Origin of the sequence: Pseudomonas fluorescens (assembly GCF_902497875.1) — a bacterium.
Lineage (GTDB): Bacteria > Pseudomonadota > Gammaproteobacteria > Pseudomonadales > Pseudomonadaceae > Aquipseudomonas > Aquipseudomonas fluorescens_BR.
Genome location: NZ_CABVHY010000001.1, coordinates 171788 through 287130, shown reverse-complemented (window position 1 = coordinate 287130; position 115343 = coordinate 171788). Strand labels below are relative to the sequence as shown.

101 protein-coding genes and 6 pseudogenes (2 of these 107 running past the window's edge) are annotated in these 115343 nt (G+C 58.9%); 44 read left to right on the top strand and 63 right to left on the bottom strand.

All coding sequences use genetic code 11. The features are described 5' to 3' along the window. The 3 genes in view from F8N85_RS01315 to F8N85_RS01305 are tightly spaced (each overlapping or abutting the next) and all read right to left on the bottom strand, a layout consistent with a single transcriptional unit that may run on beyond the window. Positions 1–502, bottom strand: partial view of a xanthine dehydrogenase family Fe-S subunit gene (locus F8N85_RS01315; RefSeq protein WP_150801885.1) — the 5' end (the start) only. The gene continues 695 nt to the left of window position 1, outside the view; the window shows 502 of its 1197 coding nt (coding positions 1–502); the start codon lies at positions 500–502; the stop codon falls past the left edge of the window. Continuing rightward, on the bottom strand, positions 499–1341 hold the full coding sequence (locus tag F8N85_RS01310) for an FAD binding domain-containing protein (RefSeq protein WP_150801884.1): 843 nt from the start codon (positions 1339–1341) through the stop codon (positions 499–501). Before F8N85_RS01310 ends, F8N85_RS01315 begins: the two co-directional genes overlap by 4 nt. Further along, positions 1338–3722: a xanthine dehydrogenase family protein molybdopterin-binding subunit gene (locus F8N85_RS01305; protein ID WP_150801883.1), complete on the bottom strand. Its 2385-nt coding sequence runs from the start codon at positions 3720–3722 to the stop codon at positions 1338–1340. The genes F8N85_RS01310 and F8N85_RS01305 overlap by 4 nt, the downstream gene beginning before the upstream one ends. A 357-nt stretch (positions 3723–4079) precedes the next feature. Here F8N85_RS01305 and F8N85_RS01300 point away from each other — a divergent pair, with 357 nt between their 5' ends. Genes F8N85_RS01300 through F8N85_RS01285 form a run of 4 tightly spaced genes read left to right on the top strand, consistent with a single transcriptional unit; the run spans position 4080 to position 7509 of the window. Then, on the top strand, positions 4080–4388 hold the full coding sequence (locus F8N85_RS01300; protein ID WP_150801882.1) for a non-heme iron oxygenase ferredoxin subunit: 309 nt from the start codon (positions 4080–4082) through the stop codon (positions 4386–4388). Between the two features lie 4 nt (positions 4389–4392). Continuing rightward, entirely contained in the window at positions 4393–5685 is a 1293-nt protein-coding gene (locus F8N85_RS01295; RefSeq protein WP_150801881.1) for an NAD(P)/FAD-dependent oxidoreductase, read from the top strand. Further along, positions 5678–6967 (top strand): aromatic ring-hydroxylating dioxygenase subunit alpha, encoded by a 1290-nt coding sequence (locus tag F8N85_RS01290; protein ID WP_150801880.1) that lies wholly within the window; start codon positions 5678–5680, stop codon positions 6965–6967. Before F8N85_RS01295 ends, F8N85_RS01290 begins: the two co-directional genes overlap by 8 nt. Then, entirely contained in the window at positions 6967–7509 is a 543-nt protein-coding gene (locus F8N85_RS01285; protein WP_150801879.1) for an aromatic-ring-hydroxylating dioxygenase subunit beta, read from the top strand. The genes F8N85_RS01290 and F8N85_RS01285 overlap by 1 nt, the downstream gene beginning before the upstream one ends. A 242-nt stretch (positions 7510–7751) precedes the next feature. Here the strand turns inward: F8N85_RS01285 and F8N85_RS01280 are convergent, their stop codons facing one another. From F8N85_RS01280 to F8N85_RS01225, 12 genes are all read right to left on the bottom strand, one after another. Next, positions 7752–8255 carry a MarR family winged helix-turn-helix transcriptional regulator gene (locus tag F8N85_RS01280; protein WP_150801878.1) on the bottom strand — a complete coding sequence of 168 codons (504 nt, stop codon included), beginning with the start codon at positions 8253–8255 and terminating at the stop codon, positions 7752–7754. 131 nt (positions 8256–8386) lie between these two features. Further along, the gene (locus F8N85_RS01275) at positions 8387–9004 is read right to left on the bottom strand and encodes an N-carbamoylsarcosine amidohydrolase (RefSeq protein ID WP_150801877.1); all 618 of its coding nucleotides are present in this window, start codon (positions 9002–9004) and stop codon (positions 8387–8389) included. Continuing rightward, positions 9001–10047, bottom strand: coding sequence for a 2,5-dihydroxypyridine 5,6-dioxygenase (locus F8N85_RS01270; protein ID WP_150801876.1), 1047 nt, complete (start codon positions 10045–10047; stop codon positions 9001–9003). The genes F8N85_RS01275 and F8N85_RS01270 overlap by 4 nt, the downstream gene beginning before the upstream one ends. Positions 10048–10049: 2 nt before the next feature. Next, positions 10050–10889 (bottom strand): alpha/beta fold hydrolase, encoded by an 840-nt coding sequence (locus F8N85_RS01265; RefSeq protein WP_150801875.1) that lies wholly within the window; start codon positions 10887–10889, stop codon positions 10050–10052. A gap of 9 nt (positions 10890–10898) precedes the next feature. After that, on the bottom strand, positions 10899–11651 hold the full coding sequence (locus F8N85_RS01260; RefSeq protein WP_150801874.1) for an Asp/Glu racemase: 753 nt from the start codon (positions 11649–11651) through the stop codon (positions 10899–10901). A gap of 53 nt (positions 11652–11704) precedes the next feature. Further along, the gene (locus F8N85_RS01255; RefSeq protein ID WP_150801873.1) at positions 11705–12673 is read right to left on the bottom strand and encodes an amidohydrolase family protein; all 969 of its coding nucleotides are present in this window, start codon (positions 12671–12673) and stop codon (positions 11705–11707) included. Between the two features lie 617 nt (positions 12674–13290). Then, positions 13291–14094, bottom strand: coding sequence for an N-formylglutamate deformylase (hutG, locus tag F8N85_RS01250; RefSeq protein ID WP_150801872.1), 804 nt, complete (start codon positions 14092–14094; stop codon positions 13291–13293). After that, positions 14091–15521: a formimidoylglutamate deiminase gene (locus tag F8N85_RS01245; protein WP_150801871.1), complete on the bottom strand. Its 1431-nt coding sequence runs from the start codon at positions 15519–15521 to the stop codon at positions 14091–14093. Before F8N85_RS01245 ends, hutG begins: the two co-directional genes overlap by 4 nt. Before the next feature lie 53 nt (positions 15522–15574). Continuing rightward, complete coding sequence (locus tag F8N85_RS01240) at positions 15575–16336, bottom strand: amino acid ABC transporter ATP-binding protein (RefSeq protein WP_191636086.1); 762 nt, start codon at positions 16334–16336, stop codon at positions 15575–15577. 11 nt (positions 16337–16347) lie between these two features. After that, positions 16348–17013 (bottom strand): amino acid ABC transporter permease, encoded by a 666-nt coding sequence (locus F8N85_RS01235; protein WP_150801869.1) that lies wholly within the window; start codon positions 17011–17013, stop codon positions 16348–16350. Between the two features lie 68 nt (positions 17014–17081). Beyond that, a complete protein-coding gene (locus tag F8N85_RS01230) occupies positions 17082–17837 on the bottom strand; it encodes a transporter substrate-binding domain-containing protein (RefSeq protein WP_150801868.1) in 756 nt (251 codons plus the stop codon). 63 nt (positions 17838–17900) lie between these two features. Next, positions 17901–18830: an IclR family transcriptional regulator gene (locus F8N85_RS01225; RefSeq protein ID WP_224795608.1), complete on the bottom strand. Its 930-nt coding sequence runs from the start codon at positions 18828–18830 to the stop codon at positions 17901–17903. Positions 18831–18969: 139 nt separating this feature from the next. On the opposite strand from F8N85_RS01225, the gene F8N85_RS01220 reads away from it, so the two are divergent. From F8N85_RS01220 to F8N85_RS35655, 4 genes are all read left to right on the top strand, one after another. Then, positions 18970–20310, top strand: coding sequence for a gluconate:H+ symporter (locus F8N85_RS01220; protein ID WP_150801867.1), 1341 nt, complete (start codon positions 18970–18972; stop codon positions 20308–20310). A gap of 43 nt (positions 20311–20353) precedes the next feature. After that, positions 20354–21706 (top strand): D-serine ammonia-lyase, encoded by a 1353-nt coding sequence (gene dsdA / locus F8N85_RS01215; protein ID WP_150801866.1) that lies wholly within the window; start codon positions 20354–20356, stop codon positions 21704–21706. Between the two features lie 162 nt (positions 21707–21868). Further along, positions 21869–22840, top strand: a complete 972-nt coding sequence (gene dsdC, locus F8N85_RS01210) for a DNA-binding transcriptional regulator DsdC (protein WP_150801865.1) — start codon at positions 21869–21871, stop codon at positions 22838–22840. A gap of 3 nt (positions 22841–22843) precedes the next feature. Beyond that, positions 22844–23020 (top strand): SDR family oxidoreductase, encoded by a 177-nt coding sequence (locus tag F8N85_RS35655; protein WP_150801864.1) that lies wholly within the window; start codon positions 22844–22846, stop codon positions 23018–23020. Here the strand turns inward: F8N85_RS35655 and F8N85_RS01200 are convergent. Next, complete coding sequence (locus F8N85_RS01200) at positions 22953–23804, bottom strand: amidohydrolase family protein (RefSeq protein ID WP_150801863.1); 852 nt, start codon at positions 23802–23804, stop codon at positions 22953–22955. The genes F8N85_RS35655 and F8N85_RS01200 overlap by 68 nt on opposite strands. Continuing rightward, positions 23801–24940, bottom strand: coding sequence for an FMNH2-dependent alkanesulfonate monooxygenase (gene ssuD / locus F8N85_RS01195; protein WP_150801862.1), 1140 nt, complete (start codon positions 24938–24940; stop codon positions 23801–23803). The genes F8N85_RS01200 and ssuD overlap by 4 nt, the downstream gene beginning before the upstream one ends. Positions 24941–25578: 638 nt before the next feature. Here ssuD and msuE (F8N85_RS01190) point away from each other — a divergent pair. From msuE (F8N85_RS01190) to F8N85_RS01180, 3 genes are read left to right on the top strand one after another with little or no spacing between them, the layout of a single operon-like run. After that, on the top strand, positions 25579–26142 hold the full coding sequence (gene msuE / locus F8N85_RS01190; RefSeq protein ID WP_150801861.1) for an FMN reductase: 564 nt from the start codon (positions 25579–25581) through the stop codon (positions 26140–26142). A gap of 10 nt (positions 26143–26152) precedes the next feature. Then, entirely contained in the window at positions 26153–27340 is a 1188-nt protein-coding gene (locus tag F8N85_RS01185) for an acyl-CoA dehydrogenase family protein (RefSeq protein ID WP_150801860.1), read from the top strand. A gap of 8 nt (positions 27341–27348) precedes the next feature. Then, complete coding sequence (locus tag F8N85_RS01180; protein WP_150801859.1) at positions 27349–28452, top strand: sigma-54 interaction domain-containing protein; 1104 nt, start codon at positions 27349–27351, stop codon at positions 28450–28452. A 69-nt stretch (positions 28453–28521) separates the two neighbouring features. On the opposite strand, the gene F8N85_RS01175 is transcribed toward F8N85_RS01180, so the two are convergent. From F8N85_RS01175 to msuE (F8N85_RS01140), 8 genes are all read right to left on the bottom strand, one after another. Then, the gene (locus F8N85_RS01175; protein WP_150801858.1) at positions 28522–29292 is read right to left on the bottom strand and encodes an ABC transporter ATP-binding protein; all 771 of its coding nucleotides are present in this window, start codon (positions 29290–29292) and stop codon (positions 28522–28524) included. A 105-nt stretch (positions 29293–29397) separates the two neighbouring features. Next, positions 29398–30720: an ABC transporter substrate-binding protein gene (locus tag F8N85_RS01170; RefSeq protein WP_150801857.1), complete on the bottom strand. Its 1323-nt coding sequence runs from the start codon at positions 30718–30720 to the stop codon at positions 29398–29400. A gap of 80 nt (positions 30721–30800) precedes the next feature. Continuing rightward, a complete protein-coding gene (locus F8N85_RS01165; protein WP_150801856.1) occupies positions 30801–31868 on the bottom strand; it encodes a branched-chain amino acid ABC transporter permease in 1068 nt (355 codons plus the stop codon). 11 nt (positions 31869–31879) lie between these two features. Next, complete coding sequence (locus F8N85_RS01160; RefSeq protein ID WP_150801855.1) at positions 31880–32761, bottom strand: branched-chain amino acid ABC transporter permease; 882 nt, start codon at positions 32759–32761, stop codon at positions 31880–31882. Positions 32762–32829: 68 nt separating this feature from the next. Further along, positions 32830–33621 (bottom strand): ABC transporter ATP-binding protein, encoded by a 792-nt coding sequence (locus tag F8N85_RS01155; protein ID WP_150801854.1) that lies wholly within the window; start codon positions 33619–33621, stop codon positions 32830–32832. Between the two features lie 14 nt (positions 33622–33635). After that, entirely contained in the window at positions 33636–34793 is a 1158-nt protein-coding gene (locus F8N85_RS01150; protein ID WP_150801853.1) for an AMP-binding protein, read from the bottom strand. A gap of 15 nt (positions 34794–34808) precedes the next feature. Then, the gene (gene sfnG, locus F8N85_RS01145; RefSeq protein WP_150801852.1) at positions 34809–35909 is read right to left on the bottom strand and encodes a dimethylsulfone monooxygenase SfnG; all 1101 of its coding nucleotides are present in this window, start codon (positions 35907–35909) and stop codon (positions 34809–34811) included. A gap of 47 nt (positions 35910–35956) precedes the next feature. Continuing rightward, entirely contained in the window at positions 35957–36520 is a 564-nt protein-coding gene (gene msuE, locus F8N85_RS01140; RefSeq protein WP_150801851.1) for an FMN reductase, read from the bottom strand. A 391-nt stretch (positions 36521–36911) separates the two neighbouring features. Here msuE (F8N85_RS01140) and F8N85_RS01135 point away from each other — a divergent pair, with 391 nt between their 5' ends. Beyond that, positions 36912–38171: an acyl-CoA dehydrogenase family protein gene (locus F8N85_RS01135; protein WP_150801850.1), complete on the top strand. Its 1260-nt coding sequence runs from the start codon at positions 36912–36914 to the stop codon at positions 38169–38171. Positions 38172–38263: 92 nt separating this feature from the next. On the opposite strand, the gene F8N85_RS01130 is transcribed toward F8N85_RS01135, so the two are convergent. The 3 genes from F8N85_RS01130 to F8N85_RS01120 all read right to left on the bottom strand — a co-directional run bounded on the left by F8N85_RS01130 (position 38264) and on the right by F8N85_RS01120 (position 40538). Further along, positions 38264–38590, bottom strand: coding sequence for a 4-methylmuconolactone methylisomerase (locus F8N85_RS01130; RefSeq protein ID WP_150801849.1), 327 nt, complete (start codon positions 38588–38590; stop codon positions 38264–38266). 11 nt (positions 38591–38601) lie between these two features. Further along, positions 38602–39885, bottom strand: coding sequence for an MFS transporter (locus F8N85_RS01125; RefSeq protein ID WP_150801848.1), 1284 nt, complete (start codon positions 39883–39885; stop codon positions 38602–38604). Positions 39886–39989: 104 nt separating this feature from the next. After that, entirely contained in the window at positions 39990–40538 is a 549-nt protein-coding gene (locus F8N85_RS01120; RefSeq protein WP_224795613.1) for a TetR/AcrR family transcriptional regulator, read from the bottom strand. 239 nt (positions 40539–40777) lie between these two features. Between F8N85_RS01120 and F8N85_RS01115 the strand changes: the two genes are divergently transcribed. From F8N85_RS01115 to F8N85_RS01105, 3 genes are read left to right on the top strand one after another with little or no spacing between them, the layout of a single operon-like run. Beyond that, positions 40778–41605, top strand: a complete 828-nt coding sequence (locus tag F8N85_RS01115) for a transposase (protein WP_150801846.1) — start codon at positions 40778–40780, stop codon at positions 41603–41605. Between the two features lie 27 nt (positions 41606–41632). Beyond that, a complete protein-coding gene (locus tag F8N85_RS01110; protein ID WP_150801845.1) occupies positions 41633–42796 on the top strand; it encodes an acyl-CoA dehydrogenase family protein in 1164 nt (387 codons plus the stop codon). A gap of 9 nt (positions 42797–42805) precedes the next feature. After that, positions 42806–43624, top strand: coding sequence for an HpcH/HpaI aldolase/citrate lyase family protein (locus tag F8N85_RS01105; RefSeq protein WP_150801844.1), 819 nt, complete (start codon positions 42806–42808; stop codon positions 43622–43624). A gap of 164 nt (positions 43625–43788) precedes the next feature. On the opposite strand, the gene F8N85_RS01100 is transcribed toward F8N85_RS01105, so the two are convergent. The 10 genes from F8N85_RS01100 to F8N85_RS01055 are packed head-to-tail and all read right to left on the bottom strand — an operon-like array spanning position 43789 to position 54631. Then, positions 43789–45060: an MFS transporter gene (locus tag F8N85_RS01100; protein ID WP_224795612.1), complete on the bottom strand. Its 1272-nt coding sequence runs from the start codon at positions 45058–45060 to the stop codon at positions 43789–43791. A 57-nt stretch (positions 45061–45117) separates the two neighbouring features. Then, positions 45118–46098, bottom strand: a complete 981-nt coding sequence (locus tag F8N85_RS01095; RefSeq protein WP_150801842.1) for an NAD(P)H-dependent flavin oxidoreductase — start codon at positions 46096–46098, stop codon at positions 45118–45120. Between the two features lie 28 nt (positions 46099–46126). After that, a complete protein-coding gene (locus F8N85_RS01090) occupies positions 46127–47047 on the bottom strand; it encodes an SDR family NAD(P)-dependent oxidoreductase (RefSeq protein WP_150801841.1) in 921 nt (306 codons plus the stop codon). Positions 47048–47076: 29 nt separating this feature from the next. Further along, positions 47077–48231 (bottom strand): acyl-CoA dehydrogenase family protein, encoded by a 1155-nt coding sequence (locus F8N85_RS01085; protein WP_150801840.1) that lies wholly within the window; start codon positions 48229–48231, stop codon positions 47077–47079. Between the two features lie 3 nt (positions 48232–48234). Next, entirely contained in the window at positions 48235–48999 is a 765-nt protein-coding gene (locus tag F8N85_RS01080) for an enoyl-CoA hydratase/isomerase family protein (RefSeq protein ID WP_150801839.1), read from the bottom strand. Then, the gene (locus F8N85_RS01075; RefSeq protein ID WP_224795607.1) at positions 48999–50066 is read right to left on the bottom strand and encodes an acyl-CoA dehydrogenase family protein; all 1068 of its coding nucleotides are present in this window, start codon (positions 50064–50066) and stop codon (positions 48999–49001) included. Before F8N85_RS01075 ends, F8N85_RS01080 begins: the two co-directional genes overlap by 1 nt. After that, a complete protein-coding gene (locus F8N85_RS01070) occupies positions 50063–50926 on the bottom strand; it encodes a MaoC/PaaZ C-terminal domain-containing protein (RefSeq protein ID WP_150801838.1) in 864 nt (287 codons plus the stop codon). Before F8N85_RS01070 ends, F8N85_RS01075 begins: the two co-directional genes overlap by 4 nt. Next, complete coding sequence (locus F8N85_RS01065; protein WP_150801837.1) at positions 50916–53066, bottom strand: acetate--CoA ligase family protein; 2151 nt, start codon at positions 53064–53066, stop codon at positions 50916–50918. The genes F8N85_RS01070 and F8N85_RS01065 overlap by 11 nt, the downstream gene beginning before the upstream one ends. A 30-nt stretch (positions 53067–53096) precedes the next feature. After that, positions 53097–54248 carry a thiolase gene (locus F8N85_RS01060; RefSeq protein WP_150801836.1) on the bottom strand — a complete coding sequence of 384 codons (1152 nt, stop codon included), beginning with the start codon at positions 54246–54248 and terminating at the stop codon, positions 53097–53099. Then, positions 54245–54631: a Zn-ribbon domain-containing OB-fold protein gene (locus F8N85_RS01055; RefSeq protein WP_150801835.1), complete on the bottom strand. Its 387-nt coding sequence runs from the start codon at positions 54629–54631 to the stop codon at positions 54245–54247. The genes F8N85_RS01060 and F8N85_RS01055 overlap by 4 nt, the downstream gene beginning before the upstream one ends. Positions 54632–54781: 150 nt before the next feature. Between F8N85_RS01055 and F8N85_RS01050 the strand changes: the two genes are divergently transcribed. Further along, positions 54782–55597: an IclR family transcriptional regulator gene (locus tag F8N85_RS01050; RefSeq protein WP_150801834.1), complete on the top strand. Its 816-nt coding sequence runs from the start codon at positions 54782–54784 to the stop codon at positions 55595–55597. Between the two features lie 190 nt (positions 55598–55787). Here F8N85_RS01050 and F8N85_RS01045 read toward each other — a convergent pair whose 3' ends face one another. After that, positions 55788–57026: an OprD family porin gene (locus F8N85_RS01045; protein ID WP_150801833.1), complete on the bottom strand. Its 1239-nt coding sequence runs from the start codon at positions 57024–57026 to the stop codon at positions 55788–55790. A gap of 1138 nt (positions 57027–58164) precedes the next feature. On the opposite strand from F8N85_RS01045, the gene F8N85_RS01035 reads away from it, so the two are divergent. The 12 genes from F8N85_RS01035 (at position 58165) to F8N85_RS00980 (ending at position 69841) form a co-directional block, all read left to right on the top strand. Beyond that, a complete protein-coding gene (locus F8N85_RS01035) occupies positions 58165–59361 on the top strand; it encodes an acetyl-CoA C-acetyltransferase (RefSeq protein ID WP_150801831.1) in 1197 nt (398 codons plus the stop codon). After that, positions 59270–60235 carry an alpha/beta fold hydrolase gene (locus F8N85_RS01030; protein ID WP_224795606.1) on the top strand — a complete coding sequence of 322 codons (966 nt, stop codon included), beginning with the start codon at positions 59270–59272 and terminating at the stop codon, positions 60233–60235. The genes F8N85_RS01035 and F8N85_RS01030 overlap by 92 nt, the downstream gene beginning before the upstream one ends. Before the next feature lie 34 nt (positions 60236–60269). Beyond that, positions 60270–61160 carry an MBL fold metallo-hydrolase gene (locus F8N85_RS01025; RefSeq protein WP_150801830.1) on the top strand — a complete coding sequence of 297 codons (891 nt, stop codon included), beginning with the start codon at positions 60270–60272 and terminating at the stop codon, positions 61158–61160. Between the two features lie 91 nt (positions 61161–61251). Then, a complete protein-coding gene (locus F8N85_RS01020; protein WP_128874260.1) occupies positions 61252–62175 on the top strand; it encodes a LysR substrate-binding domain-containing protein in 924 nt (307 codons plus the stop codon). A gap of 123 nt (positions 62176–62298) precedes the next feature. After that, positions 62299–63351 (top strand): cyclase family protein, encoded by a 1053-nt coding sequence (locus F8N85_RS01015; protein WP_150801829.1) that lies wholly within the window; start codon positions 62299–62301, stop codon positions 63349–63351. A gap of 172 nt (positions 63352–63523) precedes the next feature. Beyond that, a complete protein-coding gene (locus F8N85_RS01010) occupies positions 63524–64225 on the top strand; it encodes an SDR family oxidoreductase (protein WP_150801828.1) in 702 nt (233 codons plus the stop codon). A gap of 205 nt (positions 64226–64430) precedes the next feature. Next, positions 64431–65135, top strand: coding sequence for a 3-oxoacid CoA-transferase subunit A (locus F8N85_RS01005; protein WP_150801827.1), 705 nt, complete (start codon positions 64431–64433; stop codon positions 65133–65135). Continuing rightward, positions 65132–65854, top strand: a complete 723-nt coding sequence (locus F8N85_RS01000) for a 3-oxoacid CoA-transferase subunit B (RefSeq protein WP_412072469.1) — start codon at positions 65132–65134, stop codon at positions 65852–65854. Before F8N85_RS01005 ends, F8N85_RS01000 begins: the two co-directional genes overlap by 4 nt. After that, the gene (locus F8N85_RS00995) at positions 65851–66726 is read left to right on the top strand and encodes an acyl-CoA thioesterase (protein WP_150801825.1); all 876 of its coding nucleotides are present in this window, start codon (positions 65851–65853) and stop codon (positions 66724–66726) included. The genes F8N85_RS01000 and F8N85_RS00995 overlap by 4 nt, the downstream gene beginning before the upstream one ends. Positions 66727–66861: 135 nt before the next feature. Beyond that, positions 66862–68175, top strand: coding sequence for an MFS transporter (locus F8N85_RS00990; RefSeq protein WP_150801824.1), 1314 nt, complete (start codon positions 66862–66864; stop codon positions 68173–68175). Positions 68176–68180: 5 nt separating this feature from the next. Next, entirely contained in the window at positions 68181–68459 is a 279-nt protein-coding gene (catC, locus tag F8N85_RS00985; protein ID WP_150801823.1) for a muconolactone Delta-isomerase, read from the top strand. Between the two features lie 98 nt (positions 68460–68557). After that, positions 68558–69841 carry an acetyl-CoA hydrolase/transferase family protein gene (locus F8N85_RS00980; RefSeq protein WP_150801822.1) on the top strand — a complete coding sequence of 428 codons (1284 nt, stop codon included), beginning with the start codon at positions 68558–68560 and terminating at the stop codon, positions 69839–69841. A 59-nt stretch (positions 69842–69900) separates the two neighbouring features. On the opposite strand, the gene F8N85_RS00975 is transcribed toward F8N85_RS00980, so the two are convergent. The 5 genes from F8N85_RS00975 to F8N85_RS00955 all read right to left on the bottom strand — a co-directional run bounded on the left by F8N85_RS00975 (position 69901) and on the right by F8N85_RS00955 (position 77547). Then, positions 69901–71325, bottom strand: a complete 1425-nt coding sequence (locus F8N85_RS00975) for an efflux transporter outer membrane subunit (protein WP_150801821.1) — start codon at positions 71323–71325, stop codon at positions 69901–69903. Beyond that, positions 71322–74474 carry an efflux RND transporter permease subunit gene (locus F8N85_RS00970; RefSeq protein ID WP_150801820.1) on the bottom strand — a complete coding sequence of 1051 codons (3153 nt, stop codon included), beginning with the start codon at positions 74472–74474 and terminating at the stop codon, positions 71322–71324. The genes F8N85_RS00975 and F8N85_RS00970 overlap by 4 nt, the downstream gene beginning before the upstream one ends. A 14-nt stretch (positions 74475–74488) precedes the next feature. Beyond that, on the bottom strand, positions 74489–75568 hold the full coding sequence (locus F8N85_RS00965; RefSeq protein ID WP_150801819.1) for an efflux RND transporter periplasmic adaptor subunit: 1080 nt from the start codon (positions 75566–75568) through the stop codon (positions 74489–74491). Between the two features lie 566 nt (positions 75569–76134). Next, positions 76135–76755, bottom strand: a complete 621-nt coding sequence (locus F8N85_RS35540) for a TetR family transcriptional regulator (protein ID WP_150801818.1) — start codon at positions 76753–76755, stop codon at positions 76135–76137. Between the two features lie 12 nt (positions 76756–76767). Further along, positions 76768–77547, bottom strand: a complete 780-nt coding sequence (locus F8N85_RS00955; RefSeq protein WP_150801921.1) for an IclR family transcriptional regulator — start codon at positions 77545–77547, stop codon at positions 76768–76770. A gap of 387 nt (positions 77548–77934) precedes the next feature. On the opposite strand from F8N85_RS00955, the gene F8N85_RS00950 reads away from it, so the two are divergent. Both F8N85_RS00950 and F8N85_RS00945 read left to right on the top strand, forming a co-directional pair. After that, positions 77935–79626 (top strand): NAD-dependent malic enzyme, encoded by a 1692-nt coding sequence (locus tag F8N85_RS00950; protein WP_150801817.1) that lies wholly within the window; start codon positions 77935–77937, stop codon positions 79624–79626. Beyond that, a pseudogene (locus F8N85_RS00945) lies at positions 79598–79942 on the top strand (FMN-binding glutamate synthase family protein); the annotation flags it as partial. The gene F8N85_RS00950 and the pseudogene F8N85_RS00945, both read left to right, overlap by 29 nt. A gap of 351 nt (positions 79943–80293) precedes the next feature. On the opposite strand, the gene F8N85_RS00940 reads toward F8N85_RS00945, so the two are convergent. After that, a complete protein-coding gene (locus F8N85_RS00940) occupies positions 80294–80875 on the bottom strand; it encodes a hypothetical protein (protein WP_150801816.1) in 582 nt (193 codons plus the stop codon). Positions 80876–81593: 718 nt separating this feature from the next. After that, entirely contained in the window at positions 81594–82148 is a 555-nt protein-coding gene (locus F8N85_RS00935; protein ID WP_150801815.1) for a TetR/AcrR family transcriptional regulator, read from the bottom strand. A 126-nt stretch (positions 82149–82274) separates the two neighbouring features. On the opposite strand from F8N85_RS00935, the gene F8N85_RS00930 reads away from it, so the two are divergent. Together F8N85_RS00930 and F8N85_RS00920 are read left to right on the top strand one after the other, a co-directional pair. Continuing rightward, positions 82275–82895 carry a DJ-1/PfpI family protein gene (locus F8N85_RS00930; protein ID WP_150801814.1) on the top strand — a complete coding sequence of 207 codons (621 nt, stop codon included), beginning with the start codon at positions 82275–82277 and terminating at the stop codon, positions 82893–82895. 415 nt (positions 82896–83310) lie between these two features. Beyond that, positions 83311–83841: a DUF2867 domain-containing protein gene (locus F8N85_RS00920; RefSeq protein ID WP_150801813.1), complete on the top strand. Its 531-nt coding sequence runs from the start codon at positions 83311–83313 to the stop codon at positions 83839–83841. 139 nt (positions 83842–83980) lie between these two features. Here F8N85_RS00920 and F8N85_RS00915 read toward each other — a convergent pair. Beyond that, a pseudogene (locus tag F8N85_RS00915) lies at positions 83981–84199 on the bottom strand (transposase domain-containing protein); the annotation flags it as partial. 130 nt (positions 84200–84329) lie between these two features. Then, entirely contained in the window at positions 84330–84830 is a 501-nt protein-coding gene (locus tag F8N85_RS00910; RefSeq protein ID WP_150801812.1) for an Lrp/AsnC family transcriptional regulator, read from the bottom strand. A 119-nt stretch (positions 84831–84949) separates the two neighbouring features. On the opposite strand from F8N85_RS00910, the gene F8N85_RS00905 reads away from it, so the two are divergent. From F8N85_RS00905 to F8N85_RS00895, 3 genes are all read left to right on the top strand, one after another. Further along, a complete protein-coding gene (locus F8N85_RS00905; protein WP_150801811.1) occupies positions 84950–85984 on the top strand; it encodes a histone deacetylase family protein in 1035 nt (344 codons plus the stop codon). A 51-nt stretch (positions 85985–86035) separates the two neighbouring features. After that, on the top strand, positions 86036–87091 hold the full coding sequence (locus F8N85_RS00900; RefSeq protein WP_150801810.1) for an ornithine cyclodeaminase: 1056 nt from the start codon (positions 86036–86038) through the stop codon (positions 87089–87091). A gap of 173 nt (positions 87092–87264) precedes the next feature. Continuing rightward, a complete protein-coding gene (locus tag F8N85_RS00895) occupies positions 87265–88680 on the top strand; it encodes an amino acid permease (RefSeq protein WP_150801809.1) in 1416 nt (471 codons plus the stop codon). A 203-nt stretch (positions 88681–88883) separates the two neighbouring features. Here the strand turns inward: F8N85_RS00895 and F8N85_RS00890 are convergent, their stop codons facing one another. Then, positions 88884–89249 (bottom strand): histone-like nucleoid-structuring protein, MvaT/MvaU family, encoded by a 366-nt coding sequence (locus F8N85_RS00890; protein WP_150801808.1) that lies wholly within the window; start codon positions 89247–89249, stop codon positions 88884–88886. A 451-nt stretch (positions 89250–89700) separates the two neighbouring features. Here F8N85_RS00890 and F8N85_RS00885 point away from each other — a divergent pair. After that, a pseudogene (locus tag F8N85_RS00885) lies at positions 89701–89913 on the top strand (hypothetical protein); the annotation flags it as partial. A gap of 149 nt (positions 89914–90062) precedes the next feature. Beyond that, a complete protein-coding gene (locus tag F8N85_RS00880; protein WP_150801806.1) occupies positions 90063–90836 on the top strand; it encodes a ParA family protein in 774 nt (257 codons plus the stop codon). A gap of 88 nt (positions 90837–90924) precedes the next feature. Here the strand turns inward: F8N85_RS00880 and F8N85_RS00875 are convergent, their stop codons facing one another. Continuing rightward, a complete protein-coding gene (locus F8N85_RS00875; RefSeq protein WP_150801805.1) occupies positions 90925–91824 on the bottom strand; it encodes a LysR family transcriptional regulator in 900 nt (299 codons plus the stop codon). A 191-nt stretch (positions 91825–92015) separates the two neighbouring features. Between F8N85_RS00875 and F8N85_RS00870 the strand changes: the two genes are divergently transcribed. Both F8N85_RS00870 and F8N85_RS00865 read left to right on the top strand, forming a co-directional pair. Further along, positions 92016–93044 carry an alpha/beta hydrolase gene (locus tag F8N85_RS00870; RefSeq protein ID WP_150801804.1) on the top strand — a complete coding sequence of 343 codons (1029 nt, stop codon included), beginning with the start codon at positions 92016–92018 and terminating at the stop codon, positions 93042–93044. Positions 93045–93220: 176 nt separating this feature from the next. Continuing rightward, complete coding sequence (locus tag F8N85_RS00865) at positions 93221–94411, top strand: MFS transporter (RefSeq protein WP_150801803.1); 1191 nt, start codon at positions 93221–93223, stop codon at positions 94409–94411. Positions 94412–94576: 165 nt separating this feature from the next. Here the strand turns inward: F8N85_RS00865 and F8N85_RS00860 are convergent, their stop codons facing one another. The 5 genes from F8N85_RS00860 to F8N85_RS00840 form a co-directional block, all read right to left on the bottom strand. Continuing rightward, a complete protein-coding gene (locus tag F8N85_RS00860; RefSeq protein ID WP_150801802.1) occupies positions 94577–95575 on the bottom strand; it encodes a bile acid:sodium symporter family protein in 999 nt (332 codons plus the stop codon). A 155-nt stretch (positions 95576–95730) separates the two neighbouring features. Continuing rightward, positions 95731–95883, bottom strand: a complete 153-nt coding sequence (locus F8N85_RS00855) for a hypothetical protein (RefSeq protein WP_224795604.1) — start codon at positions 95881–95883, stop codon at positions 95731–95733. Between the two features lie 10 nt (positions 95884–95893). Continuing rightward, complete coding sequence (locus F8N85_RS00850; protein ID WP_150801801.1) at positions 95894–97126, bottom strand: nucleoside permease; 1233 nt, start codon at positions 97124–97126, stop codon at positions 95894–95896. Positions 97127–97182: 56 nt separating this feature from the next. After that, positions 97183–98286, bottom strand: a complete 1104-nt coding sequence (locus tag F8N85_RS00845; protein ID WP_150801800.1) for a sugar phosphate isomerase/epimerase family protein — start codon at positions 98284–98286, stop codon at positions 97183–97185. Beyond that, positions 98283–99449 (bottom strand): Gfo/Idh/MocA family protein, encoded by a 1167-nt coding sequence (locus F8N85_RS00840; protein WP_150801799.1) that lies wholly within the window; start codon positions 99447–99449, stop codon positions 98283–98285. The genes F8N85_RS00845 and F8N85_RS00840 overlap by 4 nt, the downstream gene beginning before the upstream one ends. A gap of 201 nt (positions 99450–99650) precedes the next feature. On the opposite strand from F8N85_RS00840, the gene F8N85_RS00835 reads away from it, so the two are divergent. Further along, positions 99651–100655: a LacI family DNA-binding transcriptional regulator gene (locus F8N85_RS00835; RefSeq protein ID WP_150801798.1), complete on the top strand. Its 1005-nt coding sequence runs from the start codon at positions 99651–99653 to the stop codon at positions 100653–100655. A gap of 772 nt (positions 100656–101427) precedes the next feature. Here the strand turns inward: F8N85_RS00835 and F8N85_RS00825 are convergent. From F8N85_RS00825 to F8N85_RS00800, 6 genes and pseudogenes are all read right to left on the bottom strand, one after another. Next, positions 101428–101685: a hypothetical protein gene (locus F8N85_RS00825; RefSeq protein ID WP_150801797.1), complete on the bottom strand. Its 258-nt coding sequence runs from the start codon at positions 101683–101685 to the stop codon at positions 101428–101430. Beyond that, entirely contained in the window at positions 101682–103304 is a 1623-nt protein-coding gene (locus tag F8N85_RS00820; protein WP_150801796.1) for a S8 family serine peptidase, read from the bottom strand. The genes F8N85_RS00825 and F8N85_RS00820 overlap by 4 nt, the downstream gene beginning before the upstream one ends. A 252-nt stretch (positions 103305–103556) precedes the next feature. Continuing rightward, on the bottom strand, positions 103557–106016 hold the full coding sequence (locus F8N85_RS00815; RefSeq protein WP_150801795.1) for a TonB-dependent siderophore receptor: 2460 nt from the start codon (positions 106014–106016) through the stop codon (positions 103557–103559). Positions 106017–106112: 96 nt separating this feature from the next. Next, a complete protein-coding gene (locus tag F8N85_RS00810) occupies positions 106113–107069 on the bottom strand; it encodes a FecR domain-containing protein (RefSeq protein WP_150801794.1) in 957 nt (318 codons plus the stop codon). After that, a complete protein-coding gene (locus F8N85_RS00805) occupies positions 107056–107571 on the bottom strand; it encodes a sigma-70 family RNA polymerase sigma factor (RefSeq protein ID WP_150801793.1) in 516 nt (171 codons plus the stop codon). The genes F8N85_RS00810 and F8N85_RS00805 overlap by 14 nt, the downstream gene beginning before the upstream one ends. A 281-nt stretch (positions 107572–107852) precedes the next feature. Further along, positions 107853–108686, bottom strand: a pseudogene (locus tag F8N85_RS00800) (CaiB/BaiF CoA transferase family protein); the annotation flags it as partial. Here F8N85_RS00800 and F8N85_RS00795 point away from each other — a divergent pair. The 4 genes and pseudogenes from F8N85_RS00795 to F8N85_RS00780 all read left to right on the top strand — a co-directional run. After that, positions 108679–108849: pseudogene (locus F8N85_RS00795) on the top strand (acyl-CoA dehydrogenase family protein); the annotation flags it as partial. The pseudogenes F8N85_RS00800 and F8N85_RS00795 sit on opposite strands and share 8 nt — an antisense overlap. A 62-nt stretch (positions 108850–108911) precedes the next feature. Then, a pseudogene (locus F8N85_RS00790) lies at positions 108912–109767 on the top strand (MFS transporter). A 285-nt stretch (positions 109768–110052) separates the two neighbouring features. Further along, the gene (locus tag F8N85_RS00785; protein ID WP_150801792.1) at positions 110053–111303 is read left to right on the top strand and encodes an aspartate aminotransferase family protein; all 1251 of its coding nucleotides are present in this window, start codon (positions 110053–110055) and stop codon (positions 111301–111303) included. A 91-nt stretch (positions 111304–111394) separates the two neighbouring features. Further along, complete coding sequence (locus F8N85_RS00780) at positions 111395–113074, top strand: thiamine pyrophosphate-binding protein (RefSeq protein WP_150801791.1); 1680 nt, start codon at positions 111395–111397, stop codon at positions 113072–113074. A 108-nt stretch (positions 113075–113182) separates the two neighbouring features. Here the strand turns inward: F8N85_RS00780 and F8N85_RS00775 are convergent, their stop codons facing one another. Beyond that, entirely contained in the window at positions 113183–114535 is a 1353-nt protein-coding gene (locus F8N85_RS00775) for an SLC13 family permease (protein ID WP_150801790.1), read from the bottom strand. Between the two features lie 101 nt (positions 114536–114636). Continuing rightward, positions 114637–115343, bottom strand: the 3' portion of a protein-coding gene (gene scpB, locus F8N85_RS00770; protein WP_150801789.1) for a methylmalonyl-CoA decarboxylase. It continues 88 nt past the right edge of the window; 707 of the gene's 795 nt are visible here — the last part of the coding sequence; the start codon falls outside the window, past its right edge — the gene reads right to left on this strand; it ends in the stop codon at positions 114637–114639.

Below are 115343 nucleotides of genomic sequence, written 5' to 3'. Positions count from 1 at the left end.
CCTGTGCACGTGCGGATTCAATCACTGGATCCGGCTGTTCACGTAGCTGCACAAGGACACTGCGAATAGCCGCGACGATGCCCATGTAGCCCGTACAACGACAGATGTTGCCTGACAGCTCGACACGAATTTGATGCTCATCGGCCTCAGGCAAGCGCAGCACGATGTCTCGCGCAGTGGTCAACATACCCGGTGTGCAATAACCACATTGCAAGGCATGGTGCTCAGAGAAAGCCTCACGCAGGAGCGCCATCACCGGGTCTTGCTCAAAGCCCTCGACAGTCGTCACCTGCCGGCCTTCACAGGCCACCGCGAACGTCGTGCACGAACGTACCGGCTGGCCGTCAAGCAACACGGTGCAGGCACCACACACGCCATGCTCGCAGCCCAGGTGAGTGCCGGTAAATCGACCTTCCTCGCGAACGAAGTCGCCCAAGTGCATTCTCGGCGCAACCTCACGCTCGAGCAGATTACCGTTGACGTTGATACGTACAGAAGTCATACCCGAGGTTCCTTGAATATCGAATCGAGACACCGGCGCAGGGCGGTGAGGCTTTGTTGTCGGTCTACTGCGTCCTTACCGGGTGTCACGCTTGCCACCGCTTTTACCAGCGCGGCAGGTTCAAGTGCTGCCGCCCCCAGACGGGCGACCGCTACCGATAACTCCCCAAGCAATAAAGGTGGGCCATCAAGCGCGCCGAGAACGATCCTGGCCAGGCCACGATCCGGGTCGAACACCGCCGAGCAACTGGCTTCGGCGAACTCACCGGTTTTTCGGCAAAGCTTGTGATAGCCCCAGGCTGCACGTGGCCCCAGACGTGGAATGCGCAGCCCGGTAATCAGCTCATCTTCTGCCAGCACAGTGGTATAAGCACCGAGCATGAACTCGGCCATGCTCAATCGACGTTTTCCTCGAACACTGCGCAATTCCACTTCGGCGCCCAGGGTGAAAGCCACCAACACCCAGTCAGCCGCCGGGTCCGCATGGGCCAGGCTGCCACCGATCGTTCCGCGGTTGCGAATAGCCCTGTAGGCGATTTGTGGAGCGACTTCGGCGAGCAAGGTTCCACGCAGTGCGGCGAACACGCCATCTTCAATCTGCGAGTGGGTAATTGCGCCGCCGACCAGCAGCCACTCTCCGTCCTCGTTCACCTGTTGCATCTCGGTGAACCCGCTGACATCCACCACCTTGTTCGGACGCGCCAGCCGCAGGTTGAGCATGGGGCCCAGCGACTGACTGCCGCCCATGACCTTGACGATACCGGCGGACTGATCGGCCAGTGCTTCCAGCCCGGCCGACAGGGTCGCGGGGCGTAGATAGTCGAACGCAACTGCTTTCATGCGGCCACCTCCTGCTTGTTGTTTTCTGCCCGGGCGTTGGCCAGCGCCTGTAGCAGCCGACGCGGAGTCAATGGGGTTTCGGCGACCTCAACGCCAAGATCCGCAAGGGCATCATTGACCGCATTGAAGATGGCTGCGGGCGGGGCGATGGCACCGCCCTCCCCCATGCCTTTGGCACCAAATTCGGTATGGGGCGATGGCGTCTCCATGTGGTGAATCCGCAAGTTCGGCACTTCGGTCGGGCCGGGCAAAATGTAATCCGCCAGGGTCGAAGCCAATGGCTGACCGTTGACGTCATAGGGCGTTTCTTCGTACATGGCAGTGCCGATACCCTGGGCGATCCCGCCATAGGTCTGCCCCTCGACCAACATCGGGTTGATCATCGTGCCGCAATCCTCGACCACCACGTAGTCAAGGATCTCGATCTCACCACTCTCGGTGTCGACCGCAACCAGTACCGCATGGGTAGCGTAGGAAAAGGCTCCGGTATCAACGGCTGGCTTGAATCCCGTGGTGACTTCCAGCCCGGCTGGGTTGACGTCAGCCGGTAGCGTATGAGGCCTGATGTACCAGGCCGCACCCACGTCATCCAGCGACACCGAGGCTTGATCACACACCACCCTGCCGCCTTGCAACTTGACCTCTGAATCGGGAACACCCAGCAAAAAGGCGCCGATATGGGTCAAGCGCGGCAACAACTCGCGGCAGGCGCGGGCGATTGCTCCGCCCGCCATGACCATCGACCGCGACGCATAGGTACCGGTAGAGAATGGTGTCTGACCCGTATCGCCATGCAGCACCTTGATCCTGGCAATATCGATCCCCAGCACCTCGTGGGCCACCTGGGCGAAGCTCGTTTCCATGCCCTGACCGTGGGAATGCACGCCAACCCGCACTTCAAGACCGCCGTCCGGCGTCATACGCACAGTCGCCTGCTCGTGACCGGGTATGACCGGAGTACCCCAGGTCGCGAACACCGAAGTACCGTGGGCTGACTGCTCGGTATAGGTCGCGTAGCCAAGACCGATGCGGCGACCGTCCGCTTCACCCAGACGCTGGCGCTCACGAATCGCCGACGCACCGATCAGCTCGGCAGCCTTGCGCAGGCTGGCCGGATAGTCACCGCTATCGAGATGCTTGTTGGCGACGTTAATGAAGGGCATTTGCTCAGGACGAACCAGGTTGTCCAGGCGTACATCCAGAGGATCGCGCCCGACGGCTCGAGCCAGCGCATCCATGGTCAGCTCCATGGCGAAGCAGACACCGGTGCGAGCCACCCCGCGGTAAGGGACAAAGCCTGGTTTGTTGGTTGCCACGCATTCGGTGACACAGCGGTAACCCTGAAAAGCATAGGGCCCTGGCAAATTGCCAACCGCCTGGCCCGGCTCCAGACCGATGGTGAACGGCCAGACCGAATAGGCACCGCCATCGATGACGATTTTGGCATCGAGCGCCAACACCCGCCCCTGAGCATCCGCATGAGCGGTCATGACATATTCATGCTCGCGACTATTGGCCCCCGCCGTGAGGTGCTCCCGGCGATCTTCGATAAAACGGAACGGCTGCTTGTAAGTCATGGCCAGCCAGGCGATGCAGAGCTCTTCCTGCTGCAGCACGCATTTGTAGCCAAAGGCACCGCCGACATCCGGCGAGATGACCCGCACCTGCCCCTGATCCAGCTTCAGACACTGGGCCAGGATGGTGCGAATCATGTGCGGCACCTGGGTGGCGGTGACGACCACCAGTTGGTCCAGGCTGTGATCCCAGTAAGCCAGAACTGCTTTGCCTTCCATCGGCACCATGCATTGACGTGCCAGCTTCATTCGACGCGTGACCGTCACGCTGGCCGCCGCCGCACGCTCAGTGAATTCCTTGTCGGCATTCAAGGTGACGAAACGGTTGTCGCGCCAGTTGTCATGGATGAAGTCACCTGTAGCGGCGACGCTGCTGGCAGCGTCGGCATACACCGGCAGGTCTTCGTAATCGACCATCACCTGCTCGACCAGATCTTCGGCCTCGGCACGGGTCGCCGCGCAGGTCATCACCACCGGCTCACCGACGAAACGCACCTTGCCACTGGCCAGGGGCGGCTGGACAGAGGGTTGATACGTGGGGAGCGTCGAGTCGGCCACGATGTCGCTGGCACTGTTCATGTCAGCGCGCACGAATGCCCGACCCTTCAAGGCTGGCGGCACGTCTATCGAGGTGATCAGGGCATGGGCCAGAGGGCTGCGTAGAAAGGCAACTTCTTGAAGCCCTGGCATGTGGTAGTCGGCAACAAACTTGCCCCGACCGTGCAGGTGCCGTTCATCTTCCTTGCGCCGGACTCGGGCGCCAACACCCTGACCCGATTTTCCAGGGTACTCATTAGCTTCGCTCATACCTTACGGACTCCTGAGTTACCGATTTGCAACCGGTCGGCATGCGCCATTTGATGACAGGGGCACTGACACTCGGCACCCAGATTTTTCAGGAAACGGCGAAGCTGCATGATCAGTGTCCTTTAAGGCTTAAGGCTGTTTTTATAATTTCGTCAGCTAACGTATGAATTTAATCAGTACACTTACATAATAATCATCCCTTCAGCCACGTCAACGACTAGCCGCTAAAAATTCACAGCCGCACGCTTTCTTCCTTTCATGGGCTCAATGCGAATGCCGATCCTGCGCTCAAATCATTTGACATATTCGTCAGTACACTGAATATTATTTGTGGGCATACTGACAAAGGGCAACCTAATGAACTGGATAAAAATAACAACGGTGGACGTCCTTCAGGACGACCAGGTAATGGCCTTCAAACTACCCGAAGCGCATCTGGCGCTGTATCGCTGCGATGGGGAGTTTTTTGCAACAGACAACATCTGTACCCACCAGCATGCCTTGCTCTCGGAGGGCTATCTGGAGGACGGCTGCATCGAATGCCCGCTGCATCAGGCGACATTCGATGTGCGTACCGGCGCGGCCCAATGCGCGCCCGCCACCGAGCCCCTGAAGACCTACGCCGTAAAGGTCGAAGGTGACGCCGTACTCGTGAACCTGGGTTAACGCCATGACCATTGAACGCATTCTTATCGTCGGTGCCGGCCAATGCGGCGCCATGGCCGCCGCCTCATTGCGTCAGCGTGGTTTCAGCGGACGGATTGTGCTGGTTGGCCGAGAGCCTCATCCGCCCTACGAGCGCCCGCCTTTGTCCAAATCGGTGCTGACAGAGTCCACGCAAACGGTCAGCGGCTTGCACAAAACCGACTTTTATCGCGAGCATGAAATCGAACTGCACTTGGGGACCGCCGTCCAGTCATTGGACCCACTCAAGCGTACGGCTTTGTTGGACGATGGTACCGTGATCGAGTGGGATCGCTGCCTGTTGGCGACCGGTGGACAGGCACGCATCCTGGAAAAATTCCCGCGGACAATGGCCAATGTTCATTATCTGAGAACGGCCGACGACGCCTTCAAACTGCGCCAAACCCTCCAGGAGTCTCAAGGTCGCCTGTTAATCGTTGGCGCCGGCTTCCTTGGCCTGGAGGTCGCCTCTACAGCACGTTCTCTGGGCGTCGAAGTGACTCAGCTGGAAGCCGGAGAGCATCTGCTCAAACGGGCACTGCCCAGCGATATCTCGATCTGGTTGGCGGCACGTGCGCGTCACTACGGCGTGGACTTGCGCCTGGCCACCAGCATCGACCAGCAGCACCCCGGCGAGCCAGGCGTCTACCGCTTGAGCGACGGTACAGATGTCACGGCAAGCACTATTCTGGTCGCCGCCGGCATGCAACCCGAGACCACGCTGGCCAAAGCTATTGGCCTGGCATTGGCCGACGACGGCGGCATCATCGTCGACCCTCAATGCGCCACCAGCATCGCCGGCATTTATGCCGCGGGTGACTGTGCCACCCAGAGGGTCAATCACTGCGGTCAACCCATGCGCCTTGAGTCCTGGCAGTACGCCAACGAGCAGGCACGCATCGCTGCAGCCGCCATGCTCGGTGAGGACGACAGCCCCACCCCGCTGCCCTGGTTCTGGAGCGATCAATTCGATTGCAACCTGCAGATGCTCGGGCTTCCCGAACCCGGCCTGACCTATGTCCAACGCACCCTGAGCACGACTCCCGAGACCCCGAAATGGGTGAGCTTCGGTCTGCGCAACGGTCAACTCAGGCATGTGGTGTGCGCCAACGCCGGCGGCGAATTGCGCCCGCTCAGGAGCCTCATGGAGGCTGGCGTCGCGTGCTCGGCACACGCACTGGCAGACATCAACCAGCCGCTACGCCAGCTGGAAAAACAATTCAGGGCCTCGATACAGCCCACCTCTTCAGCCCCCTCTCAGGAGCCGCTCCATGTATAACTCGCAAGATGTCATTGCCCGCACCGGGGGCAACAAGGACTTGGCCCTGGCCGATTGCAAGTGGCCCAACGATGACCTTCACTACATCCCCGACTGGGTCTACACCAGCCATGCCGTCTATGATCGTGAAGTCGAACGAATCTTCCACGGCCGCACCTGGAACTTTGTCGCACTGGAAGCCGAGCTCCCCAACACCGGGGACTACAAACGCTCCTTTGTTGGCCCTACCCCAGTGGTGGTTTCCCGTGCAGAGGACGGCTCGGTCAATGTCTTCGAAAACCGTTGCGCGCATCGCGGTGCGGAGTTCTGCCGACACAGTCAAGGCAACGTCAAAGAGTTTGTCTGCCCATACCACCAGTGGTCCTACGACCTCAAGGGCAACCTGCAGGGCGTGCCCTTCAAGCGTGGCGTGAATCGCCTGGGCGGCATGCCCAAGGACTTTCGCAACGAAGACCACGGCCTGAAAAAGCTCCACGTCACCACCTGGAACGGTGTCGTCTTCGCGTCCTACCACGCCGATGTCGAACCCATCGAAGAATACCTGACCCCGGAAATCATCGAAGATATGGGCAAGGTCTTCGATGGCCGCAAACTCAAAGTGCTCGGTTACTACCGCAATGAGTTGCCGTGCAACTGGAAGATGTACCACGAAAACCTCAAGGACCCTTACCACGCCACCTTGCTGCATTCCTTTCTGGTGGTCTTCGGTCTGTTGGTGGCAGGCAACAAGTCCGCGATGATTGCCGACCCGGTTCACGGTCGTCACGGCACTATGGCCTCGGCCAAGAGTGAAGATAAGTACGCGGAAGTCAGCGATGCCAACAAGGCAGAAATGCGCTCCTACCATGAAGGCATGCGCCTGCTCGACGAGCGCTTCCTCGACTACATCAAGGAAACCGACTCGCCATGGTCGGTGACCATGCAGACCATCTGGCCGAACCTGATCGTACAGCGTGAAATGAACACCCTGGGCGTACGGCAGATCGTCCCCAACGGCCCGAACAGCATGATCATGCAATGGACCATGTTCGGTTATGAAGGCGACACCGAGGAAATGACCCAACATCGATTGCGCCAAGGCAACCTGATGGGCCCTGCCGGATTCCTTGGGCTGGAAGACAATGAAGCGATGAAATACGTCCAGGAAGGCCTACGCCGCTCCAGCAGTGACTTCAACATCCTCAAACTTGACCACGGCCAGGTGGGTACCACCAACTCCCTTATTTCAGAAGCCGCGATCCGCGCCCTTTACCGCCACTACCGCGAAATCATGGAGCTGTAATGAACGCCTTTGCCAACGAACTGAACCGCCCCTATCCGCTTTACCGCCCCTGCCGGCTCGACCGGGCAACGGCCCTGCGTCTGCGACTGGAGATCGAGACTTTCAATGCCGACTACTGCGCCGTGCTGGACGACGGCCTGATCGAGCAGTGGCCGGATTTCTTCACCCGTGATGCCCTGTACCGGGTGACCTCAAGGGAAAACGCCGACCTGAACATGCCCGTCGGCCTGATCTACGCCCAGGGCCGCAACATGATGCATGACCGCGCGGTGGCCATCTCTCGCACGCAAATGTTCGCCCCACGCTACAACCTGCACCTGATCAGCAATACCCGCGTGATCGATGAGTCGAGCGACGGCATTATCACAGCCCAGGCCAACTTCATGCTGCTGCAGACACTGGTGGAAGGCCCGACAACGACTCATATGGCCGGCACCTATCACGACCGCTTCCAGCGAGTCGACGGCGTGCTGCTACTGCTGGAGCGCCAGGTTATCTATGACAGCACGCTGATCGCCAACGATCTGGTGTTTCCACTGTAGGGAAAACGTGTGTAGGAGCAGCCGGGCGGCGTTCCGTTTGCTCGCGAAAAACTCGAGGGCCCCGCGTTCATCCCGGCAGCCCTCGTCATCGTTAACGTCCATCGCTGTGAAGGAGCGAGCTTGCTCGCGAAAAACTCAAGGGCGCCGCGTTTACCCAGGCAGCCCTCGTCATCGTTAACGTCCTTCGTCGGAACGCCGCCCGGAGCAAGCTCGCTCCTACATGTTCCCGAGTCAGCCTCTGATCAAAGCCCGCGCAATACCGTTCGACTGTACTGGTTGTTGGATTCCACCAGTGTGGCCAACAAGCCCATGAACTGTTTCTTCTGGGCCGGGCGCAAGGGCTGGAGCATCCGCTCCTGGGCCCTGGCCATGCTTTCATGCATGAGTACCACAGCGTCTTTACCCTGTTGGGTAAGAAAGACGTTGCGCGTGCGCCGGTCATGGGGATCCGGCTGACGATAAAGCAGCTCGTGGGTTTCAAGACGCTTGACCACATCAGCGGTATTGGTCCGATCAAGTCCGACCTCCTGGGCCAGCGCTGTCTGGTCCAGCCCGGGCATGACCGAAAGGGTCGTGAGAATGGCATATTGAACGGGGGTGATATTCATCCCTTTGCATTCTTCGAAGAACAATGCGACATGAATCTGATGCAGGCGGCGTACGAGAAACCCCGGGCGCCCCCAAAGAAGCTCTTTGGCCGGATCGTCCAGTTCAGAGTCGGGTGTCGCGCTACCAAGGGCTGTCATGTATTTTCCTAGTGATAAATGGCGCTAAGCATAACCGTACCATGGGTTCCCTGGCACGGTCACGTTGCTAGCAGGGTCTGTCATCGAGCCATGTGCACACGGCAATGATGGATGACAGACCCTCTGTTCGATCAGCCAACTGTCGCGAGCGCTTCCTCCAACGTCATCACTGCCGCGTACTTTTGCGCCATGTCGAAGAGGTTCGCTTCATGGGGCTCCAGCGCCCGATCACCGACGCAATCAGACACCACGAGCGGGCGAAAGCCATGGCTCATGGCGTCGACCACACTGGCGCGTACACAACCGCTGGTGACGGCCCCGGCAACCAGCAACGTACGCACGCCATTGAAGTTGAGCCAGGCAGCCAGGTCCGTGCCGAAGAAGGCTGAAGGCAGGGTCTTGCGCACCACCAGCTCGCCCTCGATCGGCGTCAACGACGGCACGATGGCACTTCGATGCTCGTGTTCGAGCAAGGTCAGCATTGAAGGCACTTTCAGGGTAAATACATTGCGGTCGGCCCCATCATCGGCGAAGACAATGCGGCTGTGAGCCACCGGCCAGCCTTTATCACGCGCGTAAGCCAATAGCGGCCGGGTACGTTCGATCGCCTCGGGAATATTGCCACCGCCAAAGATCTCCGGGTCGGCAAAGCCTTCAACCAGGTCGATGATCAACAGCCCGTAGGGCCCCGGCAGCTCCATCTGCGTGCCAAAACCCTGGCGCTCGTAAGTGTTCAGTTTTTCACTCATTGCATGTCCCCTCGGTCCATTACCCGGCCTTTATCGACGACCACAAGGTCATCCAGGCGCACCGTGCAATCACGCAGCGGTATATCGATGTGACACGCCGTGGTGCGATTGCCGCCGGCTTCGTTATTCGGCCCCATGGAGAACAGGAAGTTGCCTTCGTAGGCACGGGCATCCATCCCGATATGGGCTTCTCGATCGAGCAAACCCAGGGTCGACCAGCGTGCACGTGGCTGCAGGCCCCAGCCGATATGAGACAGCGCATAAGCCTCAGGATCGTTGAACACCTCCATGTAGTCGCGCAACAACGCAGCCTCCACGCCGCCCTCAATGCTGGTCACGTAACCACTTTTAACCTGCAGCTCAATCGGATCTTGCACATAGGACTTATGGGGCAGCAGGATATCGCCGCGGTCGATCACAATCCGCCCATTGGCGCCCAGCTCATTGGGCCAGGTCAGCACGAAACCGCTGGGCCAGTGATCCCAGCGACCGGGGGCATCGACAAAGCCATATTCACTGATCGCCGGAAACTCGCCCAATGGACAGGTCAGCGATGTACCGGCCGCCGAGGTCACGTGCATCTGACTGGCGCGTTCAATCAATGCCGCCGCCTTCAGTACACGTTCTCGATCAGCGACGGTGGGCAGCAGACGCACCAGGATTTCCGGTGGTTCCACCGCCAACAGTATCCGGGTACCGCTGGCAAGAATTTCGTGTTGCTCAGGTGAGAACAGTAACGTCATCAGGTCCAGCACCAGATCGCTGGCTTTCAATGCCGCCAGCGCCGGCGCATTACCGGTCAATGGAGTGACCCCCAGGTACGCCAGGGAGTCCCGGCTGAGTGCCTTCTCACCGTTGACCGGTGGCAGATCCAGGCGATTGACGATCGCCCCCAGGGCCTGACAGGCCACTTGAGCGGTGCGCAATGTTTGCGGATGAGTATCGGCCCCCGTCAGGATGGTCACGCTCTGACCACGCTGTAGATCGCTGAGGGTGAGAACGTGTTTCCAGGCTTCGATCAAATCATAATCGCTGACAGCCATGCTTATTCTCCACTGACCGAGGGCAGCGAAGCCCCCAGGAAACTGTCGAACGCCCGATAGAACCCCTCTTCGTTATCCCAAGGGATCATATGCCCGGCACCGGCCACCCGGACGACTGCCAGGTCGCTCACCAACCCCTGGATTTCCTCGATATCCTCATCCAGTATCACCCCGCCTCTCTCGGCAACCATCAACAGTGCCGGGCAAGTGACGTGGCGTAAATCGGCATGAAAATCTTCGGTATGAAAAGCCTCGAAGCTGGCTCTGATCGCGCGCTCGTCACAGGTGTGCAGCCACTCGGCGCGCAGTGACAATTGCTCATCGGTCCAGGTCGGGCAGAAGCTGCGCATGTCATCAGCGCTCATCCCGGCTTGAGACAAGCGAATCGAGTCGACATACCACGGCAATTGCGACGGGTAGGCGCGGCGCCCAGGGCCCGAGACAGGTGGGTCGACCAGCACCATGCGCGCCAGGCCGGCGCCACTGTTGCGTGCCATCCGCGCGGCAATGCGCGCGCCCATGGAGTGCCCGAGCAGACTGAAGCGGGAAAAACCCATGGCTTCGGCGAACGCACTGACATCGGCCGCCTGCGCCTCCACGCTATAGTCCAGATCCGCACCGGACTCGGAAAGCCCCCGGCCCCGTACATCCAGCACATAGGTATCGAATGCCTGACCGAAGCGCTCGGCGACAAAAGCCCAGGTCACTGCCGGGCTGGTGATGCCGGGAATGATGATGACCGGGTCTCGCGTGGCCCGCTCACCGCTGACTCCGCCAAAGCGCAAGTAATGTTGACGGATATCGTTGGCGCGGATGTTAGCGCCATATAGAAATTGACTCATGACACTTCCTCAGTAGGCACCGGACAGCAGAGCACCGGCACCAGGAACGATCGGCTCGAGGTTCAGCGCCTTGAGCATGGCGTAGGTCGTGGCGATGGCGGCGGTCAGCACCGGCTTTCCGGTTTGTGCCTCGACCATAGCCACCGCGCTCAATGAAGGCATTTGCACGCAGGCCGACAGAACGATGGCATCGACACCCTCAAGGTCCAGACCGGCAACGATGCCCGGCAGGTTGGCCGGATCATGCCGAGCGACCGCCAGATTGTCCTGGATTTCCAGCGCGTGCCAGACTTTGACTTCGATGCCTTCGTGCTCGATATAGTCGACCACCAGCTCCGTGAGCGGCCGCATATAGGGCGCCACCAAAGCAATGCGTTTGGCGCCGAGCACTTTGATGCCGTCCACCAGGGCACCCGCACTGGTAATCACCGGTGCCGGAGCATCGTTATCCTGGGTAACCTTGCTCAAGCGTTGTTGAGACTCGCGATGGTACCCCCTGCCCATGGACATGATTGCCACCAGGCAGGCGTAGCCGAGGACATCGACACGCGCGTCCGACAACTCAAGGGCGCAGCGGTCGGATTGAGCATCCATCGCCGCCAGCTCTTCCTTGCACACATGCTTCATGCGCATACGGCTGGAGTGAAAAGTGAAGCGCTCAGGCCGGATCAACTGGCGGGCGGCCAGCATCGCAGGGATTTCGGTTTCCATGGTGGTATTGGAGCTGGGCACGATTTGCCCGATGCGCAGGAGCTTGGTCATGATAAAAGTCTCGGTATTAGCGGATTGACGTGGTCGGTGTGGCGTGGGCGGATTCAGAGCTTGAATAAGTGTTCAGCGTTGCCATGGCAGATCTGGGCGCGCACCTCTTCATCAATATCAACCGAATCGATGAACTCGACGGCAACGGCCGTAGACTCGTAGGGGTAGTCGACGGAGAACATCACAGCTTCCGTTCCCAACTCCGCCAGTGCACATTTCAAAGCGGACGGGGAGCAAACCCCTGATGTCGTCACCAGGATATTGCTGCCGATGTATTCAGAGGGCGCTCGCTCCAGATGTACGCCATGGGGGTAAACCGCGAAGCGGTTGTCGAGGCGCCACGGGATAAACGGCAGGCCTTCGCCCATGTGACCCAGAATGACCTTGAGGTCAGGAAAACGATCGAACACCCCACCGAACAGCAGGCGCAAGGCATGACTGGCTGTTTCAACACCCCAGCCCCACGCCGCGCCACGCATTTCTGGATGGCCGTCGAACACCTGAGGAAAAACATAGGCATCTGACGGATGCAGATAAAAAGGGGCGTCAAGTTCCTGCATACACGCCCAGAACTCATCATAGGCAGGGTCGTCGTAATACCTGCCTTGGGTATGACCATTCACCAATGCGCCCTTGAATCCCAGGTCCTTGACCGCACGGGTGAGCTCGGCGGCCGCCAGTTTTGGGTCGTGCATGGGTAGACTGGCGAAACCGCCGAAGCGTGTCGGATGACGTTGTACCTGTTGCGCCAGGTAATCATTGCTGCGCTGGGCTTGTGCCAACGCCTGCTTGAGATCCTGCTCGCCTTGAACCCCGGGACCGGTCTGCGACAAGATGCTGAAATCGATGCCGTAGCGATCCATTTCACTCAGACGAAGCTCATCGAAATCGCTCAACTGCGCGCTCAGCCTGGCGAGCATTTCAGGTTTCATATGTTGAATGAAGCTTTTGGAGTACCCCTCGAAACCCGGGGTCATGAAATGCTCTTCGAAAGTTATCTTTCGGGGTTTAGTGGTTTTCATTGTAAGGCCCTGTCAGAAGGTTCAGAACTCACTGCTGCTCGCTTCGCCTCTCGCAACCAGAAGATCAGTATACTGATCATTCAAGCCGGCCGGACTGCTGCATCAATCGACTCTGGAGGCGGAGCGTGCCCAGCTACATCACATGCTTTTCACGAAATGCCAATGTGCCAAATTCAATCAGTACACTGACAAAATTATCGTTGCAGATGACAGGTTGATTGTCAAAGCATTTGGGAGTGAAGGCGCTGAAAGACCAGGCTCTGGAGGTCGAATCCTGCCCTGAACCAGGTGGACAGGTCGTGGGAGGAATATGGGGTGGTCTGAATCGCCCCGGGTTTCGTATGTGCGTGGATAAAGCGCTACAGCAAACCTCAAGAAGAACGACAGCAAGACGACGATCAGCTTGGCGGACAATCGTCTGCGCCATCTTTATACGACAAAGCCCCGATTATTCAGGGCTTTGTCGTTACTGCGTTGTTATGAATGCCTGGAGCAGCCTGCTGGCCGGCATGGCGCTGAACCCTGCAGTCGAGGGCGATTGGCTGGCGAAGAGTCTCGCAACACTCAGCGACTCACTACCTGATATCACCACCCACCTGTCATTTACCAGGTGAGACTCAGCCGGGCTTGTACGCCATGAACTGCTCCACCAGCGCCGCCAGCACCGGCTTCAGCCGAGCCACCAACTTCTCGTCCAGCGCATAGGGTGCGACCTCCTGCATGTAGCTGCGCTGCGCCAACTCGAGCTGAATCGCATGCACCTGTTGTGCAGGGTTACCGTAGGTGCGGGTGATATGGCCGCCCTTGAAGCGACCGTTCAACACCGCAGGCAAGTCCGGCGCGGCGTCCTTGGCCGAGGCCAGCAGGGCTTCGGCGATGCCAGCCGCGCATGAGGTCGCGTTTGCCGTTCCGAAGTTGAACACCGGCAGTTCTCCATCGAACAGATGGGGGATAACCGATCGAATCGAATGGGCATCCCATAGCAAGGCATAGCCGTGGGCGGCTTTGATTCGCTCGAGCTCCGACTGCAGAGCGCGGTGGTACGGCTGCCAATAACGCTCAAGGCGACGCGCCGTTTCCGCCTCGTCTGGCGCCTGCCCATCAAGGTACAGGGGCACGCCGTCGAAGGTGGTGAGCGGACACAGGCCGGTAGTGTTCTGGCCGGGGTACAGGTTTTCACCGTCGGCCGGGCGATTCAGGTCGATCACATACCGTGAGCACAGCGGCCGCAACACGGATGCGCCCTGAGCGATGGCAAAGTCGTATAGCGACTCTATATGCCAGTCAGTGTCGTCCACGGCAAGTCCGGTAGGACTGAATCGGGCTCGAAGGTCGTCGGGCAGATGGGTCCCCACATGAGGCATGGAGATCAGCAGCGGACCACAGCCCTGCTGCAGGCTGAATACGGCGTCGTGACTCATACGGCTTCCTTCAACAACTCGGCAAGGGCGGCGCGGTAGTCGTGCAGAGCGCTGACCTGCAGAGCATGCTGGCCGTTATCGATGACTTTTTTTCCGCCGACGAAAACGTCGCGCACCGGATGACCGCCATGTTCGCAGAACACCAGTGCAGAGAGCAGTTGTCGCGGATTGTTCTGGTCGACATTGGGCGCATCGCGGTCGATCACGACAAAGTCGGCGCGCTGCCCCACAGACAACCCCGCTACCCGCCGGCCGGTTGCCGCGGCGCCGCCGATCACGGCCTGACTGAACAACCGGTCGGCAATCACTGGGGCGTTTACCTCGGCCAGTACGTTGCGGCGTCGGTGCAGCAGGCGCTGGCCGTACTCAAGCAAGCGCAGTTCGGACCAAGGGTTGACGGTGATATTGCTGTCAGAGCCAATCCCCCAGCGGCCGTTGGCCGCCAGGTACCGTGGGGCATCGAACAGACCGTCGCCCAGGTTGGCCTCGGTCGTCGGGCACAGGCCCGCCGTGGCACCACTGCGAGCGAGGTCGGCGTATTCGCTGTCGGTCATGTGCGTGGCATGCACCAGGCACCAGCGGCTGTCCACGGGTTGGCGCGCCAGCAGCCATTCAACCGGACGCTGGCCGAGGGTCGCGATGCAGTCGTCGACTGCCTTGGTCTGCTCGGCGATATGAACGTGGATCGGCGCCTGGGGGTCATCGGCGTTCAGACCGTCGAGCAGCGCCGACAGCGACGCCTCAGACACGGCGCGCAAGGAATGCGGTGCCACGCCATAGCGCAGATTGGCGTGTTCGGGCATGGATGTCTTCAGCCGCTGGCGCAGGTCCAGAATCCACTCTGGCGAAGAGATGAAACGTCGTTGGTGGGCCAGGGGCTCGGCCTGCCCGAAGCCGCTGTACTGATAGAGAACCGGCAACAACGTCATGCCAATACCGACCTCTTGCGCCGCGCTGACGATGCGCTGCGCAAGCTCTGCCGGATTGTCATAAGGCTGCCCGTCGGCACCGTGGTGCACATAGTGAAATTCGCACACCGACGTATAACCAGCCTTGAGCATCTCGATGTAGAGATGGCGGCCGATGGCGTGCAAATGCTGCGGCTGCAAACGTTGGGCGAACCGGTACATCAACGTGCGCCAGCTCCAGAACGAATCAGCCGGGTCGCCCATGGTTTCGGTCAGGCCGGCCATGGCGCGCTGAAACGTATGAGAATGCAGATTCGGCATGCCGCTGACCACTGGGCCGCGCGCCAGCGGCATGTCCGGGCTGCGGGCAGCATCGACACGGATCTCGGTCAGATCGCCGGTCTCATCCCAGCGCAACAGCACATTGTTGTGCCAACCGTCAGGCAGCAGTGCACTTTCGGCAAACAGGCTGCGATGGGCCAGCACAGGGCTTGAATCGCGATCAACGGGAGCATTCATATCAACATCGGGCTTCACGGTAACCTCGCAAAAGACAGACAAGAAAGGGCCGATCAGCCAGCGTGCGAAGCGTCGCGGGCCAAGACATTTTGCAGAAAGCTGCGTGTTCGCGCTTCCTTGGGTGCGGTGAACAACTGAGCCGGTGGGCCTGCCTCGACGATCGCGCCCTGGTCCATCACCACCACCACATCGGCCACTTCACGGGCAAAACCCATTTCGTGGGTGACGATGATCATGGTCATGCCCTCTGCGGCCAGGGTCTGCATCACCTGCAACACTTCGCCCACCAGTTCCGGGTCGAGCGCCGAGGTTGGCTCATCGAACAACATCACTTTGGGGTCCATGGCCAAGGCGCGGGCAATTGCCACTCGCTGCTTCTGGCCTCCGGACAGGGTGCCGGGATACACATCGGCCTTGTGTTTCAGGCCAACCTTATCGAGCAGCTGCAAGCCCTGCTCATGGGCTTCCTTGCGCGACTTCCTGCCCAGGGACAGGGGCGCCAGCGTGACGTTTTCCAGCACAGTCAGATGCGGGAACAGATTGAAGGACTGAAAGACCATGCCCACTTCGCTGCGCATTTCATCCAGTTTCGCCTCGGACATCATTTTGCCCTGCTCGACCACGGTGTGACCGCAAACGTGAAGCGTGCCGCCTTCCGCGGTTTCCAGGCCGTTCATGCACCGCAGGAAGGTGCTCTTGCCGGAGCCGCTGGGCCCGATCACCACCACCACCTGGCTGGTCTGCACGGAGAAATCGATGTTATGCAGCACCTGATGAGTACCGAACGATTTGCTCAGGTTCTTGATGTCGATAATGGTTGCAGTCATCACGCTCTCCCGTCCGCACGCAGCACTTTTTCGGTTCTGCGCAGAATCAATGTTGTGGTACCGGTGAGCATCAGATAAATGAACGCGATAGCCAGGTACACTTCAAGCGAGCGGTAGGACACGCTGATGATTTTCTCGCCCTCGTGCATGACGTCGGCAATGGTCAACAACGAGACCAGCGCAGAGTTCTTGATCAATGCGATGAACTCGTTACCCAGTGCCGGGATCATCCGGACAAACGCCTGGGGCAGGATGACCTTGCGCATCGCCATCTTGTACGGCAAGCCCAGCGAGCGCGCGGCTTCCATCTGGCCTTTTTCGACTGACTGAATGGAGCCACGGACAACTTCCGACACATAGGCCGCGCTGTAGATGCCCAGGCCGAAGATGCCGCACACATACGCGGGCAACTGAATGCCGAAATGCGGCAAGCCGAAAAACAGGATGAACAGTTGCACCAGCAACGGCGTGCCGCGCACCAGTGTCAGGTAGGTGGTGCAGAAACCGTAGATAATGGCGCGGTCTTTGTTCAGCCGACCAAGCCCGATCAACAGACCCAGAATACAACTCAGCACCAGCGCTGCAGCCGTGATTTCGAGGGTGACACCGGTACCCGCTAAAAGCGCGCGCCAGCCGGCCCAGACCGGGGAAAAATCGAGGTCCATATATGTACTCCGCAAGTTAAGCCACTGGAAGACATCCGGCGCGGATACGCAGGACGGCGATCAGGTCATTATTCTTTTGTTGTGCCAAACCACTTCAGTGTCAGTGCTGCGTATTCACCGTTGTCGCGCAGTGTTTGCAACGCCTGGTTCATTTGCTGAGCCAGTTCCTTGTCATTCTTGCGGATGGCAAAACCATACAACTCCGTGGTCAGGCCTTCATCAAGCACTCGAACCCTCGGCTCGGACTTGGCATATTCCACCGCGGCTGGCCGACCGGTGACGGCGGCGTTGACCCGGCCAATGGTCAGCAGGTCGAACATGGCCTGGTTCTTCTCGACTTCGACAACCTGGACCGCCGGGTAATGGTTTTTCAGAAACTCAATGGATTTGGTGCCCACCTGCGCGGTGACTTTCTTGCCTGCCACCAGGTCGGCGGGTTTATTGATCGTGGTGTCGTCCTTGAGGACCAGCACAGCCAGACCGCCGCGGTAGTAGGAGTCGGTGAAGTTGACGACCTGGCGGCGCTCGTCGGTCATATAGATGGCCGAGGCCGCCACGTCGAATCGGTTGGAAATCAGGCCGGGAATCAGCCCTTTGAAGCCGATGTCGACCCATTCAACCTTCTTGCCCATGTGTTTGCCCATGGCTTCGATCAATTCGACATCGAAGCCCGTTCGCTGACCGTCCTTGATAAATTCCATCGGTGGGAACGTGGCGTCGGTGCCTACTCGCATCACCTCATCCGCCGCCTGGGCAGGCATGCAAAACATAGTCAACAGGGCAAATACCGCAGCGATCGGGCTAAGCAACTTGGAAGCATTCATCAAGGGGTCCTCGGCGAGGGTGAGTTCTGAAAGGCTCAGAACATTTAGCAAGTGACAGGCTAGCTAGAAGCGATTGCTGATACGGCTGCCTGCTTTTTTTGTAAGGTGGATCAGTTCAGCTTCGCGTGGTCCAACTCGTAGTGAAGGTGCCATCAACGTGATGGTGCCCTGGAGAGTTTCATCATGTGAAATCAGTGGCACACTGACCCCCCATACGCCCAAGTCGACCTCACTGTCGCTGGTTGCGAAACGATTCTTGCGAATTTCAATGATTTCCTTCTCCAATGCCTGCAGGCATTGCGGCGTATCGCCCAACTGCTCCTGCATAAGGCGCTGGCGAAGCTCTGCGGGCAGAAAAGCCAGCAGGCTTTTTGCGGACGCGCCATGCATCAACGAATGTGCGCGGCCCTTGGTAAAAGAGCAGCGCAGCGAGCGGCTGCACTCCTCCATCGCAATACAGACCATCTGCTCGTTGCTGTACACCAGCAGGCCGACACTCTCGCCGGTCCGTTCCACCAGTGCGCTGATTTCGTCACGGCTCTGGTTGATCAGGTTCGAGTTCTGATCAAAACCCCAGGCTAGCTGCACACCCGTGGCCCCTGGTTCAAAGAGACCCGTGGTCATGTGCTCCTGCAACAGCCCCCACTTTTTCAGGACAGCAAGGTGGCGATAAACCGTGCTTAACGGCATCCCCACTTGCGAGGCTATGCGCTTGGCCCCCATCGGTCGTCCGGCCTTGGCCACACAGGCCAATACCTGCAGGACACGATCGGCGATGCTTTTGGTTCCAGAGTCGTTCATGGCTTGAGTATAGGTAGCAATTATCAGTTTTGGTGTCGTGTTCTCATCCTGTGGGAAATACGAGCAGACTTTTTCGAGTGACCGCCCACGCCTCGCCGCAGGACTGACTTCATGGGTAGTCTCTGAAGATTTATCAGCTTTAGGGGGTGGGCAATATCTCTCGCAAAAAGGCGCAGCGGTTTCCCATGCCATTCCCCTTATAGATGATCCCCTGTCATCTATGCCTTGATAATCCATCCTTTGTCAGGCCCTGTGCAGTGGCCTCTAATGCCGGAAAGCAGAGTGATTCCTATCACTAATTTCAACAATAAAAGCTCTTCCAGGAGATACCATGCACAGCGGTCCCACTCTATTGCTGGTGTTGTTTTGCGCGATCATTCTGATCGTTTTTCTTATCGTCAAAGTTCGCGTCCACGCCTTCCTGGCCTTGACCGCGGCGAGCTTTGTGGTGGGTATCGGTTCAGGCATGCCGCTGGCGCAAATGGCCTCTTCATATGAAAAAGGTGTCGGTGGAACACTCGGGTTCCTGGCAACGATCATTGGCCTTGGCGGCATACTCGGCAAGATGCTCGAAGAATCCGGTGGCGCGGAGCGCATCGCCAAGACGCTATTGAGCGCCCTGGGTAAAGAGCGTGCCTCATGGGCCATGATGCTCGTAGGATTTATTGCGGGCATACCCGTGTTCTTCGAGGTTGGATTCGTTCTGCTCATTCCACTGATCTATGTGGTCGCCAAAGAGACCAGGATCAACCTTCTGTACCTGGGCGTGCCCTTGGCCGTGTCGCTAATGGCTGTTCATTGCATGTTGCCCCCGCACCCTGCCGCTATGGCCATCACCGGGATGCTGGGCGCCGATGTCGGCAAGGTTATTGTGTACGGCCTCATTGTCGCGCTGCCTACCGCCATTATTGCCGGACCGCTGTGGGTCAAACTGGTGTGCAAGAGAGAAGCGCCTGACGCTCAAGAAGCTTTTCTGGATGAACATTGCGATGACAGCACGACCCGGGACTTGCCAGGCCTTGGCTTGACGCTGCTGACCATCCTGCTGCCACTGCTGCTGATGGTAGGGAAAAGCTTCGCGGCCAGTCTGCCCCCTGACTCCGGAGCATTCAGCGTTATTTCGTTCCTGGGCACGCCGCTGATAGCACTGTCCATTGCCGTGGTGTTCGCTTACTGGGCGCTGGGCTTGCGCCGTGGCTTATCAATGTCTGACTTGCTCGCGCACACTCAAAAGAGCTTTCCTCCGCTGGCCAGCATTCTGCTGATCATCGGTGCCGGTGGGGCATTCAACGGCATCTTGATCGACAGCGGCGTGGGTAACGCGCTGGCCGGTTCGTTGACGCAACTGAATATGAATCCCATCGTCCTTGCGTGGTTGGTGGCAGGGTTGATGCACTTCGCCGTCGGTTCGGCGACCGTGGCAATGATCAGCGCGGCAGGCATGGTGATGCCGATGCTGGGCGCCCATCCAACCGTGAGCAAGGAAATTATCTGCATCGCCATCGGCGCCGGCGCTATTGGCTGGACCCATGTGACGGACTCCGCCTTCTGGGTGGTCAAGGAGTACTTGGGTGTCTCGCTAGCCGATGCCTTGAAGACGTTCACCTCGGCCACCGTACTGGCTTCGCTGGTCGCGCTGGGGCTGACCCTGCTGCTGTCGCACCTTGTTTAAATTAACCTGTATTTTCAGCCTGATTGTTTAAAGGGACCACGTCATGATTTTGGGAAGAACACTTGAAAGCTGGTATGCCAGTTATCCTTTGATTCGCGATCTGGTCGCGCTGCAAGAAACCACTTGGTTTAATCCTGCCGTGGCTCCGGTCGCGGAATCGATTAGCGATGTGGGGTTGACGGCCGCGGACGTAGCCGATGCCAGCGCTCGACTGACGCGTTTCGCTTCTTACCTCAGACGTGCGTTTCCAGAAACGCAATGCAGTGGCGGCATTATCGAGTCGGACATTCTGCCTGTGCCACACCTGCAGCAATTGCTGAGCGAGCGCTACGGCCAGGCATTGGAAGGGGCACTGTGGCTCAAACGGGACAGCCAACTGCCCATTTCGGGTTCCATCAAGGCGCGCGGTGGTATCTATGAAGTGCTCAAGCATGCCGAAGACCTGGCGTTGGCCGGAAATCTGTTGACGCTTGACGACGACTACGCAGTGCTGGACAGCGATAAAGCGCGGGCGTTTTTCGGCCAATATAAAATAGCCGTCGGCTCGACCGGTAACCTGGGTATGTCCATCGGCATCATGGGGGCCGCGTTGGGCTTCCAGGTGACCGTGCATATGTCGGCGGATGCGCGACAGTGGAAGAAAGACAAGTTGCGCTCACACGGCGTTACGGTTGTTGAGTACTCCTCCGATTACAGCGTGGCCGTTGCGCAAGGCCGCAAACAGGCGGAGTCCGATCCAGCCTGCCATTTTGTCGACGATGAAAACTCGGTCAACCTGTTCCTGGGCTACTCGGTGGCCGCCGAGCGCCTGAAAAAGCAATTAGCGGTGGCTAATATCAGCGTGGATGCGCAACACCCATTGTTTGTGTATCTGCCCTGTGGCGTGGGTGGCGCGCCTGGCGGCGTAGCCTTCGGCCTGAAGCTCGCCTTCGGTGACGCTGTCCACTGCATCTTCGCCGAACCCACTCACTCGCCATGCATGATGCTGGGCGTCTATACCGGGCTGCACGACGAAGTGAGCGTGCAAGACTTTGGCATTGACAACGTGACGGCTGCCGACGGCTTGGCCGTCGGCCGCGCTTCAGGGTTTGTCGGCAAGGCCATGCAACGCTTGCTGGATGGTTTCTACACCGTCAGCGACGAGGAAATGTACAGCTTGCTGGCCCTGATGGAGCGCAGCGAAGGTGTGCGCCTTGAGCCGTCCGCGCTCGCCGGCGTGCCCGGCATTGCCAGAGTCCATGCCGACCAGCAAGGCTACTTGGCTCGCGCGGGCCTGGACAACCAAACCATGGCGCGAGCCACCCATTTGGTTTGGGCTACAGGCGGCAACATGGTGCCTGGCGACGAGATGGAAGCGTATCTGGCCAAGGGCCGTGAATTGCTCGGCAAGGGTTAATCGGGCGATAGGGACCCGCGCTGCATGAACGCGACCGGGTACTCGCTGATTCAAGCGCAAAACCGGATGTGGCAAGATGCACGTCTTAGCCACATCCGGTACGTTTGACCGCTGCAAATGCGTACTGCACCAGGCGGCTTTCGTGCTCGAGGGAAAACTGTCGTGCTCAACCTTCCTCCGCGTATCAGTTCCAGGCTCAACAGCAGTCAGTTCGCCAACCTTCACACCTTTTTGGTTGCCGCTCGTCATCTGAGCTTCGCCCGTGCGGCGCAGGAACTTTGTTTGACCGCAAGCGCAGTGAGCCACCGTATAAGTCGGCTGGAAACCGCGCTGGCCATGAAACTGTTCCAGCGCCTGACCAGGCAGGTCAGCCTGACCGATGAAGGCGAACGTATCTTTGAAATACTCCAGAATGCGATGGGAGAATTGTCCGAAGCACTTGAGCAATCGTCACAAGCTGAAGTTGCTGGCTCCATCGCGCTCTATGTAAGGCCTTCTTTCGCCCAATGCTGGCTGGTTCCCAGGCTGGCGGACTTTGTCGAGCGTTACCCTTTGGTGTCATTGGACCTGCGGGTAGGTAATGACAATGTCGATTTTCGAACCCGCAAAATTGACTTGGCCCTGTACTACGCCAATGGCGAATTTCCCGGACTGACGAGCCATCGATTGATGCGAGAACGGCTGGCCCCGGTGTGCAGTCCTGACTATGCGCGACGCCATCGCCTGGAGGAAAACCCGGAGAACTTAAGAAACTGCACAACGTTGCATGACTCCCTGGCCTGGGATCATGCGGCCTATGATGCAGAGTGGACGCTCTGGGCAGAGCAGCACAACCTGCTCGCGGCACTGCCCAAACGTACCTTGACCTTCGATCGCTCTGATTTGAGTGTGACGGCAGCCATGAACCACGCCGGTATCGCGATTGGCCGTCAACAGCTGGTGCAGAAGCGAGTGGATCGCGGCGAACTCGTTCTTCCCCTCGCCGGATTCAGCCGATCAGGCCACTACGATTATTATCTGGTTCACCCGCCGCTTGGGACTATCCCCAAACGACTACTGGTTTTCATGAACTGGCTACGAGAATGCGCGAGTCAATCATCACCCCTGGATGAGAAAGAAGACCTGCTCGAATGAGACGTGTGCACGAGTAGGGAGATCGCGTCGGGGATCGCCTTCCTGTGCAGCAACGGCTCAAGCTTCATGACCGGCGAAGTGTTGCATGTGAACGGCGGGCGTCGATTCAAGGCTACCCGCCCACCCCTAACACCCGCGCCGCATTCCCATAAAGCAACTTATCCAGCACCTGATCCTTGAACCCCAGCGCCTGAAAATCCTCGATCGACTGGCGTATCGGCCGGAACGGGTAGGACGAGCCAAACAACAGTTGGTCACCCAGAAACCCATTGGCTGCTGCGACAAAGGCCTCGCTGCCCGGCAGGAACAGGTACATGTCCGGCACGACAAAGATGTTTTCATAGCGAAAAGCTACGCCCAGCAGTTGCGCCACGTTCGGCCAGTAGCCGTGGTAGCAGACGATTTTCAGATCGGGAAACGCTCGCGCCACCGCCGCCAGGCGGCCTGGGTCGTTGAAGGCCGGATCCGGCGTGGTCGGTCCACTCATCAGGAACAGCGCAATGCCACGGCGCGACAAGTGTTCGTAGAGGGGAAAGTACTGCGGGTCATCCGGATGCCGTGCCGGCACGGCGAAGCCTGGCTCCAGGCCGATACCAACCAGGCCGAGTTGATCAATCGCCCGGTCGATTTCGGCAATGGCGCCATCAATACCCTGCAGTGTCGGGTCAATGCCGGCGATACCCAGCAGCTCCTGATGGGGATGGGTGATTTCGTGGATGAAATCATTCGGCAGGTGTTGGCCAGGGGTGTGTCGCCCCACCACCACCGCCTGGCTCAAACCGGCTTCGCGGACTTCGGCAATAAAACCCTCTGGCGTCAGCGAGCGGGCGAAATGCTCGTCGCTGCCGCGAGTACCGACGCGACGATTCAGCCAGCGCGCGGTGGCGTAGCCCGCCGAGCCCGGATTGGCGCCAAAGAAATCGTGCAGATAGGCCGGCCGGCAGCGCATGTCGATCACTTTCATACCGCGGTTTCCTCTTGTTTGGTCTTTGCTCGCACATCGAAGGCTCCGCCCGTGAGCACCTCAGTGACGGTCACCGCCTGTTTGCCGGGCAGCAACGGGAATACCAGTTCGGCGAAGCGGTAGGCCTCCTCCAGGTGCGGATAACCTGAGAGCACGAAGCTGTCGACGCCGAGGTCGACGTATTCCTGAAGCCGGGCGGCAACGGTCTGTGGGTCACCGACCAAGGCAGTACCGGCACCCCCGCGCACCAGGCCGACACCGGCCCACAGGTTGGGACTGACTTCCAGCTGATCGCGACGGCCACCGTGCAGCGCAGCCATGCGGCGCTGGCCTTCGGAGTCCATGGTCGCGTAGTTGGCCTGGGCCTGGGCGATGGTCTCGTCGTCCAGGTACTGGATCAGTTCGTTGGCAGCGGCCCAGGCTTGTTCGTTGGTTTCACGCACGATCACATGCAGACGTACGCCAAAACGCACCGTGCGGCCGTGCTTCGCGGCGCGGGCACGTACATCTGCGATCTTCTCGGCCACCGCGGCCGGTGGCTCGCCCCAGGTCAGGTAGGCGTCCACGTGTTTGGCGGCCAGCTCGTGGGCGGCCGGCGAAGAGCCACCGAAGTACAGCGGCGGATAGGGTTTCTGCACCGGCGGGAAGAAATTCTGTGCCCGCTTCACATGGATGTGCTTGCCCTCGAAGTCGACCGTTTCACCCTGCATTATCCGACGCCAGACGGTGAGGAACTCATCAGCGGCCTCATAGCGTTCATCGTGCTTGAGGTACACGCCCTCGGCGGCCAGCTCGGCTGCATCGCCACCGGGGACCACGTTGAGCAGCAGGCGCCCACCCAGGGCCTGGTCGAGGCTGGCGGCCTGGCGTGCCGTTACGGTCGGGCTGCTGACTGAGGTGCGCAAGGCCACCAACAACTTAATCCGGCTGGTCACTGGTACCAGGCTGGCAGCGGTGACCCAGGGATCAAGGCAACTGCTGCCGGTGGGAATCAACAGGCCGTCGTAGCCAAGGTTTTCCGCAGCCACGGCGATCTGGCGCATGTACTGGTTGGTGGCCGGGCGGCCGGACTCGGACTTACCCAGGTAGCGGGTGTCACCGGAGGTAGGGAGGAACCAGAAAATATCCAAACTCATAGTACAGGCCTCAGGAAGTGATACAGGGCTGGATCACAAGGCGCACGGCACATCGGCCGGCAGATATAGGAAACGAGCACTCTGTGGCGCCCTGATCAGCACTGCTGCTGGAGAGTCAGGTGTCAGAGCAAGAGGCATACCAGAAGCCTTGAAGCCGTGCGTTGCGGGCCTGCAGGCACCGTACACAGCTCCCTGAGCGGCGACGGTGGACGGTGAATGCCATGCGCCTGGGTCTACATCACTGTTGCCCACGCAACAGTGATGTTGAACCGCTATTGGCTGAGCAACACTTGGCCGATCCGAGGGGGCATTGCCCACTGATTTCGGCCGGCCAAGGCCGGCCAAAAGCGGCTCGCCTGGCACTGGCAGCCCGACAAAACCTTAAGCTAATAACCAAAAAGTATTTATTAGATGTTTTTTAGATCATTTACATTCAATTCATGGATACCGCAGTGTTGCCCGACAAACAGCAGTGCCCTTGTTGCTCACGCAACAGTCGCTCAACAGTTCGCTGCCCAGGCAACAGCAGTCGAGACCAAATTAAAGATTAACTTATTGTTTTTTATAGTTATTTTAACCTTGGAACAACTTTTGCTCTGATGACTGAACATCCCGCAACTCGAACAGGAACAGACCCCATGAGCACTCCACTTAAAGTCGTCGCCGTTTCCGGTGGAACCTATCGTCCGTCGCGCACCCTGGTACTGGTCCAGGCCATCGTCACTGAGCTGAGCCACTACCTGCCGATCGAAAGCCGCATCATCGAACTGGGCGACATTGTCCGCCCGCTGGGCAGCGCCATGTCCCGCCAGGAGCTGCCGGAAACCGTCGAGTACGAGTTGAATGCGATTGAATCGGCGGACCTGCTGGTGGTTGCCGCACCGGTCTACCGTGGCGCCTACCCGGGCCAGTTCAAGCATCTGTTCGACCTGATTGGCCAGGACGCATTGATCGGCACCCCGGTGTTGCTGGCCGCCACCGGTGGCAGCGACCGGCATGCGCTGGTAATCGATCACCAGTTGCGCCCGCTGTTCAGCTTCTTCCAGTCGGTGACCCTGCCCCTGGGCGTGTATGCCTCGGAAGCCGATTTCACGAATTACCGGATCAGCAGCGAAGCGCTGAAAACACGCATCCGCCTGGCAGTCGAACGGGCCGCACCGCTGTTCATCGCCAACGCCGCCGACTTGCGGAAAACAGCCTGAGGAACAGCCTGTGACCGCTATCCATACACCCAAACTTGAAACCCCGCTGCAGATCGCCCGGACGCTCGCCGCCGAGTTTTCCCGAACCGCCGCCGAACGCGACCATCTGGGCGGCACGCCGAAAGCCGAGCGTGACGAGCTGCGCCGCAGCGGCCTGCTGGCCATGAAAATTGACCAGCAATATGGTGGCCTTGGCGCCAGCTGGAGCGACACCCTGGAAGTGGTGCGCGAGTTCGCCAGGGTCGACAGCTCGATTGCCCATGTGTTCGGCTTCCAGCATTTGATGCTGGCCACGGTGCGCCTGTTTTCCCGGCCCGAACAGTGGCAGCCCTGGTTCGAACAGACCGCGCGCAACAACTGGTTCTGGGGCAACGCCCTTAACCCGCTGGACACCCGCACCCTGTCGAAAAAGCTCGCCGGCTGGCGCGAATTTTCCGGGCGCAAGAGTTTCTGCTCAGGCTCCGCCGATTCGGAAATGCTGATTGCCTCGGCGCTGGACGAATCCACCAGCGGCAAACTGCTGATCGCCGCCATTCCCAGCCACCGCACCGGCATCACCTTGCACGGCGACTGGGACAATATCGGCCAACGGCAGACCGACAGCGGCAGCGCCACCTTCGAGCGGGTCCGCGTGGAAGAGAATGAATTGCTGCTCGATCCCGGCCCGCTGAGCACGCCCTTTGCCTGTCTGCGCCCGCTGATCGCCCAACTGACCTTCGTCAATATCTTCCTCGGTATCGCCGAGGGCGCGTTCGAAGAAGCTCGCAATTACACCCTCAAGGAAACGCGCCCCTGGTTCAAGGCCAACGTCAGCCAGGCCAATCAAGACCCCTATGTCCTGCGCCATTACGGCGAATTCTGGGTCGGACTGGAAAGCGTGCGCCTGCTCACTGAACGCGCCAACGCCCTGCTCGACAAAGCCTGGAGCAAGGAGCACCGGCTAGGCGCCGAGGAGCGTGGCCAACTGGCTTTGGCCATTGCCACCGCCAAGGTCGCGGCCACCCGCACCGGCCTGGACCTGACCAGCAGCCTGTTTGAAGTGACCGGCGCCCGCGCCACCCATGCCGCGCTACGCCTTGATCGTCACTGGCGCAACCTACGCACCCAGACCCTGCACGACCCCGTGGACTACAAGCTCCATGAACTGGGTGACTGGGCGCTCAACACGGCGCTGCCCACTCCGTCCTTTTATTCATAGGCCCGACCATGCAACTACTCACGCTGCCGCCCTCACCAGCCCTGGCCACCTCGATACGTGCCACCGCGCAAGTCTTCGAAGACCCGAAATCACAGGCGCTGCTGGCGCACCTGCAACAGGTCGCGCCCAGTGATGCCAGCGTGTTGATTATCGGCGAAACCGGTACAGGCAAGGAGCTGGTGGCGCGTCACCTGCACAACCTGAGCGCCCGTCGCAACAAGCCGTTTATCGCAGTCAACTGCGGTGCCTTTTCCGAAAGCCTGGTGGAGGCCGAACTGTTCGGCCACGAAAAAGGCGCCTTCACCGGCGCCCTGAGCGCCAAGGCCGGCTGGTTCGAGGAAGCCAACGGCGGCACGCTGTTCCTCGACGAGATCGGCGACCTGCCGATGCCGATCCAGGTCAAGTTGCTGCGGGTGCTGCAGGAGCGTGAAGTGGTTCGCCTGGGTTCTCGCAAAAGCATCCCCATCGATGTAAGGGTGCTGGCTGCGACCAACGTGCAGCTGGAAAAAGCCATCAACGCCGGGCACTTTCGCGAGGACCTCTATTACCGGCTGAACGTGGTCAGCCTGGAACTCAGCCCGTTGCGCGAGCGGCCGGGCGACATCCTGCCGCTGATCCGCCACTTCATCGCCGTATACAGTCACCGGCTGGGCTATGGCGAAGTGGTGCTGGATGCCGAAGCCGAACAGAAACTGGTGAATTACTCATGGCCGGGCAATATTCGCGAGCTGGAAAACGTCATTCACCACACCCTGCTGATCTGCCGTAACAATCTGATCCGCGTCCAGGACTTGCACCTGTCCAACCTGCGTATCGAACGCCAGGAAGCCAGTAACACCGTCCAGGACGACAGTGCCGACGCCCAGTTGCAGCAAGCCTTCCAGAAGCTGTTCGAGGAAGAAAGCGGCGCCCTGCATGAGCGGGTCGAGGAAGCGCTGCTGCGCGCGGCCTATCGCTTCTGCCACTACAACCAGGTGCACACCGCCAGCCTGCTGGGGCTGAGCCGCAACGTCACCCGCGCCATGCTGATCAAGGTCGGTGAGCTGGTGGTGAACAAACGCCGTCCGGCACAAAACGGCCAGGGGATCAAAGTGGTTAACCTGTCGATCTGAACTGCGATAGGGCTCATCCCTGGCTCAATGATTTGAGCCAGGGATAAGCCCTATCCACCTTCCTTGTCGTCAAGCCGCAGCCCCTGTGCCACCGGTGCCGCCCCCCAGGTAGAAATCCTGAATATCACTGCGCGCGGCCAACTGCTCGGCCGTGCCTTCGCTGACGACCCGGCCGCTTTCCAGCACGTAGCCGTACTGGGCATAACGCAGGGCCAGGTTGATGTTCTGCTCGGCAATCAAAAAGCTCACGCCATCGCGCTGATTGAGCTGATGGATAATCTCGAAGATCTCCTCGACGATCTGCGGCGCCAGCCCCATCGAAGGTTCGTCCAGCAGCACCAGTTGTGGCCGGGCCATCAGCGCCCGGCCAAGCGCAACCATCTGCTGTTCACCGCCAGAGGTGTAGCCGGCCAGGCTTTTGCGCCGCAGCTTGAGTCGCGGAAACTGACTGTAAATACGTTCCAGATCAGCCTTCAGTTGCCCACGGGACACCTGACGCGCAAAGGCGCCCGTCAGCAGGTTTTCCTCCACGGTCAGTTGGGCAAAGCAATGCCGGCCTTCCAGCACCTGCACCAGTCCGCTGGCCACCAGGCTATGGGGCGTACTGCGGGTGACATCCTGGCCTCGATACAGAATCCGCCCCTGTACCACCTCGCCCCGCTCGGCCCTCACCAGATTGGACGCGGTCTTCAACGTGGTGCTTTTACCGGCACCGTTGGCCCCCAACAACACCACGATCTGCCCTTGCGGCACCGCCAGGGATACCCCGCGCACGGCGAGGATTGCCTGTTCATAAAGGACTTCAATCGCGTCGATCTGCAAGATCGGTACGTGGTTCATGCTGCTCTCCCCCCCCCCAAAAATATGCCGGGACACCTGCCTGATGCCAATCAGTCAAGCGAGCGTGGCCACCTCCTACAGCGCGCCGCACGCCCGATTCACCTCTCAGCTGTCCTGGCTGCAATCGCGCGGCGTGATGCCCTTTTCCTTGGCGTACTGGTGCGACGAGGCTTCAATGATCGGCCTGAGTAAGGCACGGTCGGCCTGCACCCAGTCACTGATCAGTTTCCACTGGCTGCCATCCCACTGCTGGAAGCGCACCGCACCGCCCCCTTCATGGTCCGAGCACGACAGCTGCAAGGGTTGCACCAGGCCCAGCGCACCCAGCGCCTTGAGGCGGGCATCGTCCAGCTTGAGATGCTCGAAACCCCAGCGCACCTGCTCGCCGGTGAGCGGCTGCTTGCCGAATTTTTCCTGAGCAATGCGCACGGCTTCAACATTGAGAATGCCGTTCACCACCCCGAGGTTGTAATACACGGTGCCAAAGCGTTTCGGATCGGCCAAGTCACCATTGCCCTTGGCCACCACCTGCTGCTGGATGCCTTGCAGGACCGGGAAACCAGTGCCCGAGGGGTGCGTGGTGATCGCGATATAGCCTTTGGCGGCGGCACCGGCCGGGGCAGCATCGTCCTCGGAGTTGCTCCAGATGTTGCCGATGATGTGATCCGCCGGGAAGCCGACCTTCTGCGCGGTTTTCAACGCCACCGGGTTCATCACGCCCCAGCCGCGCAGAATCACCCAGTCGGGTTTTTCCCGGCGAATGTTGAGCCATTGCGACTGCTGTTCGTTGCCTGGATGAGCCACTTCCAGCAGCGTCAGCTTGAACCCGTACTTGTCGGCCAGGGTCTGCAACACCTCATTGGTTTCCTTGCCGTAGGGCGAGCCGTGATACAGGGTGACGATCTTCTTGCCCTTGAGCTGGTCCAGGCCACCGGCCTGCTGGCCGATGTAGTTGATGATCGCCGACACCTCGGAGTACGGGTTCAGCTGCAAGGGGAAGGCATAGGGGAACACGCTGCCGTCAGTGGAATCGGTACGGCCGTGGTTGATGGTGATCAGCGGCAGTTTGTCCGCGGTCGAGCGCTCCAGGGTGGCATAGGCAATGCCCACCGACAGCGGGTTGGTAGCGGCGGCAGGCGCGCCATTGTGGCCTTTTTTCAGGCGTTCGTAGCACTCCACGCCCTTCTCGACCACGTATTCGGTTTCGCACTCGCTCCAGGTCAGCTTGACGCCGTTGACCCCACCATTGGCATTGACGTACTTGAGGTAGTCGATAAAACCACCAAAAAAACCGCTACCACCGGCGGCATAAGGACCGACCCGATAGCTCTGCAGCGGGAAGTACTGTTCGTTATCCGCCTGCGCGGTAAAGGCGGCGCTCAGGCTGATTGCCAGCGCCAGGCCACTGAGTAGAGATCGTTTCAACATCGGTATTTTCCTTATCAATGATTCAATCGCACGTTTGCCGCAGGAGGATCGAAGCGCAGTCCATGCCTGCGCCGGTTTGCTCAGTAGCGCAGCGGCCACAACCGGGCGCGCTCGCGAAACTTTTTCCAGAGGCGCGCCAGGCCCTCCGGTTCCTTGACCAGGAACACAATGATCAGGGCGCCAAATGCCATCTTCTGCAGGTTTTCTATCTGCCCGGCATCGATCAGCCCGGCCGGCAACAAGGCCACCAGGTTCGACAGCAGCACCGGAAACAGCACGATGAACGCCGCGCCAAGGAAGTTGCCGAGGATGCTCCCCAGGCCACCGATAATGATGATGAACAGGATCTGGAAGGACCGATTCAGATCGAAACCGTGGGGCTCCACGGTGCCCAGGTAAGTGAAGGCCCACAGCGCTCCGGCCACCCCGAGAAAGAAGCCGCTGATGGCAAACGCCAGCAGCTTGGTCTTGAGCAACGCAATGCCCATCACTGCAGCGGCTGTGTCCATGTCACGCACGGCCATCCAGTTACGCCCCAGTTCGCTGCGCACCAGGTTTTTACCCAGCCAGAACAACGCCACCACCACGCCCAGTGTCAGCAGGTAACGACCCACCGGCGAGTTCAGATCCACACCAAGAATCTCCAGGCGCGGTGCGCTGATCACCCCCGAAGCGCTGTTGTTGGAGAACCAGCTGAAGCGGGTCAGCGCCCAGGTCACAAAGAACTGCGCGGCGAGGGTCGACACCAGCAGATAGAAGCCCTTGATCCGCAGGCTGGGCAGGCCAAACAGCACCGCCACCAGCGCTGCCACTCCCCCGCCCAGGGCTATGCTGAGCAACAACGGCGAGCCCGGGACCCGCAGTTCAACGTTGTAAGTGGCAAAGGTGCCCACCGCCATGAAGGCCGCCGAGCCCAGCGACAACTGCCCGGCATAGCCGGTCAGCAGGTTCAGCCCCAGCCCGGCCAGTGACAGCACCAGAAACGGAATCAGAATGGCGCTGAACCAATAGTCGTTACCCAGATACGGCACACCGACAAAGGCCAACAGCAGCAAGGCAACCAAGCCGTAACGGTCCTGACGCAGGCGAAACACCCGGCGGTCCTGGGCATAGCGAGTACTGAACTGACCGGCTTCCTGATAAAACATCACGCCTCTCCTTAAACCCGCTCGATCGCGCGTTCACCAAATAGCCCGGCCGGCCGCACCAGCAGGAACAGCAGCGCCAGCACATAGGGAAACCAGTTCTCGATACCGCCGCCGATGACGGGGCCCAGGTACACCTCGGCCAGCTTCTCCGAGGCACCGATGATCAAGCCGCCGACAATCGCCCCACTGATCGAGGTAAAGCCGCCGATGATCAGCACCGGCAAGGCCTTGAGCACCACCAGCGACAGCGAAAACTGCACCCCCAGCCGCGCGCCCCAGAGCAGGCCGGCCACCAGACCGACAAACCCGGCCACCGCCCACACCAACACCCAGACTCGTTGCAGGTGGATGCCCACGGCCAACGCCGCCAGCGGGTCATCGGCCACGGCACGCAACGACAAACCGATACGGGTCTTGTTGAACAGCAGCGACAGCGCCAACACCAGCAACGCGGCGGTCACGGCGGCAAAAATGTCGAACTGCGACAGCAGCATGCCGCCCAGTTCCAGTGGCTCGTCACTGATGCCCAGTTCCAGGCCATGCACCTGGGCGCCCCACAGCGCCTGGGCGAACCCTTCGATCACGTAGGACAAGCCGAGGGTGGCCATGAACAAGGTGATCGGCGGACGGTTGACCAGCGGGCGCAACACCACCTGCTCCACCGCCACCGCCAGCAGTACCATCGCCGCCAGGCTGATGGCAAAGGCCAGCCAGAACGGCACCCCGCGCTCCAGCAGGCTGACAAAGGTCAGCGCCGAAAACAGCACCATGGCGCCCTGGGCGAAGTTGAAGACGCCGGACGCTTTGTAGATCAGGACAAAACCGATGGCCACCAGGGCGTACATCACCCCGGCCAGCAGCCCACCGATCAACACCTCGAAGAAAAATTCCATGAACCTTCCTGTTTTGCGGGCAAAGAGTCCCCGGCCACCCGATAGCGGGCGGCGCTGTAGGCTCGGGGTTAGTGGCGCGTGCCGAGGTAGGCGGCAATTACCTCGGGGTTTTGCCGCACCTCATCGGGCGGGCCGTCGCCGATCTTGCGGCCGTAGTCGAGCACCACCACGTGATCGCAAATGCCCATGACCACGCCGATGTCGTGCTCGATCAACACCACCGTGGTACCCAGCTCACGGTTGATGTCGACGATGAAGCGGCTCATCTGCTGTTTCTCTTCGGCGTTCATCCCGGCCATCGGTTCGTCCAGCAGCAGCAAGCGCGGTTCGGCGGCCAGGGCACGGGCCAGTTCCACCCGTTTCTGCAAGCCATAGGGCAGCTTGCCGACAAGGGTGTCGCGCCAGGGCTGGATGTGCAGAAAGTCGATGATCCGTTCGGCGGCCTCGCGCTGGCGGTCGTCTTCGCCCGCGGCGCGGCCGATGCGCAGGGCCTGCTCGATCCAGCTGCTGCGACGCTTGAGGGTGCGTCCGGTGAGCACGTTGTCGAGCACACTCATGCCTTTGAACAAGGCGATGTTCTGAAAGGTGCGGGCAATGCCGCGCACCGCCACATCATGCGGGCGCATGCGCCGGTGCTCTTCTCCGGCAAAGCGGATGCGCCCCTGCTGGGCCTGGTACACGCCGTTGATCACATTCAGCAGTGAGCTTTTACCCGCGCCATTGGGGCCGATCAAGGCGCAAATCTCCCCGGTGGCCACGGCAAAGCTGATGTCGGTCACCGCCTTGACGCCCTTGAACGACAAGCCAATGTTTTCCAGCACCAGCAGATGCTCAACCTTTGTCGCCTGTGTCTGTGCCATGAGTCATGTCCTTGTCAGGCCGGTTGCGTGCTGTCTTCGATCCAGCCGTTGACCAGCGGGGCTGGCCAGGGCGCGGGGCGGTGCCACTGCGCCGGGTCCGGCCAGGTGCGTACCTCAATCGCCAACGCCTGGAAAAACACCAGGGTTGGCGGTGCCAGTGCCTCGCCCACCAGCAACGGCGCACGGGTGCGGGAAAAGCCGAGGACGTCGCGCAACGGCCGGCGGATCAGCCAGTACCCCAGGTGCCGATGCAGCGCACCGGGCTGCGTGACCAGTGCCCAATCCACCAGACGCCGGCGCCAGCTGCCTGGCTCCGGCAAGCGGGCCAGGACCTGGGCATGCAGGCGCTCGTAGGTTTCCCGGGTGCCGGCCACCAGCGTCGGGCCCAGCTCACGACGGTCCTGGTCGCGAGTCGCCAGGTTCTCCGGAAAATTCAGGCGAAAGCCGGCAATCAACCAAGGCGCCAGCAAATAACGCGCTTGACCACCCGCGGCAAACGCTCGCGCCGCCAGGGCTTCCTCCTGCCGCCCCAGCTGCTCGCTGTGCACCAGGCGCCGGCCTTCCTGCAGCAACTCGGCGTGGCTGATGCGCTGCTGCTCGACGCGCTGCCCCACGCCCAAACGGTAGAAGGCAAAGGCTGTGCGCTCGGCTCGGGCCTGGGGTTCCAGTCGGTGATCGCTGCCCTGCTGCAGCAGTTGTGCGAACGCCAGGGTGTCACCGGCTGGACTCACCTCAGCCAGGCCGCGGCCGTCGGCGTAAATCAGCAGTCTGGGCGCCAGTCCGGCGGCGCGCAGGCGCTGAATCTCCTCATGGCCTTCGGCGAACACCCATTCACTGTGCAGCTCGCGCAACAGCGGCACCTGCGCGGCCGCAGCCTCCAGCGGATCCAACAGCGCGGCCACGCCGCCCAACCACTGTGCCGCCAGGGCAGCAATCAACGCCTCCGGCCGCGGGCGGCTGACAATCACCAAGCTCGCGCCAGGCACAAAACCACGCACCTGCAAGGCCGTTGCTAGGTGTTCAACCTCAGCGGCCAGTTGCCGCCAAGTGCGCACCTGCCACACCCCCAGGCGCTTATGGCGCAGGGCGATGCCCGTCCCTTGCTGACGTGCCTGCTGTTGCAGCCACTGCGGCAAGGTGCCGGGTTGCGGGTTATCGGTGAATGTCGGCATGACCTTTCCCATCCTTTAGGCGAGTGCCGCAGCCTTGGCCGCGACCGCCTCGCGCTCCAGCTCACGCACCAGCGGCAACACCTTGCGGCCGAAGTATTCCACTTCTTCGTGAAAGTGCAGGAAGCCACTGAGCACCAGGTCCACGCCCACAGCCTTGAGGGCGACGATGCGCTCGGCAATCTGCTGCGGCGTACCGATCAGGTTGGTCTTGAAGCCATCGTTGTACTGCACCAGGTCTTCGAAGGTGGACTTGGCCCAGTTGCCTTCGCCTTCAGGGCTTGCGGCGCCGGCGTTCTTCACCTCACTGCCGAAACCGTTGACGGCCTCCGGGTCGGCCTTGGCAATAATCTCCTGCAATACCGCGCGGGCTTCAGCCTCGGTTTCCCGGGCGATGACAAAGGCGTTCACCCCGACTTTCACCGAGTGGCCATTGATCGCGGCCTTGGCCCGAATCTCGTCGACCTGGGCCTTGATGCCTTCGACGCTGTTGCCATTGGTGAAGTACCAATCGGAAACCCGCGAGGCCATGTCCCGCGCCGCGCGCGAGCTGCCACCCTGGAAGATTTCCGGGTGCGGTTGCTGCAGTGGCTTGGGTTTGAGGGTGTAGTCATGGAAGCGGTAGAAATCGCCATGAAAACTGAAATTGTCCTGGGTCCAGATGCCCTTGAGCGCCTGGATGAATTCTTCCGAACGACGATAGCGCTCATCGTGGTCCAGCCACGGCTCGCCAATGGCCCGGAACTCGCCCTTGAACCAGCCCGAGACGATATTCACCGCGACCCGACCGTTGGTGAACTGGTCGATGGTGGCCAGCTGTTTGGCCGCCAGCACCGGACTCCAGGGCCCAGGCAGGATGGCGGCGATCACCTTGAGCTTCTCGGTGGCGGCCAACAGTGCGTGGCTGATAGTCACCGATTCGTGCTGGTTTTCGGCGCCATAACCGGCGGTGAAGCGGATCTGTGACAAGGCGTATTCGAAGCCGGCCTTTTCGGCGATTTGCGCCAGCTTGCGGTTGTAATCGATGTCCCAGCTGGTGCGCTGTTCGATCTTGCTGATCACAAGGCCGCCGCTGACGTTAGGCACCCAGTAGGCAAACTTGATGTTGTCCTGGCTCATTTGCGTGTACTCCATTGATTCGTTGAAGTGAGGATTGACCGGGGACGTCAGGCTGCGCTGGCGTCCGGTTGAACAGTCGGATTGAGGCTCAGGACCGCCGACTCGACAGCACGCTCGATGCGTTCGAGCAACTGCGGGCTGGTGATCTGGTAATCGGTGAAATCGGCTTCGGCGGCATACACACCGATGGGCAAGCTCAGGGCCTGAAAAAAGCCGAACAGCGGGCGCAACTGGTGATCGATGATCAGCGCGTGGCGGTCCGAGCCACCGGTGGCGGCCAGTAATACCGGCACGTTGTTCAACGCCTGGTGATGGACGAAGTCGAACAGGTGCTTGAACAGTCCGGTGTAGGAGGCGCGGTACACCGGGCTGGCCGCAATCAGCAGGTCGGCCGTTTCAATGGCCTGCAGATCGGCCTCGACCGCAGCGGGCAAGTCTTCACGGCGCAGCACCCCGGCGAACTGCGGACCAACCTCGGACAACTCGATCAGGTGCAGCTCGATCGGCAGCTGTTGCGCAAGGCCGGCGACCAGCGCCTTGAGCAGCACCAGGGTGCGCGTAGGCCGCTGCACGCTCCCGGATACCGCGACCACTTTTAGTGTGTTGCTCATTGCCCATCCTCGTGCCGGCAGAGGCCACCGCGGCACCTGCACAAGGACTAGAGCAGCAACCGTGCCACTTCAAGAAGTCGATATTAATCAAAGAGTTATTAACTTTTTGCGAACTCGCGTAGTGTCGCCTGACAGACAGGCTGTTGATCAACTGTTGCGCGCACAACAGTTGCCTGCGGGTCCACGCAACGCAGCGCGCCGCGGCCGCTGTTGCCGGGCGGTCAGTGCTTCAGCAAGTTGCCCGGCAGGCGACAGGCGCGAGCTTCGTCAACACCCCCGCGCGCCCGGTAAAACGGCTTTTGCAGCGCCAGGCACGACCTGTGCACTGACAGCAGTACGCAACAGATCGACTGCTCTGTTGCTTCTCTTGCCGTCCATAAGGAGCTGCACCATGACTGTCCAGCAACAGCACCTGCCACACCCCCTCTCCAGCGGTACCGACTACCAGGCCCTGGCCGAGCGCTTCCGGCCGATCTTTGCCCGCATCGCCGCCGGCGCACTGGAGCGCGAGCAAAGCCGCAGCCTGCCCTTTGAACAAGTGAAGTGGCTGAAGGAAGCCGGCTTTGGCGCCGTGCGCGTGCCAGTGCAGTACGGTGGCGCCGGCGCTTCCCTGCCCCAGTTGTTTGAGTTGCTGATCGAACTGGCCGCCGCCGATTCCAACCTGCCGCAGGCGTTGCGGGGTCACTTTGCCTTTGTCGAAGACCGCCTCAATGCGCAGGCCGACGCGCCGCAGGACACCTGGTTCAAGCGTTTTGTCGAGGGTGACCTGGTGGGCAACGCCTGGACCGAAGTCGGCAGCGTGAAGATCGGCCAGGTTGGCACCCGTGTCTCGCGCCTGGGTGAACACTGGGTGGTCAACGGCACCAAGTACTACAGTACCGGCAGCATCTTCGCCGACTGGATCGACCTCTATGCCCAGCGCGATGACACCGGCGCCGACGTGATTGCCGCCGTTCGCGTGCAGCAACCGGGCATCACGCAGAGCGACGACTGGGATGGCTTTGGCCAGCGCACCACCGGCAGCGGCACCTCGGTGTTCGAGAACGCGGTGGTGGAGCCCGAGAACCTGCTGGACTTCGCCACCCGCTTCAAGTACCAGACGGCCTTCTATCAACTGGTGCTGTTGGCGGTTCAGACCGGTGCCGGCCGTGCCGCGGTAAACGACATCACCGAAGAAGTGCGCACGCGCACGCGCATCTTCAGCACCGGCAATGCCAGCCACGTCAGCCAGGACATCCAGGTGCAGCAAGTGGTGGGCAAGGCGTCGGCGCAGGTCTACGCCGCACACGCCACCACCCTGCGCGCGGCGACCGCCTTGCAGGTGGCGTACGAAAGCCGCTTCGCCCATGACGAAGTCGCCGAACGCGAGGCCAACATCGCCGCCGAACTGGAATCGGCCCAGGCCCAAGTGGTGATCGCCGACCTGGTACTGCGCGCCACCAGTGACCTGTTCAACGCCCTCAGCGCCTCGGCCACCAGCACCGGCAAGGCCCTCGATCGGCACTGGCGCAACGCGCGCACCGCGGCTTCACACAACCCGCTGATCTACAAGGAACGCATCATCGGCGACTGGGAAATCAACGGCACCGAACCGCCCTACGTCTGGCAGATCGGCCAGTCGCACTTGCCAAAAAATACTGGAACGAAATAAGGACCCGAAGGTCCTTATTTCAGTAATTTACAGAGCTCACTGGAGCTCTGTATCTATATTGGGTTCAATGGGTGTGCGTTTTCAGTTGCTCACTACAAAACCACATCGCACGTTACAAATGGCTTGAGTCCACCAATAAACGTTTTGCCGTGCTCAAACCAAACCTTCCTTTTTTCGGCCGCCATGTAAAGTTCATAGTCGGCCTGATCGCGAAACCAGCATTCCCCAATCGCATGCACAGGTGGCACCTCAAGATAGGGCACGTGGGTGTCGCTTGGGTTGTCTGACACAAGCCTGACCTCATATTTGTGCAGGCCAGGAATACCCTCACTCATTTCGAAGTGACGCCTACATTCTTGTTTAAAGACCGCATCGCTCATGGTTTGAGGTTTAACCAGCAGATAGACGATTCTAATCATTTGAACTTCCTTCAAGTGCGTTGGCCGGACAACGGTTGCGGGGACGGACCGGCTCCATTCTCAACCAAGTCAAGTTCATCAAGCCGGACCCCCTTGGTTTCGGGTAGCAGCAGCAGGGCAAATACAGCGATGGCGTAAGCGACAAGGCAAAACGCGCCAACAGACTGGGACAGACCGAATTTAGCTGCCAGTAGCCCAACCCCCGTGACAGCCATTGCCCCCACCGATTTGCCGACGTTGTACGAGAATCCCATGCACGTGGTGCGAACCTGGGTCGGAAATAACTCGCTCAGGAAGGGGCCCAGCGCCGCAAACATACCGATCGCCAATGCGCCGACCAAAAAGCCCATGACGTGCGCTACGAATGGGTTGAGCGGTACGAACATATAGGCAACGGTGACAATCCAGGAGGCCAGCGACAGGATCATCAGCGTCGGGCGTCGGCCCAGGCGGTCTGACATGTAGGCGGTGGTGGCGAACCCGCAAAGACTGCCTAGCGCCATGATCAGAATCGTCACGATCAGCGACCCGGATACAACACCGCGCTCGGCCATCATCGAAGGCGTCCAGACCAAAATCACGTAGCAGCCTGCCTGCAACCCGATGACTAACAAGCTGGCAAGCATGCTGACCTTGATGTACTTGGCGGAAAACACGGTTCCGATAGACGCTTTATCAGTGTCCAGCTTTTGCGATTGCTTGAACGTATCCGAATCCTTGACGTTACGCCGAATGAAAATCACCACCAGCGCTGGAAGCACACCGACCCAGAAAGCCACACGCCAGGCGTACTCAGCGGGGAAATACGCCAGGATCCCGGTGACGACCAGCACGGCGCCGGCCCATCCCAAGGCAAAACCGGACTGCACGAAACCTAACGCCCTGCCACGATTTTTCGGGTTGATGACCTCGGCCATGAGCGCTACACCGATAGCCCATTCGCCGCCGAATCCCAAGCCCTGGAGAGTTCGTGCGACCAGCAGTTGCTCAAAGTTTTGAGCAAACCCTGCGACGACCCCAAAGAAGGTAAACCAGCAAACCGTAAAAATCAGGATGCGCACCCGCCCGAAGCGGTCGCTCAGGATGCCGGCGATCCATCCGCCCAAGGCCGCCGAGAGCAAGGCAGATGTCCCGACAATGCCCGCCTCGCCTTTGGTCAGCCCCCAGATCCCTATCAGCGTGGGCAGCAGAAAGCTGAACATCTGCATGTCATAGGAGTCCAGGGCCCAACCGGCATAGCAGGCCCAAAAGGTTTTCTTCTCACGCGGGGTGCCGCTTTTATACCAGGAGAACATGGGCCGATCCTTATTGTTATGGGGGGTGCCTCTATGGGGCGGAGCATGAACCAGTCTTGCTGATGTGCCCATTTGCGTTATTGAAAGCCCGCCTTTTGCTTTTGCTAAGAAGCGCGGACTGCAGCTCCAGCTGTACGCTGACCCGTCGAATCGCTAAACGCCTGGGCAAGCATCAGTTCGACCATGGAGTGGACCAGATCCAGGCGGGCGCTCACCGTGAGCTTCAACGCTGGCAGCCAGGCGCAGGCTTGATTGAGTAGCGTGACGATGCTTTTAGTGCACGACTGGCTGCACGCTGAAGGGCCAACAGCTGCGGCGATGATCTGTTCATACCGAGCACGATGGGCATCGGCCTGGCTTAGCCAAGGCTCGGTTAAATGGTGCCACTCACGTTCCAGCAGCTGAAAATGGCACGGCATACGGTCCTGCAGGCTCAAGTGCATTTCGATGATCTTGCGAAGCCGCTTGGGGGCCTCGGCATTGCGCTGTATCTGCTTGGCCTTGGCCTGTAATAGCACCAGCAGCTCTTCAAACAACTCGTAGAGCAACGCTTCCTTGCTCTCGATGTGGTTGTAGATCGAACCGCAGTTGATCCCCAGGGCCGAGGCCAGCTCGCGCATCCCGACATTGGTGTAGCCCTTGCTGGCAAACAGCGAAAGCGCTTGTTGGCGTGTATCCAGAAATTTGTTTATAGCCGCCTGCTCCCACGAAGTCTGGCAACAGCATGATCGGCAGTGCCATTGGCCGCCATTTCAAAAAATGGAAGGCGGCGTTGCGCACTGCCTGCCCTGCCTTAGGCAAAGCTTCACACTGACTTACGCAAAAGCAAATTCCCCACCTCTGCTCTGCCCTTCATCCTGATTGCAACCGCAGCCAATAGGGGAAGCACAGCATGCAAGATTTCGAACCGGGTAACTGGGTGGGCCGAACACAGGTGCGCAATGACCACTTCAGCATCCCTTTGGTACGGCGCATCGCGGCGATGTTCAATACCCCAGCGCCCACTGAGGGCCAGGAATTACCCTGGCTGTGGCACTGGTGCTTTTTTGATGACTGCGCAGAACACAGCGAGCTCGGTCCGGACGGGCACCCTGCGCTGGGTGAATTCATGCCGCCCGCGCATGGGCGTAACCGCATGTGGGCAGGTAGCCGGGTCAATTTTATCCATCCGCTACGCGTCGATGCACCCGCCCGCCGTCACACCACGATCAAGCATATCGAGGAAAAAAAGGGTCGCACCGGATCGCTCTTGTTCGTCACGCTCGCCCATGACCTGTGGCAAGACCAGCAGCTGTGTGTGAGCGAAGAGCAGGACATTGTCTATCGTGAACCGAACCCACCCAAGCTCAGCGCCGGAGAGTCGCTTCCCGAAACGCAGTGGAGCGAAAACATCAACCCCGACCCGCTGCTGCTGTTCCGGTACTCAGCCGTCACCTTCAATGCCCACCGCATCCATTTCGATTGGCCTTATGTCACCCGGACCGAGGGTTATCCCGGCCTGGTCGTCCAGGGTCCGCTGACCGCAACCCTGAATCTGGCCGCTTTCGTGCGGGCAAACCCATTGGCACGCGTCCGGCAGTTTTCCTTTCGCGGCGTCCGCCCGCTGATAGCGCCCGCCCATTTCAAGGTCGGTGGACACCACACCGAACACGGTTTCGCCGAGCTGTGGGCAGGCGATGAGAGCGGTATCAGCCAGCGCGCAAGCGTCGAATTCGACTGAGTTTTGCATCACTCCATAGGACTTAAGATGAACCCCAACAAAAACGAAGACCTCAACTCCATCCGCGAAGGCGTACGCGCCCTGTGCGCCGAATTCGATGCTGCCTACTGGCGCAAGGTCGATGAACAGAAGGGCTTCCCCGAAGCCTTCGTCAAGGCCTTGACCGACGCCGGCTGGCTGTCGGCGATGATTCCCACCGAGTACGGCGGCTCCGGCCTGGGTCTGGCCGAAGCCTCGGTGATTCTCGAAGAAGTGAACCGCTGTGGTGGCAACTCCGGCACGGTGCATGGCCAGATGTACAACATGTTCACCCTGTTGCGCCACGGCAGCGAAGCGCAAAAGCGCTATTACCTGCCCAAGCTCGCCGCCGGGGAATTGCGTCTGCAATCGATGGCCGTGACCGAGCCGACCACCGGCACCGACACCACCAAGATCAAGACCACCGCGATCAAGCGTGGCGATAAATATGTGATCAACGGCCAGAAGGTCTGGATCTCTCGAGTGCAGCACTCGGACCTGATGATCCTGTTGGCACGCACCACACCGCTGGCCGAGGTAAAGAAAAAATCCGAGGGCATGTCGATCTTCCTGGTCGACCTGCGCGAGGCCATCGGCAACGGCTTGACCGTGCAGCCCATCGCCAACATGGTCAACCATGAAACCAACGAGCTGTTCTTCGACAACCTGGAGCTGCCGCTGGACAGTCTGATCGGCGAAGAGGGCAAGGGCTTTCGCTACATCCTCGATGGGTTGAACGCCGAGCGTACGTTGATTGCCGCCGAATGCATCGGCGACGGTCGCTGGTTCATCGAAAAGGCCAGCGCCTACGCCCGTGACCGGGTGGTGTTCGGCCGACCGATTGGCCAGAACCAGGGGGTGCAGTTCCCGATTGCCGAAGCCCATATCGAGATCGAAGCCGCTGACTTGATGCGCTGGCGCGCCTGTGAGGAATACGACAGCGGCGAGAACGCCGGGGCCAGCGCCAACATGGCTAAATACCTGGCGGCCAAGGCTTCCTGGGAAGCGGCCAATGCCTGCCTGCAAACCCACGGCGGTTTCGGCTTCGCCTGCGAATACGACGTCGAGCGCAAGTTCCGCGAGACCCGTCTGTATCAGGTCGCGCCGATCTCCACCAACCTGATTCTGTCCTACGTCGCCGAGCACCTGCTCGAACTGCCACGCAGCTTCTAAGGAGGGGTCATGACTGACAAACTTATGCGCTCGGCGCTGTTTGTGCCCGGCAACCGGCCCGAACGGTTCGCCAAAGCACTGACCAGTGGCGCCGACGCGGTCATTGTCGATTTCGAGGATGCTGTCCAGGAATCAGACAAAGCCTTGGCGCGTGAAAACCTCGGACGGTTTTTTCTTGTAGAGCCAACCGCCCGCGTTTGGGTACGAATCAATATGGCGAGCCATGCTCAGCACGAAGCCGATCTGGCGTTCTGTGCAGGCCAATCCGGCGTGTGCGGCGTTATGCTGCCGAAGGCTGAAAGCGCTGAACAGGTCGCCCGGGCTGCCACCACTGGCCAGCCAGTGTTGCCTATTATCGAAAGCGCATTGGGGTTGCAGGCGCTGGCCGAGATTTCTCGGGTTTCGGGTGTAGACCGGCTGACCTATGGCGGTCTGGACATGAGTCTGGACCTGGGGCTGATTGCCGGAACCGCTGGCGCTGAATGCATGCTCGATCAGGTTCGGTTCGCCCTGCTGCAACACAGCCGTCTCGCTGGCTTGGCCCCACCCCTGGAGACCGTCTATGCTCGCATCGACGACCCCGTCGGTCTTGAGCACTTTGCCTTGAGCGCACAAACCAAGGGATTTGCCGGCATGCTGTGTATTCATCCGCGCCAGGTCGAGGTCGTGCATCTGGCATTGGCACCCACCCCCACTCAGGTGGATTGGGCCAGTCGCGTGCTGGCGGGCGCAGATCAAGCAGGCGCCTTTCAACTCGACGGGCAAATGATCGACGCCCCAGTGATTCAACGTGCACGTAATATCCTGGTATCAGTCCGTAACGCCTGACGCCAAGCGATACCGTTGACGGACCACCGGGAATCCCGGTGGTCCGTTTTGCGTGGTTCTACCGTAAAAGAATGGGGGGCGCCTGGATAGGCGCCCCCCATGTCTGACACTTTTTGAACCGCCAATACAGGGGCGTGCAAAGTGCTCCTGCTGGCGTTTTCCTGTTACGCCTTCTGCGGATCGTAGATTTTGTCGCGAATGAAGAGCGCAGGTATCAAGGCGGTCACCAGATACGCCACCCCCATTACCAGCATGCCCACGGCAATAGACACCTGAGCTGCCAGCAACCCGATAATCGCGGGGGCGAACGCCGCACCTATCCGGCCGAAGTTGTAGGCACCGCCGACTGCCGAGCCACGCACGCGGGTCTCGAAACTTTCGGTCATGTACGTTGCGACAACGCCCACCGGAATTCCGTAGATAAACCCGAAGAACACCAGCATGTAGAGAATATTATCGGGAGCGTTGAGGTAAACGATCATCGGGATCAGCACAGCGGTGCCCAAACAGCCAAACACGAAAGTTTTGCGTCGACCCAGCCAGTCAGCAACGAATCCAGCGCAAATTTTGCCGAAGATCATTGCCCCGTAAGTGCCGACCATATAGCCCGTCATGGCTTTGAAGTCCATATGAAGCTCGCGCTCCAGATAGGACGGTAACCAGTTGTTAACCCCGTAGTAGCCAAACTGCAGGAACCCAGCCGTCACCGTCCACAATATGAACATCCGCCGGGCACCTTTGTCGGCGATCAAGGTTTTGAGCGAGCCGGGCTTTTGCTGGGTGACAGAAACACCGCCGGCCTTTTTGATTCGCCGGCGCTCAGCCTGAGCAGCAAGCCAGGCAGGCGGCTCGGGCACCAGCGGCTTAACGAACAGGGCAAGGACAACAGGCGCGATAGCCACGTAAAACATCCAGCGCCAGCCGTGCTCCGGGATTATAGCCCCGGCCATGATGGTCGCGACGACGTAGCCCACGGTCCAGCCAGCCTGAAGCGTCCCCAACACGGTAGTGCGGTATTTGGTAGAAACGTATTCAGACATCAGCGTATTGCAGGCCACGAACAGTGAGCCCAGGCCCAGTGAGGCGATGAAGCGCACGACCGCAAACTGCCAATAACTGTTGGTAAAGCCGAGGGCCGCAGTGCCTATGGAGAACAAAATCGTGGTCCAGAAAACCACCTTGACCCGGCCGAACCGGTCGCAGGCCCAACCACCGTAGATGCCGCCGACAGCCATACCGGCCAAGGTAATACTGCCCAGACTGCCAGCCTGAAAGCTGCTGAGACCGAACTCTTCGCGCAAGCTGCTGAGGCTGTACGACAGCAACATCAAGTCCGCGCCGTCGGCCAGTAGTCCGAGAAAACAAAAAATGAACACGATCACTTTCGTGCGTGTAGGGATTGCCTGGGTTTGTGCCTGGGTTGAATCAGCGAGCATTTCCATTATTTTTCTTCTCTGAATTGATCTCTGTAGTGGAGTGCCCAGCGGCGCAAGCTACTGGATCAAGACATCACTGAGTCGCCTGCGAATAATTGTCTCTGCCTGTTCGACGATACGTTCGATCAATGCCCGACAGGTGGGTACGTCGTCGATCAGTCCTTGCACCAGGCCGGCAGACCAGACGCCAAGGTCAGGGTCACCTTTTTCATACACAAGGCGCCCCCGCTGTCCCGCGACCAGATGGGCGAACTCCTCGAATTTCGCCCCGCGTGCTTCCAACTCGCGCACTTGCTGGCTAATGGCGTTGCGCGCGACCCGGGCGGTATTGTTCAAGCTGCGAAAAATCAGGTCGGTACCGCGTTCATCGTTTTGCACGATGGTGCGCTTGACCTGTTCATGCACCGGGCTCTCCACGGTGCACAGAAATCGCGTCCCCATGCTGATTGCATCTGCGCCCAGCGCCAGCGCTGCGATCAACCCTCCTCCGTCGGCAAAACCGCCTGAAGCAATCAACGGGATATTCAACTGGCGGGCAACGGCGGGAATCAACACCAATCCCGGCACATCGTCTTCACCGGGATGCCCGGCGCACTCGAAGCCGTCGATGGATACCGCGTCCACCCCTAGAGCCGCCGCCTTGAGCGCATGGCGAACCGAGGTACATTTATGGATGACCTTGATGCCGTGGCGCTTGAACTCAGCAATGTGCAGCTGCGGGTTGCTGCCTGCGGTTTCGACGATGCCGATCCCGCTTTCGACGATGGCCGCCCGGTACTCGTCATACGGCACTGGCTTGAGTGTCGGTAATATCGTCAAGTTGACCGCGAATGGCAGGTCAGTGAGTTCCCGACAACGACGAATTTCATCAGCCAACGCCTGCGCGGACGGCTGCGTCAACGCTGACAATGTCCCCAACCCTCCGGCATTCGCAACTGCGGCGACCAGCTCGGCCCGGCCTGCCCATTGCATGCCACCTTGCATGACAGGGTGTTTGATACCAAACACCTCGGTGAAGCGCGTCTGTAAACCACTCATAGGCCACCCCTCTTAAAAACAGGCATGCTCACACTGGGTCCCAGGAAAAAACATCGGCACTGGCTTCCAACGGCAGGAATCCCGCACGCAGGGCCGGCATCCCGTGTTCGGCAATGAGCTGAGGCGTCCAGCCTTCACTGCGCTGGACACTGCGCAATGGACGACTCTGGCTCATCAGGATCAATTCGTTATTGCGAGCTGCGAACACCTGCCCGGAGACCTCTTGCGCCTGATCGGATGCCAGGAACACCGCCAGTGGTGCATTTTTGTCGGGGGTCATTTGCTGCAAGCGTTCGACACGGGCCTTTTGCTCCGGCGTGTCGTCCGGAATTGAATCGGTCATGCGGCCCCAGGCGAACGGTGCAATGCAGTTGGAGCGCACCCCAAAACGACGCATATCCATGGCGATTGTCTTGGACAGCCCGACGATGCCCAGCTTGGCCGCAGAATAGTTGGCCTGACCCACATTACCGATTAGCCCCGAGGTGCTGGTCATGTGCACGAACGCCCCGCTCCCCTGCTGGCGAAAATGCTCGGAGGCAGCACGGCTGACAAAGAAGCTGCCGTTGAGGTGCACATTGATCACCGCCAGCCAATCCTCCGGGCTCATCTTGTGAAAAATCGCATCACGCAAGATACCGGCGTTGTTCACCACGATATCCACCTGACCAAATGAATCCACTGCGCACTCGACGATGCGCTTGGCGGTGTCCCACTCGGAAACGCTGTCGGTGTTTATCACCGCCTCGCCTCCACGCTCCTGGATCATTGCCTGGGTCTGCATGGCCGGGCTTGGCGAACCGCCTTCACCGTGGAGCGATACTCCAACGTCGTTGATCACCACCCGAGCGCCTGCGGCGGCCATGGCCAGCGCGATGGCCTGGCCGATTCCACCGCCAGCGCCGGTGACGATCGCGACTTTGCCTTCAATCGATTGTTGTACTGTCATCTGGGCATTCCTTCGATAGAACGATGATTTCACGCCGACAGGCCTAGGACCTGTTTGGCCAGAATGTTGCGTTGGATCTCGTTGCTGCCGCCGTAGATGGTTGTGGGCAGCGACTGGATAAACAGCCCGGCCGGATAAAGCGCGCGGTCCTCGGGTAAAGGATCAAGAAGCGCCGATTGCTCGCCCGCGATTTCCAGCGCCACTTCGTTGATGCGTTGATACAGCTCGGACTGAAAAATCTTCAGCATCGAGACTTCCGCACCCAAAGGTTCACCGCGCCGCAAGGCATCGGCGAACGATTCAAAGAGGGCGCAATGGCTGTCCAGATCCAGGTGCAGGTCGGCATAGCGCTGGCGAAACACCGGATCGGTCCAGACGCCGGTCAGCTGCGCCAGACGACGCAAGCGCTCCAGGGCATGAGTGGACTGTTTGGGCGAACCGAGGAAAATCCGTTCGAAACCCAGCAGGGCCTTGGCCATGCTCCAGCCTTGATTGATCTCGCCGACCAAATTGACCTTGGGCACTTTGACGTCGTCAAAGAACACCTCGCAGAACTCGGTATGCAGGTCCAGGTTGAGGATCGGTCGCACCTGGACGCCTGGACTGTCCATGGGCATCAACAGGAAGCTGATGCCTGCCTGAGCCTTGGCACCGCGATCAGTGCGTACCAGAACAAATATCCAGTTGGCTTCACTGCCCATCGTGGTCCAGGTTTTCTGACCGTTCACACGCCAGTGGTCACCGGCGTCAATCGCCTCGGTGCGCAGGCTGGAGAGATCAGAACCGGCATCAGGCTCGCTGTAGCCTTGGCACCAGATATGGTCACCGCTGAGAATCTTTGGCAGATAAAAAGCTTTTTGCTCCTCGGTACCAAAATGAATCAGCAACGGGCCAAGCATCGTCAAGCCGGTGTCGGGCAAGCGGGCACAACCGTGTTGTTCCATTTCCTCCATCATGATCAACTGCTTGCCAGCGCTCAGCCCCATGCCACCCAACTCTCGGGGCCATCCCGGCGCAAGCCATCCCTGGCGAGACAACAACTGATACCACTCGTGACTGCTGTCGGTGCCCAGACGCTTGCGTGGGTTGCGCAGTTGCTCCGGGTAGTGTCCACGTACCCAGTCACGTACATGCTGGCGAAAGGTCGAATCGTCCATCGTGGTGTAATCAAGTGTCGAGGTCATGTCTCAGGCTCCTTTGAATTGCGCAGGCCGCTTGCTTATAAAAGCCGCCTTGCCTTCGGCGTGATCGGCACTCAAAAACAATTGGCTCTGCAGCTCACATTCGCGCTCAAGCAAGGCATCCAGCCCCTGGGCCAGCACTGCCTTGCTCAACGCCAACGGCAATGGCGCCTGACGCTCAAGTACCTGCGCGCGACCCAGTGCGAATTCCAACGCCTGGCCCTCGGCGACCAGGTGATCGATGAGACCAAGCCGCTCGGCGTCCGCCGCGTTCCATTTTTCGCCGTAGAAAATGATCTGCTTGGCGCGGCCAATACCAACGCGCTGCGGTAAGGTGAACAGCAGGCCCATATCGGCCATCAGACCGACCTGACCAAAGCTTGCGGCAAAGCGCGCACGGTCACTGCTGACCACGCTATCGCACGCCATTGCCAGAGACAGTCCAGCGCCGGCTGCCCAGCCTTCGACGGCGCAGATAATCGGCTTGCCCATACCGAGCATCTGGCGAATCAAACGATGACTGCGGCGCATCCGCGCACGTCCGGAACTCAGGTCGCTGACGTTCATGTCAGTGATATCGCCGCCGGCACAAAACACGCCCCCGACACCGGTCAACACCACACTGCGAACCTGCGGATCCTCATCGGCCTGCACCAAGGCCTCATACAGCAATCCGCGCATTGCGGGAGAAACCGAGTTGCGGCGCTCCGGCACATTGATCGAGAGGATCAGGGTGCGCCCGCGCATTTCCTTGAGCAGTGAGTTGTCCATCAATGCACCTCCTCGCAGACTAAGGCCGTGTAGCGCTGCTGGTGATACTGCAGCGAACCGCAGGTATTCATCAGCGCCAGCACTTTGCGCAGGAACAGGCCGATATCCGCTTCATCGGTGTAGCCAATCGCCCCGTGCAGCTGAATGGCCTCGCGACACACCTTCAGTGCCGCCCGCGTGGTGCGCAGCCGTGCGGCGCTGACCTGTAGCTCGCGTTGCCTGGTAGTGGTGCCGCTGTCGATAGAGGCTGCGGCCTGTTCAATGGCGGCACGACTCAATTCAATCTGAATATTCAGGTCGACCATTCGGTGTTGCAGCACCTGGAAGCTACCGATCGCTTGCCCGAACTGCTTACGCACCTTGAGATATTCCAGGGTCCGTACAAAAGCACCTTGCATGCAGCCCAACAGGTATGCGGCTGTTGTCAGGGAGGCTTCATCGAGGATCGCCGCCAGCCGCGACTCAGGAACATCGAGCCTACGGACGGGGGCGGCAGTGAAATGCAGGCAGCCCAAGTGCCCACCGTCCTGGGTCAGTTGGCAATCCACCTGCAGCGTCGCGCTGCCGGCCTCGACCAGTACCAACCCTTGGCAGGTGTTCACCACAAACGCATCGGCAGCAGCGGCAAGAGAGACATTGTCCAGCTGCCCCGTGAGCTGCCCATCTCGGACCTCCAACCGCGCGGACCGGGCCAGGCCGGCGGGCATAATCAATCGCGCGCCGCCCAGCTGTTGCTGACACAGATCGGGCGGTAACAACCCGGCGACCATGACTGCCTCAATCAGAGGCTCTGGCAACAGCCCCTTTCCCAACTCCTCAAGCAAAGCAACCAGCTCCGCGACGCCAAGTCCGATGCCGCCGGTATCCTCGTCCAGGCGCAACCCGACCCAGCCCATGGCACAGATTTGCTGCCAGCGGTCTCGATCCATGCCCTCGGGGCTGAAGCGCAGCGCCCGGATCCGGCTCAGGTCACCATCGCGAGGCACCGCCGCCGCGGCGCTGTCACGTATCATGCTCAAACGTTCCAGGCGCTCGTCATCCTGCTGCATACCCAACGCGACATTCATGAGCGACCTCCATGCAGCATGACCAAGCCGTTGTTGAGCACCACGACGTCACGCTCCACTACCCGAGAGCGAAATGAACCATCATTCCAAATCTCAGTGCGGATGGTTTCACCGGGAAATACCGGCGCACTGAAGCGTACTTTCAGGCTTTTCATCCGCTCGCTACGGTAGTTCGCCACTTCACGCAACACGGCATGGAAAGCCGCGCCCAGGGTGCATAAGCCATGCAGGATCGGCTGCTGGAACCCGGCGCGAGCAGCAACGTCCGGGTCCGCGTGCAAGGGGTTGTCATCGCCATTGAGCCGGTAGTACAACGCCTGTTCCGGGCGAGTCGAAAAGTCGACAGTACGATCCGGCGCGCGATCCGGTATCACGTGAACATCGGGCTCCGGTGGGTTGAGCGAGCCACAGCCACCATCACCGCGCAAAAAAGTGGTGCTGGAGGTGGTCGCGATCAGTTCATCAGTCGCGAGGTCAATCAGCTGCTTTTCGCTGTACAGCAACGCGCCCTTGCCCTCGCCCTTGTCCAGCAAGCCGGTGACCCGAGTGCGACCCAGAATTTCCCCTTCGACAGGCAATGGCCGGTGCCACTGCACGCTCTGTTCGCCGAGCACCAATTTAAGCGCGTTGACACCCGTGTCCGGATTGCCCAGCCAGAAACCCGGATACGCCAGCACCACAGCCATGATGGGCAGCGCACGAAAATCCCGTGCAGGGTCGACGTAGTCCAACGCGTGGTGATCCATCGGGTTCAGGCCCATACCGACCGACAGGGCATAAAACGCCGTGTCCCGACGCGTCAGGTGTTGCCGTACGTCCGGGATGGGGTAATTGAGGAGTTTTTCCGGATCAAGCCTCATGGTTGCACTCCTTGTCCAGGCTAACCACGAGGGCGTCGGCGGCGAAGGCGCCCTGCCCCTCGGGCAAGGCGAAGACCGGGTTGAGGTCAACCGATTGCAACGAGTCCCCCGCCCGGCACGCAAACTCGGATAGTTTGGCGAGCATGTGCGCCAGCGCCGGAATATCCACGCAAGGTCGACCTCGCGCGCCGAGCAATAGCGGTGCGCCCTGGATACTGCGGATCATCGCTTCAGCTTCGGTCACACCGAACGGACAACGTCGCAGCACCACGTCCTTGAGCACCTCGACGAAAATCCCGCCGAGACCAAATACCGCCACCGGCCCAAACATCGGATCACGTTGAATGCCCATGAAGCACTCCACCGCGCCACTGATTTGTCGGGCAACCAATACGCCATCCAGACGTGCGTGTGGGGCATGCGTGCGGGCGCGCTCCATCAGCGTCGCAAAACTTGCTCGCAGAGCTTCGGGATCTTTAATATCGAGCAGCACGCCGCCGATTTCGGATTTATGCAGGATGTCGGCCGAGGCAATTTTCATGACCACCGGGTAGCCAATTTGCTCGGCGTAGCGCTCAGCCTCCTCGACCTGCTTCAACACTCGCTCCGGTACGCTGGCGATGCCGAATTCCGCCAGCAGCACCTTGGAATCGGCTTCGCTCAGCGTGCCGGCGGGCAAGCTCAATGGCGTCAACTTTGGTCGTGTCGGCAGAGGACGAGCAAAGGCATCGCCCAGCCGCCCCATGGCATGTATCGCGGTGACGGCCTGGGTCGGATCCTCGAACAGCACGAACCCTTCTTTTTCATAGGGCACCACCTGCTCGGCATCCCCAATCAATGACATCACGAACAGGGTCTCGGGATGGGCGTCCTTGACCTTCTTGAATTCGGCGCACAGGCGCGGTGCAATGGAGGGGACTGTCCCGGCCTGACTGAAGAACGCAATCACCGATTTATAACCACCGTCAGTGATCAGGCTTTCGGTAAAACTGCTGGCCAACGACAAGTCATTAAGTACATGCGCGGTGAAATCCACCGGGTTGATCGGTGAGCAAAACGCCAGTTTTTCCTTCAGGGCGGCTTGAGCGGCATCGGGCATCGGCGGCATCGGCAGGCCCAGTTCTTCGGCCGCGTCGCTGACAATGATCCCGGCCCCACCACTGATGGTGACCATGCCCAGGCTGTTACTGACCGGGTAGATTCGCCGGGTCGCGGTGTAAGCCATATTCAGCAGTTCGGCACTGCTGTTGGCGCGGATCACGGCATAGTCGCGGAGCACCGCGTCGAACACTTTGTCGTCGCCCGCCAGGGAGGCCGTATGTGACAGCGCCGCCCGTTGACCCAAGGCGCTACGCCCGACTTTCTGCAGGATGATCGGCTTGCGTGCCTTGTGGGCCGCTTCAAGGGCGGCGATGAAGTTATCGACGTCACGGACTGATTCGGCATAGGCCATGACAACATCGATTTCAGGATTTTCAACCAGCCAGCCAATAGACTCGCCCAAGGTAATATCCGCTTCGTTGCCCGTCGCGACCATGATTGGTGTTCCCAACCCGCGAGCACGCGACAGCCCCAGCATGTGGGCGGCATAGGCCCCTGACTGGGAAGCGATGCCAACCCGGCCAGGCAAGGGAAAGCCCCGCTCAAGGCCCGAGGCAAAGCTGCCGTAGTAGCCAATGTTGGAGTTGAATACTCCGGCAGTGTTGGGCCCGAGCAGACGCATATTCCAGCGCCGGGCTTCGGCGACGATAGCCTCCTGCAACGTCACCCCGTCGCCGCCGACCTCACTGAAGCCGGAAGAAAATATCAGCGCACTGCGCGTCCCTCGCTGCCCCAGAGCCCGAACGGTGTCCAGCACTTGCGCGGCAGGCAAGGCAATGATTGCCGTATCCGGTGTCTGTGGCAGTGCCTCGATACTGGCATAGGCCTGGATGCCCTGGACTTCTTCGCGGTTGGGGTTGACCGGCATCAGCAGGCCCTGAAACTCTTGGCGAAGCATGTACGAAATGGGTCGACCGCCGATGCGCGTCGGATCAGAGGACGCTCCAACCACCGCCACGGAACGTGGCTGCAACAGAGACGTCAGGCTTTCGAAACGCGATGAGGCCGCGCCCGTTGCATGATTATTTTTATCTTGCATGCTATGCACCTTATTGATTGTTCGCAGAGTTCAGAGCGTCGCGGCGCCGCCGAGAATGGCTGTCACCTGGCTGGACAAGGTCCCGCCGTTGCCATGCAGCAGGGCGATGTCGGCTTTAGGCAATTGCCGTTCACCCGCGCAACCGCGGATTTGCTGGACGGCCTCGATGATCAAAAACATCCCGTACATGCCCGGATGCATGCAGGACAGACCGCCACCATTGGTGTTGACGGCCAGCTGACCACCGGGAGCAATACGGCCGTTTTGCACGAACCGTCCGCCTTCGCCCTTGGGACAGAAACCGAGGTCTTCCAGAAACAGCAGGGTATTGATGGTGAAGGCGTCGTACAGCATCACCAGGTCGACATCGGCGTGGGTAATGCCGGCCATTTCCATGGCACGGGGGCCGCTTTCAGAGGCCGCTGTGACGGTCAGGTCGGGCATCGCGACAATCGAGCGGTGCCATTGCGCACCTGCCGCACCCAGGAAATAAGCGGGTTTGTTCGGCGAGTCCCCTGCCCGCTCAGCGCGAACCATAATGCAGGCCCCGCCACCGTCGGTGACCAGACAGCAATCGGCGGTGCTCAAGGGGTCGCTGAGCATTCGTGCGCTCATCACCTGATCGATGGTCAACGGACCACGGGCGCATGCCTGCGGATTAAGGTTGGCCCAATGACGCGCCGACACGGCGACTTCCGCGAGCATTTCGCGAGTAGTCCCGTATTGATGCATGTGCCGGCTTGCCGCCAAGGCATAAGCCGATATTGGATGGCGCGGTTGATACGGCGCTTCATGCCACTGCGTCTCGCTCATCGAGACCAGTCGATTGCCAGCGCTGCTCTGGTTGGAGCCGTAGCAAATCAGCGCGACATTGCAAAGACCCGCTTGCAAGGCCAGTGACGCTTGCAGCAGGTGCATCTGAAAACTCGAACCGCCTACATTGGTGCCGTCAAAAAACGTCGGGCGAATGCCCAGGTATTCGGCCACTGATAACGTCGGGAATGCATGGGAACTACTGGCCGCAAATAATCCATCGATCTCGGCAAGTTGCACTCCGGCGTCCTTCAACGCGTTGATTGTTGCCTGCCCGAGCAGCTCGAGGGCACTGTAGCCGGTAGCAATGCCGACGCCGGCCTGACCGATACCGATTATGGCGGTTTGACCCCGCAGCGAGCCGCTCATGGCTGCACCTGATCTATCTGCCGAAACACCACGGCCTTGACTCCATCGAGTTCGGCAATATGCGCCTGCAAACGACAGCCAATCGGTGCGGTTTCGCAATCAACAATCCGCGACATCATGCGCGGACCCTCATCAAGGTCAACCAGGGCGATGTTGTAGAAGCCGGCACGGGAACGGTGGACGGTGATCGCATACAAAGTGCCCATGCCACTGGCCGGAACCCATTGCAGATCAGTTTCACCACTGCCCGGCACCAGCACGCGTGGGTAAAACACGTGACGGCCTGCACTCGGGCTCAATTGCAGCATGAATCGCCCCTCATCGAGGAACGCCTGATACTCTGCCTGCGGCCCTGTCGGGGCGTTGACTGATGCTTGACTCATGAACCCTCCTGCTTGTTTTTATTGATTCAGGTGCATTGCGGCCCTGGGTGAACCGTGGAGGCAGTTCACACTTTATTTCCGCCCGTTGACTGGCGAGATTTAGAACCTAGAATACGTTCACTATAGTGAATGTCAATCAGAATACTGAATATGAAAACAGAAAAAGAAAGCAGCGCCAAGATTGCGAGCACGACCGCCCCCAAAGAAGTCGGCGCGGTGGTCAACGCCATTCAGATCCTCCGCCACCTGGCACAATGCACCGAGCCCGAAGGCGTGGCAGCTATCGCCAGGGCGACTGGCGTCAGCCCCAGCAGCGCCTTCAATATCCTGCGCACACTGACTCACGAGCAGTGGGCCTCCTTCAACGACAGCGCCAAGACCTATCGCCTGGGGCTAGGCCTTTCCGAGCTGGCGGTGAGTTTTATTGGCCATAGCTACGCCGACCTGATTCACCCGGAACTCGAACGGTTGAGCCTCAACCACCGAATCATGGCGATACTCTGGGAAGTAACCGGGGACAATCACATCAGGGCTATTGCCCGGGCAATTCCGGCCGTGGCCCACGTCGACGTCAGCATTAACACCCGCCTGCCTGAGCTGCTAGGTGCCAGCGGACGCTGCATCGCGGCCCTGCGCAATCTGCCCGAAGACGAGCTGCGCCGACGTTTCGCGCGGCTACACTGGGAAAATCCGCCGACCTTTGACAACTACCTGGAGGAAGCCCGACTGACCTTACAGACTGGCTGGGCCATTGATGAAGGCAACCTGTATCGAGGCGTCAGCCTGGTCGCCAGCGCCGTCACCGACCACAACGATCAACCACGCTTCGTGATCTCTGGCATTGGCATCAGCGCGCAGTACGACCGAGCACAACTGGAAGCCATGGGCCAAGCCCTGAGCAGCACATCGGTCTTTATCAGCCGAGCGTTGTTTCCCGGAAAAAAAATCAATAATTCCGAATGCTAAATGGCATTCACAAAAAAGAACCTCAACCTTCAGCCCGGCCTGTAACAACAGACGAACTGCTTGAGTCAGATACCGCTCAGGGCCTGGATCATTTCCAGTCGACTGGCTGGCGGGCGATGGGGCGATACCGCCAAAGGACCACCAGTCTCTGGGGTCCTTTTCTGGTTTCAGTGGAGCGCGGTTAATTCAGTTATTTGAACGCATAGGTGTACGACAGGATCAACCGGTTTTCGTCCAGGTCTCCCAGCGCATCGGAGCGCACCATGGCGTTGCGCCAGCGCATTCCGAGGTTCTTCAGCGGTCCGCTCTGGATGACGTAGCTCACGTCCAGATCGCGTTCCCACTCTTGGGCGTTGCTACCCGCCACCTCGAACCCGTCGCCTCGCAAATAGCGCGCGAGAAAGGTCAGGCCCGGCACGCCATAGGTGGCCATGTTCACATCGTAGCGAGCTTGCCATGAGCTCTCGTGGGCGCGGGTAAAGTCAAGGATTTGCACCACGTTGGCGACGTTAGGATCAGCATCCTGCAAAAAGGGAAACGGTGAACGTCCGCGGCTATCCTGATAGCCGACCCGCCAGGTATGCCCACCCAGATTGGCCGACAACAGCACCGAAGTCAGGCCGTTGTCGATCTTTCCTGCCCGTTGGGATCCCGCCTCGGAAGAATCGAAATAACCCAGATTACCGCCGAGCGTCCAACTGCCGAGCGTGTGAGAGGCCAACAAACCGTAGTAATTCTGCTGGTAGACATCTTCCAGCTCCGCCCGCCAAAAAGAGGCCGTCAGCTGCGGACCGAACGTATAGGCCGCACCGGCGTAATCGAAACGATCACTGCTGGCCGAATAGTTACCCGTCCTCAGGTCATCGTGGTTACCGCTGGAGTTGCGATAGTTGACGCTGCGAAATTGCCCGACATCAATCATCAGGTTGTCCACGTCAGTGGACGTCAGGGCGACACCGTTGAAAAACGGCGGCAACAGCCGCGCATCGCTGGACAGCGCTACGGGAGACTTAGGCATCAAACCACCGACTTTAAGTTCGGTTTTCGACACTTTGGCCTTGAACACCCCCGACAGATCGCTGTACTCATCCGGCCCAGCATTGCCAAATGCGTTAGGCAGCAAACCGGTGCCTGCGCGGGCGTCGGATGAATCCAGTTTTACCCCTAGCGCGGCATACAGGTCTACGCCGAAGCCAACCGGGCCTTCGGTGTAGCCCGATTTAGCGTTAAACATGAAACCTTGCGCCCACTCTTCGCGCTTGGACTGGGTCGCATTGTCCTGGCGAAAATCACGGTTGAAGTAAAAGTTGCGCAGACTGAGCGTGGTGCTGCTGTCGCCGAGAAAGTCAGCTTGGGCGATGCAAGGAAGGGCCAGGATTGGCGCTAGACAGGTAAGCGCGCACGCATGCGCCACGGGAAGCTTTTGCATGGGAGGTGGTTTCCGATAATTGTTTTTATTGGGTCGCCACGGCGTCGGACGCTGAGGGCGCAGCCAGCATGGGCAGCCCGTTACAGCTTGGGTATTGGGATTTGCTTAAGCGGTACTTGCGCTGAGGAAAACACCCCTCGCGCAAAGGGCGTAATGCTGTTCACTTAAGTTCGGGGTTTCAGGCACACACAGGCGTAGCGAGGGGGCGGTGGATCAAGAGGCGGTCGGCATGTATTTTGTAGATTGGGTACATATCCGTTGCTACTGTCACGGCGACTTAGGGTTCCGCCCTTACGGCGGGTCACTTGGAAAAGCCCCAAGTAACCAAGGGCTCTTGCCCCGCCATTCGGTGCCTCGCTTAGGCTCGGCATGCCCTCACTCCGGCATTGCTCCGGGGGCCCGCCGCCATCGGCCATCCATGGCCGGGGGCGGCTACCGCGGCATCCTTGCCGCGGTGCCCCCTGCGCAACGCCTACGTTCGGCCTCTGGGAAAGGGGCGGCAGATCTACAGCCAAAGCAACGGCAACGGCAAAAGCAACGGCAAGATCAAAAGATCGCAGCCTCGCTTCGCTCGACAGCTCCTACAGGGGGTGGACAGGGGGTGTGTTGGTCGTTCCCGCGCGGGAATCAGGTCAGAACGCGTACGCTTCAAAGGATAGGCCGGCCGGTAGGCCGCCTCGCTTTGGCTGTTGCGGTGCACGCCCCCTCGAGAGGCCGAGCACAGGTTCTGCGCAGTGGGCAACCCGGCATGGATGCCGGGTTAGCCGCCCCCGGCCATGGATGGCCGATGGCGGCGGGCCCACGGAGCAGGACCGGAGCGAGGGTATGCCGAGCCTTAGCGAGGCACCGAACGAAAGGGGCAAGAGCCCTTGGTTACTTGGGGCTTTTCCAAGTGACCCGCCGTGAGGGCGGAACCCTAAGTCGCCGTTACCGCAGCAACGGATATGTACACCATCAAAAACCCGGTCGGCTTTCAGGCCGCCACCCATTTTCTTAAGTGAAAAAGCATTACGCCAAGGGGCGGTGGTTAAGCAGCACGAAACGCAGCCTTTCGCTAAACGAAATTGTCTGCCAGACCCACCTCCGCCATGCTGGGTCGAACATGTCGCACACGCCCATAATAAAAGGTACCTGCGTGATGAAAGACGCTTTGATCGTGTCGCCCCTGAGAACACCCATCGGTAAATTTGGTGGCGCACTCGCCTCACTGACTGCCGATCAACTCGCGGCGACCGTGATTCGTACCCTGGTGAGTCGCCTGAACCTCGCCCCTGACTCTCTGGATGAAGTCATCGTTTCCCAGTCTTACGCCAACAGTGAGGCGCCTTGCATGGGTCGTTATGCCGCGCTGCTGGCCGACTTGCCCATTGAGGTGCCGGGTTACTCGCTAGACCGACGCTGCGGTTCGGGCCTGCAGGCCATCGCCGATGCAGCGATGCGCATCCAGACAGGCCACGCCGAAGCTGTCATGGTCATCGGCGTCGAGAGCATGAGCAACATTGAGTACTACAGCAACGACATGCGCTGGGGCGCGCGTGCCGGCAGTGTAAAAATGCACGACCGACTGGAACGAGGCCGTGAGCGCTCACAGCCCGAGACGCGTTTTGGTCGCATTTCGGGCATGCCAGAGACCGCTGAAAACCTGGCCCGCGATTACCATATTTCTCGTGAAGAAGCTGACCGCTTCGCCGTTCGCAGCCACTTGAATGCAGCGACAGCATGGCGCGAAGGACGATTTGCCGACGAGGTCATTGCCCTTGACGTGCCGCGTAAACGTGGCGCAAGCGAACGCGTGAGCATGGACGAAGGCATCCGCGCTGATGCCAGCCTGGAAACCATGGCAAGCCTGCGCACACTGTTGCCCGATGGGGTGTGCACGGCGGGCAACTCCAGCCAGCAAAATGATGCCGCTGCCGGTTGCCTGGTGGTGTCCCGCGAATACGCTGCACGGCATAACCTGCAGCCGATCGCTCGGCTGGTGGACTGGTCCTCGGCCGGTTGTGACCCGGCACGCATGGGTATCGGCCCGGTGCCCGCCGTGGCCAAACTGCTTCAACGCACAGGTCTGAGCCTGGCTGACATGGGCCTGATCGAGGTCAACGAAGCCTTTGCCGCACAGGCGCTGGCGGTCTTGCGCGCCTGGGACATCCAGGATATCGAGCGGGTCAATGTCAACGGCTCGGGTATTTCTTTAGGGCACCCGATTGGCGCCACCGGCCTGCGCATCATGACCACCCTGCTCCATGAAATGCGCCGACGCGATGTGCGTTATGGACTGGAAACCATGTGCATCGGCGGCGGCCAGGGTATGGCCGCGATCTTCGAGCGCGTCTGAGCGAGGCAGCGACATGAACTGGGTGAAGGTAAACAACCAGGTACTGCGCTATGAACTGAGCCCGAAGACCGGGCCGGCGCTGGTATTGATTCATGAAATGGGCGGCACCCTGGAAAGCTGGGACCAGGTTTGCACTCTCCTCCAAGGGAAGTTCCAGACATTGCGCTATGACGTGCGCGGCTCAGGACTTTCAGAAAAAATCCTCGGCGAAATTGATCTCGATGCACACATCCATGATCTCGCGGCATTGTTGGACAGGCTGCAGATCAAGGGGCCCTTGGCATTGGTCGGTGTCGCGGTAGGCGCTGCCATTGCCATTCGTTTCGCGGCCCTTTATCCGCAGCGAGTCAGCCACCTGATCGGACTGGCGCCTGCCTGTGGCGTGGCGCCCACCGCCCGCGAGGCCACCCTGGAACGCGCCAGCACGATTCGCCAAGAAGGATTGAAAACGCTGATCCCGGCGCTGCTGGACAAGACCTGGCCCGCGCCTTTGCGAACAGACGCGGCTGCATTCGATCGTTTCAACCTTCGCTGGCTGAGCGCAGACCCACACAGCTTCGCCGCTATCTTCGCGATGCTTGCGCGCATGGAGCTTGAGGTCGACCTGCCGCGCCTGCCACTCCATACACTGCTGGTCGCAGGTGAATATGATGGCTTGCGCCCGCCCGCAGAAATCAATCGACTCGCGGGTTTTGCCAACCACATCGAAGCGCTACACGTTGCCTCGGGGCACTTCATGCCGGTGCAGAGCCCGCGCTGGGTAAGCGCCCTGCTTGAGCACTACATTCTTGAGGGCCGTACTGGCGCCGAGACTTACCAAGCTTTCATGGCCAAACCTGAACATCGGGTCGCCATCAGCGGGCACGCTGCCTAGCTGAGCCTTATAAGAGAAAAGAGGAAAACACTCCATGATGCAGTCACGCATGATCGGCGATATCAAAGTCACCCGAATCCTCGAATACGCAGGACCGACCCACGATCCGGCTTTTCTGTTCCCCTCTATCGACCGCAGCGTACTCGAAGAGCACCACCAATTGATGGCACCTAATCATTGGGTGCCCCACATGAACAAATTGATCGTGACCATTCAGTTCTGGGTGGTCCACGCCGGTAGCAACATCATCGTGGTCGATACCGGAGTCGGAAACTTCAAACCGCGTGCGGGCATCCCCCGGATGAACATGCTCAATACCCTGGTGCGCGAATGGATGACCGCTGCGGGTGCGGCTCCGGAAAAAGTAACCCATGTCGTAATGACGCACCTGCACGCCGATCACGTCGGCTGGAACACCACATGGCAAGACGGACGCTGGGTACCGACATTCCCCAATGCCCGTTACTACATTCCCAAGGAAGACTTCGACTTCTGCAAGGAAGGCAAGAACAAGGAGCCAGGCGTCATCGACGTGTTCGGTGATTCGTTCTTTGACAGTGTCATGCCAATCATCGACGAAGGGCTTGGCGTAATGATGGAGTCGCCACAGGAAATCGCCGATTGCCTGGTGGTCGAGCCTGCGCCAGGACACAGCCCCGGGCAAGTGGTATTCCGTGTGCGCTCTCGCGGTGAGGAAGGTCTGTTCTGTGGCGACATCTTGCACAGCCCTATTCAGATCGTCCGTCCAGACGTGAATTCGGGTTATTGCATCTGGGAAGACACTGCCCGCACTACGCGAATGGAGTTCCTCAACCGCGCCGCCGATCGGGAAGCACTGATCATGCCGGTGCACTTTGGCGAGCCACATTGCGGCTATATCCGGCGCCAGGGCGATGGCTTTCTCTTTGAGCCGGCGCAGTGGTAAACCGGTGGTCCAGACGCTGCCGCTGGTTTATGGACAGGCGATGGCGACTGCCATTACCTTGGGTCATCTCTGACCAAGAAGTTGAACAATAATGGCGACCCATTTTGATATCACTGACTTCCGCCTGTTCATCAACATTGCGGAAACCAGCAGCCTGACTCGAGGCGCCGAGCGTTCGTTTCTCTCGGTACCCGCGACCAGCAATCGCATCAAGAACCTTGAAGACAACCTGGGCATGCGCCTGCTTGAACGCTCACCTCAGGGCGTGACGCTGACCAACGCGGGCAAGACCTATCTGCAACATGCGCGAGTGATCCTCGCGCAGCTTGCATTGCTCACAGGTGACCTGCAGGAATATGCCATTGGTCTCAAGGGCCAGCTGCGGTTGCTGGCCAATACCACGGCCATCACCGAATACTTGCCGCCTGTCGTGGGCGAGTACCTGAAGACCCATCCGGACGTGCATATCGACATGCGCGAGCGCCTCAGCGACGACATTGTGCGCAGCATTCGCGATGGTGGCGCCGATCTTGGAATCGTCTCAGGCAGCGTGGTCACCGACGGGCTGCAAAGCGTGCCGCTGGTGTCCAGCCGCCTGATGGTCATCGCCCCACTCGGGCATCCCATACTGGCCAACAGCGAAGTATTTTTCAAAGAAGCCCTGCAATACGCCTTCGTCTCTTTGCTCGAAGGCAGCGCGATCCACGTATTCCTCAGTCGGGCCGCCGCTGCGCTGCACACGCCGTTGACGATTCGCGTACAGGTGGCGAGCTCCGATGCGATTTTCCGGATGGTCGAAGCCGGTGCCGGAATTGCCATCGTGCCCCAGGCCGGATTCACCCGGCTCAAGGGCCAACAAAACATCGGGTCGTGCACCCTGCTCGATCCTTGGGCGGTCCGTACCTTCCAGCTGTGCGCGCAGGATTTTGACGGGCTTTCGTCGTTTGCCCGTGATTTCGCCAACAGCCTGGTCGAATGGTGCCACGCCTCGGACAGTGCGGCCCCAGCGGTGTGAACAACACTTGATGCCAGGCTACAGAACACAGAATTGCCGGTGCTACGCGAGCCTGAGAGAAGGAGGCTCAAGCCCATGAGCGGCTGACGGCCGCCTGCGATTTATAAAAAAAAGGAAGGCCGCATGACCCATCACCGTTGGAAACATCGTCCCGAAGGTTCGAACTGGGGAGATTTTGGCCCCGACGATCAGAAGGGGCGACTCAACCTGCTCACCGCTGACAAGGTTCTGCAGGGCATCGCCGAGGTCCGCGAAGGCCTGGCTTTCTGCTTGAGCCTGCCGCTGGATTACCCGGGCGGCAATGCCATGAACGTCAATCGCCGGCCACCGATTCTGCGTCCCTTGCTGCGTAAAGGCGGGGTCAACATGAATTATCAGTACGACCGCATCCAGGCTGGCCGCCCCGACGTGCTGAGCGACGACCTGGCCATTCTGCATTTGCAGTATTCCACCCAGTGGGATGCCCTCTCTCACGTTGGTGCCCTGTTTGACGCCAACGGCGACGGAGTGGCTGAGCCGCTTTATTACAATGGCTACGCAGCGGGCATTGATGTCGTTGGCCCCAGCGATATCGCCGATTGCGGCTTTGAGGGCGAAATCCCCCCCCACAGCACTTCATGCGCCCACGCCCTGGGCATCGAACGCATGGCCGAAACCTGCGTGCAAGGCCGTGGCGTGATGATCGACCTGCACCATCACTACGGCGATGCCCGGACCCATATTGGCTATGACGAATTGATGTACGTGCTCGATGCCGATCAGGTGAAGGTCGAACCTGGCGATATTGTCTGCCTGCACACCGGTTACGCCGAAGCGCTGCTTGGGATGAACAAGCAACCGGACCCCCAGGTCCTGGACTCGCTCGGAGCGGTGCTCGACGGTAATGACCAGCGTCTGCTGCAATGGATCACTGACAGCGGATTGGTCGCTATCGCTGCCGACAATTACTCGGTGGAAATCTTCCCTAACGGGCATGGCGATGGCTGTTGCTCAGTCATGCCATTGCATCACCACTGCCTGTTCAAGCTGGGTATTCACCTGGGCGAACTGTGGCACCTCACGCCTCTGGCCAAATGGTTACGCGCCCACCAGCGCAATCGTTTTCTGCTGACCGCCCCACCCTTGCGCCTGCCGGGAGCCGTGGGTGCGCCATTGAATCCTGTCGCAACAGTCTAGTGGCCTGTGTGGCTAGTTTGTTAGCTCAAATTCGGATGCCAGAAGTCCATAGCCAAGGCGCTGTGACGAGTCATAGCCCGCTATGGCGAGGAACAGCAACGCAGGATATGGACTTCTGGCGCCGAAGTTGACTAACAGAACTAGCCACACAGGCCACTCAAGGAACACACCTATGTCCAAAGAACGAGTACTGATTACTGGCGGCGCCTCAGGTATTGGCGCCGCGATTGCTCAGCGTTGCATTGAAGACGGCTTCGAACCGGTGATTATCGACCGTATCGGAGATGGCCTTATTGCCGACCTCAGTAATGTGAAAGCCACCGCGCAGGCGCTGGAACAAGCGCTTGCCGGCGGGCCTATCACCCGACTGGTCAACAACGTCGGCATGGTCTGCCCCAACAGCGCGCAAGAGCAAAGCCTTGAGGAGCTGGAGCAGGTCTGGGCACTCAACCTGCGCTGCTCGCTGCAATGCATGCAAGCCCTGTTGCCCGGCATGAAAGAGGCTGGTTTCGGGCGCATCCTCAACATGTCTTCACGCGCGGCCTTGGGCAAAGAGCTACGCAGCGCCTATGCCGCTACCAAGGCAGGATTATTAGGTATGACCCGGGTCTGGTCGCTGGAGTTGGGCCGCTTTGGTATCACGGCCAACGCTATCGGCCCTGGCCCGATCCGTACTGAATTGTTCGAGCGCGCCAATCCACCAGACAGCCCCCGCACTCAGGCCATCATCGATTCGATTCCCGTCAAGCGCTTGGGCATGCCGGACGATATCGCCCAGGCTGCCGCGTTCTTTCTAGACGCCCGAAGTGGCTTTGTCACCGGTCAAGTGCTGTACGTCTGCGGTGGAATGACGGTCGGCGTGGCAGGTGTTTAAAGCCCTCGTCGAACGGCTGTTAATCACCGGTTAATCAAGCCTTCCGAAGACCGAAATTGTGACTGCCGGCTGCGTTGGGCAAGCTGGTCAAACCAGGAAGTCGAAGCGTCCGGGCCACGCACCCGACGCTTCGTCTGCCTGTATCCCGCCTTTATCCCGACGCTGGACGATAACGGCGGAATATCTCACAACAAGGACCACATCCATGATCGACAAGCTTTCCACCAGCGTACAGGCGGCTCTGGCTGATATTCCCGATGGGGCCACCATCGCCGTGGGCGGTTTCGGCGGTGCGGGCATGCCCGATGACTTGATTGAGGCGCTGATCGACCAGGGCGCCCGCAACCTGACGCTCGTCAGCAATAACGCAGGCCAGGGGGATACAGGTCTTGCTGCACTGCTCAAGGCGGGTCGGGTCCGCAGGATTCTCTGCTCCTATCCGCGCATGACCGGCTCCCACGTTTTCGAAACCCTGTATCGGGCGGGCAAGATCGAGTTGGAGATAGTGCCTCAAGGCAATCTGGCCGAACGCTTGCGCGCTGCTGGCGTAGGTGTTGGCGCGTTCTTCACACCCACAGGCTTCGGCACGTTGCTGGCCGAAGGCAAGGAAACCCGCACCATCGAAGGCCGCGATTATGTGCTTGAGTATCCGATTCACGTTGATTACGCCTTGATCAAGGCCGAGGCCGGTGATCGTTGGGGCAACCTGGTGTATCGCAAGACGGCACGCAACTTCGGCCCGGTCATGGCCATGGCGGCAAAAAACACCATTGCCTCCATCGAGCGCTTCTGCGAGCTGGGCGAACTGGACCCCGAGACCATCGTAACGCCGGGGATCTTCGTCAAGCACCTGGTGTTGCGCCGCGACCCGGCCGGCGAATCAGCGACACTTCTAAATCGAGCGGGATGATTGGTATGGACAAGAATGTACGCATTGCCATGGCGCAACGAGTCGCCCGGGACATCACCGAAGGCTCTTACGTCAACCTCGGAATTGGCTTGCCGACCCTGGTAGCCAACCATCTGCCACTGGATCAAGACTTCTTCCTGCACAGTGAAAACGGCGTGTTGGGCCGCTGGCAGGCCGCCGCGCCTGGCGAAGAAGACTGGGACATGATCAACGCGGGTAAAGAACCCATCGAACTCGCCCCTGGCGGCGCTTTTTTCCACCATGCCGACTCCTTCGGGATGATGCGCGGCGGGCATCTGGATGTCTGCGTACTGGGCGCATTCCAAGTGTCGGCCACGGGTGATCTGGCCAACTGGCACACCGGCGCAGCGGATGCGATTCCGGCAGTGGGTGGTGCAATGGACCTGGCCATCGGCGCCAAGCGGGTCTTCGTCATGATGGAGCATCTGGGCAAAGACGGTCGCAGCAAGTTACTGCCAGCGTGCACCTACCCATTGACCGGCCTGGGTTGCGTGAGCCGGGTTTACACCGAGCTGGCAACGATGGATATCACCGCCACCGGCGTAAAAGTGCTCGAGTTGATCGATGGCATCACGCCACAGGCCTTGCAGGACGTGACACAAGTGCCGCTGGACTTCAGCGCGGTGACCCTGCGTGATGACTCGTCGCCCCTGCAAAAGTCATCGACCCACAGCGCTCTGGCGACCCTGAGCCCATGAACAGCGAGCGTAGTTGGGACCAACGCGATCTCACCGAACTGCTGACCCTGGAACCGGCAGGCCAGCAAAACTGGCGCAGCTATGCCTATGACATCAATGCCAACGGCCGGGTCTATGGCGGTCAGTTGCTGGGGCAAGCGTTGTGGGCTGCGGCGCAGACGGCGAACGGACGCAGCCCCAGCATGCTGCAAATGACGTTTCTGCAGGGTGCGCGCCCTAAAGACACTATCGAATACAGCGTCGAGGCGCTGCAAGACGGGCGACGTCTTTCCACCCGCCACGTCTATGGTGTCCAGGGTACCGGCATGGTGCTCAGCGCCAACGTCAGCTTTCAAGTGGCACAGTCCGAACCCGGTGATCCGCACCAATTGCAGCTACAAGTGCCGGCGCCGGAAAGCCTGCCGACCCTGGCTGAACTGGCAGAGCGTTACCCGTTGGACAGCGAGGCCGTGCAACTGCGTTTCAGTGCCCGGCCGGTACTCGATATCCGGCTGATTCATCAGGAGCATTTCGAGCGCCCCGCTGCCCGCCGGGACATCGCTTACTGGGTGCGCTTGAACCAGCCGCTTGCGGCCGAAGGCTGCCTGCACCATGCGGCGCTGGCGTACCTGTCTGACGGTTGGCTGAACGCCAGCCTGGCGCCCGGGCAAGGGATGCTTGATCTCTGGCAAAACCATTACGTCAGTAACCTCAATCACACGCTGTGGTTTCACAGCCTGGAGATCGACGTCAATGAGTGGTTGCTGTTCGTCAACGATGCGGTGCGCAGCCTGTCCGGTCGAGGGCTGACCATGACTCACATCTACCGGCGAGACGGTCGACTGGTCGCCAGCATGGCCCAGGATTTATTGATTTCACCACGCGATGCCTGAGCTTTAGTCAGGCTGGAAGGCCGGGTTTTGCAAAGGCAAATGGGCGCCACCCGGTAACTGCTGCATTCTGGATCACGGCCTCGCAGGCCCAAGGTCTCCTCCAATAAAAAGTCCAATAACAAGAAGGACGGCGATATGTTCGAATGGTACAAAACCGGCTCCTCACAAGAACGCAAAACGTTCTGGGCGTGTTTTTCCGGCTGGGCGCTGGATACCTACGACGCCCAGATGTTCAGCTTTCTGTTGCCGACCCTTATGGCGGTCTGGCAGATATCCAAGGGCGAGGCCGGTATCCTCGGCACCGCCGCGCTGCTCTCTGCCGCACTGGGCGGTTGGGCCGCGGGTATCCTCAGCGACCGCTACGGTCGTGTGCGGATTCTGATTTTCACCATCTGCTGGTTCACGCTCTTCGGCGTGCTGGCAGGTTTTACTCAATCCTTCGAACAAATGCTGGTCGTGCGTACCCTGCAAGGCCTGGGCTTCGGTGGTGAGTGGGCGGTGGGTGCCGCGCTGATGGCCGAGGTCATTCGTCCCGAGCATCGCGGCAAGGCTTTAGGTTTCGTACAGAGCGGGTTCTCGGTGGGCTGGGCACTGTCTGCGGTGGTGATGACCGCTCTACTCGCTTACCTGCCACCGGAGATGGCATGGCGTGTCGCATTTTGGGTGGGGATCATTCCGGCCACGTTCGTGCTGTTCATCCGCCGCAACGTCAAGGACGCCGAGATTTTCAAGGAAGCCAAGGCCGCAAATAACGAGAAGGCCTCGCTCCTCTCCGCTTTCCGCCCTTCCGTGATTCGCCTGACCCTGCTGGGCGCCCTGTTAGTGACGGGTCTACAGGCCGCCGCCTATACCATCATGGCGTGGCTGCCAACGCTGATGGTACAGGTCCGCGGACTGAAGCCAGGTCCAGTGGTCATAACGATGCTGATCATGTGCGCCGGGGCGTTTGCCGGCTTCGTACTCACAGCGTATCTCTCCGATCGTTTCGGTCGTCGTCCTGCGCTATTGGTCTTCTGCCTGGGCGCCTGGATTTTCACCGTGGTTTATATGCTCGTGCCGATGAGCCCGACTGTATTGATGTTGATGAGCTTTCCTGTCGGCGCCTTTGCCACGGGCATCTTCGCCGTCGTCGGACCCTTCCTGAGCGAGCTCTTCCCTACCCACATACGCACCACCTGCATGGGCTTCTCCTACAACCTGGGTAAATCCCTGGGTGCATTGTCCATCGCTGGGGTCGGGGTCCTGTCTGAGCGTTTTGGCTTGGCGCAAGCGATTGGTGGCTTCTGCCTGGTGGCCTACGCCTTGGCAATCATCGCCGTGTTGCTGCTGCCAGAGACCCGCGGTGTGCGCCTGGAGGATGTCGACGCCAACCTGGGTCACAACCCGGACGATCACGATGCCAGGGTTGCCGACCATCCATTGATCAACAGCAAAATCCAATCGGAGTAGAACCCATGCTTTATCACGTAAAAATGGACGTAAAGATTCCTCGCGATATCCCTGCCGACACAGTGGAGGCAATCAAGATTGCCGAGAAGAAACGCGCCACTGCGCTTCAGGAGGCAGGCAAATGGCCGCACCTGTGGCGAGTAGTCGGGCAATATTCAAACATCAGCATCCTCGACGTGGCCAGTAACGACGAACTGCATGAGCTGCTGTCCAGCCTGCCATTGTTCCCGTACATGACCATCCAGGTCACGCCGTTGGCCAAGCACCCGTCCTCAATCGTCTAAAGACCACGGCGGCCTTCGCGTCGCCGTTTCCCAACCTTTTTTGAAGCTTTGGCTGCCCCACCAGCAGCTGCGGCTGACTGTCGCCGAGAACGCCCCTGATGCCACAGCTCTTGCACCTCGAATCGCTGGACCTGGCCACACTGATCCTACCGGGCGACACGGTAATGTGGGGCCAGGCCAACGCCGAGCCCCTGCCATTGACCCAGGCATTGATGGCCCAGCGGCAAAAGATCGGCAGGTTCCGGGTGATGTTAGGGATCGCCAATAGCCCGACCTGTACACCCGAGCACGCCGATCACGTGGATTTCATCGCGTATTGCGGCGCGGGGGCCAACCGCCAATTGGCGAATGCCGGGTTGCTGCAAGTCATGCCCAGCCACTATTCCGAACTACCGGACCTGATCAGCAGCGGCGCTTTGCGGATCGATGTGTTGATGCTGCAACTGGCGCCCGCCAATGCCGAGGGTCGCTACAGCCTGAGCCTGGCCAGCGAGTATTTGCTGCCGGCACTCGACAGCGCGCGCCTGGTGATCGCAGAAATCAATGCTCAGGCGCCATGGACTTACAGCGACCGGACCTTGGGCGACGATGATTTGGACGCCATCCTGTTCACCGATCGGGCGCCCATGGAAAATCCGCCCGGCCCTGTCCGGGAAATCGATCAGCGCATCGCCAGGCATATCGCCGGACTGATCGAAGATGGCGCCACCCTGCAGATGGGCATCGGCGCCATACCCGACGCGGTCTTGAGTGCATTAGCCGAACATCGCCATTTGGGCGTGCATTCAGGCAGCCTTGGGGACGGTGTAGCACGCCTGATGCTAAGCGGTGCTATTACCAACCAGCGCAAGACGATCGACCGCGGCATCAGCATAGGTGGCATTCTCATGGGAAGCAGCCTGCTTCATGACTATGCTCACCACAACCCGGCGATCCAATTACGCTCGACACGCTATACCCATGATGCGCACATCCTTGAGAGCATCGACAAGCTGGTAGCGATCAACTCAGCGGTCGAAGTCGACCTGACCGGTCAGGTCAATTCGGAACTGGCCGCAGGCAGCTACGTCGGCGCCATCGGCGGAGCGGTCGACTTTATCCGCGGCGCACGACGTTCAAAAGGCGGATTGCCGATTATCGCGCTGCCTTCTACCGCGGGCGGTCACAGTCGAATCGTGGCGAGATTAAACGGACCCGTCACCATTGCACGCAGCGACGCGGTCATTGTCGTCACCGAGTACGGCGTAGCCGATCTGCGCGGTACCACTCTCAATCAGCGCATCACAAAGTTGCTGGACATCGCCCATCCCGAACACAGGACTGCACTCCAGGCGCAACTCGATAAGGGCGACGCTGAAAGGGCGAGTACCAACAGGATGTAGGTGCGCAGCGTGTGAGAGGGTCTCCTTGACCCTCCCGCCATTCCGCCGGATTCAGGTTTTCAGGCTTTTTTCCCAGCTGGTATATGTCTCATCCAGCCACCGCCAAGCGCTTTGAACAGCGCAACCTCACTGCTCATCTGCTGCAGCCGGTCAGTCAGCAGGCCCTGCTGCGCGGTGAACAGCTCCCGTTGTGCGTCCAGCACGGTGAGGTAATTGTCGACGCCTTCCTGGTAGCGTTGCCGAGCGAGATCGAAGTACTCCCGCGTAGTCAGGGTCAGATCACGCTGGGCCTGCAACTGCTCCCCAAAGGTGCCGCGGGCGGCGAGCCCATCGGCCACTTCGCGAAACGCTGTCTGAATGGCTTTCTCGTACTGCACGACGTTAATGTCCTTCTGCACCTCGGCGTAATCCAGGTTGGCCTCGAGTCGGCCAGCGGTGAAGATCGGAATATTGATTTGCGGCACGAAGCTCCAGCTACCGGAGCCACCCTCGAACAGTCCATTCATGTCACTGCTCAGCGTGCCTGCGTTGGCGGTCAGCCTGACACTCGGGAAGAAGGCTGCACGCGCCGCGCCGATATTGGCGTTGGCTGCCAGCAAGTTGTGTTCCGCCGCACGGATGTCGGGACGGCGTAGCAGCAAATCAGCCGGCATGCCCACAGGCAGCGCGGCGAACTGCTGCTCGTCGAAGCGCTCAGGCAATGCCGGTAACTCACTGCCCAACAACAGGCGCAGCAGGTTCTGGTCTTGCGCGACCTGACGCGTGTAGCGCGCCAGGTGACCTCTAGCCTGCTCGACCAGACTGCGTGCCTGACGAACATCCAGAGATGAGGCGATTCCGGCGTCGTGACTGCTTTGGACCAGGGCCAGGCTTTCGTCGTAACTGGCCAGGGTTTCGCGCGTCAACTGCAGCAGACCCTGATCGGTGCGCAAAGTCAGATAGGCGGTGGCCACATCGCCAATCAGGCTGATCTGCACACTGCGCTGCGCTTCTTCTGAAGCCAGATAAGTCTCCAGCGTGGCGCGGTCCAGGCTGCTTACCCTGCCGAACAGATCCAGCTCGTAGGCGCTTACACCCACGGTCACGCCATATTGGCTTTCGATACTGCGCTCGCCACTGCGCGCCAGGTCGGCCGGCAGTTTCTGTCGGATACCGCTGGCATCCACGCCGACGCCGGGAAACAGCTCGGCGCGCTGGATGCGGTACTGCGCGCGAAAAGCCTCAACGTTCAGGGCGGCCTGACGCAGGTCGCGATTGTTGTCCAGTGCCACTTGCAACAGGTGTTGCAGGGCCGGATCGCGGAAGAACTGCTCCCAGCCCAGTTCGGCGCTCGCTTTTTGCTGCGAAGACTGTCGGGCGTACGCTTGACCTTCCGGCCACGCCTGTGCGATCGGCGCGGCGGGCTGCTCGTAGTCCGGGATCAGGCTACAGCCTGGTACGGCCATGGCGCAGGCCACGGCCAGGGTCAAATGCTTGAAGTTCATGCCGACTCTCCTTCTTCAACAACGGCTGGAGCTACCGCTTTCGCCTTTCGGTTACCTTCAAACAGCTTGACCACTACCACGTAAAACAGCGGCACGAAGAACACCGCGAGTACGGTGGCCGTGACCATGCCGCCGACCACGCCCGTGGCAATGGAGTGCTGACTGCCTTGACCGGCGCCGCTGGCCAGGGCCATGGGCAGTACACCGAAGGTGAAGGCCAGTGAAGTCATGATAATCGGACGCAGGCGCAGCTTGGCTGCGTGAACGGCCGAATCGACCAGGCTGTAGCCTTCTTTCTCGTACAACTCCTTGGCGAACTCGACGATCAGAATGGCGTTTTTCGCCGACAAACCGACCGTGGTCATCAAGCCGATCTGGAAGTACACGTCGGCGGTAAGGTCGCGCATGAGGGTGGCGATGACCGCGCCAAGAATACCCAGCGGTACCACCAGCATGACCGACACCGGTACCGACCAACTCTCATACAGCGCGGCCAGGCACAGGAACACGATCAGCACGGTGAGCGCATAGAGCATCGGGGCCTGGTCGCCGGTCTGGATTTCCTCGTAGGACAGGCCGGTGTAGGTCAGCCCTATGCCATTGGGCAGCTGCTGGGCGATTTCGGCAATGGCGGCCATGGCGTCGCCGGTGCTGTAGCCGGGTGCCGGCTCGCCGAGCATTTCAACTGCCGAGTTGCCGTTGTAGCGTTCAAGTTTGGGAGAGCCGTAGGTCCAGCTTCCGGTGGCGAAAGCGGAGAATGGAATCATCTTGCCCACAGCGTTGCGCACATACCATTTGTCGAAGTCTTCAGGGGCCAGACGAGAGTCCATGTTGCCCTGCAGATAGACCCGTTTGACCCGACCCTTGTCGACAAAATCGTTGACGTACATCGAGCCCCAGGCCGCGGACATGGTTTCGTTGATCGCAGCAATGCTCAATTGATGGGCACGTGCTTTCTCGTCATCGATGCTGACCCGAAACTGCGGCTCGTCGTTGAGGCCGTTGGGCCGCATTGACGCCAGGATTGGACTTTGCGCTGCCAGGTCGAGGAATTGGTCGCGCGCGGCCATCAACGCGGCATGGCCGGCACCGACCTGGTCTTCCAGGTAGAAGTTGAAACCCGTGGCGTTGCCCATTTCCAGAATGGCCGGGGGGGCGAACACCAGCACCTGACCATCCTTGATGTCTGCGAATCTGGTCTGGGCGCGCTCTACCAGGCTGGCTACACCCTGGCCTTCAGCTTGACGTTGCGACCAATCCTTGAGGTTGACGAACGCCATGCCGCTGCTCTGTCCGCGACCGGCGAAGTTGAAGCCGTTGACGGTGAACACCGAGTCAATCACCTGCGCTTCTTCCGCGAGCAGGTAATCGCGTACCTCCTTGAGCACCGCTTCGGTCCGTTCGGCGCTGCTGTTGACCGGCATCCGTACCTCGACTATCGCCTTGCCCTGGTCTTCAGCCGGGAGAAAGGCCTTGGGAATCTGGCTGAACAGGTAACCGGTACCGCCCACGATCACGGCGAAGATCACGAAGTAACGCCCGCGTTGCTTGAGCATACCGCCCACACTGCGTTCAAAGCGGTTGGCGCTGTTATCGAAGGTACGGTTGAACCAGCCGAAGAAGCCTTTTTTCGGCCCGTGGTCGCCCTTGGGAGCCTTGAGGATGGTGGCGCACAGCGCCGGGGTGAAGATCAAGGCCACCAGTACCGACAGACCCATGCAGATCACGATGGTCACGGCGAACTGCCGGTAGATGATGCCGGCCGAACCGCCGAAAAAGGCCATCGGGATGAACACCGCCGACAGCACCATGCCAATGCCAACCAGCGCACCCTGGATCTGGCCCATGGACTTGCGCGTTGCCTCCAGCGGCGACAGTTTTTCGTCGTGCATCAATCGCTCGACGTTCTCCACGACCACAATGGCGTCGTCCACCAGCAGGCCGATGGCCAGAACCATGGCGTACATCGTCAGCACGTTGATGTTGATGCCGAACAGTGGCAATAGCGCAAAGGCACCGAGCAAGACCACCGGCACCGCCATCGTCGGAATCAGCGTGGCGCGCCAGTTCTGCAAGAACACGAACATCACCAGGAACACCAGCACGACCGCTTCGATGATGGTGTGGATCACCGACTCGATAGAGGCGTTGACCGAAGGCGTGGTGTCATAGGGCAGCAGAATCTTCACGCCTTCGGGCAGGTAGCGCTCCTGCTTCTTCAGGACCTCACGCACGGCCTCGGCGGTTTCCAGGAGGTTGCCACCGGGTGCCAGACGTATCGCGATTGCCGCCGACGGCATACCGTTGAATTTCGCTGAAATGGAGAAGTTGTCGGCACCCAGGCTCACTTCACCCAGGTCCTTGATGCGCACCTGCGATCCATCCGGGTTGACCTTGACCAGGATGTTGGCGAATTCGTCGGGATTGGTCAGACGGGTCTTGGCGATGACCGAGGCGTTCAACTGCACGCCGGGACGCGCTGGCAGGCCGCCAACCTGTCCCGAGGACACTTGTACGTTTTGTTCCTGGATAGCGCTGGCGACATCGCTCGGTGACAGCTGGAAGCTGTTGAGTTTGATCGGATCGAGCCAAATGCGCATGGCATTTTGCGAACCCAGCAGCAGGTAGTCGCCGACGCCGTTGATCCGCGAGATCGGGTCCTGCAGATTAGAGGCGATGTAGTTGCCCAGATCGAAGTTGCTCATCTTGCCACTTTCATCGACCAGCGCCGCGATCTGCATGAAGTTGATCTGATACTTGACCACCCGGATGCCCTGGCGCTGCACTTCCTGCGGCAGCTTGGGCGTCGCCAGTTGCAGCTTGTTCTGCACCTGGACCTGGGCAATATCCGGGTCGGTGCCCTGCTCGAAGGTCACGATGAGCTGCATGCTCCCGTCAGCATTGCTTTGCGAGGACATGTAACGGTAACCATCCAGACCACTGAGCTGCTGCTCAATGACCTGGGTCACAGTGTCCTGCACGGTCTGCGCCGAAGCGCCCGGGTACGCCACCGAAATCATGATCGACGGTGCCGCAATGTTCGGGTATTGGCTGACAGGCATTTTCAGGATCGACAGAGCGCCGGCAAGCATCAGTACAATGGCCAACACCCAGGCGAAGATCGGCCTGTCTATAAAAAAACGGGACATTTGAATTCAGTTCCTCAGTTGGCCGATACGGCAGTGGCAGCAGCCTTTGAGAGATCGCTGGCCAGATCGACATTGGACGCTTCGCTGGCCTGCACCTTGATGCCGTTGCGCACGCGCTGCAGGCCCTCGGTGATCACGCGCTCCCCATCGTTCAAACCCTTGCCGACCAACCAGGTGTTCCCCACGGTGCGCAGGGTTTCGATTTCGCGCAGCTCCACACTGCCGTCGTTCTTGACCACCCAGCTCTGAGCGACGCCGCGGGAGTCGCGAAAGACCGCCTGCTGTGGCACCAGAATGGCGTTTTCCCGTACCCCTTCCTTGACTTGGGCATGCACGAACATCCCCGGCAGTAACTTGCGATCCGGGTTGGGAAACTGGGCACGCAACGTCACCGAACCCGTACTCGGGTCGACATTCACTTCGGAGAATTTCATGGTGCCGGTCAGTCCGTAGACGCTGCCGTCATCCAGGGTCAGGCTGACGGCGGCGCTGTCGTCGCCGGCTTTTTGCAACTTGCCGGACTCCAGTGCACGTCGCAGCTTCAACAGTTGAGTGATGGGTTGGGTGACGTCGACATAAATCGGGTCCAACTGGGTCACGGTTGCCAGTTCTTGAGCCTGGCCGTCGGTAACCAGCGTGCCTTCGGTGACCGCCGAACGGCCGATACGCCCGCTGATCGGTGACAGAACGCGGGTGTACTGCACATTGATGTCAGCCATCCGGGCTTCGGCCTGGGCCTGTTTCCAGGCAGCAAAAGCGTCGTCGTACTGCTGGCGACTCACCGCATTAGTCTTGAGCAGCCGCTCGTAACGCTTGGCCAGGTTGCTGGCTGTCACCAGATTGGCTTGGGCGCGCGCCTGTTGCGCCTGATAGGTCCGCGGGTCGATCTGGTACAGCTGTTGCCCCTGCTTGACCTCGGTGCCTTCGGCGACCATGCGCTTTACCAGGATGCCGCTGACCTGCGGCCGTACTTCGGCCACGCGATTGGCTGCGGTGCGGCCTGGCAAATCGGTCGCGAGGGTCAACGACTGAGCCTCCAGGGTGTAAACACCGACTTGCGCAGCGGAAGGCGTACTGGCCACTGGTTCGGACATATCACATCCCGCCAACAGCAAAAATGCGGCAAGGGGCACGCGGCGGACGAGTGGACAAGGGCCTCTATGTTTCACAGACGGTTATCTCCTGAAGGCAACATTAATGCATGGGTATGTGTATCGCTATATGATTCACTGTACCACGCTACGGGCTTGTCGAATCAACCTTGCTACAGGCGCATTACCGCAATTCGCCCTATCAGCAGTGCTCAGGTAACAGGTGCATTGCCATGCCTGAACCGTGCAGCCCTATCCGCAAACGCCTTGACGATGAATCGGCAGGAACAGGGCGCAATGCGACGCGACACCCCGGTTTGCGTGGGGTTACCGGTTTTGGGCGGGCACTGCCTGACAGCGGACCGCAATCGTCAGATGTCGGGGTCACGGGCTTTGAAATTGAGCGGGCAAGCGAAGGGATGTGGCGCAGGGTGAATTCGTTACAAAGTGAGTAATGGGTGGCATTCCGGCCTGTCAGCCGTCTAGCTACCAGGCACTTTTCACGTGCTGGAAAACATGATGGAACGAAGGTGCGGTATGGACCAACGCTGATCGCAACTTCGACGCAGTCATGGTTTTGATTGATGGCACAAATGTGCGGGAGGATTCGTCAGCAAATGCAGCAGCGTATCCAGCACAGTCGAGAGCTTGCGCTGGCAATCCTCGGTGCTCTGCAAACATTCGATCAGGGCACCGGTAATGCAATGCTGGATCAGCTCGCAAAAGACCGGGATGTTGATTTGCGCCCCTAATTCGCCGCGAGCTACAGCACGGTTCAAGAGATCCTGCAGCAGATTGGCCAGGCTGCCCCGAAACCGATGCAAACGCATGGGAACAGGCTCGCAATTGCCGTTCAGCTCACGCGTGTGCAACATGCTTTCGCACAATATTGCTGAGTCTTTCCTGCTGGCAGTCTCGATCAATGCCTGGCGCAGACGCAGCCATCGCGCAGAAAACCGCAGGCAGGTCGGGATCGGTTGTTCCAGTGGGTGTTGCTCGTCGAGAATCGTTTTGAGCAGATCCTGCTTGTTCTTGAAGTGCCAATAAATGGCGCCACGGGTAACGCCTGCCAAGCCGGCAATCCGCTCGAGCGTCACATTGGCAACGCCATCGCACGAAAAGGCCGAGATACTTGCACTGATAATTTTTTGCCGCGTTTTCGCCGCCTCTTGGGCGGTTTTTCTGGCCATTCGGCTACCTGATTAGACCTTGAGGCGCGCGCCAATCGCCTGTTCGATGTTCTGCTTACAAGTCATCAGCGCCTGCTCAAAGCGTTCGGCATGGGCTTCTGCACGTGAAACGGGTGCAACAACCGCAATGGCATAGCGACCCAGATAGGTATTCAGTGCTACCGCGAAAGAGCTGAGACCCTCAATGTATTCGCCTTTGTCATAGCCAATTTTGGTGCGTCTTATAGTCGCTAACTGTGTCAGCAAGTTCGAGCGTTCGAGCGTGGCAGACGTCATGTCTTGAAGGGACGCTGGCAACAGACTTTCGAGCGCTTCCTCGGGCATTTCGGCAAGCAATACTTTACCGCTGGCCGTCGTATAGGCTGGCGCGTTGATGCCAATGGGGAACACCACGCGTAATTCACGCTCGGCAACGATGCGATCAACCACGTAGGTCTTGTCCCCTACCAACAACGAGACACAGACAGATTCTTGAAGCTGCTCGCAGAGTGCTGTGAGATGCGTTTTGAGCAGCGAAATGATGTCGGTCTGAGTCTGATGAATCAATTGACCTAATGCTGGCCCCAGATGAAAACCTCCGCCGCGGCCAACTGACTCGACCAGGAATTCATCCTCAAGTGCACTGATGATGCGTTGCACGGTCGAGCGCGGCAGGTCGACCGCATTAGCAATGGCGGCCAGGCTGAGCCCTTGAGGATTTTCTCCCAGGGCGCGCATGATCGCAGCCGCTCGAGCGATAACCTGAATTCCCGGTTGTTTACCGACTTGCGTCGTGTCTTCCTGCCGACTCATTGGATTTTCCTTGCGGGCGATTGCGTCGCTTTCGTTGTCAAAAAAAGGGTCGTTACTGTAGTGAGAATCGGCTACCCGCACCATCAGTTCCTCCTTTCACGAAAATATACGGCCGCCCGACAGGTGCTTACATAGCAGTGAAATGCCAGATACTCATTGCTGTTCGCACCTTTATAATACCGCTATACGGTACACTGAATTGCATTGCGATACAATTCACCTTGCGGGTCAAGAGCAGCGCTGCCTGATGGGGTGGGGTATCACAGGAGGCCGTTCGTATCGGACTCTATCCTTGTGGGTGCTGTCGGCCTAGCGTCAGCAAAATCCTCCATGGGTGCGGATTCCGCGCTCATTCGTTCTGCAAAAAAAGATGAGAGTGAATTCAAGATGAACGAAAGACAAAAACGACCGCTGTACATTCCTTACTCCGGCCCGTCGTTACTGGAAATGCCCTTGCTGAACAAAGGCAGCGCCTTCAGTTCCCAGGAGCGGATCGACTTCAACTTGCTTGGCCTGCTACCGCAAGCCACGGAAACCATCGAGGAGCAGGCAACCCGGGTTTACCGGCAATATGAACTGTGCAGCAGCGATATCGACCGGCATATCTTCCTGCGCGGCGTGCAGGACAACAACGAGACACTGTTTTTCCGTCTGCTCGAAGATCACCTCGAAGAGATGCTGCCAATCATCTATACCCCGACCGTCGGCCAGGCCTGCCAGGAGTTCTCCAGCATCTACCGCACTCATCGCGGACTGTTCATCGCATACCCCGACCGCGATCGCATGGACGACATCTTGCACAGCGCCACTAAGGGCAACGTCAAAGTCATAGTGGTCACTGACAGTGAGCGCATCCTCGGGCTCGGCGATCAGGGCATTGGCGGCATGGGTATCCCGATCGGTAAATTGTCGTTGTACACCGCTTGTGGCGGCGTCAGCCCGGCCTACACCTTACCGGTGGTACTCGACGTCGGCACCAACAACCCAGACCTGCTGAATGACCCGATGTACATGGGCTGGCGCCATGAACGTGTCAGCGGCGAACAGTACAATGAGTTCGTCGAACTGTTCATCCAGGCCATCAAACGTCGCTGGCCCAACGTGCTGCTACAGTTCGAGGATTTCGCCCAAACTAACGCCACCCCCCTGCTGGAGCGTTACAAGGACCAGATATGCTGCTTCAACGATGATATCCAGGGCACCGCTGCCGTCGCCGTCGGCACCTTGATCGCCGCGTGTAAGGCCAAAGGCGAACGTCTGTCCGATCAGGTAGTGACCTTCGTTGGCGCAGGTTCAGCCGGCTGCGGTATTGCCGAGCAGATCGTCGCGGCGATGATGCTCGAAGGGCTGAGCGACAGCGAGGCTCGCCAGCGCATCTTCATGATCGACCGCTGGGGCCTGCTGACCGATGACATGGCCAACCTGCTGCCGTTTCAGCACAAGCTGGCGCAAAAGCGCAGCAGCATGCCGGCATGGGCTGCAGGCAATGGCGATTTAACCCTTCTGGATGTAGTTACCCACGCCAAGGCCAGCATTCTAGTGGGTGTATCGGCGCAACGCGGACTGTTCACCGAGCAAATCATCCGGGCCCTGCATGCGGGCTGCTCCAAGCCGATCGTCATGCCGTTGTCCAACCCGACCTCCAAGATCGAGGCTACCCCCCAGGAAATCCTCACCTGGACCAATGGCCAGGCTCTGGTGGCCACCGGCAGCCCGTTTCCACCGGTCAGCCTGGGCGAGCGCAAGATTCAAATCGCTCAATGCAATAACTCCTACATCTTCCCCGGGATTGGACTGGGCGTCTTGGCGGTCAAAGCCACCAGAATCACCGATGGCATGATCATGGCCGCTTCCAGAACCTTGGCCGACTGCTCGCCACTCCTCACCGGAGAGGGTGATGCGGTTTTGCCACCATTGAGCGAGATACAGGCAGTGAGCAAGAAGATCGCCTTCGCCGTGGCCAAACAGGCTCAGGAGGAAGGCAAGGCTTTACAGATCAGTGACGAACGTCTGCACTTGGCAATCGAAAGCAACTTCTGGCAAGCGCGTTATCGGGATTATCGTCGCTCCTCGATCTGATGCTGTAACAACCTGTGGGAGCACATCTCATGTGCTCCCACACTGGCTCTGGCCCTTCACTCTGATCACCGCGATCCTGACGCTGATCGGCCTTAATGACCTGCGTCAGACCCAACACTCGGTGCGTCGCAACTATCCCGTGATCGGTAACCTTCGTTACCTGATCGAGCATATCCGTCCAGAGATCCGCCAGTACCTGCTTGAAGGTGATGACGACGAACTGCCCTTCTCCCGTACCCAACGCTCGCTGGTCTATGCCCGCGCCAAGAACCAGAGCGCGGAGAAAGCCTTTGGCACCCTGTATGAACCTTCGTTCGTAGCTGTGTGCGGAGCCATCATCTCTCGTGGTGAACAACGGGCAGCGGAAGTCCTCGCTGAGCTCATTCGGCTTAGGGCAACACAACCGAGCGATTATCCTGCGGAAGACGGTGGGACGAGTGAAGCTTCTTACGAAGCCGCACTTGAAGCTTGTGAGCACCATGTGGCATTTGCTCGCAAAGAAGGTTTTCTGCGCGATTGAAATCCGGTTGATTTCACATCGTTCATGGCCGTCAGCCAAATCTCCTCAGCCATGGTTGCTTGTGAGTACCCACCGCTCATGCTGGATTGCGATCACCCGCAGGAGCGGCGCAGTGGCCTATTTTCGAGCACCACCGGCTTGATGCGCTTAGTTCTTCAGATAGGCACTCAGACGGTCGACGGCAAACGCCTCGAAACCCTCCAACGCATCGCTGGCAATCGCTTGCTCCTTGCCGTTGTATTCAACAACGGGCAGGTAGAAGCAGGCATGTTGACTGACCTGGTCGATAGGAATGTTTTTCTGGTACACAAAGGGAAAGCCACACCCCATGCCCAAGAGCTGCAGGCGAACAACCTTGAGCTTTTGCCCAACGACCGAGGCGTCGCACATCTCCCAATCGATGTTGCGCTTTTCCAGCTCGGCAGCCACCGTCTGGTTGCGCATACGGATGAAATTCTCAGCCTCCATCGCGAAATTAATTGGGTTGGTTGGGTCGGGGCAGATGCTTGCCACTCGGGTAACCTTGAACTCGCCGCTGCCTTCAAGTTGTGCCGGAAACTTGCTTTTCTGATTTTCCAATCCGGGATATGTCGAGGGAAACGGCTCGGTAGGCATTAACTCTTTGACCGTCCTTCCCTGAGGCATTTCAGGTGTGGCGGCCAGAACTGCAGGTGCCAGAACGGCAGAGAGTACGGCGATAATCGTGTTGCACTTCATGGCTGTGTTCAAAATAATTCCCCCTTGGAAAGTCTGCAATACATCCTGGTGCGTAATCTGGATCGCCTTTGTCTTAAAGACAATCCCCGCCCGATCTTCGCTCGGGGACTTTTCGGACAGAGATGGGTAAGCGTACGGGGAATACGCCTTGTGCAGGGTATGCGTGTGGTGAAGGCCGTACTCAAGTTAGTGCCGTAGGCCAGTGGCATGGACGTTAGCCCTAGGAGACCAATGGCGTGCACTAGAGCTGGAGATTGGTAGATCGCCTTAGCTAGGCGGCTTGCCTTGAAGGGAATGGCGTTCAAGCAGCCATTCGGTGAAGAAATTGAGTGCTGCCGAGAATTTAGCTGCCGTTGAGGTTGGATTTTTGGCGTGCTTTAAAAAATACTCGATCTCAGGTCTCATCTTCGGTGCTAGCCGGAGGAAGTGCTCCACATGATCCTCAAGTGTAAAAGGTCATGATTGGTCGTGCTCCAGACGTAGGACGTTCGTCGACCTTATAGCCTTACGGGATGACTCCCGTTGTAGGCGACGCAATTCAATGACATCCGTTGCATGCTCGATCTTATCAGCATACTTCCCTAAGACGGATGCGAAGTCTCCATAATCGCCATTGCTATAGCGCGCGAAGGCTTGAAGCGTTGCAGATTGGTAGCGACGTCCCTACCCCAAACACATTTGCAGTGGCACGCGACCTCTATTTATTCAGTTACCCAATTTAGCTCATGACTTAGGCCCGCCACGGTGGAAGAGCCCTTTCGAAAAGTGAAAAGGCTCGATGCAGGAAACTGTTGAAGCGAGCGGCATCACGCCGCAGCCCTGCCTGTTGACCACCAATCAGGCACAGATGGGCCACCTGACCCATCACTTCTGCTTCGCCTGGCATATGGACCAAGCGGCGGCACGTCCGTATCGCGAAGTCCAGTCGTCTTGTGTCAACACGCTGCTGAAACTCGCCTACCAACGGATCGTGCAGCGACCAGGCTCGGATGGAAACTTCCCGCCCAGGTTGTTTCTCAGCGGCAATACTCAAGTAGCGTTTCAAGATTTCGCCCGCGCTACGACCCTGCGCCGCATAAGCGAGCATGCGCTCCGTGTAGTCTTCTTCCCAAGCGGCCAGCAAGGTGCGGACAAAGTCTTCGCGATTGCGGAAATGGTGATAGAACGATCCGCGGGTCACATTCAATCGGCGCGATAGACTCTCGGCCGAAACGCCAATATGCCCTATTTGGTCGAGGGCCTCAAAACCAGCCGCGATCCAATGGTTACGAGTTAGTTTTCTCACCAGTTATTTCGCTCCATATTTAGCGCCATACAGACTGTGTATGGTGCGCAACCGATTGATACGCTGCGAACACCAGCAAAGATGGCCGTTGCATTTTGCACGCCAGCACTTTTCATGGAGCTCGCCTTGAAGAAAATCGTTCTGGTTGCTTTCGACCAATTCACTGATATCGACCTATTCCTGATGTGGGACATTTTAGGCCGCAATACTGAGGACTGGCACGTCCGAATATTGGGTTCTAGCTCTATCGTGCGATCGGCGCACGGCCTGCCTGTTTCGGTGCACGGTCCGCTTTCCGAGGCCAATAGTGCCGACGCGGTATTGTTCGTCAGCGGCAAGGAAGGGATACCCGCTGCACTTGCCGCCCCAGATTTCCTGCCGTCGTTTGAACTTGACTCCAGACGCCAGCGAATCGGCTCCATATGCGCCGGAGCTTTCATTCTCGAACGGCTTGGGCTGCTCAGCGGCCAAGCAACTACACACCCGGATGCACGATCGAGCTTGCAAGCTCTGGGACTTGAGCCCATGGACCAGCCTCTTGTATGCCAGGGGAACGTTGCAACCGCTGGCGGATGCCTTTCGGCACTCTATCTGGTGGGATGGTTGGTTGAATCCTGGTTCGATGTCGACAAGCGCCGTGCGACGTTGCTCGCTGTTCTGCCAGCTGGGCAGCAAGAGCTCTATGATGCCTTGATCGGGCTCAGTATCCGACAAGGAGAAGTTGGCGCCTCAACAACATCCAGTTAATCCATGCTCGCTCAGCGAGGCTCTGGACCTCATCAAGGCGTGGACATTGGTTATCCGGACGGCATCGCCACGACCCATGCGAGCTCCGCTCCTGGTGCGCTACTGCGCCTGGAACCTGAAGTTGCCGTGAACCCCACACTTGAATACGTACCTGATAGCCTAAGTAGGCACGCCGCAATATGGAAAAAGAGCCGCTTGTACAGCGAGATTCCTCCACTATGCAGATACCTCGTGTGCTTGGGAATGAGCAGTGAGCGCGGTTGTCCCTGTCCGGCTTGAAAGTCGGCAACCGTCACTTCTAAGCTAGACAAGCACTTACAGGGCGACAAGGAGCGTTATACGACAAACCATCGCAACAAGAAACGCGACATGGCATGTCGTCTAATTAGTAGTTAGAACTCAGGAGAGATCCCCGATGCCCCGAGAATTTGAGCTCATTATGTCCGTGCCAGTCCCCTCGAGGTCCGGCATCACCCACCTTTATAAGTCGATGCACCTAGCGGACGCTTTTGCGATTCGGCTCCCTGCGGGCACATCTAGCAATCCAGATTTGCTAGCTCGATTCATCTTTTCCCACCAGCCATCCTGGATCGGATGGCTCATGAAAGTCCGAGACACTATCGTTGCCTGTTTTGGTCTCAAGACAGCCAAACATTTGGCATCACTTGCTAATCGGATTGGAGTCTTCAAGGTCTACAGCACGAACCAGACTGAAATCGTGTTGGGAGAGAACGACAAGCACCTCGACTTCCGGATATCGATCCTATGTTCTGGAGAGGCAGAGCCAGAAGGCAGTCGCCAACTCGTTTTTTCAACCGTGGTCCAGTGCCACAACCGTCTAGGCCGGGCCTACATCTTCGTTATTGCCCCATTTCACCGCTTGGTTGTTAAGGCCAGCCTCCTCCGTGCAGCGCGCGTCGGTTGGCCTCTGGCTACCTGCCCCTAAGGCTGAGAGCGCTGTGTGCCCCCTGAGGTCTAACCCTTCCATCGAAAGGCTGTTCTGGCAAGCCTGGCCAAGTCTCTCATGTCAAACGTTAGGCCTCTAAGATTCATTGTAAGCGTACGCCCAACTCACCTTGCGTAAGTCAGGCCGGCACCCACTGATGCGGTAGCAGTTGCCCGATCTCACTCGCCCGCTGTGTCGGCAGCCGTGTCAGCACATCTTTCAGATAGGCATACGGATCATGCCCGTTCATGCGTGCGGACTGGATCAGACTCATGATCGCCGCCGCCCGTTTGCCACTGCGAAGCGACCCGGCAAACAACCAGTTTGAGCGCCCAAGTGCCCATGGTCGGATTTGGTTCAGTGGCCAGCGGCTTCTCCAACGATCAATTGCTCACGATTGCCGAATTTCTTGAAAAGGTAAGCCAAGTGCCGTCGAAACAAGACAGTCTCTAACGCGACTTTGAAAAGGTGATCTAACGCTTGCCCGCTCAGTCCTTACTCGATTTGGGTATCGCAATACGGCTACTGGTCTTGACCTCGCGTAATGACAGGCTGGACTGGATGGAGGCAATACCCACCTGACGCCTGAGCACCTGCTCGATAAATTCACTGTAGCTATCAAGATCCTCTGCCAACACTTGCAGCACGTAATCGGCATCCCCGGTGATCTTGTGACAGGACAACACTTCGGGCAATTGCGCAATCACCGCCTCGAAGGCGTCCGGAGCGTGATCGGCGTGGGTGGAAAAACGAATGTGCACGAACGCCATGATATCCAGCCCCAGCATTCTTCGATCAAGGTTCGCCTGGTAGCCCTTAATCACGCCCGCCTCCTCCATTCTCTTGCGCCGCCGCCAGCAAGGCGTAAGGCTTAACGACAGCCGCTCACTGAGCTCGGCGTTGGAAATACTCGCGTCCTCCTGCAGCAATGCGAGAATCGCCAGGTCGGTGTCGTCGAGACTGATGCGTTTGGAATTTTTTTTCTGCATTTCGCAATTCCTGAGTAAAACCTCCCGAAAAATCTACCAAAACCTGCAAACAAAGCAAAGAAATCGCATCAGTACCAGAACAAAATATTTGTACTGGCTCACATCAACGGATGCGCAGAATGTTTACAGTTTTCAGTGATTCCCACCGTTTGCACCATGGCACCGAATTAAAAGACGGCGTGCTCAAGCCGTCCTTCGAACAGCCCAGTCGGGCCGATACCGTCCATAAACGGGTCAAGCAGGTAGGGCTTGGCCAGATCATCGAGCCGCGAGCATTTGACCGGTCGTGCTATGTCAACGCGCACAGCGAGCGCTACGTAACCTTTCTGGAAACCGCCTGGTCTGAATGGTGCGCAACCGGACGCACCCACGATGCCTTGCCGCTGGTATGGCCAGTGCGTGACCTGGCCAACGAGCAAGTACCGACTTTCATCGACGGCAAGCTGGGTTTCTACGCCATGGACGCCGGCTCGCCCATTACCGCCACCACATGGCAAGCGGTAAAAACCAGCGCCGATATCGCGCTGACCGGACTGGCGTTGATCGATGAAGGTCACGACAGTGCCTTTGCCCTGTGCCGACCGCCCGGCCATCACGCAGCGCGTGAATACATGGGCGGCTACTGCTATCTCAACAACGCCGCCATTGCCGCACAGCACGCTATAACCCAAGGCGCCAAACGTGTCGCCGTACTGGATGTCGACTTCCATCATGGCAACGGCACCCAGAACATTTTCTACGGGCGCAGCGACGTCATGTTTGTCTCGCTGCATGGCGAACCGGCAGTGTCCTATCCGTACTACTCAGGCTTCAGCCACGAAGTCGGCGCTGGCAACGGCGAAGGTTACAACCTGAACTATCCGCTGCCGAAGAACACCACCTGGGAAAGCTACCGCAACGCCTTGCTTCACGCCTGCAAGAAACTCCAGCAATTTGCGCCTGAAGTGCTGGTTATTTCACTGGGCGTCGACACATTCAAAGACGACCCCATCAGCCACTTCCTGCTGGAAAGTGAAGACTTCACCGGCATCGGTGAGCTGATAGCAGGCGTGGGCTGCCCCACCCTGTTCGTTATGGAAGGCGGCTACATGGTCGATGAAATCGGGATCAATGCGGTCAACGTACTGCATGGTTACGAGAGCAAACGCGCCTGAGTTATCCCCCTGAACCGCAGCGTTTGAACTATTGAATCGGAGAATAAAAACATGACTCTTTTTATAGATGTCGATCATGCCGCACGCCTGTTTGCCACGGTGGGAATCCGCCGGGCAATCCGCGAAATGGCGGCTTACATCGAAGCTGACTACTCACGCTGGGCGCAGTTTGATAAGTCGCCCCGCACCGCCAATCATTCGGCCACCGGTGTGATCGAGTTGATGCCGACCGACGACGGCCAACAGTTCTCGTTCAAATACGTGAATGGTCACCCGGACAACGGTCAAAGGGACTTGCTGACGGTCATGGCCTTCGGTGTCCTGGCCGATGTCCACAGTGGCTATCCAACGTTGCTTAGCGAACTGACGCTGACCACCGCCGTGCGTACTGCCGCGACCTCCGCCCTGGTCGCGCAGTCCCTGGCGCGCCCAAGTGCAAGCTCAATGGCAATCATCGGCAATGGCGCCCAGAGCGAATTTCAGGCCCTCGCCTTCCACGAAATGCTCTCCATCAAGCAAATCCGCATTTACGACATTGATCGCGACGCGTCACTTAAGTTGAAGCACAACCTGGCCGCTTTTCCGGAGATTGAGGTAATTCTGGCCAACTCTGTACAAGACGCGGTCAAGGGCGCGCACATCGTCACCACGGTCACCGCAGACAAGACCTATGCAACGATTCTGACGCCCGAGATGATCGAGCCCGGCATGCATATCAATGCCGTAGGCGGTGACTGCCCGGGGAAAACCGAACTGCATGCCGAGATCCTGCGCAATGCCCGGGTCATCGTTGAATTTGAACCTCAAACCCGGATTGAAGGCGATATTCAACAACTGGAGGCCGACTCTCCCGTCGTCGAGTTTTTCCGGATTGTTCAAGGTGAAGTACCGGGCCGCGAGAACGACGCACAGGTCACAGTGTTCGATTCAGTGGGCTTTGCCCTGGAAGACTTTTCGTCACTGCGCTATGTGCACGACCTGGCCCGAGAGCATGCCATCGGTGAGCGCATCCATCTGGTGCCGACGCCTTCCAACATAAAAAATCTCTACCAACTGCTTGATCAGCAGCCAGCAATCGTCCCCTCGCGCCTGCGCACGGCCAGCTGATAGCCATAGGTGATGCCCCTGAGCAAAGTGCCAAGGGGCTACTCACCCTGTAGTGAACGCGAAACCCTGCCACCCGCAAACCACCACCGTCAGTAGCCGTTGCATTTCTAACAAGAACGCTAGACACCCACTTTCTGCCAAAACTCAAAAACATAAAATCAAGAGGTTTTGTAATGAAATCGACTCCGTCCGAGCGGGTTGAACAGCCCGCGCTGCAGCGTACGCTCAGCAATCGTCACATTCAGTTAATGGCCATGGGAGGTGCCATCGGTACAGGCCTGTTCATGGGTTCCGGGAAGATCATCGCCCTCTCCGGCACGTCGATCATCCTCATCTATATGATCATCGGTCTGTTCGTCTACTTCGTTATGCGCGCCATGGGCGAGCTGTTGCTTTCCAACTTGAACTTCAAAAGTTTCGCGGATTTTGCCGGAGCCTACCTCGGCCCACGCGCGGCGTTCTTCCTCGGCTGGTCGTACTGGTTGAGCTGGAGCGTCGCGGTGATTGGCGATGCAGTAGTGGTCGGCGGATTTTTTCAGTATTGGTTCCCCGATGTACCCGCCTGGATACCGGCCATCGGTATGCTAATGACGCTGTTCGCCTTAAATGTGCTGACCGTCCGGCTTTTCGGTGAAGTAGAGTTCTGGTTCGCGATCATCAAGATCGTTGCCGTCGTCACCCTGATTGGCGTCAGCATGGTGCTGATTGCCAGCTCCTTTGTCTCACCCAATGGCGTCACGGCATCCCTGAGCCACCTGCTGGATAAACAGGCAACCTTCCCTAACGGCTTGTTCGGTTTCTTCGCCGGTTTCCAGATGGCCATCTTCTCATTTGCCGGCACCGAGCTGATCGGCATCGCAGCCGCGGAAACCAGCTCCCCCGAGAAGACCTTGCCTAAAGCCATCAACTCGATTCCGCTGAGAATCATCCTGTTTTATGTGTTGGCACTGGCCTGCATTATTGCGGTGACTTCCTGGCAACAGGTTTCGCCCAACAAGAGCCCCTTCGTCGAACTATTTCTGGTTGCAGGGTTTCCCGCAGCAGCAGGTATCGTCAACTTTGTGGTGCTGACGTCTGCCGCCTCATCGGCGAACAGTGGCGTATTTTCATCCAGTCGCATGCTGTTTGGACTGGCCAATCACGACAATGCTCCGGGGATTTTTCGGCGCTTATCGAGCAGTAGCGTCCCCTTGCTGAGCCTGGCGTTCACGACACTGTTGATGTTGGTGGGTGTACTGTTGCTGTTCATCGTTCCGGAAGTCATGACCGCGTTCACCATCGTTTCTACCGTGTCGGCGATCCTGGTGATTTTCACTTGGTCGACCATCCTCGCGTCATACATTGCCTATCGAAAAAGCCGGCCCGACCTGCATGCGAAATCGGCCTACAAGATGCCTGGCGGCGTGCCGATGGCCTGGTTCTCCTTGGCGTTCCTGGGGTTTGTTCTCTGCCTGCTGGCATTAAGACCTGACACTCGTATTGCCTTACTGGTCATGCCAGGGTGGTTCATTTGGTTGGCAATTGCTTATCAGCTGACCCATTCCAGAAAGCTAAAATCCGCTGCTGGTTCGGCAAATCAGTACAGCTGATGTTCACCTGCCACCTTTAGGTGCCGATGCAGTAAAACGCGTTTGAGCGACGTGGCATTTGTGGGGCGCCTGCAGGTTGAAGAGTTGCAAGCGAAGGCCGTCAAGTTTTACTGACGGCCAGCTCTACGGATGGACGGCTCGGCTAAGTACATCTCTGGTGGACTCTCAACGTATCTTGCGGCCCTTTTGTACTCAAACCAAAATCACTTGCTCAGCCACGATTCCACGGTGTCGGAGCCATATTCCGCTTTCCATTCCTTCAGCGTTTTGTGGTTGCCGCCTTTGGTTTCGACCACCTCACCGGTATGCGGGTTTTTGTAGACTTTCACTTGGCGAGGTTTGCGAGTGACAACAGCAGACGAGGCAGCAGGTGCGCGACGACCGGCCTGCGGGTCAAGCAAGTTGATCACGTTCTTCAAGCCGTATCCGTACTGTGCAAGAAGCTCACGAAGTTTGGTTTCGAATTCGATTTCTTGCTTAAGGCCAGCATCACCCTTAAGGGCTTCAAGCGCTTGGAGCTGCTCGGCCAGGTGTTTTTCAAGCTGACGAAATTCTGCGAGCTTAGACATGGGATATCTCTCCGTGATTGTTATCCTAACGTTACACCAAAAACTCCGATTTGCATGAAGCAAGTGTGTTTACTTTGCTCATTAAGTCGCATCCTTTGCAGGATTCGCACTTGAGCAAACGTCCATCAATCAACATTTGGCGACGAGAGAAAGTTCGTAATCGCAACGGAACATTGGTGTGATGGCGCGGCCTCTGAAACAGGTTTGCGGAACGGAACTGGAAGCCAAGGTGTCATTTGTATTAGACACCTTGGTGTCGTACATCCTGTTGAGATAGAGAGGTCGTTTTCATGAACAATATCATCTACATCGTTGGGGCAGTGGTGATCGTCCTGGTTATTCTGTCGTTTGTCGGTCTTGTATAGCTTGCTTGCCAGCTGAGACCCCGTTCTGGTGGCGCCGGTAGCGGTTCAGCACGAGCCAAGCCCCGGCACTCGGAGGCGTTTGCGACATGTATCCGACGACTCCTGATGGTCGCTACTTTGTAGTCAAAGGGCAGCTGTGGCGTTGCACCAACCCTTCGCTGAATGCAGATGCCCGGCAGCGCCTCGTCGATGAACTCATGGCTGCACGACGTGAGGTAAAGGCAGCGAAAGCCTACGGCGATCCTGGTCAGTTAAAGACAGCCAGGGCACCCGTTCAAACGGCCAAGGTAGCGCTTGGGGCTTCCAAACCGGGCACTCACGTCTTTGCCAGCCATTTTCGACGCTGATTCGAGAGCCTGTCTTAAAACTGAAACCTAATGGTCATATATTGAAATCAACTGCTTTCATAATCTTGGCTTCAGGCCTTCTTCACGGATGAACTGTCCTCATGCGTCGTGTCGTCTTCAATCAAAAAGGTGGTGTTGGAAAATCCAGCATCGCCTGCAATCTTGCTGCTGTGAGTGCAGCGCAAGGCTACCGAACACTGCTGGTTGATCTCGATCCTCAAGCGAATTCGACTCACTACCTCACGGGCCTGCTCAAGGACGACATTCCCACCGGTATTGCCGACTTCTTCAGACAGACACTGTCTGGAGGCTTTGCCAGAAAAAAGTGTCGAGTGGCCATAACCGAGACTTCTTACGAGAACCTCCATCTCGTGACCGCCAGTCCAGATCTTTCAGATCTCCAGTCAAAGCTTGAGAGCAAATTCAAGATCAACAAGCTGCGTACGTTGCTGGTTGAGCTCTCAGAGGACTACGAGCGTATCTACATCGACACCCCTCCCTCGCTGAATTTCTTCACCTTCAGCGCCTTGGTCGCTGCTGATCGGTTGTTGATTCCATACGATTGCGACGCTTTTTCCCGGCAGGCTTTGTATAGCGTCATCGCTCAAGTAGAAGATCTGCGCATGGATCACAATGAATCGCTGCAGGTAGAGGGGGTGGTGGTCAATCAGTTTGTCGCACACACTGGCTTACACCAGGCGCTCGTAGACGAAATGCTCGCCGAGGGTCTGCCTGTGCTACCGGTTTATCTGAGTAGCTCAGTCAAGATGCGCGAGTCTCACGAAGCATCTATACCCCTTATCCATTTGGCACCGCGCCATAAGCTCTCGATGGAATTTGTTGATTTGCTGGATGCACTGGAGCGAGCAGCTTAAGCTGGTTTTCGGTGGCAGCCGGAACAGTGAAGCTCTGACTCATCATCTCGTGGCGCATTGCCAAGACGATCCCTGCCCAATGCCCGCCTTAAGAAAAACCATCACACCGAAGAGCATTCAGAACAAGCGAAAACGCCGGAGTCGGCAGGCGACGGCTTGGATAATAAAGGTGATAACCCGAGAATGAGGGACACCAGTCTTCTAGCACCTGCACCAGACGACCCTCCTCGATATGCGGAGCGAATTCCTCCTCTGGTAAATAGGCGATACCCAAGCCGCTGACTGCCGCAGCAGGGACATGGGCGCTGGTGTTGAGAATCACCTGACCCTCGACACGCACATTTACCTTTCGGCCACGCTTTTCGAACTCCCAAGCATCGAGTCCGCCCAGGGTTGGATAACGAATGTCGATGCATCGATGATCCAGCAGATCCTCCGGCTTCTTTGGCACTGGCATGCTTGCGAAATAGGCTGGTGACGCCAGAACAGCCATCCGTACCTTGGGCCCGATTGGAACAGCAATCATGTCCTTATCGACGGTCGCGCCAAATCGTATGCCCGCATCGAAACGGTCGGCGACGATGTCCCTGAAGCCATAATTGATATCGAACTCGACTTTGACGTCAGGGTATTCGAGGAGCAATGGCGTGAGTCTCGGAAGCAGGACTGTCCTCAGGACAAAATCGCCACAGGTTATGCGCACGGTGCCTGCGGGCTTGTCACGAAGCTCGGTCAAGGCGTCCAGTTCGGCCTCGATGTCGTCGAAGCGGTGACCAATGGCATGCATCAAGCGTTCTCCCGCGCTGGTCGGCGAGACGCTCCGAGTAGTGCGCGTGAGTAATCGTATCTTCAGCCGTTTTTCAAGTCCTGAAACAGTCTGGCTCAGCGCTGACTGCGAGACACCCAAGTGGGCCGCCGCTCGGGTAAAGCTGCCCTCCCTGGCGACCGTCACAAAGGCCAGAAGGTCGTTCAGATTATGTCGTGGCATCGAGACCCGCCTAACTTGATTGATTAGCTGCGCTTATAACCGCAACAAGCTTTCATTAGATTATCAAGGATGACGTATTCCCGGAGAATAGGGCAAGCCCAACCTGTAGCCATGGGCATGCGCTCAGACCACTCGCTGATCCAGCCCTAGGAAACAGGTTGATCAGCCAATTCAAAAACCGGGAGCACCTCATGAGAAAACTCGTTATGTTGTTCGGCCTTCTGATGGCGTCGCTTTCCGCAACGGGAGCAGATATGTCCAATGGAGCTGATAATTTCTACAAAAGCGACAAGGTCACTTTGCAGAAGGTGACCTTCAAAAATCAGTACCAGATGAACACCGTCGGGAACCTGTTTGTTCCTAAAGGCTTCAAAGCGGGTAGCAAGAACCCCGCAATCATCGTTGGCCATCCTATGGGGGCGGTTAAAGAGCAAAGCTCAAATCTTTATGCTCAGAAACTGGCAGAGCACGGTTTCGTGACCCTTGCCATCGATCTGTCGTTCTGGGGCGAGAGCGATGGTCAGCCGCGCAACTTGGTGTCGCCTGAAATCTATGCTGAAGACTTCAGCGCCGCAGTGGATTACCTGGGCACCCAGGCATTCGTAGATCGGAACCGGATTGGTGTCTTGGGCATATGTGGTAGCGGGAGCTTCGTTATCAGCGCGGCCAAGATTGATCCCCGGATGAAGGCCGTTGCTACGGTCAGCATGTATGACATGGGCGCGGCCAACCGAAACGGCTTGAAGCATTCCATGACCGTAGAGCAGAGGAAGCAAGCTATCGCCGCTGCTGCCGAGCAGCGTTATGCCGAGTTCACCGGTGGCGAAACCAAGTACACCAGCGGCACTGTCCATGAGCTGACTGACAAATCCAACGTTATCGAGCGCGAGTTCTACGATTTCTACCGCACGCCTCGCGGCGAATTCACCCCCAAAGGCCAGTCACCTTTACTGACCACTCACCCGACGCTGACCAGCAACGCCAAGTTCATGAACTTCTATCCGTTCAACGATATCGAGACGATCTCACCACGCCCCATGCTGTTCATCGCCGGCGAAAACGCTCACTCGCGCGAGTTCAGTGAAGAGGCCTATCGACTGGCTGGCCAACCCAAAGAGCTTGTCATCATTCCAGGCGCGGGCCATGTGGATCTCTATGATCGGGTCGACCTTATCCCGCTTGCCAAGCTGACCTCGTTCTTCCAATCCAACCTCAAGTGACATTAGTCGTTGAACGACGCGACAACCGAATGCCTGGCCCTGCCATTGAGTAGGGCCTTTCGCTTTCATTCAGCTCAATAGTTCTGAGCCCGGAAACACGCTATGCACCCGCACAGTAATGCCGACGCCATGCTGTCTTCGCAGGCGTTGGAGCTTTACGTATTGGAGGAGATTAGATGAGCAGTACCGCCTTACCTATTCAAGCAGCGAGCCGACAGGTATGGGGAGCAGTCCTGGCGATGTCTCTGTGCGCCTTTGCCCTGGTGACTTCCGAATTCCTTCCGGTCAGCTTGCTCACACCGATTGCGAGCGATCTCGCGCTGACAGAGGGCCAGGCCGGACAAGCGATTTCCATTTCAGGCATCTTCGCCGTCGTCACCAGCCTTTTCATCTCCTCTGCAATTCGCCGGCTCGACCGCAGGCCCGTTTTACTTTTCCTGACGGCATTGATGATTGCCTCCGGCACGCTCGTCGCCTTTGCCCCAAACTACTCGACACTGATGGTTGGACGCGCAATTTTAGGTGTCGCGATTGGTGGTAGCTGGGCAATGTCAACCGCCGTCATGATGCGGATTGCGCCAGAAGGCTTTGTGCCTAAGGCCATCGCTGTGATTCAGGGCGGCACCGCCTTGGCTACTGCGGTCGCCGCACCCATTGGTAGTTTCATGGGCGGACTGATCGGCTGGCGAGGAGCGTTCTTTTGTGTGGTGCCGCTTGCAGCTGTAGCGCTCTGTTGGCAAGCATTTACGTTGCCGAAAATGCCTGGTCAGAATAAGTCTGGATCTGCAACTGATGTGTTTCGGCTGCTAGGTAGCGCCAAAGTCGCGCTGGGCATGGCAGCAGTGGCATTTTTGTTTATGGGGCAGTTCACGTTATTCACCTATCTGCGCCCGTTTCTTGAGTCGGTGACCCATGTTGAAGTGTCTGGACTGTCCCTGGTACTGCTGATTATTGGGGTGGCCGGGTTGGTGGGCACGATGGTGATCGGCTCGGTGTTGAACCGAAGTCTTTACCGGGTGCTGGTGATCATTCCACTTTTGATGTCGGGAATTGCCGTGGCTCTACTTGCCTATGGCAGCTCGATGTGGACTACCGCAGTTTTGCTGGGGGTGTGGGGTCTGATTGCTACATGCGCACCTGTAGGCTGGTTCACATGGCTATCACGCACACTTCCACGAGATGCCGAAACCGGTGGCGGTCTGATGGTGGCGGTGATTCAGTTGGCTATCACGCTTGGCGCGACGGTGGGTGGGTTGCTATATGACGGAGTTGGCTACCAGGCCACCTTCATCGCCAGTGGATTATTTCTTCTGGTGGCTGCGGTACTGGCGTTGCTCGTATCGCGAACGGCTACGCCCCTTCGATGATCCTGTGAGGAGTTTGAGCTGCGCAACAGCAAACACCTTCCAGCGGATTGGCAGCCGGCGACGGGAAGTCCCCAGGGACGGAGAAAGGCGATGTGGTGCTGTGCGACCCACTCAACTACCCAGGATTTTTACTGGCCGCACACAAACTGGAACTGGTCGTGGTTATCAAGGGTCTACCTGGCCCATCAATTCGGCGATCGATTCCGGGCGATTTGCATAGCGCTGCGCCAGCACTGCACAGACCATCAGCTGAATCTGGTGGAACAACATCAACGGCAGGATCAACACACCAATGGTGCTGCCGGCGAACAGCACCTGGGCCATCGGCACACCTGTCGCCAAGCTTTTCTTTGAACCACAGAAGAGGATGGTGATGCGGTCTTCCTGATTGAAGCCGAAGGCTTTGCCCAGTACGGCGGACGCCAGCAATACCAACGCCAGTACGATGCAGCAGACGACGACCAGCCCAGCCAACTGCCATAGCGGAATCTGATGCCAGATACCTTCGATCACCGCCTCACTGAAAGCACCGTAGACCACTAACAGAATCGAGCCCTGATCAACAAACCTGAGCCAACTCTTGTTGCGCGCCACCCAGCTGCCGATATAGCGTCGAGCGATCTGCCCGGCAACGAACGGCAGCAACAGTTGCACGCTGATCTTCAGCATCGCATCGAGCGTCGAGCCTCCATCACCCTGCACATTCAGCAGCAATGTCACCAGCAACGGCGTGAGAAAAATCCCGAACAGACTGGATGCCGCCGCACTGCAAATCGCCGCAGGAATGTTTCCACGAGCCAGAGAGGTGAACGCAATCGCCGACTGTACCGTCGCGGGAAGCGCACAGAGGTAGAGCATGCCCATATACAGGTCGTTGCCGATCATCGGCGACAGCAAAGGCTTGAGTGCCAGACCGACAAGCGGGAACAGAACAAAGGTAAGGCCAAACACCAGCAAGTGCAGGCGCCAGTGGCCGGCACCGGCGATGATCGATTCGCGCGACAGTTTGGCGCCATGCAGAAAAAACAGCAGGGCAATGGCGATGTTGGTCAGCCAGCCAAAACCGACCGCTATCTGACCGCTGGCGGGCAGCAGGCTGGCGAGAATCACCACGCCGACCAGGGTCAGGGTGAAGTTGTCGGGCAAGAAGCGAGGGCGAGTCATAAGGATCAGCATCCGGGGTTGCCAGGAACGTTACGACGACTCTAACGTGCTTGCTGGCTACCGACTAACGCCGATGAGCCAGCAGATGCCGCCTAAAGGACATGACAAGAGTTTCAGGCGCAGTATTCCCGGGCTACCCAGCCTTCCAGGAAACATCAGGTCAGGCGAGTGCCAGACATCAGTCCTTCAGTCAGCAACGACTCCAAAGGCTGGACCAGATGCCGGGTGCGGATTTCATCACCGATTACCGCCACTTCCATCTTGCGTTTAGCGATCACCACATCCAGCAGTCCAGCTTCGTAATCCAAGAACAGGTCGTTAGACAGTCGATTGCGCAACTGCCGCTTGCCGGCCCTTGAACGTCAGCGAAAAACAGAAAAAAATCGCTAACGCAAACCCTGCCGGAAATAACCAGATGCTTTTCCAGTCATGGCTGTCCGCGAAGGCGTAATGGTCGGTCACCTGCCCTGCTACCCAGAAGCCAATCAGCATGCCCAGGCCGTAGGTCGCCAGGGTAATCAGGCCTTGGGCGGAGCTTCTGAAGCGTTCCGAGGCTTTTGCGTCGGTGTAGATCTGGCCCGAGACGAAGAAGAAGTCGTAGCAGATGCCGTGCAGGGCGATGCCGGTGAACAGCATGAAGGCCAAGTCGCCATTGTTACCGTAGGCGAACAACAGGTAGCGCAAGGCCCACGCCAGCATCCCCACCAAGAGCGCGATTTTGATACCGAAGCGCTGAATGAACAGCGGCAGAAGCAGCATGAACAGCACTTCGGAGACCTGACCGATGGCCATTTTCGCCGTGGGGTTGGTCACGCCGATTTCCGCCAGAAACGGATTGGCATTCTGGTAATAAAACGCCAACGGAATGCAGATCAAGATGGACGCGATGAAGAACACCAGGTAGCTGCGGTCTTTGAGCAAGCCCAAGGCATCCAGCCCGAGCATTTGCTTGAGGCCACCATTGCTCGACTCTGGCTTCAGTGGTGCGGTGCGCGGCAAGGTAAAGCTGTAGAGACCCAGAACGAGGGACGCAATCGCCGACATCAGAAAGGTATTGCGCAACCCGCCTGACGAAATCGCGGTTTGGGAATCCCAGGCAAACACAAAACTGATCACCACGCCGGCCACAATCCAACCGATGGTGCCCCACACGCGAATACGGGAAAACTCCAGGGCCGGGTCACTCATCTGCCGGAACGCGACTGAATTGACTAATGCCAATGTCGGCATGTAGATCATCATGTAGGCCAGCACAAACGGATAAAACGTGCTGAAGTCTGGCGCTCGATAAAGCTGGTACAGCAACACGGCGCCTACCAGGTGCAGCACTGCGAGGATGCGCTCGGCATTGAAGAAACGGTCGGCGATCAAACCGATCACAAAGGGCGCGATGATCGCGCCCCAGGACTGTGTCGAGAACGCCATGCCAATCTGACCGCCGCTGGCGCCCAGGTTACTGGCGAGAAATGTACCCAGGGTGACGAACCATCCGCCCCAGATAAAGAATTGCAGGAACATCATTGCGCTTAATCGCGCGGTCATCATGGTCATAACAGTCACCGTCTTATTGTTTTTCTTTTTGGAGAGAGGAACGAACAAGGTTGTCTTCAGGCGTCGGGCAAACCCAACAGTCGTCGATTGAAACCTTCGTCGGACGACACGCTGGCGAAATCATCGAACGCCTTTCGGGTCTTGGTAATCATGTGCTGCTCAATGAACGCCGCTCCTTGCGCGGCGCCCTGTGCGGAATCCTTCAAACAACACTCCCACTCCAGCACCGCCCAACCGGCGAAGTCGTATTGGGTCAGTTTGCTGAAGATCGATTTGAAGTCGATCTGGCCATCGCCCAGGGAACGGAAGCGGCCCGGCCGGTCGACCCATCCCTGATAACCGCCGTAGACACCCGAACGGGCATCGGGCCGGAACTCGGCGTCCTTGACGTGGAACATGCGGATGCGGTCGTGGTAGCGATCGATGAAACCCAGGTAGTCCATTTGCTGGAGCAGCAGATGACTCGGGTCATACAGGATGGTGGCGCGTGGATGGTGATTAACAGCGTCTAGAAAACGCTCGAACGAGGCTCCGTCGTGCAGGTCTTCGCCGGGGTGGATCTCGTAGCACAAATCAACGCCGGCCTCTTCGAAACAATCGAGGATGGGCAGCCAGCGCTTGGCCAGTTCTGCAAAACCTTGCTCGACCAAACCACTCGGCCGTTGCGGCCATGGGTAGAGATACGGCCAGAGCAGCGCGCCGGAAAACGTCGCGTGGGCCTTCAACCCCAACCGCTGACTGGCGCGGGCCGCCAGCTTCAATTGATTGATGGCCCATTCGGTCCGCGCCTGAGGCTGACCGCGTAAATGCGCGGGCGCAAAGTCATCGAACAAGGCATCGAACGCCGGATGCACCGCTACCAGTTGGCCCTGCAGGTGCGTCGACAACTCACTGATCTTGACGCCCGCTTGAGCACACACGGCTATTAATTCATCGCAGTAGCTCTGGCTTTCGGCGGCGCGCGCCAGGTCGATGTATTGCGTGCCCAAGGTGGGTAACTGAACGGCCTTGTAGCCCTGGGACGCCGCCCAGTGAGCAATATTGGCCAGCGTATCGAATGGCGCTTCGGCGGACATGAACTGCGCCAGGAAAATACCTGGACCGCGCAGGCCTGTCGGGGGTTGGGGCGTGGGGTTCACGGGAGGATTCTCCGGGTTCATGGATGGCAGACCAGTTCGGTCCACTTCGTGTCGCCACGATGGTTGGCGATCACGGCTTCGATGAAGGCCATGCCGCGCAATCCCACTTCGATGCCTGGCACACCGGGGGCATCGTGGTCTTCGACGTTGCTGCGGATCGCGTTGGCGAAGTCGCCGTAGAGGTTTGCCATGGCCTCCAGATAACCTTCGGGGTGCCCGGCGGGCAAACGCATGCGCTTGATCGCGGCCTCACACAACCAGGGCTGGCCGACACCGGAACGCAGGATGCGCAACGGTTGATCAAGAGAACGATGAATCAGGCTCGACGGTTCTTCCTGACGCCACTCCAGCCCGCCCTTGTCGCCGTAGACGCGGACCTTCAACGGGTTCTCTTCACCAGCACAGACCTGGCTGGCGATCAATACACCGCTCGCGCCGTCGACCATCTTGAACAGCATCGCGGCATCGTCGTCCAGTTGCCGGCCGGCAATGTGCGTGCCCAACATCGCGCACAGGTGGCTTATGGATTGATCCGCCACGAACTCCGCCAAGGAAAAGGCATGAGTACCGATATCACCAATGCAGCCGCCCAACCCGGATAGCTCGGGCCGATCTCGCCAACCGGCCTGCTTGTTGCCCTGCCCGGCCACATCCTGGCTCAGCCAGCCCTGTGGGTACTCGACGATCACCTTGCGCACCGCGCCGATCACGCCGTTGCGAACCATTTCCCGCGCCTGCCAGACCATCGGATAACCGAGATACGTGTGGGCCAATCCATAAAGGCGGTCGCTGGTTTTCACTACGCTCTCGAGGGCCAGCAGCTCGGACAGATTCAGCGCCGCGGGCTTCTCGCTGAACACATGAAACCCCGCGCTCAGCGCCTGGCTGGCAATTGGGGCATGCAGATGATTGGGGGTGACAATGATCAGCAGCTCCATGCGTTGATCGGCGGGTTGCGCGCGCTCGGCATCCAGCATGTGCTGCCAGTCGCTGTAGCACCGGGAAGCGGGCAATCCGAGCGCCGCGCCCGTGTCCTGATTGTTGCGCGCGTCCCGGCTGAACGCACCGCACACCAGTTCAAAACGCCCATCGAGCCCGGCCGCCTGACGGTGGGCTTTGCCAATGAAGGCGCCTTCGCCGCCCCCGACAAACCCCATTCTTATTTTTGGCACTGGAACACTCATCGCAACTCTTCTCTGTTTGAGGCGGATTCAGGCGGCTTTTCAGAAATGAAGCCCTACGCCAATGTAACCGGTTACATCGTCACGGAAATTTAGGCCCTGTTGTGCGAAGTGTCAAATCCCGGATTAAAATCCACGAACATTTCAGGGCACGGCCGACTTGCGCTAAGCTCGCCAGCCGCACAGTTCGACAACGAGGTGGTCTTGTCCAATATCCGTGAAGTAGCCCGGCTTGCCGGCGTCTCGGTGGCCACGGTATCCAGAACCTTGAAGTCGCCTGAGCGCGTGCTCCCCGACACCCGGGACAAGGTCAACGCCGCCGTGGAAAAGGCCGGTTATCGGCCGAACCTGATGGCGGTGCAGTTTCGCTCGCGTAGAACCGGCAACCTGGTGATTCTGGTGCCGGCAATCGCCAACACTTTTTTCGCCCGGGTGATCAGCGGTGCCCAACAGGCTGCCCAGATCGCCGGGTACCGGCTTTTGCTGTGCGACACCCAGGGCCGCGAGGAAATCGAACGGGAATTCGCCGAGCTGGTGTACGCCCATCAGGCCGATGGCGTGATCCAGCTGCGCGCCTACGACCCTTTTGAAGCGCCCTTCCCCAGCGCCGAGTTTCCTCCTATCGTCAACGCCTGTGAGGTGATTCAAGGCGGCCGCCATCCCACGATCAGCCTCGATAACCGCGCGGCAGCCAAGGCCATGACCGAGCATCTGATCGAACTGGGACACCGCCGGATCGGCCTGATCAAAGGCCCGAAAAGCAGCCCGCTGACCCGCGACCGTGTGGCCGGTTATCAGGATGCATTGCGCCAGGCCGGAATCGCGTCCGACCCCGCTCTGATCTGCCACGGTGATTTCAGCTTGAAGGCCGGTCATGACGGTGCAGCAGCGATGCTGGAGCTGCCCGACCGTCCCTCCGCGCTCTTTTGCGAAAACGATGAAATGGCCATCGGCGCGTTGAAACGAATCAAGCAACAGGGCTTGCGAGTACCCGAGGATATTTCATTGGTGGGTTTCGACGACATCCCCTTCGCGGCGTACTGCGATCCACCCCTGACGACCATCGCGCAACCCGCCGAACTCTTCGGCCAGAAAGCCGTCGAGATGTTGATTGCTCTGATTGAGAAGAAACCGATTGCCCAGCGTCATGTGGTATTGCCCTTTGAGTTGACATTGCGCAATAGCACAGCTGTGGTCAATGAGCGCTGACCAGATCCATTTCAGGAGGTTTACTCCTGCGCCAACCCTAAAAGCCGACGTAACTCAGATGCATTGGTGTTGGCGCGAAAGCCTGGGCCCCCTCGTTGGAAACTTTTGGCGTCGGCCAGTTTGCCAACGACTACGGGTTCGCAACCCGCATCCAGCACAAGCTGCGAGGCAATCTGTACCGCTTCTCGATCATCTCCAGCCAAAGGCACACCCAATTTGTCCACTGAGCGATTTGCAGACGCTTCGATCGCCGTCGCGTCTACAGCGCTAAAAGCACGCACCAGCCGCGCTCCAGCCAGCAATCTGGCCGACGTAGCTCCTACACTTGTTTGCGCCGCCTCGCGCGATAACGCATTGGAATCGTCAGGTGAAGGATTGCAAGCATCAAGCACCACCTTGCCCTTTAAAAGTGGAGCAAGGTCACCACAGACTGAGGGGAAATCTTGCCGGGAGGGCGCGAGGACCCGGCCCCGTAGCGGGCAATGATTTGGAAAGTCGTGCAGAAGAGGATACGAATGTGCTCAACGCTGGGGCACAGAGATTGACTGCGAACGCAATCATTCAACTCCCGAACACTGTGTTCGTTAGTTCCGTGATTTGCTTGGGAACGTTCAGGTTTTCAAATTACGACTTGAGGAGGGGTAGCATCGTTTGGAATTGTGGAGGCGTAACACCCACTAGCGCGGGATTTGCATTTTTACACCACTAACTGAACGGTTTGATCGGACATAATCCCTCCCTGGATGTTTATCAGGCGCAGCGCGTCGTCATTTCATTTCATTTCAGCCAGTTTCTCGCGAAGTTTATTCAAGTTTGTGGCGGGTTTGCGGATTTCGGCGTAGGTGGGAAAAGTCAGCTGCCACTGCGCATCACCAGCAATGAGGGACAGCAGTTGTTCGTCGACTTGAGCTTCGAAAAGGTTAGTGGCCCTGCAGACAAGGTCTGCGCCACCCAGCTTGCGCCGCAGACGCGACTCAGCGTCTTTTTGCTCTGAAGGAGGGCCCTTGTAGGTCAATACCACGCTAGTCATTTCAGTACTCCGAAACCTTCGTAGTCGTTACTCCAACCGACCTTCCTTGTCGCCCCAAAAAGCATTTTTATGATGGCGTCTGTACGTTCTGGCCCACGTGCCATAGCCAGGATATCGGGGTGTTTCGACAACAGACGCGCCGCCATGCCGCTGGTGAACGGCGTCGCCATTGAGGTACCTGACATAATAGCATAGAGCCCTTTTGGGAACGTCGAGATCACCGCTACCCCTACCCCGATGAAGTCCGTTTCTCTCCCATAGTTAGAGAACTGAGCAACGAACTCATTACCTCTTCTGAGCGGGCTTTCATGATTCACCTCAGGCGAGTCGGCGGGATACGTTCCATAGCGTCCCAGCGCTCCCACCGCCAACGCATGGGCATAGCGAGCCGGATACCGAATCAACGGCTCTCCATCGTTCCCTGTCGCGGCAAAGACAACCATGCCAGCATTACGCGCCTGCGCCAGTAAATCCGACACCTCAGGCATGGCTTCAAGACTTCCCATGCTGATGTTCAGCACATCGCACCCATCTGCTATCGCCCGCTCAATCGCGGCAGCTATCTCGATCGACCTGGCCCGTCCCCGATTTCCTGTCTTGGGGCACACCCGATATGCAAACAGACGGCAAGCTGGCGCAAGCCCATATACCTCTGTCCCGGGTAACTTCTTGGCCGCTATGGTGCCTGCGACATGAGTGCCGTGCCCAAGGCCATTATCCAGGAAGTCAGCGGTGTCTTCGCCCAGTACCAGGCAAGCACCTGCGGCCACGTCCAACGCTTCGTGCGGGCCCACTCCACAATCTATGACGCCGACACTGACATTCGCGCCGGCATCCTCCTCATAAGCAGCGTAATGGGTGAACAGGCCAAAAACATAAGGGATCAGTGGCTGCAGCTGAATGCTCACACGCTTTGGTGCTGCCGTTCGCTCAAAACCGGAAACGAACACCGACCAGTGGGTGTGCTCAGGTTCGACGATGATCAGTTCGATTTTTGGATAGATGATAGGGATCGAAAAAAGGGCGATTCCGTCGCTGTCGGACTCGGCGCTGACATGGGTGCCATCCCAGTTTACAAGCGCTCGAACGCTAACCTTTGCCACCGGCTTGCCTTGCGCATCTGTAAGGCGCACTTCGAAGCGTTTGCCCCTCATGCCCTCGACAACCTGTACAGCGAAAGCATCCAGCTCATCGCCCATTGGCCGAATGTACTGCGGATAGAGCCATGTTGCAGAGGACACTTTCAATCCAGGTGAGTTGCTGCGCATTGCCATGAGCGCGGAGGCGTTCGCTTTAACGGCCATCGACCCATCGAACTGGTGAAGCAAGTCCATCTTGGGTGCCGCCCTCCTTCCTCCTCTGGCGAAAGCTGCGGCACCGTTACCAAGCCCCAGAATCGAAGCCGCCTGTACTTCAGGACTATCTGCCGTGCCTTGCGCGGGCAAACGCACAACGACGACATCAGAGAACTTGTCCTCTTCAATTGTACGTGCCCGACGAAGCCGTTTCACGAGCTGCTCAAGCTGCCCGCGCTCTGCAAAATCCGCATCACCGCTGAGAACATCACGCGAATGCACGACGCTTGGCTTGGCCGTACCGGCCTTACGCTTGACAGGCATGTCGCACAACCTCCACTTCCCTAGAGTTGAGATTCAGATGACCTGAGACTAGCACGTACCTGTGCACTCGAATGTGACGCTCTCGCCTGCACCTTTAGCGGTGCCCGATCAAACTTATGCCAACGCTCCATGCCTTGCGCAGCAAGCCAACCGACAGCCAAATTGACTTATCCCGACTTGGTGGAGCAGCCCCTATCGGCCGCACCGAATACCAACACAAGGCCCACTGAGCAACCTCGTGCTGGTGGCGGGTCAGAATGTCCCGCGCAGGGTCACAGCGACGTTGCGTGGGTCGCCGTAGTAGTAACCGGTCGCGTTGGCGCCCACCTTCTTGTAGTAGTTCTTGTCGAAGATATTGTTGGCATTGAGTTGCAGCGAGTAGTGCTCGTTGAAGCGGTATCCCAGCAGCGTGTTGTAAACCGCATAACCGCTTTGCGTGGCTTTGGCAGTACCGGTACGCGAGTAGATGTCGCTTTGCGCATTCACGCCGCCGCCGACAGTCCAGGCGGCGTATTCGCCCGGCAAGCGATAGGTGGTGAACAGCTTCAGCTGGCGCTTGGGATCGGTCGAGCGCAGCACGTTGCCGGTGTTGCTGACAGTGTCTTTCAGGTACTCGGTAGTGGTGTAGGTATAGCCGCCGCTGACCTGCCAGCCAGGCAGCACTTCACCGGACACTTCCAGTTCGAAGCCGTCGCTGCGATTCTTGCCGGCGGCGATCTTGCAGTAGCCGGAGGCATAGTTGGGTGGGCATGGGTTGGGACCGCTCAGGTCGTCCAGCGGGTTGCCGACCTGGTTGATGCGGAACAGCGCTAGCGAGGTGTTCAACTTGCCCTCGTAAAACTCGCCCTTGATGCCCAGTTCATAAGCTTCGCCGGTGGTCGGGTCGAGTACCGAGCCGGTCACGTCGGTGGCGGTTTGCGGGTTGAAGATCTCGGTGTAACTGCCGTACACGCTGAAGTTCTTATTCAGGTCGTAGATCAACGCGGCATACGGCACGACCTCTTGATCGACACTGAACTTGCCTGAACTCTTGGTGTTGTTTTCCTGCTCGTAGTCGAACCAGTTCAGGCGCGCTCCGATAATTGCGGTCAGCGGGTCGGCCAAAGAGATGCGCCAGGTAGCGTGGGCCGCTTCCTGGGTGGTACGGGTCATCACCGGGCTGGCGGTGATGTTGATCGACGGTTCGGCGAGGGAGAATTTCGGGTCCCAGGTGCGGATGTCGTAGACGCCCGAGGGGGTGAAGTTGGTGGCCGAGGCGGTCGAGTCGTTACGGATACGTTCGACACCGAGCATCAGCTCATGCTCGCGACCGAGCAGGTCGAATTGGCCGTTGAGGGTGGCGCTGAGGTTGGTTTGTTCGCTTTCGCCGCCGTCACCCTCGGTGACCTGGTAGTTCATCAAGTACGGATTGGTGGTGCTGGCGCGGGTGAAGTAGGTCTGCTTGAAACCGTTGTCGTCCAGCCGAAAGTGCGTGCGGGTCCCCGACACTTTAAGCGTCCAGTCATTGTCGAAAATATGCTCCAGCTCGGCAAACGTCTGCAGATTGCTGCGGTTCCAGCGGTTCCAGTCGGCCCCCAGGTAAGTGCTGCGCGACAGGTCGAGCGGTGAGCCGTCGAAGTTTGCCGGCAGGCCGCCCCAGGACCCCGTGGCATCCAGTTTGGTGTACTCGATGCCGCTGGTGATCGTGGTGCGCTCGCCCAGGTCCGCCGCCAGCACGCCGTAGAAGACGTTCTTGCGTTCCATGCGGCTGTCCTGGAAGGAATCCTTATCGTCGTGCACCGCAATCATCCGGCCGCGGATGGCGCCGCTGTCGATAAGCGCGCCGGAGAGGTCGGCGACATAACGTTGCGAATCCCAGGAGCCGGCAGTGACCGTGGCCGAGCTCTGGAAGTCGCGGGTCGGACGCTTGCGCACCAGGTTCACGGTGCCCGACGGATTGCCCGCACCGCGCAGCATCCCGGTTGCGCCGCGCAAGATTTCGGCGCGGTCAATGATCGCCGCGTCGCTCTGGATGAACGCGCCGTTACCACTGCCCTGCACTACGGTGGCGCCGTCATACTGGATCGCATCGATCTGATAGCCGCGCGAATAGTAGGTAACCCGTTCGCTATCCACATAGTCGACGACGATGCCCGGGGTCTGCTCCATCATGGTCGTCAGGTTGGTGATGTTCTGGTCATCCAGGCGCTGGCGGGTCAGTACCGACACCGACTGCGGGGTATGGCGCAGGGTCTGGGGCATCTTGCCGATGGTTACCGCGCCGGTGGTGTAGGAGCCGGTGTTCTCGGTGGTTACGCCCAGGTGTTCGCCGGAGATGCTGGTGGCACCCAGTTCCAGTGCGTTGCCGCTGGCCGTCGCCGGCACCAGCAGGAAGCTGGTATCCGATGTTTGCTGGATCTGCACGTCGCTGCCTTGCAACAGTAGCGAGAGGGCCTGGGTACTGTCGTAGGTGCCCGATACGCCCGAGGTTTGCTTGCCTTGCAGGCTGGAGGCGTCGTAGGACAGGTTCAACCCGCCCTGACGCGCCAGCTGCTCGAGTGCCGCACTTAGTGGCCCGGCGGGAATGTTCCAGCGTTTCGCCTGTTGGGTCGCAGCGGCCTGCTCGGCATTGGCCAGCAGCGGCACGGCAGCGCTGACGATGGCCAGGCCGAACAGCGCGCAACGGATGGCACGTTGCAGCGGTTCGGGTTGAGCAATACTTGGGTGAATCATTCGGGGCTCCTAATGGGATAAGTCGCAGAGTTTTAGTCTTTATCCCTACAGGTCGAGCACGAATGCGAAACCACCTCATTTAGTTTTATAAATTTTTCAGGCGTGTGAAACGCTGACCCAATAGCGGGTGCGGTAATCGATCCGTATCGGCAACGCCTTGGCGATCAATGCCAAGATCTGGTCGGTATCGGCCAGTTGATAGGTGCCGAAGACTTTCAGCCCGGCGACCTCGTCAGTGCAGCGCAGCATGCCAGGGCGGTAGCGTGACAGTTCGGCGATGAATTCCCCCAGTGGCATCTGCTGCACGCTAAGTACGCCTTCGCTCCAGCCCCACGGGTCACCATGGCTGATGACCGGCCGAACCTGCCCGTTGGCAGTCAACAGCAGTTGTTCGCCGGGGCGGGCGATGCTCAATGTCTTGCCATTATCGCCCTGCAGTGTCACATCGCCCTGGCGCACCGCCAGAAATGTTCCTTCGGGGCGTTCGCGCACCAGCAGGCGCGAGTTCAGGGTTTGCAGCACGCCGTCGCGGGTGGTGACCCGGAACGGCCGAGGATCGGTGCCGGTGTCGATGGCCACCTCGCCCCGAACCAGGCTCAGGGCGCGCAGGTCGGTATCGAATCGCAGGTCGATGGCGCTCGCGGTATTGAGTTGGATCTGGCTGCCGTCATCGGTGTGGTAGGTGCGTCGCTCACCGGTGGCGGTGTGTTTTTCCGCCATCAGCGAGGACAGGCCGAGCTGATCGCGGCCGATCCAGCCCAGGCTGCTGGCGGCTGTGACAACGCCCAGCAGCTTGAGGCTGTCACGCCGGCTGATCCGCCGCCGTTGCGTACCTTCCAGGGTACGCCGGCTGAGGTCACGCGGCAGGCCGGCGAACTCTTCGCTCATGGCCTCGACATGGGCCCAGGCCAGGGCGTTATGCGGATGGCGCTCCAGCCAGCGACGGAAGTCCTGCTCGGTTTGTGTGCTGGGCTGGTTGTAGCGCAGTTGCACCAACCAGTCGATGGCCTGGTCGACGTGGGCCTGGCCCGGTGAAACTTCAGGATTGGGCATGACGCAACCGGTAACAGGTGGCCATGGCCTTGGCCAGATCACGCTCGACCGTGGCGCGGGAAATCCCCAGGTGCGTTGCGATCTTCGGGCAGCTCATGTCGTCGAGTTGAGCATGCAGGAAGACCTGGCGCACCCGTGGATTGAGTTGCATCAGCAACTGGTCGAGGCGCTCCAGAATGTCGAGTATGACCCAGCGCTGTTCTTCGGATGGCGCTTCGTTGGGCGGCATATGTGCCAGGCTTTCGAGGTAAGCCTGCTCGAGGGCGCGCCGCCGGAACTGATCGATCATCAGGCCGCGGGCGATGCTGCTCAGGTAGGCGCGCGGCTCCTTGAGCGGGTGCGCGTGGCGGGCCTTGAGCAGGCGCACGAAGGTGTCCTGGGCCAGATCCGCGGCATGCGCATGACAGCCTACACGGCGACGCAACCAGACGTTGAGCCAGGAATGATGGGAGCGATAGAGCAAGTCCACTTCAGCGGGGTTCAGCGTGTCACTCGTGTGCATCGGCGGCGGGACCCTGCGCGTGGGTTGTTATTGAAAATCGTTCTCATTCTATGCGCATAGTTGTACGGGATGCAATTGCAAATGTTTTTCATTTAGGCGCTGGCATCGAGCACCTGAAACCGGAGCAAGTCCTGTGACTGAGTCGAGTCGGGGTTTAGAAGCTCGCCTGCAGTTTCAGGCCGTGTACCGCTGCCGCTGAGTTTGAAGCCGGCCTTTCATGGCAGGCTCCATTCAGAAAGATTGACCCGACAGCACCTGATCGTGCTCGTGGTGACTCACATTCAGCGGTTGCCAAGCTGCTCGATCACACCTTGGGCCTTCAATTCGGCCAGGCGTCCATCATCGAGCCCCAATTGGCGCTTGAGCACTTCATCCGTGTGCTCACCCAGCATCGGCGCGGGACGCAGGTACTCTACCGGCGTGCCGGACAGCTTGATGGGGCTGCCTACCGTGACGAAGTCTGGCTTCAATGGGTGAGGAATATTCACCAGCATGTCGCGCGCCTTCACCTGCGGTTCGTCCAGTGCCTGGGCGATGCTGTTTATCGCGCCCACTGGCACGCCCTGCGGGTGAATCCGTTGCACCCACTCATCGGCACAGTCGCCAAGGAAATGTTGCGACAGAATCCTGATGATCTCCTCGCGGTGGGCCACCCGATCCGCGTTGCGGGCAAAGCGCGGGTCTTTGGGTAAATCAGGGAGACCAATGGCCCCGCACAGGGCGATGAACTGGCTGTCATTTCCGCAAGCGATGATGAAATCGCGATCATTGGCACGGAACACCTGATACGGAACGATGTTCGCGTGAGCGTTGCCATAACGCCCCGGCGGCTTCCCAGAGGCCAGATAGTTCTGGCTTTGGTTGCACAGCGTGGCAACCTGCACATCAAGCAAGGCCATGTCGACGTGCTGACCCAGGCCGGTTTTTTCGCGACTGAGCAATGCGGCCTGAATGGCGACGGTGGAGTAAAGCCCTGTCATCAGATCGGAGAACGCCACCCCCACTTTCTGTGGACCGCCCCCAGGTAGATCATCGCGTTCGCCGGTGATACTCATCAGCCCGCCGATTCCCTGGATGATGAAGTCGTAGCCTGGCTCGGCAGCACGCGGGCCGGTCGCCGACCGCTGCGTACAGATTTATGGTGGCGCCGGCTATGTGAGCGAATATGCCATCGAGCGCTTCTATCGGGATGTTCGCCTGTTCCGCATTTATGAAGGCACCAACCAGATCCAGCAGCTGGTCATCGCCCGAAACATGATCCGCGACGCTCAAGGCTGAGGCCACGGGCTTTCAATTTACGTCTCAAGTCCCCTCCCCCATAAATACAATAAGGTAACGCTATGGACGCTGCTGCTCAGGCGAGTGCGACTACGCACGCCAAAACCAGTACCTGGGTGCTGGTCTTCATCTTCTGCTTTCTTGGATTGTTGATCGACGGTGCCGATCTGATGCTGCTTTCCTACAGCCTCAGCAGCCTGAAGACTGAATTTGGCCTGAGCAACGTCGAAGCCGGCAGCCTGGATCAACGCTCAAGCCGAGCGTGCCAAGAAGAAAATCGAGGGCATCCAAAAGCCATCCTCCGAAAAGCGCGAGAGCATGTACAAGCTGATCTTCGGTGATCCGCAGGCTCGCCGGATGTTTATCTTCTGGGCCCTGACTGCCGGCTTTCTGCAGTTCGGCTACTACGGTGTGAACAACTGGATGCCGACGTATCTGGAAAGCGAGCTGGGCATGAACCTCAAATCCATGACCGGCTACATGGTCGGCACCTACACCGCCATGATCCTTGGCAAGATTCTCGCCGGCCTGGCGGCAGACCGTATCGGTCGCCGTACCGTGTTCGCCTTCGGTGCCTTGGGAACTGCGGTATTCCTACCGGTGATCGTGCTGTTTCAAAGCCCGGAAAACATCCTGTGGATGCTGGTGGTGTTCGGCTTTTTGTATGGCATTCCTTACGGTGTGAACGCCACCTACATGACTGAAAGCTTCGAGGCCAAATTCCGCGGATCCGCCGTAGGCGGCGCCTAAAACATCGGGCGCCTGGGCGCAGCAATTGCTCCGGCAGCTATCGGCTTCCTCGCCTCTCACGGCTCGATAGGCGTGGGTTTCCTGGTCATGGGTGCAGCCTACTTCATCTGCGGCGTGATCCCGGCGCTGTTTATCAAGGACAAACAGTTCGACCCACAGAAACAATAGAACCTGAGGGACGTTGAAAAACAGACAGAAAAATGGACTTCAAACCGCTGTGTTGAGACTTCAGGAGTTTACGGAATGACGCTGTCATTTCTTTTCGCTTGTCGTGACCAATCATTCCTCGCTTACATAGAAAAAAACCTGTGCAGCGAGGAATACCCCAATGCCAATGCGTGTCACAAAAAAGGGCCAATGGACGGCACCCATCAGCTTGACATTTTCAGCGTCGACATTCGATAAAGATCAGAACGGGAACACATCGGCACTGGTTATGGAGAACCGGCTGTCATGACCCAGTCCTCCATCAGTGAGTCCATAGCCATCGTCCATCCCATCACCTTGAATCGCGGCGTAAACGCAGAGGTATGGGACACTGAAGGCAAGCGCTACATCGATTTCGTCGGTGGGATTGGCGTCCTGAACCTCGGCCATTGCAATCCACGAGTGGTCGAGGCCGTTTGCAACCAAGCCTCCAGGCTGACCCATTACGCGTTCAATGCCGCGCCGCATGCTCCCTACAAGCAATTGATGGCACGCCTGGCGGAGTTCATTCCCGTCACCTATCCGGTTAGCGGCATGCTGACCAACAGTGGTGCCGAGGCTGCCGAGAACGCCCTGAAAATTGTCCGGGCGGCGACCGGCCGTACTGCGGTCATTGCGTTCGATGGCGGTTTTCACGGACGAACGCTTGCCACGCTGAATCTTAACGGCAAGGTAGCTCCTTATAAGCAGAAAGTCGGTGCGTTACCAGGCCCTGTTTACCACCTGCCTTACCCCAGCGAAGATAGTGGTGTCACTTCGCAAGAAGCGCTGAAAGCCCTGGATCGCCTGTTCAGCGTAGAGATCGACGTTAGTGAAGTCGCTTGTTTCATTTTGGAACCCGTGCAGGGCGAGGGAGGATTCCTCGCCCTCGACCCTCAGTTCGCGCAAGCGTTACGCAGGTTCTGCGACGACAAGGGCATCTTGCTGATTGTCGATGAAATCCAGTCCGGATTCGGCCGTACGGGGCAGCGCTTTGCATTTACCCGGCTGGGTATCGAACCCGATTTAATCCTGCTGGGCAAAAGCATTGCCGGCGGCCTTCCACTGGGAGCGGTAGTCGGTAAAAAGCACCTGCTCGACATCTTGCCAAAAGGCGGCTTGGGTGGGACTTACTCAGGTAACCCGATTGCCTGCGCAGCTGCGCTCGCCACACTGGATGAGATGACCGACACCAATCTTTCTGCCTGGGGCGAAAATCAAGAAAAGGCAATCGTTAGCCGGTATCTGGCGTGGCAGCAAAAGAAGCTCTCGCCTTATCTCGGAAAATTGACCGGTGTGGGCGCCATGAGAGGTATCGAGTTGATGACTCCTGAAGGATCGCCAGCGACTTCGGTGCTTGCCCAGCTGCTGGGGAGTGCCAGACAAAACGGTCTGCTTTTGATGCCTAGCGGGAGATCCCGCCACATCATTCGACTGCTGCCACCGCTGACTATCGAACCTGAAATCCTGAACGAAGGCCTCGACATTTTTGAGAGCTGCCTGGCAGAAATTCGCTAAATACAGGATCGACCGGAGGACTGCACCGGACCGAGCCAGAATATCAACGACTCAACTCTTTACACCGCACTATCCGACTCAGGAGATAACAATGAATAAAACCATTTCTCGTCGTAGTGGAGGTCAGATTCTGGTGGATGCATTACGCATCCATGGCGTTAAAAGAGCCTTCTGTGTTCCGGGAGAAAGCTACCTCGCGGTTCTCGATGCATTGCATGACGTTCAGGAAGAAATCGATCTGGTGGTATGCCGTCAAGAAGGTGGTGCGGCCTATATGGCGGAAGCCTACGCAAAACTCACTGGTGAACCAGGCATCTGCTTCGTTACCCGAGGCCCGGGCGCGACAAATGCCTCTATTGGTGTTCACACTGCGTTCCAGGACTCGTCGCCCATGATTCTGTTCATCGGCCAGGTCGCTCGCGATCAACACTATCGCGAAGCCTTTCAGGAAGTTGATTTTCGTCAGATGTTTGGCCCGTTGGCGAAATGGGTCGTGCAGATAGACGACGCACGCCGAATCCCGGAGCTGATCAGTCAGGCGTTCCATCGTGCGGTCAATGGCAGACCCGGGCCTGTTGTAGTCGCTTTGCCAGAAGACATGTTGACCGAAATGGCAGAAGTGGCCGATGCGGGGCCATTCAAACATGTTTTGATGACACCCGCAGTCGAGCAAATGAGCGCAATGCAGCAACTGCTGAAGCAGTCCGAGCGCCCATTGATGGTGCTGGGTGGCAGTGGCTGGGATGCCGGGTCAGTGCACGACATTCAGCTTTTCGCTGAACAGCAGAACCTCCCGGTAGCAGCCTCTTTTCGCTGCCAGGACCTGTTCGACAATCGACATCCGAACTATGTCGGCGATCTCGGATTCGCCGCATCCGCCCAACTGTCTTCAGCGGTCAAGGACGCCGATCTGCTACTGGTAGTGGGCTCCCGAATGGGAGAGGTCTCGACAGGCGGATACGCTGCTTTGGATATCCCCATCCCCAAACAACAATTGATCCATGTTCATCAAGGTATCGAAGAGTTGGGACGCGTCTACCAGCCAGCGCTGGCGATTAACAGCAGTATGTCGAGCTTCGCAGCCATGGCCGCCCGGCTTGCGCCCACCCCGTCACAACGTCACCGTGAATGGACGCGCGCGCTGAACGATCACTATCAAGGTAACCTGGAATGCCCCGCCTCCCCTGGCGATGTTCAACTGGGCGAAATCATTGGCTGGCTGAATCGGCGGCTACCCGATGACGCCATCCTCACCAATGGTGCCGGTAACTACGCCGTCTGGCTGCAACGCTTTTATCAGTATCGCCACTACCGCACCCAGCTCGGCCCAACCAACGGCTCCATGGGCTACGGTGTTCCTGCTGCAGTGTCCGCGAAACTGACCTGTCCGGACCGAGTGGTGGTTTCGTTCTCAGGGGATGGCTGCTTCTTGATGAATGGTCAGGAGCTGGCTACGGCAGCGCAATATGGTGCCAAGGTGATTTTCGTGGTGATCAACAACGGCATGTACGGAACAATCAGAATGCACCAGGAGCGCAACTACCCAGGACGGGTTTCAGGGACTGAATTGCTTAACCCGGATTTCGCGGCACTTGCCCAAGCCTATGGACTCCATGGCGAGGTGGTAACAACGACGTCGGAATTTGCACCCGCGTTTGAACGCTGCCTTGAGATGTCCCGGCCATCCTTGATTGAAGTCAGAGTCGATCCTGAAGCATTGACTCCTCGACTTAGCCTGACTCAGATCAGAGAGCAATCAAGCAAAAAGTAGACCGCAACAAATCCTCCCTTATGGGCGCCTGATCACGACTGACAAGGCGCCCTTTTTTTGAAAGCAAGTCTAGGTTATGAGGTCGCTGATCAGGCCTGACCCGATGGTTCAAAGCACCCCGGGCACCACCAGGGTCAACCAGGCAACACAGGGTCCCACCAGGGCAATCACCGCGCTGTAGATCAGCAGGCTGCGCAACACTTTTTCTCGCTCCTGCAGGGGTGTATTGGCAACCACCAGCGCGCCATTGGTGGAGAACGGGCTGGTGTCGACGATGGTGGTGGAAATGGCGATGGCCGCGACCACGCCGACCGCACTGATGTGGCCCTGGCTCAAGAATGGCACGGCCAGGGGAATGATCACCCCCAGCAACGCCGTGGACGAGGCGAAGGACGAGATAATTGCGGCGGTGAAGCACAGCAGCAAAGCCACCAGCAGCGGCTCACCCAAGCCGGAGATGCCATGGGCGACATAGTCGATGGTACCGATGGTCTGCATCACTCCGATGTAAGTGATGATCCCGGTGATCAGCAGTACAGTCGACCAACTGACCTTGTCGATGGCCGCCTTCTGCGCCGTAGGCGCGAACATGGCCAAGACCACCGCGACCGTCATGGCCACCAAGCCGATATTGAACTTGAACACTAATGCCGAGATCGCCAGGGCCAACAGCCCGACCAGCGTCGACAGCTTGGCCCAGTCCAGGCCGCTGGCGGTCTGTAGCGGCGCACCGGCGCCCGTCAGGTCAGCGCGGTGATAAGCCGGGGAAGCCGGCGTACCGCCGTGGCCAAGAATGGCCAGCGATGCACCAGCAGCATGCAACTCGAGACCGGGCGAGGCCGGCACCAGTGACAGGCGAGCGCTGCGCAAACCACCGAAGACTACGAATACCACCATGGCAATCCCCAGGTTGAACAGCAGGCTGGTGATGAACAGAGTGAACGGTGCATAAGGCAGCCCGGAGGACGCAACGATCTGATTGGTTATGCCACCGAAAATACTCACAGGCGAGAAGCTGCCGCCTTGGGCGCCGTGAATCACCATCAGCCCCATGAGCACCGGGTTGATGCGGTACTGCACGGCGAAGTTGAGCGCGATAGGCGCAAGGATCGCTGCCACCGCAGGGCTCAGCGCACCGAAACCGGTGAGCAGCGCCGCCACCACGAACATCACCCAAGGTATCCAGGCGACATGGCCACGCACCATCAACACTGCCCGTTCGATCAGCCAGTCGATGGTGCCATTGTTCTGGGCGATGCCGAACAAATAGGTGACACCGACCAACGTCAGGAACAGGTCACTGGGAAAACCGGCGAAGATGGTCGCCGCTGTCATGTCCATTATCACCGAACCGACGATAAAGGCCGCCGCGAACGCCAGCGCGCCCATGTTGATGGGCAACACGCTGGCGATGCCGAAAATGACCACCAGTACTAAAATCGACAGAATCTCATTATTCATTTCAATCTGACTCCCCGCATTCGGACGGTCCCGCAGGTACCGTCCTTGTTGTTATTTTTCCGGGATATGGAGCAACCGACTCACGTCAGAAATCTGTCGTGCTAATTGCCACTAAACACCGCCGGCCGGCGCTCGGAAAAGGCTGCCAGCCCTTCGCCAAAGTCAGCACTTTCGCAGGCTTGTCGGCGCAGTTCGGCAATCTGTTCCATCGCCTGCACCGGCATCGGTTGCAGGTCTTCGAGGATACGCAGCTGTTCCTTGACCGCCGCAACGGCCAGCGGCGCTTTGCTGGCGATGCCGTGCGCCAGTTCCAGCGCGGTCGCTTCCAGCACATCAGTGTCGACCAGTCTGTTGATCAGACCAAACCGTTCCGCGCGCTGCGCATCAAGCTTCTGTGCAGTGAAAAACATCTCCTTCAACACATGAATCGGCAAATTGTTGAAGAAGCGCAGCAATCCGCTGGTGGTGTACGGCAATCCAATGTTCACTGGAGTCATGGCAAAGCTTGCGCTGCGGTCCGCGACGACCATGTCGCAGCTCATTACCAGATCCACCGCGCCGCCCCACACCGAGCCGGACACCAGGGCAATCACCACGCCGGGATAGGCGCGGATGCGGCGCAATACCTGTTCGAGCGGTTTGCCGTAGGCAATCGGGTCGCGGTCGTGTTGCAGTTCGCGGATATCGTGGCCGGCACTCCACACGGATTGGCCGACTTCGCTGCCGAGGATCACCACCGGGATGCGTTGTGACGCCAGGGCGACGAGGCTTTCGTCGAGCGCCGTCAGCAGTTGTGCGCTGAGTGCAT

What these genes read in the sequence shown, in the direction of transcription:
- F8N85_RS01010 (WP_150801828.1), top strand. Translation starts at nt 63,524, where the DNA reads ATGTCCAAAGAACGAGTACTGATTACTGGCGGCGCCTCAGGTATTGGC.
- F8N85_RS00785 (WP_150801792.1), top strand. Translation starts at nt 110,053, where the DNA reads ATGACCCAGTCCTCCATCAGTGAGTCCATAGCCATCGTCCATCCCATC.
- hutG (WP_150801872.1), bottom strand. Translation starts at nt 14,094, where the DNA reads ATGAGTCACGACGCCGTATTCAGCCTGCAGCAGGGCTGTGGTCCGCTG.
- F8N85_RS35540 (WP_150801818.1), bottom strand. Translation starts at nt 76,755, where the DNA reads ATGGCCAGAAAAACCGCCCAAGAGGCGGCGAAAACGCGGCAAAAAATT.
- F8N85_RS00850 (WP_150801801.1), bottom strand. Translation starts at nt 97,126, where the DNA reads ATGACCATGATGACCGCGCGATTAAGCGCAATGATGTTCCTGCAATTC.
- F8N85_RS01130 (WP_150801849.1), bottom strand. Translation starts at nt 38,590, where the DNA reads ATGATTAGAATCGTCTATCTGCTGGTTAAACCTCAAACCATGAGCGAT.
- F8N85_RS01035 (WP_150801831.1), top strand. Translation starts at nt 58,165, where the DNA reads ATGAAAGACGCTTTGATCGTGTCGCCCCTGAGAACACCCATCGGTAAA.
- F8N85_RS01220 (WP_150801867.1), top strand. Translation starts at nt 18,970, where the DNA reads ATGCACAGCGGTCCCACTCTATTGCTGGTGTTGTTTTGCGCGATCATT.
- msuE (WP_150801851.1), bottom strand. Translation starts at nt 36,520, where the DNA reads ATGAGCAACACACTAAAAGTGGTCGCGGTATCCGGGAGCGTGCAGCGG.
- F8N85_RS01060 (WP_150801836.1), bottom strand. Translation starts at nt 54,248, where the DNA reads ATGAGCGGCTCGCTGCGGGGTCAAACCGCCATAATCGGTATCGGTCAG.
- F8N85_RS01015 (WP_150801829.1), top strand. Translation starts at nt 62,299, where the DNA reads ATGACCCATCACCGTTGGAAACATCGTCCCGAAGGTTCGAACTGGGGA.
- F8N85_RS01295 (WP_150801881.1), top strand. Translation starts at nt 4,393, where the DNA reads ATGACCATTGAACGCATTCTTATCGTCGGTGCCGGCCAATGCGGCGCC.
- F8N85_RS00980 (WP_150801822.1), top strand. Translation starts at nt 68,558, where the DNA reads ATGCCACAGCTCTTGCACCTCGAATCGCTGGACCTGGCCACACTGATC.
- F8N85_RS01020 (WP_128874260.1), top strand. Translation starts at nt 61,252, where the DNA reads ATGGCGACCCATTTTGATATCACTGACTTCCGCCTGTTCATCAACATT.
- F8N85_RS00815 (WP_150801795.1), bottom strand. Translation starts at nt 106,016, where the DNA reads ATGATTCACCCAAGTATTGCTCAACCCGAACCGCTGCAACGTGCCATC.
- F8N85_RS01180 (WP_150801859.1), top strand. Translation starts at nt 27,349, where the DNA reads ATGCAACTACTCACGCTGCCGCCCTCACCAGCCCTGGCCACCTCGATA.
- F8N85_RS01065 (WP_150801837.1), bottom strand. Translation starts at nt 53,066, where the DNA reads ATGCAAGATAAAAATAATCATGCAACGGGCGCGGCCTCATCGCGTTTC.
- F8N85_RS01005 (WP_150801827.1), top strand. Translation starts at nt 64,431, where the DNA reads ATGATCGACAAGCTTTCCACCAGCGTACAGGCGGCTCTGGCTGATATT.
- F8N85_RS01310 (WP_150801884.1), bottom strand. Translation starts at nt 1,341, where the DNA reads ATGAAAGCAGTTGCGTTCGACTATCTACGCCCCGCGACCCTGTCGGCC.
- F8N85_RS01080 (WP_150801839.1), bottom strand. Translation starts at nt 48,999, where the DNA reads ATGGACAACTCACTGCTCAAGGAAATGCGCGGGCGCACCCTGATCCTC.
- F8N85_RS01025 (WP_150801830.1), top strand. Translation starts at nt 60,270, where the DNA reads ATGATGCAGTCACGCATGATCGGCGATATCAAAGTCACCCGAATCCTC.
- F8N85_RS01115 (WP_150801846.1), top strand. Translation starts at nt 40,778, where the DNA reads ATGCAAGATTTCGAACCGGGTAACTGGGTGGGCCGAACACAGGTGCGC.
- F8N85_RS01200 (WP_150801863.1), bottom strand. Translation starts at nt 23,804, where the DNA reads ATGAAAGTGATCGACATGCGCTGCCGGCCGGCCTATCTGCACGATTTC.
- F8N85_RS01000 (WP_412072469.1), top strand. Translation starts at nt 65,132, where the DNA reads ATGATTGGTATGGACAAGAATGTACGCATTGCCATGGCGCAACGAGTC.
- F8N85_RS00870 (WP_150801804.1), top strand. Translation starts at nt 92,016, where the DNA reads ATGAGAAAACTCGTTATGTTGTTCGGCCTTCTGATGGCGTCGCTTTCC.
- F8N85_RS00965 (WP_150801819.1), bottom strand. Translation starts at nt 75,568, where the DNA reads ATGTCCGAACCAGTGGCCAGTACGCCTTCCGCTGCGCAAGTCGGTGTT.
- catC (WP_150801823.1), top strand. Translation starts at nt 68,181, where the DNA reads ATGCTTTATCACGTAAAAATGGACGTAAAGATTCCTCGCGATATCCCT.
- sfnG (WP_150801852.1), bottom strand. Translation starts at nt 35,909, where the DNA reads ATGAGCCAGGACAACATCAAGTTTGCCTACTGGGTGCCTAACGTCAGC.
- F8N85_RS01245 (WP_150801871.1), bottom strand. Translation starts at nt 15,521, where the DNA reads ATGAATGCTCCCGTTGATCGCGATTCAAGCCCTGTGCTGGCCCATCGC.
- F8N85_RS01230 (WP_150801868.1), bottom strand. Translation starts at nt 17,837, where the DNA reads ATGAATGCTTCCAAGTTGCTTAGCCCGATCGCTGCGGTATTTGCCCTG.
- F8N85_RS01150 (WP_150801853.1), bottom strand. Translation starts at nt 34,793, where the DNA reads ATGCCGACATTCACCGATAACCCGCAACCCGGCACCTTGCCGCAGTGG.
- F8N85_RS01285 (WP_150801879.1), top strand. Translation starts at nt 6,967, where the DNA reads ATGAACGCCTTTGCCAACGAACTGAACCGCCCCTATCCGCTTTACCGC.
- F8N85_RS01300 (WP_150801882.1), top strand. Translation starts at nt 4,080, where the DNA reads ATGAACTGGATAAAAATAACAACGGTGGACGTCCTTCAGGACGACCAG.
- F8N85_RS01275 (WP_150801877.1), bottom strand. Translation starts at nt 9,004, where the DNA reads ATGAGTGAAAAACTGAACACTTACGAGCGCCAGGGTTTTGGCACGCAG.
- ssuD (WP_150801862.1), bottom strand. Translation starts at nt 24,940, where the DNA reads ATGAGTTTGGATATTTTCTGGTTCCTCCCTACCTCCGGTGACACCCGC.
- F8N85_RS01100 (WP_224795612.1), bottom strand. Translation starts at nt 45,060, where the DNA reads ATGCTCGCTGATTCAACCCAGGCACAAACCCAGGCAATCCCTACACGC.
- F8N85_RS01110 (WP_150801845.1), top strand. Translation starts at nt 41,633, where the DNA reads ATGAACCCCAACAAAAACGAAGACCTCAACTCCATCCGCGAAGGCGTA.
- F8N85_RS01125 (WP_150801848.1), bottom strand. Translation starts at nt 39,885, where the DNA reads ATGTTCTCCTGGTATAAAAGCGGCACCCCGCGTGAGAAGAAAACCTTT.
- F8N85_RS00895 (WP_150801809.1), top strand. Translation starts at nt 87,265, where the DNA reads ATGAAATCGACTCCGTCCGAGCGGGTTGAACAGCCCGCGCTGCAGCGT.
- F8N85_RS00880 (WP_150801806.1), top strand. Translation starts at nt 90,063, where the DNA reads ATGCGTCGTGTCGTCTTCAATCAAAAAGGTGGTGTTGGAAAATCCAGC.
- F8N85_RS01055 (WP_150801835.1), bottom strand. Translation starts at nt 54,631, where the DNA reads ATGAGTCAAGCATCAGTCAACGCCCCGACAGGGCCGCAGGCAGAGTAT.
- F8N85_RS01135 (WP_150801850.1), top strand. Translation starts at nt 36,912, where the DNA reads ATGACTGTCCAGCAACAGCACCTGCCACACCCCCTCTCCAGCGGTACC.
- F8N85_RS01085 (WP_150801840.1), bottom strand. Translation starts at nt 48,231, where the DNA reads ATGACCTCGACACTTGATTACACCACGATGGACGATTCGACCTTTCGC.
- F8N85_RS01235 (WP_150801869.1), bottom strand. Translation starts at nt 17,013, where the DNA reads ATGGACCTCGATTTTTCCCCGGTCTGGGCCGGCTGGCGCGCGCTTTTA.
- F8N85_RS01050 (WP_150801834.1), top strand. Translation starts at nt 54,782, where the DNA reads ATGAAAACAGAAAAAGAAAGCAGCGCCAAGATTGCGAGCACGACCGCC.
- F8N85_RS00805 (WP_150801793.1), bottom strand. Translation starts at nt 107,571, where the DNA reads ATGCACACGAGTGACACGCTGAACCCCGCTGAAGTGGACTTGCTCTAT.
- dsdA (WP_150801866.1), top strand. Translation starts at nt 20,354, where the DNA reads ATGATTTTGGGAAGAACACTTGAAAGCTGGTATGCCAGTTATCCTTTG.
- F8N85_RS01305 (WP_150801883.1), bottom strand. Translation starts at nt 3,722, where the DNA reads ATGAGCGAAGCTAATGAGTACCCTGGAAAATCGGGTCAGGGTGTTGGC.
- F8N85_RS00865 (WP_150801803.1), top strand. Translation starts at nt 93,221, where the DNA reads ATGAGCAGTACCGCCTTACCTATTCAAGCAGCGAGCCGACAGGTATGG.
- F8N85_RS00840 (WP_150801799.1), bottom strand. Translation starts at nt 99,449, where the DNA reads ATGAGTGTTCCAGTGCCAAAAATAAGAATGGGGTTTGTCGGGGGCGGC.
- F8N85_RS00955 (WP_150801921.1), bottom strand. Translation starts at nt 77,547, where the DNA reads ATGAGTCGGCAGGAAGACACGACGCAAGTCGGTAAACAACCGGGAATT.
- F8N85_RS01170 (WP_150801857.1), bottom strand. Translation starts at nt 30,720, where the DNA reads ATGTTGAAACGATCTCTACTCAGTGGCCTGGCGCTGGCAATCAGCCTG.
- F8N85_RS01265 (WP_150801875.1), bottom strand. Translation starts at nt 10,889, where the DNA reads ATGAGTCAATTTCTATATGGCGCTAACATCCGCGCCAACGATATCCGT.
- F8N85_RS01280 (WP_150801878.1), bottom strand. Translation starts at nt 8,255, where the DNA reads ATGACAGCCCTTGGTAGCGCGACACCCGACTCTGAACTGGACGATCCG.
- F8N85_RS00970 (WP_150801820.1), bottom strand. Translation starts at nt 74,474, where the DNA reads ATGTCCCGTTTTTTTATAGACAGGCCGATCTTCGCCTGGGTGTTGGCC.
- msuE (WP_150801861.1), top strand. Translation starts at nt 25,579, where the DNA reads ATGAGCACTCCACTTAAAGTCGTCGCCGTTTCCGGTGGAACCTATCGT.
- F8N85_RS01260 (WP_150801874.1), bottom strand. Translation starts at nt 11,651, where the DNA reads ATGACCAAGCTCCTGCGCATCGGGCAAATCGTGCCCAGCTCCAATACC.
- F8N85_RS01255 (WP_150801873.1), bottom strand. Translation starts at nt 12,673, where the DNA reads ATGAAAACCACTAAACCCCGAAAGATAACTTTCGAAGAGCATTTCATG.
- F8N85_RS00860 (WP_150801802.1), bottom strand. Translation starts at nt 95,575, where the DNA reads ATGACTCGCCCTCGCTTCTTGCCCGACAACTTCACCCTGACCCTGGTC.
- F8N85_RS00810 (WP_150801794.1), bottom strand. Translation starts at nt 107,069, where the DNA reads ATGCCCAATCCTGAAGTTTCACCGGGCCAGGCCCACGTCGACCAGGCC.
- F8N85_RS00820 (WP_150801796.1), bottom strand. Translation starts at nt 103,304, where the DNA reads ATGCCTGTCAAGCGTAAGGCCGGTACGGCCAAGCCAAGCGTCGTGCAT.
- F8N85_RS01175 (WP_150801858.1), bottom strand. Translation starts at nt 29,292, where the DNA reads ATGAACCACGTACCGATCTTGCAGATCGACGCGATTGAAGTCCTTTAT.
- F8N85_RS00780 (WP_150801791.1), top strand. Translation starts at nt 111,395, where the DNA reads ATGAATAAAACCATTTCTCGTCGTAGTGGAGGTCAGATTCTGGTGGAT.
- F8N85_RS01045 (WP_150801833.1), bottom strand. Translation starts at nt 57,026, where the DNA reads ATGCAAAAGCTTCCCGTGGCGCATGCGTGCGCGCTTACCTGTCTAGCG.
- F8N85_RS00890 (WP_150801808.1), bottom strand. Translation starts at nt 89,249, where the DNA reads ATGTCTAAGCTCGCAGAATTTCGTCAGCTTGAAAAACACCTGGCCGAG.
- F8N85_RS00920 (WP_150801813.1), top strand. Translation starts at nt 83,311, where the DNA reads ATGCCCCGAGAATTTGAGCTCATTATGTCCGTGCCAGTCCCCTCGAGG.
- F8N85_RS01095 (WP_150801842.1), bottom strand. Translation starts at nt 46,098, where the DNA reads ATGAGTGGTTTACAGACGCGCTTCACCGAGGTGTTTGGTATCAAACAC.
- F8N85_RS00950 (WP_150801817.1), top strand. Translation starts at nt 77,935, where the DNA reads ATGAACGAAAGACAAAAACGACCGCTGTACATTCCTTACTCCGGCCCG.
- F8N85_RS01270 (WP_150801876.1), bottom strand. Translation starts at nt 10,047, where the DNA reads ATGGCTGTCAGCGATTATGATTTGATCGAAGCCTGGAAACACGTTCTC.
- F8N85_RS01105 (WP_150801844.1), top strand. Translation starts at nt 42,806, where the DNA reads ATGACTGACAAACTTATGCGCTCGGCGCTGTTTGTGCCCGGCAACCGG.
- F8N85_RS01290 (WP_150801880.1), top strand. Translation starts at nt 5,678, where the DNA reads ATGTATAACTCGCAAGATGTCATTGCCCGCACCGGGGGCAACAAGGAC.
- F8N85_RS00825 (WP_150801797.1), bottom strand. Translation starts at nt 101,685, where the DNA reads ATGACTAGCGTGGTATTGACCTACAAGGGCCCTCCTTCAGAGCAAAAA.
- F8N85_RS00845 (WP_150801800.1), bottom strand. Translation starts at nt 98,286, where the DNA reads ATGAACCCGGAGAATCCTCCCGTGAACCCCACGCCCCAACCCCCGACA.
- F8N85_RS01070 (WP_150801838.1), bottom strand. Translation starts at nt 50,926, where the DNA reads ATGAGGCTTGATCCGGAAAAACTCCTCAATTACCCCATCCCGGACGTA.
- F8N85_RS00910 (WP_150801812.1), bottom strand. Translation starts at nt 84,830, where the DNA reads ATGCAGAAAAAAAATTCCAAACGCATCAGTCTCGACGACACCGACCTG.
- F8N85_RS00900 (WP_150801810.1), top strand. Translation starts at nt 86,036, where the DNA reads ATGACTCTTTTTATAGATGTCGATCATGCCGCACGCCTGTTTGCCACG.
- F8N85_RS01030 (WP_224795606.1), top strand. Translation starts at nt 59,270, where the DNA reads ATGAAATGCGCCGACGCGATGTGCGTTATGGACTGGAAACCATGTGCA.
- F8N85_RS00775 (WP_150801790.1), bottom strand. Translation starts at nt 114,535, where the DNA reads ATGAATAATGAGATTCTGTCGATTTTAGTACTGGTGGTCATTTTCGGC.
- F8N85_RS01160 (WP_150801855.1), bottom strand. Translation starts at nt 32,761, where the DNA reads ATGGAATTTTTCTTCGAGGTGTTGATCGGTGGGCTGCTGGCCGGGGTG.
- F8N85_RS00875 (WP_150801805.1), bottom strand. Translation starts at nt 91,824, where the DNA reads ATGCCACGACATAATCTGAACGACCTTCTGGCCTTTGTGACGGTCGCC.
- F8N85_RS01090 (WP_150801841.1), bottom strand. Translation starts at nt 47,047, where the DNA reads ATGACAGTACAACAATCGATTGAAGGCAAAGTCGCGATCGTCACCGGC.
- F8N85_RS00995 (WP_150801825.1), top strand. Translation starts at nt 65,851, where the DNA reads ATGAACAGCGAGCGTAGTTGGGACCAACGCGATCTCACCGAACTGCTG.
- F8N85_RS01155 (WP_150801854.1), bottom strand. Translation starts at nt 33,621, where the DNA reads ATGGCACAGACACAGGCGACAAAGGTTGAGCATCTGCTGGTGCTGGAA.
- F8N85_RS00990 (WP_150801824.1), top strand. Translation starts at nt 66,862, where the DNA reads ATGTTCGAATGGTACAAAACCGGCTCCTCACAAGAACGCAAAACGTTC.
- F8N85_RS01165 (WP_150801856.1), bottom strand. Translation starts at nt 31,868, where the DNA reads ATGTTTTATCAGGAAGCCGGTCAGTTCAGTACTCGCTATGCCCAGGAC.
- F8N85_RS00905 (WP_150801811.1), top strand. Translation starts at nt 84,950, where the DNA reads ATGTTTACAGTTTTCAGTGATTCCCACCGTTTGCACCATGGCACCGAA.
- F8N85_RS01075 (WP_224795607.1), bottom strand. Translation starts at nt 50,066, where the DNA reads ATGAATGTCGCGTTGGGTATGCAGCAGGATGACGAGCGCCTGGAACGT.
- F8N85_RS01225 (WP_224795608.1), bottom strand. Translation starts at nt 18,830, where the DNA reads ATGGCATGGGAAACCGCTGCGCCTTTTTGCGAGAGATATTGCCCACCC.
- F8N85_RS00975 (WP_150801821.1), bottom strand. Translation starts at nt 71,325, where the DNA reads ATGAACTTCAAGCATTTGACCCTGGCCGTGGCCTGCGCCATGGCCGTA.